Annotated in this window: 109 protein-coding genes and 5 tRNA genes (2 of these 114 cut by a window edge); 85 read left to right on the plus strand and 29 right to left on the minus strand. The window is 68.6% G+C overall.

What is annotated here, in order from left to right; all coding sequences use genetic code 11:
* Both ABVN73_RS04205 and ABVN73_RS04210 read left to right on the plus strand, forming a co-directional pair.
* Positions 1-370 carry the 3' portion of a hypothetical protein gene (locus ABVN73_RS04205; RefSeq protein WP_353859065.1) on the plus strand. 77 nt of this gene lie to the left of the window's left edge, so the window shows 370 of its 447 coding nt (coding positions 78-447); its start codon lies off the left edge, out of view; it ends in the stop codon at positions 368-370.
* 68 nt (positions 371-438) lie between these two features.
* The gene (locus ABVN73_RS04210; protein ID WP_353859066.1) at positions 439-1,038 is read left to right on the plus strand and encodes a hypothetical protein; all 600 of its coding nucleotides are present in this window, start codon (positions 439-441) and stop codon (positions 1,036-1,038) included.
* Positions 1,039-1,054: 16 nt separating this feature from the next.
* On the opposite strand, the gene ABVN73_RS04215 is transcribed toward ABVN73_RS04210, so the two are convergent.
* Together ABVN73_RS04215 and ABVN73_RS04220 are read right to left on the minus strand one after the other, a co-directional pair.
* The gene (locus ABVN73_RS04215; protein ID WP_353859067.1) at positions 1,055-1,606 is read right to left on the minus strand and encodes an NUDIX domain-containing protein; all 552 of its coding nucleotides are present in this window, start codon (positions 1,604-1,606) and stop codon (positions 1,055-1,057) included.
* A gap of 67 nt (positions 1,607-1,673) precedes the next feature.
* Positions 1,674-2,558 carry a diguanylate cyclase gene (locus tag ABVN73_RS04220; protein ID WP_353859068.1) on the minus strand — a complete coding sequence of 295 codons (885 nt, stop codon included), beginning with the start codon at positions 2,556-2,558 and terminating at the stop codon, positions 1,674-1,676.
* Between the two features lie 205 nt (positions 2,559-2,763).
* On the opposite strand from ABVN73_RS04220, the gene ABVN73_RS04225 reads away from it, so the two are divergent.
* From ABVN73_RS04225 to ABVN73_RS04240, 4 genes are all read left to right on the plus strand, one after another.
* Positions 2,764-3,657, plus strand: a complete 894-nt coding sequence (locus ABVN73_RS04225) for a ribose-phosphate diphosphokinase (RefSeq protein WP_353859069.1) — start codon at positions 2,764-2,766, stop codon at positions 3,655-3,657.
* A gap of 77 nt (positions 3,658-3,734) precedes the next feature.
* Positions 3,735-5,330 carry an MBL fold metallo-hydrolase gene (locus tag ABVN73_RS04230; RefSeq protein ID WP_353859070.1) on the plus strand — a complete coding sequence of 532 codons (1,596 nt, stop codon included), beginning with the start codon at positions 3,735-3,737 and terminating at the stop codon, positions 5,328-5,330.
* A gap of 72 nt (positions 5,331-5,402) precedes the next feature.
* Positions 5,403-5,909, plus strand: coding sequence for a hypothetical protein (locus ABVN73_RS04235; RefSeq protein ID WP_038528447.1), 507 nt, complete (start codon positions 5,403-5,405; stop codon positions 5,907-5,909).
* Between the two features lie 143 nt (positions 5,910-6,052).
* Positions 6,053-8,866 (plus strand): EAL domain-containing protein, encoded by a 2,814-nt coding sequence (locus ABVN73_RS04240; RefSeq protein ID WP_353859071.1) that lies wholly within the window; start codon positions 6,053-6,055, stop codon positions 8,864-8,866.
* Positions 8,867-8,872: 6 nt separating this feature from the next.
* Here ABVN73_RS04240 and ABVN73_RS04245 read toward each other — a convergent pair whose 3' ends face one another.
* On the minus strand, positions 8,873-10,030 hold the full coding sequence (locus ABVN73_RS04245) for an SDR family oxidoreductase (protein ID WP_353859072.1): 1,158 nt from the start codon (positions 10,028-10,030) through the stop codon (positions 8,873-8,875).
* A 179-nt stretch (positions 10,031-10,209) separates the two neighbouring features.
* Between ABVN73_RS04245 and egtB the strand changes: the two genes are divergently transcribed.
* The 6 genes from egtB (at position 10,210) to thiD (ending at position 16,608) form a co-directional block, all read left to right on the plus strand.
* Positions 10,210-11,466: an ergothioneine biosynthesis protein EgtB gene (gene egtB / locus ABVN73_RS04250; RefSeq protein ID WP_353859073.1), complete on the plus strand. Its 1,257-nt coding sequence runs from the start codon at positions 10,210-10,212 to the stop codon at positions 11,464-11,466.
* Positions 11,466-12,452 carry an L-histidine N(alpha)-methyltransferase gene (egtD, locus tag ABVN73_RS04255; RefSeq protein WP_353859074.1) on the plus strand — a complete coding sequence of 329 codons (987 nt, stop codon included), beginning with the start codon at positions 11,466-11,468 and terminating at the stop codon, positions 12,450-12,452. Before egtB ends, egtD begins: the two co-directional genes overlap by 1 nt.
* A 78-nt stretch (positions 12,453-12,530) precedes the next feature.
* Positions 12,531-12,989 (plus strand): hemerythrin domain-containing protein, encoded by a 459-nt coding sequence (locus tag ABVN73_RS04260; RefSeq protein ID WP_014240091.1) that lies wholly within the window; start codon positions 12,531-12,533, stop codon positions 12,987-12,989.
* 119 nt (positions 12,990-13,108) lie between these two features.
* Positions 13,109-14,254, plus strand: coding sequence for a dihydropteroate synthase (folP, locus tag ABVN73_RS04265; protein ID WP_353859075.1), 1,146 nt, complete (start codon positions 13,109-13,111; stop codon positions 14,252-14,254).
* Between the two features lie 129 nt (positions 14,255-14,383).
* Positions 14,384-15,751 (plus strand): phosphoglucosamine mutase, encoded by a 1,368-nt coding sequence (glmM, locus tag ABVN73_RS04270; RefSeq protein ID WP_353859076.1) that lies wholly within the window; start codon positions 14,384-14,386, stop codon positions 15,749-15,751.
* 41 nt (positions 15,752-15,792) lie between these two features.
* Positions 15,793-16,608 (plus strand): bifunctional hydroxymethylpyrimidine kinase/phosphomethylpyrimidine kinase, encoded by an 816-nt coding sequence (gene thiD, locus ABVN73_RS04275; protein ID WP_353859077.1) that lies wholly within the window; start codon positions 15,793-15,795, stop codon positions 16,606-16,608.
* 27 nt (positions 16,609-16,635) lie between these two features.
* On the opposite strand, the gene ABVN73_RS04280 is transcribed toward thiD, so the two are convergent.
* Complete coding sequence (locus ABVN73_RS04280; RefSeq protein WP_353859078.1) at positions 16,636-18,030, minus strand: PLP-dependent aminotransferase family protein; 1,395 nt, start codon at positions 18,028-18,030, stop codon at positions 16,636-16,638.
* A 180-nt stretch (positions 18,031-18,210) separates the two neighbouring features.
* Here ABVN73_RS04280 and ABVN73_RS04285 point away from each other — a divergent pair, with 180 nt between their 5' ends.
* A complete protein-coding gene (locus ABVN73_RS04285) occupies positions 18,211-18,537 on the plus strand; it encodes a DUF2892 domain-containing protein (protein WP_353859079.1) in 327 nt (108 codons plus the stop codon).
* Between the two features lie 27 nt (positions 18,538-18,564).
* Here the strand turns inward: ABVN73_RS04285 and ABVN73_RS04290 are convergent, their stop codons facing one another.
* On the minus strand, positions 18,565-18,903 hold the full coding sequence (locus ABVN73_RS04290; protein ID WP_353859080.1) for a hypothetical protein: 339 nt from the start codon (positions 18,901-18,903) through the stop codon (positions 18,565-18,567).
* 426 nt (positions 18,904-19,329) lie between these two features.
* On the opposite strand from ABVN73_RS04290, the gene ABVN73_RS04295 reads away from it, so the two are divergent.
* From ABVN73_RS04295 to ABVN73_RS04320, 6 genes are all read left to right on the plus strand, one after another.
* Positions 19,330-20,055, plus strand: coding sequence for a Bax inhibitor-1/YccA family protein (locus ABVN73_RS04295; protein ID WP_353859081.1), 726 nt, complete (start codon positions 19,330-19,332; stop codon positions 20,053-20,055).
* Positions 20,056-20,317: 262 nt separating this feature from the next.
* Positions 20,318-20,566, plus strand: a complete 249-nt coding sequence (locus tag ABVN73_RS04300; RefSeq protein ID WP_353859082.1) for a DUF1127 domain-containing protein — start codon at positions 20,318-20,320, stop codon at positions 20,564-20,566.
* Between the two features lie 4 nt (positions 20,567-20,570).
* Positions 20,571-20,987 (plus strand): GNAT family N-acetyltransferase, encoded by a 417-nt coding sequence (locus tag ABVN73_RS04305; RefSeq protein ID WP_353859083.1) that lies wholly within the window; start codon positions 20,571-20,573, stop codon positions 20,985-20,987.
* A 9-nt stretch (positions 20,988-20,996) separates the two neighbouring features.
* Positions 20,997-21,791 carry a PhzF family phenazine biosynthesis protein gene (locus tag ABVN73_RS04310; RefSeq protein WP_353859084.1) on the plus strand — a complete coding sequence of 265 codons (795 nt, stop codon included), beginning with the start codon at positions 20,997-20,999 and terminating at the stop codon, positions 21,789-21,791.
* A 42-nt stretch (positions 21,792-21,833) separates the two neighbouring features.
* A complete protein-coding gene (locus ABVN73_RS04315) occupies positions 21,834-22,289 on the plus strand; it encodes a MaoC family dehydratase (RefSeq protein ID WP_353859085.1) in 456 nt (151 codons plus the stop codon).
* A gap of 132 nt (positions 22,290-22,421) precedes the next feature.
* Positions 22,422-23,702 (plus strand): Hsp70 family protein, encoded by a 1,281-nt coding sequence (locus ABVN73_RS04320; RefSeq protein ID WP_353859086.1) that lies wholly within the window; start codon positions 22,422-22,424, stop codon positions 23,700-23,702.
* A gap of 154 nt (positions 23,703-23,856) precedes the next feature.
* Here the strand turns inward: ABVN73_RS04320 and glnA are convergent, their stop codons facing one another.
* Together glnA and ABVN73_RS04330 are read right to left on the minus strand one after the other, a co-directional pair.
* Complete coding sequence (gene glnA / locus ABVN73_RS04325; protein ID WP_353859087.1) at positions 23,857-25,266, minus strand: type I glutamate--ammonia ligase; 1,410 nt, start codon at positions 25,264-25,266, stop codon at positions 23,857-23,859.
* A 272-nt stretch (positions 25,267-25,538) separates the two neighbouring features.
* A complete protein-coding gene (locus tag ABVN73_RS04330) occupies positions 25,539-25,877 on the minus strand; it encodes a P-II family nitrogen regulator (RefSeq protein ID WP_014240107.1) in 339 nt (112 codons plus the stop codon).
* Between the two features lie 326 nt (positions 25,878-26,203).
* Here ABVN73_RS04330 and ABVN73_RS04335 point away from each other — a divergent pair.
* The 38 genes from ABVN73_RS04335 (at position 26,204) to ABVN73_RS04520 (ending at position 62,816) form a co-directional block, all read left to right on the plus strand.
* Positions 26,204-26,279: transfer RNA gene (locus tag ABVN73_RS04335), tRNA-His, on the plus strand.
* Positions 26,280-26,386: 107 nt separating this feature from the next.
* Positions 26,387-26,462: transfer RNA gene (locus ABVN73_RS04340), tRNA-His, on the plus strand.
* Positions 26,463-26,591: 129 nt separating this feature from the next.
* Positions 26,592-28,058 carry an NAD(P)H-hydrate dehydratase gene (locus ABVN73_RS04345; protein WP_353859088.1) on the plus strand — a complete coding sequence of 489 codons (1,467 nt, stop codon included), beginning with the start codon at positions 26,592-26,594 and terminating at the stop codon, positions 28,056-28,058.
* A 105-nt stretch (positions 28,059-28,163) separates the two neighbouring features.
* A complete protein-coding gene (locus ABVN73_RS04350) occupies positions 28,164-29,729 on the plus strand; it encodes a malonyl-CoA decarboxylase (protein WP_353859089.1) in 1,566 nt (521 codons plus the stop codon).
* A 161-nt stretch (positions 29,730-29,890) separates the two neighbouring features.
* A tRNA-Leu gene (locus tag ABVN73_RS04355) sits at positions 29,891-29,975 on the plus strand.
* Between the two features lie 91 nt (positions 29,976-30,066).
* A complete protein-coding gene (gene tig / locus ABVN73_RS04360) occupies positions 30,067-31,401 on the plus strand; it encodes a trigger factor (RefSeq protein WP_353859090.1) in 1,335 nt (444 codons plus the stop codon).
* A gap of 102 nt (positions 31,402-31,503) precedes the next feature.
* Entirely contained in the window at positions 31,504-32,139 is a 636-nt protein-coding gene (gene clpP / locus ABVN73_RS04365) for an ATP-dependent Clp endopeptidase proteolytic subunit ClpP (protein WP_145684838.1), read from the plus strand.
* A 216-nt stretch (positions 32,140-32,355) separates the two neighbouring features.
* Positions 32,356-33,624: an ATP-dependent Clp protease ATP-binding subunit ClpX gene (gene clpX / locus ABVN73_RS04370; RefSeq protein ID WP_137140371.1), complete on the plus strand. Its 1,269-nt coding sequence runs from the start codon at positions 32,356-32,358 to the stop codon at positions 33,622-33,624.
* 297 nt (positions 33,625-33,921) lie between these two features.
* Positions 33,922-36,336 (plus strand): endopeptidase La, encoded by a 2,415-nt coding sequence (lon, locus tag ABVN73_RS04375; protein ID WP_353859091.1) that lies wholly within the window; start codon positions 33,922-33,924, stop codon positions 36,334-36,336.
* A gap of 164 nt (positions 36,337-36,500) precedes the next feature.
* Positions 36,501-36,773: an HU family DNA-binding protein gene (locus ABVN73_RS04380; protein ID WP_353859092.1), complete on the plus strand. Its 273-nt coding sequence runs from the start codon at positions 36,501-36,503 to the stop codon at positions 36,771-36,773.
* Between the two features lie 106 nt (positions 36,774-36,879).
* Positions 36,880-36,954: transfer RNA gene (locus tag ABVN73_RS04385), tRNA-Val, on the plus strand.
* Between the two features lie 163 nt (positions 36,955-37,117).
* Positions 37,118-37,194: transfer RNA gene (locus ABVN73_RS04390), tRNA-Asp, on the plus strand.
* Between the two features lie 346 nt (positions 37,195-37,540).
* Positions 37,541-37,909, plus strand: coding sequence for an NADH-quinone oxidoreductase subunit A (locus tag ABVN73_RS04395; RefSeq protein ID WP_014240120.1), 369 nt, complete (start codon positions 37,541-37,543; stop codon positions 37,907-37,909).
* The gene (locus ABVN73_RS04400; RefSeq protein ID WP_014240121.1) at positions 37,900-38,442 is read left to right on the plus strand and encodes an NADH-quinone oxidoreductase subunit B; all 543 of its coding nucleotides are present in this window, start codon (positions 37,900-37,902) and stop codon (positions 38,440-38,442) included. Before ABVN73_RS04395 ends, ABVN73_RS04400 begins: the two co-directional genes overlap by 10 nt.
* Before the next feature lie 24 nt (positions 38,443-38,466).
* Entirely contained in the window at positions 38,467-39,096 is a 630-nt protein-coding gene (locus ABVN73_RS04405) for an NADH-quinone oxidoreductase subunit C (protein ID WP_353859093.1), read from the plus strand.
* A gap of 68 nt (positions 39,097-39,164) precedes the next feature.
* Positions 39,165-40,313, plus strand: a complete 1,149-nt coding sequence (locus ABVN73_RS04410) for an NADH-quinone oxidoreductase subunit D (RefSeq protein ID WP_353859458.1) — start codon at positions 39,165-39,167, stop codon at positions 40,311-40,313.
* A complete protein-coding gene (gene nuoE / locus ABVN73_RS04415; RefSeq protein ID WP_353859094.1) occupies positions 40,310-40,927 on the plus strand; it encodes an NADH-quinone oxidoreductase subunit NuoE in 618 nt (205 codons plus the stop codon). Before ABVN73_RS04410 ends, nuoE begins: the two co-directional genes overlap by 4 nt.
* 10 nt (positions 40,928-40,937) lie before the next feature.
* Positions 40,938-42,230 carry an NADH-quinone oxidoreductase subunit NuoF gene (gene nuoF, locus ABVN73_RS04420; RefSeq protein WP_137140375.1) on the plus strand — a complete coding sequence of 431 codons (1,293 nt, stop codon included), beginning with the start codon at positions 40,938-40,940 and terminating at the stop codon, positions 42,228-42,230.
* Positions 42,231-42,245: 15 nt separating this feature from the next.
* Positions 42,246-44,330, plus strand: a complete 2,085-nt coding sequence (gene nuoG, locus ABVN73_RS04425) for an NADH-quinone oxidoreductase subunit NuoG (RefSeq protein ID WP_353859095.1) — start codon at positions 42,246-42,248, stop codon at positions 44,328-44,330.
* Positions 44,323-45,333 (plus strand): NADH-quinone oxidoreductase subunit NuoH, encoded by a 1,011-nt coding sequence (gene nuoH / locus ABVN73_RS04430; RefSeq protein WP_014240127.1) that lies wholly within the window; start codon positions 44,323-44,325, stop codon positions 45,331-45,333. The genes nuoG and nuoH overlap by 8 nt, the downstream gene beginning before the upstream one ends.
* A gap of 93 nt (positions 45,334-45,426) precedes the next feature.
* Complete coding sequence (gene nuoI, locus ABVN73_RS04435; protein WP_014240128.1) at positions 45,427-45,915, plus strand: NADH-quinone oxidoreductase subunit NuoI; 489 nt, start codon at positions 45,427-45,429, stop codon at positions 45,913-45,915.
* Positions 45,916-45,951: 36 nt separating this feature from the next.
* Positions 45,952-46,566 carry an NADH-quinone oxidoreductase subunit J gene (locus ABVN73_RS04440; protein WP_353859096.1) on the plus strand — a complete coding sequence of 205 codons (615 nt, stop codon included), beginning with the start codon at positions 45,952-45,954 and terminating at the stop codon, positions 46,564-46,566.
* A 2-nt stretch (positions 46,567-46,568) separates the two neighbouring features.
* The gene (gene nuoK, locus ABVN73_RS04445) at positions 46,569-46,877 is read left to right on the plus strand and encodes an NADH-quinone oxidoreductase subunit NuoK (protein WP_014240130.1); all 309 of its coding nucleotides are present in this window, start codon (positions 46,569-46,571) and stop codon (positions 46,875-46,877) included.
* A gap of 9 nt (positions 46,878-46,886) precedes the next feature.
* The gene (gene nuoL, locus ABVN73_RS04450; protein WP_353859097.1) at positions 46,887-48,974 is read left to right on the plus strand and encodes an NADH-quinone oxidoreductase subunit L; all 2,088 of its coding nucleotides are present in this window, start codon (positions 46,887-46,889) and stop codon (positions 48,972-48,974) included.
* 24 nt (positions 48,975-48,998) lie between these two features.
* Positions 48,999-50,525, plus strand: a complete 1,527-nt coding sequence (locus ABVN73_RS04455) for an NADH-quinone oxidoreductase subunit M (RefSeq protein ID WP_353859098.1) — start codon at positions 48,999-49,001, stop codon at positions 50,523-50,525.
* Between the two features lie 10 nt (positions 50,526-50,535).
* Positions 50,536-51,984, plus strand: coding sequence for an NADH-quinone oxidoreductase subunit NuoN (gene nuoN, locus ABVN73_RS04460; RefSeq protein WP_094306017.1), 1,449 nt, complete (start codon positions 50,536-50,538; stop codon positions 51,982-51,984).
* Positions 51,981-52,775 (plus strand): biotin--[acetyl-CoA-carboxylase] ligase, encoded by a 795-nt coding sequence (locus ABVN73_RS04465; protein ID WP_353859099.1) that lies wholly within the window; start codon positions 51,981-51,983, stop codon positions 52,773-52,775. The genes nuoN and ABVN73_RS04465 overlap by 4 nt, the downstream gene beginning before the upstream one ends.
* A 3-nt stretch (positions 52,776-52,778) precedes the next feature.
* Complete coding sequence (locus ABVN73_RS04470; RefSeq protein ID WP_353859100.1) at positions 52,779-53,552, plus strand: type III pantothenate kinase; 774 nt, start codon at positions 52,779-52,781, stop codon at positions 53,550-53,552.
* The gene (locus tag ABVN73_RS04475; RefSeq protein ID WP_353859101.1) at positions 53,549-55,267 is read left to right on the plus strand and encodes a ribonuclease J; all 1,719 of its coding nucleotides are present in this window, start codon (positions 53,549-53,551) and stop codon (positions 55,265-55,267) included. Before ABVN73_RS04470 ends, ABVN73_RS04475 begins: the two co-directional genes overlap by 4 nt.
* Before the next feature lie 33 nt (positions 55,268-55,300).
* A complete protein-coding gene (mce, locus tag ABVN73_RS04480; protein ID WP_353859102.1) occupies positions 55,301-55,705 on the plus strand; it encodes a methylmalonyl-CoA epimerase in 405 nt (134 codons plus the stop codon).
* A 28-nt stretch (positions 55,706-55,733) separates the two neighbouring features.
* A complete protein-coding gene (locus ABVN73_RS04485; RefSeq protein WP_014240138.1) occupies positions 55,734-55,982 on the plus strand; it encodes a DUF1467 family protein in 249 nt (82 codons plus the stop codon).
* Between the two features lie 25 nt (positions 55,983-56,007).
* Positions 56,008-56,607, plus strand: a complete 600-nt coding sequence (locus ABVN73_RS04490; protein WP_353859103.1) for a DNA-3-methyladenine glycosylase I — start codon at positions 56,008-56,010, stop codon at positions 56,605-56,607.
* 414 nt (positions 56,608-57,021) lie between these two features.
* The gene (locus ABVN73_RS04495) at positions 57,022-57,906 is read left to right on the plus strand and encodes a hypothetical protein (protein WP_353859104.1); all 885 of its coding nucleotides are present in this window, start codon (positions 57,022-57,024) and stop codon (positions 57,904-57,906) included.
* 8 nt (positions 57,907-57,914) lie between these two features.
* Complete coding sequence (locus tag ABVN73_RS04500; RefSeq protein WP_353859105.1) at positions 57,915-58,313, plus strand: hypothetical protein; 399 nt, start codon at positions 57,915-57,917, stop codon at positions 58,311-58,313.
* A 124-nt stretch (positions 58,314-58,437) separates the two neighbouring features.
* Entirely contained in the window at positions 58,438-59,751 is a 1,314-nt protein-coding gene (gene proS / locus ABVN73_RS04505) for a proline--tRNA ligase (protein WP_353859106.1), read from the plus strand.
* Between the two features lie 151 nt (positions 59,752-59,902).
* Entirely contained in the window at positions 59,903-61,150 is a 1,248-nt protein-coding gene (locus ABVN73_RS04510) for a lipoprotein-releasing ABC transporter permease subunit (RefSeq protein ID WP_353859107.1), read from the plus strand.
* Complete coding sequence (locus ABVN73_RS04515) at positions 61,143-61,832, plus strand: ABC transporter ATP-binding protein (protein ID WP_170295923.1); 690 nt, start codon at positions 61,143-61,145, stop codon at positions 61,830-61,832. Before ABVN73_RS04510 ends, ABVN73_RS04515 begins: the two co-directional genes overlap by 8 nt.
* Positions 61,833-61,958: 126 nt before the next feature.
* Entirely contained in the window at positions 61,959-62,816 is an 858-nt protein-coding gene (locus ABVN73_RS04520; protein ID WP_353859108.1) for a dienelactone hydrolase family protein, read from the plus strand.
* A 15-nt stretch (positions 62,817-62,831) separates the two neighbouring features.
* Here ABVN73_RS04520 and ABVN73_RS04525 read toward each other — a convergent pair whose 3' ends face one another.
* On the minus strand, positions 62,832-63,719 hold the full coding sequence (locus ABVN73_RS04525) for an EamA family transporter (protein WP_353859109.1): 888 nt from the start codon (positions 63,717-63,719) through the stop codon (positions 62,832-62,834).
* An 81-nt stretch (positions 63,720-63,800) separates the two neighbouring features.
* Positions 63,801-64,391: a hypothetical protein gene (locus ABVN73_RS04530; protein WP_353859110.1), complete on the minus strand. Its 591-nt coding sequence runs from the start codon at positions 64,389-64,391 to the stop codon at positions 63,801-63,803.
* Positions 64,392-64,595: 204 nt separating this feature from the next.
* Here ABVN73_RS04530 and dnaE point away from each other — a divergent pair, with 204 nt between their 5' ends.
* The 16 genes from dnaE to gloA all read left to right on the plus strand — a co-directional run bounded on the left by dnaE (position 64,596) and on the right by gloA (position 82,368).
* Entirely contained in the window at positions 64,596-68,078 is a 3,483-nt protein-coding gene (dnaE, locus tag ABVN73_RS04535; protein ID WP_353859459.1) for a DNA polymerase III subunit alpha, read from the plus strand.
* 222 nt (positions 68,079-68,300) lie between these two features.
* Entirely contained in the window at positions 68,301-69,086 is a 786-nt protein-coding gene (rpsB, locus tag ABVN73_RS04540; protein ID WP_137140392.1) for a 30S ribosomal protein S2, read from the plus strand.
* A 115-nt stretch (positions 69,087-69,201) separates the two neighbouring features.
* Complete coding sequence (tsf, locus tag ABVN73_RS04545) at positions 69,202-70,131, plus strand: translation elongation factor Ts (protein WP_353859111.1); 930 nt, start codon at positions 69,202-69,204, stop codon at positions 70,129-70,131.
* Positions 70,132-70,185: 54 nt separating this feature from the next.
* Complete coding sequence (gene pyrH, locus ABVN73_RS04550; RefSeq protein ID WP_353859112.1) at positions 70,186-70,941, plus strand: UMP kinase; 756 nt, start codon at positions 70,186-70,188, stop codon at positions 70,939-70,941.
* A gap of 51 nt (positions 70,942-70,992) precedes the next feature.
* Positions 70,993-71,514, plus strand: coding sequence for a ribosome recycling factor (frr, locus tag ABVN73_RS04555; RefSeq protein WP_051140191.1), 522 nt, complete (start codon positions 70,993-70,995; stop codon positions 71,512-71,514).
* 4 nt (positions 71,515-71,518) lie between these two features.
* Positions 71,519-72,256, plus strand: coding sequence for an isoprenyl transferase (locus tag ABVN73_RS04560; RefSeq protein WP_353859113.1), 738 nt, complete (start codon positions 71,519-71,521; stop codon positions 72,254-72,256).
* A complete protein-coding gene (locus ABVN73_RS04565) occupies positions 72,201-73,049 on the plus strand; it encodes a phosphatidate cytidylyltransferase (RefSeq protein WP_353859114.1) in 849 nt (282 codons plus the stop codon). The genes ABVN73_RS04560 and ABVN73_RS04565 overlap by 56 nt, the downstream gene beginning before the upstream one ends.
* A 7-nt stretch (positions 73,050-73,056) precedes the next feature.
* Positions 73,057-74,247 carry a 1-deoxy-D-xylulose-5-phosphate reductoisomerase gene (locus ABVN73_RS04570; RefSeq protein ID WP_353859115.1) on the plus strand — a complete coding sequence of 397 codons (1,191 nt, stop codon included), beginning with the start codon at positions 73,057-73,059 and terminating at the stop codon, positions 74,245-74,247.
* Positions 74,248-74,301: 54 nt separating this feature from the next.
* On the plus strand, positions 74,302-75,435 hold the full coding sequence (gene rseP / locus ABVN73_RS04575) for an RIP metalloprotease RseP (protein WP_014240157.1): 1,134 nt from the start codon (positions 74,302-74,304) through the stop codon (positions 75,433-75,435).
* Positions 75,436-75,515: 80 nt separating this feature from the next.
* Positions 75,516-77,831, plus strand: coding sequence for an outer membrane protein assembly factor BamA (gene bamA / locus ABVN73_RS04580; protein WP_353859116.1), 2,316 nt, complete (start codon positions 75,516-75,518; stop codon positions 77,829-77,831).
* Between the two features lies 1 nt (position 77,832).
* On the plus strand, positions 77,833-78,411 hold the full coding sequence (locus ABVN73_RS04585) for an OmpH family outer membrane protein (RefSeq protein ID WP_353859117.1): 579 nt from the start codon (positions 77,833-77,835) through the stop codon (positions 78,409-78,411).
* Between the two features lie 196 nt (positions 78,412-78,607).
* Positions 78,608-79,078 (plus strand): 3-hydroxyacyl-ACP dehydratase FabZ, encoded by a 471-nt coding sequence (gene fabZ / locus ABVN73_RS04590; protein WP_014240160.1) that lies wholly within the window; start codon positions 78,608-78,610, stop codon positions 79,076-79,078.
* A complete protein-coding gene (gene lpxA / locus ABVN73_RS04595) occupies positions 79,075-79,863 on the plus strand; it encodes an acyl-ACP--UDP-N-acetylglucosamine O-acyltransferase (protein WP_353859118.1) in 789 nt (262 codons plus the stop codon). The genes fabZ and lpxA overlap by 4 nt, the downstream gene beginning before the upstream one ends.
* Positions 79,864-79,916: 53 nt before the next feature.
* Positions 79,917-80,759, plus strand: coding sequence for a UDP-2,3-diacylglucosamine diphosphatase LpxI (lpxI, locus tag ABVN73_RS04600; protein WP_353859119.1), 843 nt, complete (start codon positions 79,917-79,919; stop codon positions 80,757-80,759).
* On the plus strand, positions 80,756-81,976 hold the full coding sequence (lpxB, locus tag ABVN73_RS04605) for a lipid-A-disaccharide synthase (RefSeq protein WP_353859120.1): 1,221 nt from the start codon (positions 80,756-80,758) through the stop codon (positions 81,974-81,976). Before lpxI ends, lpxB begins: the two co-directional genes overlap by 4 nt.
* Entirely contained in the window at positions 81,973-82,368 is a 396-nt protein-coding gene (gloA, locus tag ABVN73_RS04610; protein WP_014240164.1) for a lactoylglutathione lyase, read from the plus strand. Before lpxB ends, gloA begins: the two co-directional genes overlap by 4 nt.
* Positions 82,369-82,374: 6 nt before the next feature.
* Here the strand turns inward: gloA and ABVN73_RS04615 are convergent, their stop codons facing one another.
* Positions 82,375-82,902, minus strand: a complete 528-nt coding sequence (locus ABVN73_RS04615; RefSeq protein ID WP_353859121.1) for a GNAT family N-acetyltransferase — start codon at positions 82,900-82,902, stop codon at positions 82,375-82,377.
* Between the two features lie 121 nt (positions 82,903-83,023).
* On the opposite strand from ABVN73_RS04615, the gene ABVN73_RS04620 reads away from it, so the two are divergent.
* Positions 83,024-83,944: a LysR substrate-binding domain-containing protein gene (locus ABVN73_RS04620; protein WP_353859122.1), complete on the plus strand. Its 921-nt coding sequence runs from the start codon at positions 83,024-83,026 to the stop codon at positions 83,942-83,944.
* 56 nt (positions 83,945-84,000) lie between these two features.
* Positions 84,001-84,609: a glutathione S-transferase family protein gene (locus tag ABVN73_RS04625; RefSeq protein ID WP_353859123.1), complete on the plus strand. Its 609-nt coding sequence runs from the start codon at positions 84,001-84,003 to the stop codon at positions 84,607-84,609.
* Positions 84,610-84,613: 4 nt separating this feature from the next.
* Here the strand turns inward: ABVN73_RS04625 and ABVN73_RS04630 are convergent, their stop codons facing one another.
* From ABVN73_RS04630 to gltX, 3 genes are all read right to left on the minus strand, one after another.
* Positions 84,614-84,820 carry a hypothetical protein gene (locus ABVN73_RS04630; protein ID WP_353859124.1) on the minus strand — a complete coding sequence of 69 codons (207 nt, stop codon included), beginning with the start codon at positions 84,818-84,820 and terminating at the stop codon, positions 84,614-84,616.
* Positions 84,813-86,126, minus strand: coding sequence for a citrate synthase (gene gltA / locus ABVN73_RS04635; RefSeq protein WP_353859125.1), 1,314 nt, complete (start codon positions 86,124-86,126; stop codon positions 84,813-84,815). Before gltA ends, ABVN73_RS04630 begins: the two co-directional genes overlap by 8 nt.
* Positions 86,127-86,220: 94 nt before the next feature.
* Positions 86,221-87,633 (minus strand): glutamate--tRNA ligase, encoded by a 1,413-nt coding sequence (gltX, locus tag ABVN73_RS04640; RefSeq protein ID WP_353859126.1) that lies wholly within the window; start codon positions 87,631-87,633, stop codon positions 86,221-86,223.
* A gap of 164 nt (positions 87,634-87,797) precedes the next feature.
* Here gltX and ABVN73_RS04645 point away from each other — a divergent pair, with 164 nt between their 5' ends.
* Positions 87,798-89,975 carry a ComEC/Rec2 family competence protein gene (locus tag ABVN73_RS04645; RefSeq protein ID WP_353859127.1) on the plus strand — a complete coding sequence of 726 codons (2,178 nt, stop codon included), beginning with the start codon at positions 87,798-87,800 and terminating at the stop codon, positions 89,973-89,975.
* Positions 89,976-90,000: 25 nt separating this feature from the next.
* Here ABVN73_RS04645 and lexA read toward each other — a convergent pair whose 3' ends face one another.
* The 8 genes from lexA to ABVN73_RS04685 all read right to left on the minus strand — a co-directional run bounded on the left by lexA (position 90,001) and on the right by ABVN73_RS04685 (position 96,179).
* The gene (lexA, locus tag ABVN73_RS04650; RefSeq protein ID WP_353859128.1) at positions 90,001-90,699 is read right to left on the minus strand and encodes a transcriptional repressor LexA; all 699 of its coding nucleotides are present in this window, start codon (positions 90,697-90,699) and stop codon (positions 90,001-90,003) included.
* Positions 90,700-90,867: 168 nt separating this feature from the next.
* Positions 90,868-92,085 (minus strand): gephyrin-like molybdotransferase Glp, encoded by a 1,218-nt coding sequence (glp, locus tag ABVN73_RS04655; RefSeq protein WP_353859129.1) that lies wholly within the window; start codon positions 92,083-92,085, stop codon positions 90,868-90,870.
* Positions 92,085-92,579: a cyclic pyranopterin monophosphate synthase MoaC gene (gene moaC / locus ABVN73_RS04660; protein WP_353859130.1), complete on the minus strand. Its 495-nt coding sequence runs from the start codon at positions 92,577-92,579 to the stop codon at positions 92,085-92,087. Before moaC ends, glp begins: the two co-directional genes overlap by 1 nt.
* Positions 92,576-93,037: a GNAT family N-acetyltransferase gene (locus tag ABVN73_RS04665; protein WP_353859131.1), complete on the minus strand. Its 462-nt coding sequence runs from the start codon at positions 93,035-93,037 to the stop codon at positions 92,576-92,578. Before ABVN73_RS04665 ends, moaC begins: the two co-directional genes overlap by 4 nt.
* A gap of 37 nt (positions 93,038-93,074) precedes the next feature.
* Positions 93,075-93,863 (minus strand): indole-3-glycerol phosphate synthase TrpC, encoded by a 789-nt coding sequence (gene trpC, locus ABVN73_RS04670; RefSeq protein ID WP_353859132.1) that lies wholly within the window; start codon positions 93,861-93,863, stop codon positions 93,075-93,077.
* Positions 93,860-94,933, minus strand: a complete 1,074-nt coding sequence (gene trpD / locus ABVN73_RS04675) for an anthranilate phosphoribosyltransferase (protein ID WP_353859133.1) — start codon at positions 94,931-94,933, stop codon at positions 93,860-93,862. Before trpD ends, trpC begins: the two co-directional genes overlap by 4 nt.
* Positions 94,930-95,520, minus strand: a complete 591-nt coding sequence (locus ABVN73_RS04680) for an aminodeoxychorismate/anthranilate synthase component II (protein WP_353859134.1) — start codon at positions 95,518-95,520, stop codon at positions 94,930-94,932. Before ABVN73_RS04680 ends, trpD begins: the two co-directional genes overlap by 4 nt.
* A gap of 182 nt (positions 95,521-95,702) precedes the next feature.
* Positions 95,703-96,179, minus strand: a complete 477-nt coding sequence (locus ABVN73_RS04685) for an STY0301 family protein (protein WP_353859135.1) — start codon at positions 96,177-96,179, stop codon at positions 95,703-95,705.
* Between the two features lie 120 nt (positions 96,180-96,299).
* Here ABVN73_RS04685 and ABVN73_RS04690 point away from each other — a divergent pair, with 120 nt between their 5' ends.
* Both ABVN73_RS04690 and ABVN73_RS04695 read left to right on the plus strand, forming a co-directional pair.
* Positions 96,300-97,502 (plus strand): divergent polysaccharide deacetylase family protein, encoded by a 1,203-nt coding sequence (locus ABVN73_RS04690; RefSeq protein ID WP_353859136.1) that lies wholly within the window; start codon positions 96,300-96,302, stop codon positions 97,500-97,502.
* A 27-nt stretch (positions 97,503-97,529) separates the two neighbouring features.
* On the plus strand, positions 97,530-97,736 hold the full coding sequence (locus ABVN73_RS04695; protein WP_353859137.1) for a heavy-metal-associated domain-containing protein: 207 nt from the start codon (positions 97,530-97,532) through the stop codon (positions 97,734-97,736).
* 6 nt (positions 97,737-97,742) lie between these two features.
* On the opposite strand, the gene ABVN73_RS04700 is transcribed toward ABVN73_RS04695, so the two are convergent.
* Genes ABVN73_RS04700 through ABVN73_RS04710 form a run of 3 tightly spaced genes read right to left on the minus strand, consistent with a single transcriptional unit; the run spans position 97,743 to position 101,982 of the window.
* On the minus strand, positions 97,743-98,540 hold the full coding sequence (locus tag ABVN73_RS04700) for a hypothetical protein (RefSeq protein ID WP_353859138.1): 798 nt from the start codon (positions 98,538-98,540) through the stop codon (positions 97,743-97,745).
* Between the two features lie 7 nt (positions 98,541-98,547).
* Complete coding sequence (trpE, locus tag ABVN73_RS04705) at positions 98,548-100,059, minus strand: anthranilate synthase component I (RefSeq protein WP_353859139.1); 1,512 nt, start codon at positions 100,057-100,059, stop codon at positions 98,548-98,550.
* A 36-nt stretch (positions 100,060-100,095) separates the two neighbouring features.
* Positions 100,096-101,982 carry a SurA N-terminal domain-containing protein gene (locus ABVN73_RS04710; RefSeq protein ID WP_353859140.1) on the minus strand — a complete coding sequence of 629 codons (1,887 nt, stop codon included), beginning with the start codon at positions 101,980-101,982 and terminating at the stop codon, positions 100,096-100,098.
* A gap of 216 nt (positions 101,983-102,198) precedes the next feature.
* Here ABVN73_RS04710 and tpiA point away from each other — a divergent pair, with 216 nt between their 5' ends.
* The 6 genes from tpiA (at position 102,199) to ABVN73_RS04740 (ending at position 107,559) form a co-directional block, all read left to right on the plus strand.
* A complete protein-coding gene (gene tpiA / locus ABVN73_RS04715; protein ID WP_353859141.1) occupies positions 102,199-102,954 on the plus strand; it encodes a triose-phosphate isomerase in 756 nt (251 codons plus the stop codon).
* A gap of 128 nt (positions 102,955-103,082) precedes the next feature.
* Positions 103,083-103,415 carry a preprotein translocase subunit SecG gene (gene secG, locus ABVN73_RS04720; protein WP_137140418.1) on the plus strand — a complete coding sequence of 111 codons (333 nt, stop codon included), beginning with the start codon at positions 103,083-103,085 and terminating at the stop codon, positions 103,413-103,415.
* Between the two features lie 160 nt (positions 103,416-103,575).
* Complete coding sequence (locus tag ABVN73_RS04725; RefSeq protein ID WP_353859142.1) at positions 103,576-105,204, plus strand: CTP synthase; 1,629 nt, start codon at positions 103,576-103,578, stop codon at positions 105,202-105,204.
* A 170-nt stretch (positions 105,205-105,374) separates the two neighbouring features.
* Complete coding sequence (locus tag ABVN73_RS04730; RefSeq protein WP_353859143.1) at positions 105,375-106,073, plus strand: dienelactone hydrolase family protein; 699 nt, start codon at positions 105,375-105,377, stop codon at positions 106,071-106,073.
* A gap of 102 nt (positions 106,074-106,175) precedes the next feature.
* A complete protein-coding gene (gene kdsA / locus ABVN73_RS04735; RefSeq protein WP_353859144.1) occupies positions 106,176-107,003 on the plus strand; it encodes a 3-deoxy-8-phosphooctulonate synthase in 828 nt (275 codons plus the stop codon).
* 121 nt (positions 107,004-107,124) lie between these two features.
* A complete protein-coding gene (locus tag ABVN73_RS04740) occupies positions 107,125-107,559 on the plus strand; it encodes a helix-hairpin-helix domain-containing protein (RefSeq protein ID WP_353859145.1) in 435 nt (144 codons plus the stop codon).
* 100 nt (positions 107,560-107,659) lie between these two features.
* Here the strand turns inward: ABVN73_RS04740 and pqqE are convergent, their stop codons facing one another.
* From pqqE to pqqA, 5 genes are all read right to left on the minus strand, one after another.
* The gene (gene pqqE / locus ABVN73_RS04745) at positions 107,660-108,766 is read right to left on the minus strand and encodes a pyrroloquinoline quinone biosynthesis protein PqqE (RefSeq protein WP_353859146.1); all 1,107 of its coding nucleotides are present in this window, start codon (positions 108,764-108,766) and stop codon (positions 107,660-107,662) included.
* Entirely contained in the window at positions 108,763-109,065 is a 303-nt protein-coding gene (locus ABVN73_RS04750) for a PqqD family peptide modification chaperone (RefSeq protein WP_353859147.1), read from the minus strand. Before ABVN73_RS04750 ends, pqqE begins: the two co-directional genes overlap by 4 nt.
* Positions 109,062-109,838, minus strand: a complete 777-nt coding sequence (gene pqqC / locus ABVN73_RS04755; protein WP_353859148.1) for a pyrroloquinoline-quinone synthase PqqC — start codon at positions 109,836-109,838, stop codon at positions 109,062-109,064. The genes ABVN73_RS04750 and pqqC overlap by 4 nt, the downstream gene beginning before the upstream one ends.
* Positions 109,835-110,764, minus strand: a complete 930-nt coding sequence (gene pqqB, locus ABVN73_RS04760; protein ID WP_353859149.1) for a pyrroloquinoline quinone biosynthesis protein PqqB — start codon at positions 110,762-110,764, stop codon at positions 109,835-109,837. The genes pqqC and pqqB overlap by 4 nt, the downstream gene beginning before the upstream one ends.
* A gap of 96 nt (positions 110,765-110,860) precedes the next feature.
* The gene (gene pqqA / locus ABVN73_RS04765; RefSeq protein ID WP_353859460.1) at positions 110,861-110,941 is read right to left on the minus strand and encodes a pyrroloquinoline quinone precursor peptide PqqA; all 81 of its coding nucleotides are present in this window, start codon (positions 110,939-110,941) and stop codon (positions 110,861-110,863) included.
* Positions 110,942-111,264: 323 nt separating this feature from the next.
* Between pqqA and eno the strand changes: the two genes are divergently transcribed.
* On the plus strand, positions 111,265-111,974 hold the 5' portion of the coding sequence (gene eno / locus ABVN73_RS04770) for a phosphopyruvate hydratase (protein ID WP_353859150.1). 568 nt of this gene lie beyond the right edge of the window; the window shows 710 of its 1,278 coding nt (coding positions 1-710); its start codon is at positions 111,265-111,267; its stop codon lies off the right edge, out of view.

The following is a 111,974-nucleotide window of genomic DNA, read 5'->3' on the forward strand; positions in this document are numbered from 1 at the left end:
CAGCCTTCTGCTCCTCGACATCGAGGCGACGACGCACGGGTTGCTGGACGGCGTCGGCATGATCGTGCTGGCCATCGCCGTCTTCGAGATCGCCAAGTATCTCTACGAGGAGGAGCTGGAGCACGACCGCGAGCTGCGCCATGCGGACGAGGCGCGGCGCACCCTGACCAAGTTCCTGACCACCATCATCATCGCCGCCAGCCTGGAAGGGCTTGTGCTGGTGTTCGAGGCGCGGACCTCGGACATGAGCGACATGGTGTATCCGGCCATCCTTCTGATGGTCATCGTCTTCATGGTGCTCGGGCTCGGGCTCTACCAGCTGATCAGCCGACGGGCGGAGACCATCGACCCGAAGGAGGGGGATTCCTGACCGCCCCCCGCGTTCCAACATTGCTGGAAGGAGTTGTTGATCCCTCCCAGCCAGAGCGGAGCGCCCCCATGTTCGACCCCGCCCAGATCGGCCGCATTTCCCCGGTGGAGCAGGCCGACGCCCTGCGCACCCTGATCGCCGTCTTCGCCACCGCGGTGGTGCGGCCCGGCGAAACGGCGCCGCGCAACGCCGTCAGCGCCGAGATCGTCGACATCCTCGACGAGGTGCCGGCGGAGCGGGTGGAGGCGGTGGCCCAGCTCTTCACCATGATGGCGCTGCGCCTGCGGCGGAAGGGGCGGCCGCGCCGCACCGCCTTCCGCCTGACCCTGGAGACGGCGCTGCTCGCCCGCTCCTATGTCGGGGAGCCGGCGCCGCGCAACGAGACCAGCTACCTGTCGTCCGACCGGCCGGGCCTGGGAACGATCGACCACGCCTGCAACGCGATGCTGGAGCGCATGGCCGGCGTGCCGGACGAGGAGCAGCGGGCGTGGCTGACCGCACAGGTGATCGCCACCGGACTGATCGACGCGGACCGCCGCCACCGGCTGGGCGGTCCCGACCGCGACCTCGGTGACATGGCGGTGGCGGAGTTCCTGCTGCGCACGGCGGCCCAATATCTCGCCGCCACCGCCGTCCGCAACCCGCCCGGGGAGGGCGGCAAGGGCTGAGGCCGTCGCGGCGGGCTCACCGCAGGGCGATGATCGCGGCCATGGTCGCGTAGCGCTCGATCGACTGCGAGGAGGGCGAGCGCATCGCCTGCCGGGTGATGGCGAGCTGGTTCTCGCGCGAGACCGGCTGGCGCACCCCGAGATGCGCGACCACCTTGGCGAGCGGCACGACGTGGGCCGAGGACAGTTCCCAATTCACGATGGCGCCGCCCGCCGGGCGTCCGGGCGTGACGGCGGAGGGCGCAACCCGCAGGGTGATCGCGGAGGCCAGCGACTCAAGCCCGGTCACCGGGACGAAATACAGCGTGAAGCTCCGCGAGGTCGGGCGCCAGGGCTCCGCCGTCCGGCAATCGGGAAAGGCGAGTCCGGTCTGTTCGTGGAACAGGCGCTGAAGCGCCGTGAGCGGGCTGGTGACGCTCTCGTAGCCGCCGCCGGGCACCGCCCACTGGCCGGCCGCGTCGACGACCCTTGGCTCCGCCGGGCCGCGGCCCCACCAAGCGCTGACCTCGCGCCGCCGGACGATCAGGACCTTCGTCCCCTCCAGAAACGCCACATGGACATGGCGCATCGCCGTTTCCCCGCATCCCGTTGGCTCCGATGCCGGAGACGGGCGGGAGAGGCACGGCGTGAACGGTCTAGGGAGAGGGGACCACGCGGTTGCGCCCTTCGGCCTTCGCCCGGTACAGCGCGGCGTCGGCCACGCGGAGCGCGTCGTCGAGGCCGCCGGGGGCGTCCGGCGCGACGGGCGCGACGCCGAAGCTGGCGGTCATGCGGAACGGATCGCCATCCGGCCCCATCTCCTGCGCGGCGACGCGCCGGCGCAACCGCTCCGCCACGACCGACGCATCCGCCAGGCCGGTGTTGGGGAGCAGAACCACGAATTCCTCCCCGCCGTAGCGCCCGATCAGGTCGCCGGGGCGCAGGGCATCGCCCAGCGTCCGGACGAAGCGCTGCAACGCCTCGTCGCCCGCCGCGTGGCCGCGGCTGTCGTTGATGCGCTTGAAATGGTCGATGTCGGCGATCAGCAGGGACAGCGGCAGCCGCGTCCGCCGCGCCCGCCGGATCTCCTCGCCCGCACGGTCCAGAAGGGCCCGCCGGTTGGCGACGCCGGTCAGCGGGTCGGTCTGCGCCTGCTCGACCAGCAGCCGGTGCATTTCGGTGATGCGGCCGCCCGCCTTCAGCCGCGCCTTCAGGTGGGCGCAGTTGACCGGCTTGTGGATGAAGTCGTCCGCCCCGGCGTCCAGCGCCTTCATCTCGTAGAAGGGTTCGTCATGGGACGTCATCAGGATCAGGTAGCTGTAGGCGGTGCGCGGATCGGCCTTCAGGAGCCAGCACACCTCCAGCCCCGACAGCCGGGGCATCTCCCAATCGATGATGGCGATGTCGAAGGGTTCGGCCTGGGCGAGTTCCAGCGCCTCCTGGCCATCCCTGGCCAGGATCACGTCATGTCCGTAGGACGCCACCTGCTCCGAGAGCATGGTGCGCATCAGGACCGTATCGTCGGCGATGAGCACGCGCATGGCGGGAAACTGCCCCATCCCTTCGTCTGCGGTCAATGAGCAGCGGAGGTTCGCGGCGTCATTTGTGAGCGTCCGTCCCTGCCGTCCTATCGCCTTCTCGGTAACGTTGCGCCTAAGGTCGTGGTCGCCCCGCCGCGGTCCTTGCGGCATAGTACGGGCCGAACCGGGCGCCCATCTCCGGGCGCGCAACGCGAGAGGGGACAGCATGGCCCGCTATACGGGCGTCTATGGATTTCCGGAATCGGCGGACGGCGCGCGGCGTCTGGCCGAGGCCCTGAACGTTCCCTGCCACATCGCCGAACTGCACCGCTTTCCGGATGGCGAGAGCCTCGTCCGCCTTCCCGAATCCGTGGAGCGGGCGGTGGTCTACCGCTCGCTCGACCGTCCGAACGACAAGCTGGTGGAATTGACGCTGGCCGCCTCCGTCCTGCGCCGTCAGGGCGCGGCGGAGCTGTGCCTCGTCGCCCCCTACATGGCCTACATGCGCCAGGACGCGGTGTTCCGTCCCGGCGAGCCGGTGAGCCAGGCCGTCGTGGGAGACTGGCTGGGCCGGATCTTCGACCGCTTCGTCTGCGTGGAGCCGCATCTGCACCGCACCCACACGCTGGACGAGGTGTTCGTCGGGCGCCCCTCCGTCTGCCTCAGCGGTGCCGGAGCCATCGCCGAGCGGCTGCGCTGCGATGGCGTCGCCCCCGACACCGTGATCGTCGGCCCGGACGAGGAGGCCGCCCCGCTGGTCGAGGCGGTGGCCGGTCCGCTCGGCCTCACCGCGCTGGTCGGGCGGAAGGAGCGGCGCGGCGACCGCGACGTGACGGTGACCCTGCCCGCCGACGCGCCGCTGGCCGGGCGGCCGGTGGTGATCGTCGACGACGTCATCAGCTCCGGCGAGACCATCTTCTCCTGCGCGCGGGCCGCGCGGGCCGCGGGCGCGGCCTCGGTCCGCGTGTTCGGCGTGCACGCCCTGTTCGACGCGGCGGTGGCCGCCCGGTTCCAAGCCGAAGGGCTGGGGGCGCCGTTGTCCTGCGACGGGGTTCCGCACCCCAGCAACGCCCTGCCGCTCGCCCGGCTGATCGCCGACGCGCTGGCGGCCCCCTGTTGACGGCCCCCTGTTGACGGGCCGGTAACCCTTCCTCAGGCACAATGGAGGGACAGGGCACAACCAGGCGGGGTTTCGCCATGACACTGTCCCTCACCTTCCACGGCGCCGTCGGCACGGTCACCGGCTCCTGCTTCCGCATCCAGACCGGCGACGGCGACCTGCTGATCGACTGCGGCCTGTTCCAGGGCACCAAGACGGTCAAGGAGCTGAACTACCGGCCGTTTCCCTTCAAGCCCTCGGCCGTGAAGGCGGTGCTGCTCACCCACGCGCACATCGACCATTCCGGCCTGCTGCCGAAGCTGGTCCGCCAGGGCTTCAAGGGGCGGGTGCACACGACCGCCGGCACCGCCGACCTGCTGGCCTACATGCTGCCCGACAGCGGCTACATCCAGGAGACGGAGGTGGAGCGGCTGAACCGCCGCAACCGCCAGCGCGGGCGCCCGGCGGTGGAGCCGATCTACACCCAGGCCGACGCCCAGGCGGCCATCCGCCGCCTGCACGCGGTCGATTACGGGGAGTGGGTGAAGGTGCTGCCCGGCATCCGCGCCCGCTTCTGGCAGGCCGGGCACATCCTCGGCTCGGCGTCGGTGGAGCTGGAGGTGACGCGCGGCGGGGCGACGGAAACGATCCTGTTCTCCGGTGACCTCGGGCCGGGCGGCAAGTCCTTCCACGCCGACGCGGAGGGGCCGCCGCGCCCCGACTGGATGGTGCTGGAGACCACCTACGGCAACCGCGAGCGGGTCGAGGTCGGCGAGGCCGAGCGGCAGGCCCTGCTGCGCGACGAGGTGAGGGCGGCGCTCGCCGCGGGCGGCCCGCTGCTGATCCCCGCCTTCGCGGTGGAGCGCACGCAGGAGCTTCTCTACGACCTGCACCGGCTGTTCGACCGCGGCGCGATCCCGCTCGTCGACGTCTTTCTCGACTCGCCTCTGGCCGACGCGGTCACCGGGGTGTTCCGCCGCCATCTGGCCGATCTCGGCACCGGGGGCGATCCCTTCGCCCGGCCCAACCTGCACCGCGTGCGCTCCGCTGCGGAAAGCCAGACGCTCAACGCGATCAAGGGCGGCGCCATCATCATGGCGGCCAGCGGCATGTGCGACGCCGGGCGCATCCGCCACCATCTGAAAAGCCATTTGTGGCGCCTGGAGGCCACCGTCCTGCTGGTCGGCTATCAGGCGCCGGGCACGCTGGGCCACTTGCTCCAGCAGGGAGCAGCGAACGTCCGCATCCATGGCGAGGAGATCGCGGTGCGCGCCCGCATCCGCTCGCTGGACGTCTATTCCGGCCACGCCGACCGCAGCAGCCTGTTGGCCTGGGTGGCGGCCCGGCAGGGGGTGAAGCGCGGCCTGTTCCTGGTGCACGGCGAGGAGGAGGCCCGCGCCGGCCTGCGCGACGCGCTGGTCCGCCGCGGCTGGGACCCGGCGCTGATCCGCCTGCCCGAGCTGGACGAGGCGGCCGACCTGACCGCCGCCGCCCCGGTGCGGACGCCGGACGGTCCGCCGCGGCTGGAGCCCGAAGCCGTGACCGCCGGGCGGGACTGGCACAATCGCTACGCCGCCTTCCTGCTCGATCTGCACCGGGCGCTGGAGGCGGCACCCGACGACGCGGCGCGCGAGGCGCTGCTCCGCGGGATGGGCGACCGCCTGCCGCAGCCGGATGGGCGGTCCGCGCCGTGAACGCCCTGCCCTCGGCGGGGGGCCGCGTGCTATAGATCCGTGACAGCCGCGAAACAAAAGGATGACGGGGCGATGGGGAAGGTGGCGAACATCGTGGTCCAGATGGCGCGCAAGCTGACCGACGACAACGCCCGGCTGGGTCGTGTCCGCAACGCCGGCAAGCCCAAGACCTTTCCCCATTTCCGCGAAATCCGGAACGCTTACCTGGACATCCAGGGGCTGGTCTTCTCCATCCAGGAACGCCTGCCCGAGACGGGGAACGACCTGCCGCCCAACTTTCCGCAATGGGTGATCCGGCAGAAGCTGACGGCCATCGCCCATTTCACCGACATCAGTTACGCCTTCGTCAGCGACCCGCCGCTGGCGCTGACCAGCTCGCTCGGCGCCTTCGACGTGCTCCAGGCGGAGCAGAAGGCTTTTTCGGAGACGCTGAACGCCTTCGACATGATGCTGATGGAAGCCGGCATCGACGACAAGACCGCCGACGAGCTGGACGCCACGCGCACCAAGATCGAGCAGATTCTGGGCATGATCGAGACCCTCCTGCAGAACAGCCCCAAGGTCTTGCAGGAGTTTTGAGCGCCGCCGCACGCGGCGGGCGATTTCGCGCTTATTTATACGCTTCTCGCACGGGCCCATTCTGGTTAAGGTCTACCGAAGCGCGTTGTCCCGACGGTCGGAATCCGGGTGGGCGGTGTCACAGGCAGCTTCGGTACGGCCCCATGCAGAGGTCTTCCAGCCCCGATCCGAACGACCTTGCGCCGGGCAAGTCCGCCACCGATTCCATGGCCGCTTCCACCGCCGATGCGGTGGCCATCCCCAGGCATCTTCCCCTTCTGGTTCTGTTGGCCGCGCTTCTGCTGACCGCGCTGGTGTGGCAGGACACCCGCCAGCGCGTCGCCGCGGAGGCCGAAGGCCGGTTCGCCCTGCGGGTGGAGGAACTGCACCGCCGCTTCGAGAACCAGATCCAGGCCTACGCGCAGGTGACGCGCTCCGCCGCCGCCCTGTTCACCGCCTACCCGGAGGTGAAGCGCGCGGAGTGGAACCGCTTCGTCGACGGGCTGCATCTGGCCGAGCGCTTTCCGGCGATCACCGCCGTCGCCTTCGCGCGGGTCGTCGATCAGTGGACCGGCTCGGAGCTGGTGACGGAGGCCCGGATGGACGGGCTGCGCGGTTTCCGGATCTGGCCGGACATGGCCGGTCCGCTGCGGCTCGTCACGCTGTACGCGGCCCCGGTCAACGAACGCACCCTGCGCACGCTCGGCTACGATCTGCTGGCTGAGCCGGTGCGGCGCGCCGCCGCCGAGCAGGCGCGGGACAGCGGCGAACCGGTGATCGTCCACACCGTCGGCCTGAAACCCGACGAGGGGGAGCCGTCACCGCCGGCCGTCATCGTCTTCCAGGCCGTCTACCGCGACGGGCAGAGCCCGGCCACGCAGGAACAGCGGCGGGCGGCCTTCGCCGGTCTTGTGATGACTCCGATCCAGGTCGCCCCGCTGGCCGAATCCGTGTTCGGCCGGATGGGCGACATAGCGACGGCGGTGTTCGACGGGCGGGGAGAGTTTCCGCTCTACCGCAGTCGCCCGGACTCGACGGACCGGCCGCTGCTGAGCGTGCGCCGCGATCTCGGCCTGCTCAACCGCGTCTGGACGGTCCAGTACGAGAGCCGGTCGAGTTTCGAGGAGGGGCTGGACGGCTGGAAGCCGGTGCTGGTCCTGGCGACCGGGCTTTCGCTCAGCCTGCTGCTGTCGGCCCTGCTGTGGGCGCTGGCGGCGACGCGTCACCGGGCGCTGATGATCGCCGGGCGCATCACCGCCTCGCTGCGCCGGCGCGAGACGGAGCTGGACCTGCTGTTCAACCAGGCGCCGTTGGGCATCGCCCTGATCGGGCCGGACGCCAGGATCACCGACTGCAACCCCGCCTTCGCCCGAACGGTCGGGGTGGCGCGCGACGCGCTGGTCGGAGCGGACATGAGGCTGCGCGCGCCGGACCCGGCGGTGACCGCCGCCATCGACTCCGCGATCGCCGGGGAGAGCTTGCGGCTGGAGGTCGACCGCCTGCTGATGGCCGGTGGACGGCACAGCCACTTTTCCCTCCACCTCCAGCCGGTGTCCACCCCCGGCGAGCCGCCCTTCGTCATGGCCTTCGTCGAGGATGTCGGCGACAAGCGGCGGGCCGAGCAGCACGTCCACTATCTGGCCCATTACGACCCGTTGACCGGCCTGCCCAACCGCGTCCTTCTGTTCGACCGCATCGCCCAGGCGGCCCGCGAGGCGCGACGCGACGGCGCGAGGGTCGCCGTTCTGTTCATCGACCTGGACCGCTTCAAGATCATCAACGACAGCCTGGGCCATTCCTTCGGCGACGAGGTGCTGCGGTCGGTGGCGCGGCGGCTCCACGGGGCGATGCGGCCGTCCGACACGGTGGGCCGGCTGGGCGGCGACGAGTTCCTCATCGTCGTCCCGAACATCCCGGCGCCGGACGTGGCCGCCGCGGTGGCGGAGAAGGTGATGGCCCAGCTCGCCGCCCCCTTCGCCATCGGCGGGAGGAATTTCGTGGTGTCGCCCAGCATCGGCATCAGCCTGTTTCCCGACGACGCGGAGGACGCGGAAGGGCTGATCCGCTGCGCCGACATCGCCATGTACAACGCCAAGGACGCCGGGCGGAACGCCTACCGCTTCGTGACGCGCGAGATGGGCGTGCGGTCCCGCGAACGCCTTGATCTGGAGGCGGCGCTCCGTCGTGCCCTGCAGAACCGCGAGCTGTTCCTGGTCTACCAGCCGCAGCTGCGCATTTCCGACGACCTCGTGGTCGGGGTTGAGGCACTGCTGCGCTGGCGCCATCCCGATGCCGGCCTCGTCATGCCGAACCGCTTCCTGCCGGTGGCCGAGGAAACCGGCCTGATCCAAGCCATCGGCGACTGGGTGCTGGACGAGGTGTGCGCCCAGGTCCGTCGCTGGCACGACCAGATCGGCCTGGCCGTGCCGGTCGCCGTGAACGTCTCCGCCCAGCAGTTCCGCGACGGTCAGCTTCCCGCGAAGGTGGCCGCCGCGCTGGACCGCAACGGCCTCCAGGGTTGGGAGCTGGAGATCGAGGTGACCGAGGGCACCCTGATCGACGACATCCCGTCGGCCATCGCGACGCTGCGCGCGCTGAAGCAGCGCGGCTGCCTGATCGCGCTGGACGATTTCGGCACCGGCTACTCGTCGCTCAGCTACCTGCACCGTTTCCCGATCGACAAGCTGAAGATCGACCGTTCCTTCATCCATGACCTGGAGCAGGATGGAACCGGCGATTCCATCCCGCGCGCCATCGTCGGTCTGGGCCGCAGCCTGGGCCTGTCGGTGGTCGCCGAGGGGGTGGAGACGGAGGCGCAGCTCCAGCTTCTGCGCAGCCTGAAATGCGAGAGTTTCCAAGGCTATCTGTTCAGCCGCCCGGTCCTGGCGGAGGAGCTTGAGCCGATCCTTGCGCTGCGCGGCTCCCGCGGCCGCCATCACGCTCCGGTGGCGGAACCGGCGGCGCGGGAGCCGGTTTAGCGGCGGTCAGCGGGGAAAGGTCACCATGCCTTCCTCCGCGGCCTGCCAAGCCGGCTTGGCGTTGTGGCCGATGGTGAGCCCTTCCTCGTTCATCCGGTCGCGATGCCGCCGCATCGACCGGCGGTGCCGGCTCAATCCGGACGCTGCGTCGTCATCGTCCCGCCCCCCGCCGCGCGTCACCGCCATGCCGGCGAGCACGCCGAGGCCGGCGACCACCGCCGCGGTGATCCAGGGGTGCATCCGCGCCTCGGTGTAGAGGCTGGTTTCGCGCACGAAGCGGTGGCGGCCGGCGCGCTCCCGCCCGTCGTCGCCGTGGCTGTGCAGGGCGTCGTTCCGCGGGCGGAGCGGCCCGCCGGAGCGAATGACGCGCGGCAGGGTCCGTTCCATGATCCGGTCGGTGAGCCGCGGCGCGAAGGTCTCCGCCAGCGCGAACAGCTTGGCGCCGCCGCCGACATAGAGGTCGCGCATCGGGCGGCGGGCGCAATGCAGGATGGCCTTCGCCACGACCTCCGGCGCGTAGACCGGAGGCGGGTTGTTCGGCTCCACCTCCATCAGGTTCAGGGCGTGGTCCTCGTACAGGCTGTCGACGGCCGCCGGCTTGATCAGGCTGACCGAAATCGGCGCGCCGTCGGCCTCCAGCTCCATGCGCAGCGCGTCGGTGAAGCCCTTCACGGCGTGCTTGGAGGCGACATAGGCGCCCTGGAGCGGGATGGCGCGGTCGGACAGCACGCTGCCGATGTTGATCAGCGCCCCGCCGCTTTGCCGCAGGTGGGGAATGGCGGCCAGGGAGCCGTTGACCACCCCCCAGTAATTCGTCTCGAACAGGCGGCGGTGGTCCTCCGGGGCGGTGTCCAGAAGCGTGCCGATGATCGCCACGCCGGCGTTGTTCACCCAGCTGTCGATCCGGCCATAGCTGCGGACCGCCGCGTCGGCGACCCGCCGCAGCGCGTCGGGGTCGGCCACGTCGGCGACGCAATGGATGGCATCGCCGCCTTCGGCGCGGATCGCCTCCGCCGCCTGGGCGAGCGCGTCGCGGTCGCGGGCGGCCAGGACGACCTTCGCGCCCTGGCGGGCGGCCATGCGGGCGGTGACCAGCCCGATGCCGCTCGACGCGCCGGTGATGACGATCACCTGCTCGTCAATGGGTTTGAGCCGCGGTTGCATGGGTGCCGTTCCTCCATCGTTCGATCGTCGGAATCCGTGCGTCATCCGCTGTGAACAGGCGGTCCGGCGGAGCGTTGCCGCCGGGCGGTGCGTCCGGGCCACTCCGAAAGGAGGGTTGGCGGCACAGCGAAGCGGCACAGCTTTACCGGAACCTGTCAGGCGGGGAGGACACAGCGCCCATGCTCAAAACAGCCGCCAAAGCCGGCGGACTTGCCGACCGTTTCCGTCGGGTGCGCGCCACCTCGGCGGAGCTGGCCGGCGGGTTGTCGCCGGAGGATCAGGTGGTGCAGTCCATGCCGGACGCCAGTCCGGTCAAATGGCATCTGGCCCACACGACGTGGTTCTTCGAGACCTTTCTGCTGATCCCGAACCTGCCGGGCTACCGGCCCTTCGATCCGGCCTTCGGCTATCTCTTCAACTCCTATTACGAGGCCGTCGGCGCCCGCCACCCGCGGCCCCGGCGCGGTCTGGTGACGCGGCCCGGCGTGGCCGAGGTGGCGGCCTACCGTGACCATGTGGACGCCGCCATGCTGGCCCTGCTGGAGCGCGGCGACGCCGAGCGGCTGGCCCCGCTGGTGACGCTCGGCCTTTCCCATGAGGAGCAGCATCAGGAGCTGATCCTGATGGACCTGCTGCACCTGTTCTCCTGCAACCCGACCGCGCCGGCCTACCGGCCCTATCGCCCGGCCTTGCGCGGCCCGGCCCATGAGGGGCGCTGGATCGCCGTGGACGGCGGGATCGTCGCGGTGGGCCATGCGGGGGAGGGCTTCGCCTTCGACAACGAGGGGCCGCGGCACGAGGTGCTGCTGCGCCCCTTCCGGCTGTTCTCCCGCGCGGTGACCAACGGGGAGTGGCGGGCCTTCATTGAGGACGGCGGCTACCGCAACCCAGCGCTCTGGCTGTCCGACGGCTGGGCCACGGTCAACGCGGAGGGCTGGGAGTCGCCGGCCTACTGGCGGCGCGGCGAGGATGGCGCTTGGCGGGAGTTCACCCTGCTGGGCGAACATCCGCTGGACGATGACGCCCCGGTCTGCCACGTCGGCTTCTACGAGGCGGACGCCTTCGCCCGCTGGGCCGGCAAGCGCCTGCCGACCGAGGCCGAGTGGGAAACCGCCGCCGCCGCGCTGCCCCCCGCCGGCAACACGCTGGGCAGCGGGCTGCTGCGCCCGGCGGCGGCCTCGGCGGGCGACGGCCTCGTCCAGATGTTCGGCGATGTCTGGGAGTGGACGTCCAGCGCCTACAGCGCCTACCCGGGCTTCCACCCCGCCGCCGGGGCGGTCGGCGAATACAACGGCAAGTTCATGGCCAACCAGTATGTGCTGCGCGGCGGATGCTGCGCCACGCCCGACGGCCATGTCCGCGCCACCTACCGGAACTTCTTCTATCCGCACCAACGCTGGATGTTCAGCGGCGTGCGCCTCGCGGAGGACGCTTGATGACCGCAATTTCCGCCGCCCGCGCCCATCCGGCGCAGGGACCGGCGCAGGGCCTGACGCCGGACGACGTGTTCCTGTCCGACGTCCTGGAGGGCTTGTCCCGCCCGGACAAGAGCCTGCCCTGCAAGTACTTCTACGACGCCGAGGGCTCGGCCCTGTTCGACGAGATCTGCACGCTCGACGAATATTACCCGACGCGGACCGAGACCGTGCTGCTGCACGCCCGTGCGGACGAGATCGCCGCTCTCGCCGGGCGCGGCGCCACCCTGGTGGAGCTGGGCAGCGGGTCGAGCGTCAAGGTGCGCATCCTGCTCGACGCGCTGGACGCGCCGGCCATGTATGTGCCGGTGGACATCAGCCGCGACCACCTGATCGCCGCCGCCGCGCGGCTGGCCGGCGACTATCCGGCGGTGACGGTGGTGCCGGTGGCGGCCGACTATGTGCGGGGCTTCGCTCTGCCGCGGGGCGTGGCGCCGGAGCGGACGATGGCCTTCTTCCCCGGCAGCACCATCGGCAATTTCCGACCCGCCGAGGCGATGGCGTTCCTGGACAATCTCGGGCGGCGCCTCGGTGCCGGGGCGCGGCTGCTGATCGGGGTGGACCTGCGCAAGGACCCGGCGGTGCTGGAGGCCGCCTATGACGACGCGCGCGGGGTGACGGCCGCCTTCAACATGAATCTGCTGGCCCGCATCAACCGCGAGCTGGACGGCACCTTCGACCTGAAGCGCTTCGCCCACGTGGCCCGCTACGACACCGGGCGCGGGAGGATCGAGATGCATCTGCGCAGCCTGGACGACCAGACCGTCCGCATCGCCGGCCATCCCATCCGCTTCGCCCGCGGCGAGACGATCCACACCGAGAACTCCTACAAATACTCCGTACCCGGTTTCCGCCGCCTCGCCGCCCGCGCCGGCTGGCGCACGGAGCAAAGCTGGACCGACGAGCGGAGCCTGTTCAGCCTGCACTGGATGGTTCGGCATGGCTGACCCCCTTTGGCATCGGGAACACCGTATCCGGGCCAGGGTTGAGTCCGGTCGAGACTCCGCAACAACGGGACAGGACCCATGACCAGCATCTTCGACCGGATCAAGCAGGACCACGACACCATCCGCCGCCTGCTCGACGCGGCCGAGAAAGCGGACGGCGACGGGCGCGCCGCCTACGAGGACCTGCAGCGCGAGCTGTGGGCCCACGGGAAGATCGAGGAGGCCGTCTTCTACCAGTCGCTGTCCAAGGCGAAGAACACCAAGCAGGAAACCACCGAGGGCCTGAACGAGCACCACATCATCAACGGCTTCCTCGACGAGCTGAACGCCATGCCCGCCGACAGCACCGCCTGGAAGGCCAAGCTCCAGGTGCTGGGCGAGGTCACGCGCCACCACCTCGACGAGGAGGAGGAAGAGCTGTTCGAGGAGGCCAAGAAGGCGCTCGACGACAAGCGCGCCGAGGAGCTGGGCAGCATCTACGGCGAGCGCAAGAAGCAGATGCTGGCCGCCCTGGCCCCGCTGCCCAAGAGCGCGTAGCAGGCGCCTAACGTCAGACGCGACGGGGTTCCGGTGAAACGGAGGGCCGCAGTCTCTTGCGCCGGGGCTTCCCGCCGTGACAGGCTGCGGTCTTCCGTTTCTCTGCACGAACCCTCGCCATGCCCCCGATCGCCAAACCCGCCCCGAAATCCGCCGCCGGCTCGCTCGCCTCCTTCGCACCCTGGGCGGGGGAGGGCGGCGTCCGCGTCTATCTGAGACCGGTCGGGCTGCTGCCCATCGCCGCCTGGAGCGCCGGGGCGGCGGTGCCGCTGGCCGGGGGACGCTTCTCCTTCACCACCGCCGAACTCATCGTCCGGCAGGGGGCTCGGATCGAGCGGGCCTTCGCGCCGCTGACCGAGATCATGGCTTGGGGGTGGGAGCGCGGGACCGCCGTGGCGCAGAGCCTCGACAAGCGGCTGGGCGCTCTGACCCGCGGGCGGGCGCCGTTCGGTGGGCTGGACCTCGGGCGTCCCCGCATCATGGCCATTGTCAACGTGACGCCGGACAGCTTTTCCGACGGCGGCGACTTCTTCGACGCCGGGACCGCCATCGCCCACGGCGAGGCGATGCTGGAGGCCGGCGCCGACCTGCTGGACGTCGGCGGCGAATCCACCCGTCCCGGTTCCGCCCCCGTCTCGCCCGAGGAGGAGGAGGCCCGCGTCCTGCCGGTGGTCCGCCATTTCGCTGCCAGGGGCGCGGTGGTGTCGGTGGACACGCGGCACGCGCGGGTGATGGGCGCGGCGCTCGACGCCGGGGCGGCGCTGATCAACGACGTGGCCGGGCTGCGCGACCCCGGCGCGCTACCGCTGGTGGCGGAGAAGGCGGCCCCCGTGGTCGTCATGCACATGCGGGGCGAACCCGGCACCATGCAGCAGAATCCGACCTACGAGGACGCGGCGCTCGACGTCTTCGACTGGCTGGAGGAGCGGGTGGAGGCCTGCCTCGCCGCCGGGGTGGCGCTGGAGCGCATCGCCGTCGATCCCGGCATCGGCTTCGGCAAGACGGTGGAGCACAATCTCGACATCCTGCGCCACACCGCCCTTTACCACGGGCTGGGCTGCGCCGTGCTGATCGGCCTGTCGCGCAAGGCCCTGATCGGGAAGCTGTCGCGGAGCGAGCCGCCCAAGGAGCGATTGCCCGGTTCGCTGGCCGCCGGTCTGGAAACGCTGAACCAGGGCGCGCACCTCCTGCGTGTTCATGACGTGCCCCAAACGGTCCAGGCGCGCGCCGTCTGGGAGGGGCTGCATCCCGCACGGGTGCCGTGACCGCATGACGCGTGTAACCCTTTGGCGTCTGCGCGGAAGGGTTCTTGACCCTGCCCCCCAGGGCAAGCGATGACATTTTCACACATCCGCGATTGCGGTACAGTGACTGGGCCATTCCCGAGGGTTTTCATGACGCGACACCTGTTCGGCACCGACGGCATCCGCGGCACCGCCAACATCGATCCGATGACGGCGGAAACCGCCCTGCGCGTCGCGATGGCGTCCGCTTTGCAGTTCCGCCGGGGCGACCACCGGCACCGCGTGGTGATCGGCAAGGACACCCGTCTGTCCGGCTATCTGCTGGAGCCGGCGCTGACCGCGGGCTTCATCTCCATGGGCATGGACGTGGTGCTGCTCGGCCCGCTGCCGACGCCCGCCGTCGCCATGCTGACGCGCTCGCTTCGCGCCGACCTCGGCGTGATGATCTCCGCCTCCCACAACCCGTACCAGGACAACGGCATCAAGCTGTTCGGGCCGGACGGCTACAAGCTGTCGGACGCGGTGGAGATCGCCATCGAGACGCGCATGGGCCAGCCCTTCGCGCCGGACCTCGCCGGCTCCGCCGATCTCGGCCGCGCCTCCCGCCTGGAGGACTCGACGGGCCGCTACATCGAGTATGTGAAGAACACCTTCCCGCGCGGCCTGCGGCTGGACGGGTTGAGGATCGTCGTGGATTGCGCCAACGGCGCCGCCTACCGCGTCGCCCCGAAGGTGCTGTACGAGCTGGGGGCCGACGTGATCCCGGTCGGCGTCAACCCGGACGGCCTGAACATCAACAAGGAGTGCGGCGCCACCGCCACCCGGACCCTGCAGGAGCAGGTGGTTGCCCATGGCGCCCATCTGGGCATCGCGCTGGACGGCGACGCCGACCGCCTGATCATGGTCGACGAGGCCGGGCGCGTCGTCGACGGCGACCAGGTGATGGCTCTGATCGCCTCCTCCTGGGCGCAGGCGCAGACGCTGAAGGGCGGCGGCGTGGTCGCCACGGTCATGTCCAACCTGGGCATGGAGCGGCATCTCCAGGGGCTGGGCATCGCGCTGGTCCGAACGCCGGTCGGCGACCGCTATGTGGTGGAACATATGCGCGAGCACGGCTACAACGTCGGTGGGGAGCAGTCGGGGCACGTCGTGCTGTCCGACTATTCCACGACCGGCGACGGGCTGATCGCCGCACTCCAGGTCCTGGCGGTGCTGATCCAGTCCGGCGGCCGGGCGGCCAGCGAGGTCTGCCAGGTCTTCGCCCCGGTGCCGCAGAAGCTGACCAACGTCCGCTTCGCCGCCGGTTCGAAGCCGCTGGAGATCGCCTCCGTCCAGGCGGCGATCCGCGACGGCGAGGCGCGGCTGAACGGGTCGGGACGCATCCTGATCCGCAAGTCGGGGACCGAGCCGGTGATCCGCGTCATGGCGGAAGGCGACGACGAAGGGCTGGTGAACGCGGTGGTGGCCGACATTGCCGGCGCCATCACGGACGCCGCCCGGCTGGAGACCGCCTCCTAAGGCCCACCCTCCAACCAGACGACCAGACGGAAGCAATCCCGATGCAGGCCCACCCGATCAACGGCCGTGTTCTCATCGTCGCCGGGTCCGATTCCGGCGGCGGTGCCGGCATCCAGGCGGACATCAAGGCGGTCAGCGCGCTGAACGCCTTCGCCATGACGGCCATCGCGGCGCTGACCGCGCAGAACACGACGGGGGTCTATGGTGTGCTGCCCGTGGATCCGGCCTTCGTCGCCCTGCAGATGAAGGTGGTGCTGGAGGATCTCGGGGCCGACAGCATCAAGATCGGCATGCTCGCCAACGCCGCCGTCATCGAGGCGGTGGCCGGCGAGTACGAGGAGCGGGCGATCAACGTTCCGCTGGTCGTCGATCCGGTGATGGTCTCAAAAAGCGGCCATTTCCTGCTGGAGCCGGACGCGGTGCAGACCCTGCGCAAGCGCCTGCTGCCCCATGCGGAGTTGGTCACCCCCAACCTGCCGGAGGCGGAGGCGCTGACCGACATCCCGGTGCGCAACCTGGACGACATGCGCCGCGCCGCCGAGATGATCCGCACCTTCGGGCCGAAGTCCGTCCTGCTGAAGGGCGGCCATCTGGAGGACGAGCGGCTGTGCGACCTGCTGCTCACCGAGGACGGCGAGGAGGTGTTCGAGGGGCGGCGCATCCACACCCCGCACACCCACGGCACCGGCTGCACCCTGGCCTCGGCCATCGCCGCCGGCATCGCCCAGGGGCTGGGCGTGCGCGATTCGGTGGCCCGCGCCCGCGCCTATGTGGATGAGGCCATCCGCTCCGCTCCCGGTTTCGGGCACGGCCATGGCCCGCTGAACCATCTGCACACGGTCCGGCCGTTCCCGTAAGGGCGCGGCCGCTCCGCCTTTATCTCATCATACGATCGACAGCATCGCGGTCTGCGGGTTGTCCAGCAGGTCGGCCAGCGTGCGCAGGCCGCGCGCCAGCTCGTCCCGGCTGTGCGGGTGGCAGAGGCCCAGCCGCACGGCGTGGGGGGCGCTGGCCCGGCCCACGGCGAACACGTCGCCGCCCGTCACCTTCACGCCGCGGCGCAGCGCCTCGGCGATGAAGTCGTCGCGCCGCCAGGGCTCGGGCAGGACCAGCCAGAGATGCTGCGCCGAAGCGTGCCCGCAGACGGCGCTGGCGGGCAGGATGGAGCGGGCGATCTGCTGGCGGGCCATGGCTTCCCCGCGCTGGGCCTCGGCGATGCGGTCGGCGCTGCCGTCTGTGATCCAGCGCGTCGCGACCTCCGGCGGCAGGGGCGGGGAGGAGTATTGCAGGGCGCGGATGACCGCCTCCACCCGCGGCACCAGGGCCGGCGGAGCGACCACATAGCCGACGCGCAGCCCGGCCGACACGCTCTTGGACAGGCTGTTCACATAGACCGTGACGTCCGGGGCGATGGCCTGGATGGGCTTCGCGTCGTGGACCAGGAAGCCGAAGACGTCGTCTTCGACCAGCACCACCCCGTAGCGGCGGGCGATGGCCGCGATCTCCACCCGCCGGGCCTGCGGCATGACGGAGGCGGTGGGGTTGTGCAGGGTCGGCACCAGATACAGCGCCTTGGGCGCCAGGCGGCGGCAGGCGCTGTCGAAACTGTCCGGCACCACGCCATGCTCGTCGATGGCAATGCCTTCCAGGTGGTAGCCCTCGATCGCGCTCAGCGTCTTCATGCCGTAGTTGGTCAGCCGCTCCGTCAGCACCACGTCGCCGGGGCGGGCCACCGCGGCCAGCGCCACCGCCATGGCGTTCTGCGCGCCGGTGGTCAGCAGGACCGTATCGGGGGAGGCCGCCGCCCGGTGCTGCCGCGTCAGCCATTGCGCTCCGGCCGCGCGGTGGGCGGGCAGGCCGGCGTGCGGCGCGTACTCCAGCAGCGACCCCAGGTTCGGCGAGGCGCCGATGGCGGCAAGGGTGGCGCCCATCATCGGCACCGACATCGGATGCTCCGGCGTCACGACGGTCATGTTGATGACGGACGGTTCCGGCCGCGGCGTCCAGGTGAAGGGGTCGGACGGGGGCATGTGGCGCTGCCCCTGCACAAAAGTGCCGCGCCCGACCTCGCCGCCGATGAGCCCGCGCTTCTCCGCTTCCGTGTAGGCGCGGGTGATCGTCCCGACGGTGACGCCGAGGCGGTAGGCGAGGTCGCGGTGGGTGGGAAGCCGGGTGCCGGGAGCGAGCCGTCCGTTGGCGATGTCGTCGGACAGGGCGTCGGCGATGGCGCGGTAACGGGGGCCTTGCCGGCCCTCCAGATCGGGAACCCAATTTGTCATAGGGACAATGATGACATTGTGCCGATCCTCCGGCAAGTGTCACCGCATTGTCGCGATTGTGTGTGTCCGGCTGCGCCGCGCGCGCGGGAACCCGGACGGCCAAGCGGGCGTTGCAGTCAGGACCGCCCGGCGCTGCTTCGGCATCCCTTTCGCGCCGGGCACAGCCGGGAGAATTCAGGCATGAGCGCCGAAAACGCCATCCGACACACCTATGACCGCTTCTTTGGAGGCGCGCAGAATCTCGGGCCGCTGGAACGCGCCGTGTCCACCGGCCTCGGCCTCGTCATGGCGGCGGGCGGCGTGCGCCGCGGCGCCGACGTGCGGGGCGCCATCATGGGGCTGGCCGGCGCCGCCCTGGTGGCCCGCGGCATGAGCGGGCACTGCCCGCTGAAGGCCATGGTGGCCGACGAGGACCACGATCGCCTCTCCGGCCCGCGCTCCGAGCGCTACAGCCCGGGCGAGGGGCCGCTGGAGCGCACGCCGGCCCGCACCGGCTCCTATTCCTGACGGAACGGGACGGTCACGGAGTGACGGTCACGAGGATGAGGAAGCGGCGCGGCGCCGCCGCTTCCATTCCTTCCAACGCCGCTCGCCGCGCACCAGCGCGCGGTTGATCGGCGGGCGAAGAAACGGAACGTCGTAGGCGAGCAGCACGAGGCCGAGAGGCAGCATCCAGATGCCCAGCACGGGCAGGAAGCTGAGCAGCCCGCCGACAATCAGCAGCAGCCCGGCGGGGACGCGCACCCAGGTCGCCCGCGGCTCGCGGAGCCAGGCCAGCACCCGCGCCATGGAGTCGGGAAGCTTCTCCTGGATGCGATCCACCCGCCGCTCGAGGCGTCTGTGGTGCTGGTCGCTCAACGCGGCACTCTCCATCTTGTCGATCCGGCCCTGATGGTTGTCGTTCGGCTGCGGCGGCGCCCCGGATCACCGGACCGGCCGCTCCCAAGCCGCCATATGGGAACCGCCAGGCGTGTTCCAAGCTCCCGTCCGTGTGGAACCCGCGAGGCGGCGGGTCTCTTGAAAGGCGTCGGCCACACGGCCAACTATTAGGGCAATCAGGGTCCGGGCCCCTCTGGCAGCCGAGTCGCCGGTCACGAGGTCGGGGGCTGCGATGTCGGATCCCTTCATCTGCTTTTGCGCCGACGGGCGTGACCGCATCTGGAGGGTCTTTCGACGGACAGCGCAGCCGTGCCTTCCCGCCGCCGCTTGTCCGCGGCCGATCCGCCGCCCGCTTTGCCGCCGGGGGACTCCGCCGGTCTAAGGCCCGCCGCTAGAGGCTTGAACGAGGGAGTTTTCGCAATGTTCGACCAGTATCCCAACCAGAGTCGTTGGGGCGCGGGCGCCGCGGGCGTGGACCGTGCGGCGTTCGACGAGGGCCTGCGCAAGCACATGCTGCGGGTCTACAACTTCATGATGCTCGGCCTTGGCGTGACGGGGCTGGTGGCGCTGTTCGTGGCGAGCACGCCGGCGCTGTATGTGCCGATCTTCACGACCCCGCTGAAGTGGGTGGTGATGCTGGCGCCGCTGGCCTTCATCATGGTGCTGTCCTTCCGCTTCCACGCGATGTCGGCCAGTGCGCTGCAGGGTCTGTTCTGGGCCTTCTGCGCGGTGATGGGCGTGTCGATGGCGTCGATCTTCCTGGTCTTCACCGGGGCCAGCGTGGCGCGGGTGTTCTTCATCACCGCGGCGATGTTCGCGGCGATGAGCCTGTGGGGCTACACCACCAAGGCCGACCTGTCGAAGATGGGCTCGTTCCTGATGATGGGCCTGATCGGCATCGTCATCGCCAGCCTGGTCAACATCTTCGTCGGCTCCAGCGCGCTGCAGTTCGCCATCTCGGTCATCGGCGTGGTCATCTTCACCGGCCTGACCGCCTACGACACCCAGCGCATCAAGGAGGAGTACGCCGAGGGCTACGGACACGAGACCAACACCAAGCTCGCCGTCATGGGCGCCCTCTCCCTCTACCTCAACTTCATCAACCTCTTCCAGATGCTCCTCCAGCTCATGGGCAACCGCGAGTAACGGGACCGCATCGGGCGCATCACAAGCGCTTTGCCGGGCCGGCCGCGTTCCGCGGCCGGCCTTTTTCATGCCCGGAGGGTGAGGTCGCCTTGGATCGGGATCGTCCAAACGGATGTGTCACCGGTGGGTGTGGCTGCCGGGATACATCCGACATCGGAAATGTAATGGTGACAATAATGACATTGACCGGGACGATTGCGCGGACATAATCGCCATTGTCTCGATTGTTCGGGGCTGAATGTTTTGACGAAGGAGGCATGTCATGCGCACCACAGAAGCGACCCGGTCGTCCGGATCGTCCTCGTTCACGACCGTCTTCAAGGTCATCGCGCGCGCCCTTTCCGTCGGCATCCGCCCCGTCTGGCTCGTGATGGAGGCCGGCCTGAACGGCTATGAGCGGTGGCGGCAGCGGCAGGCGCTGATGCGGCTGGACGACCATCTGCTGAAGGACATCGGCGTGTCCCGCGCCGACGTGGACAGCGAAGTCAACAAGCCCTTCTGGCGGAGCTGAGCGGATGAGCGCCGATGCGATCCTCTACGCCGTCGAGCCCGACCTGACCGCCGACGCCTTCATCGACGTGCTGCACCGCTCCGGGCTGGCCGAGCGCCGCCCCGTAGCGGACCGCCCGCGCGTGGAGGCGATGCTGCGCAACGCCGGCCTGATCGTGACCGCCCGAAACGTGGACGGCGATCTGGTCGGCGTCGCGCGGTCCGTCACCGATTTCGCCTTCTGCTGCTACCTGTCGGACCTCGCCGTCGACCGCGCCTGTCAGGGGCGCGGCATCGGCAAGGAGCTGATGCGCCGCACCCGCGCCGCGGTGGGGGAGGGCGTGACCTGCCTTCTCCTGTCGGCGCCCAAGGCGGTCAGCTTCTACGAGGCGGCGGGGATGGAGCGGCACGCCCAGGCGTTCCTGTTCACCGAGAAACCCTAAGGAGGCACCGTGCGCCTTCCCCTGTATCAGGTCGATGCCTTCGCGGACGCGGTGTTCGCGGGCAACCCGGCGGCGGTCGTGCCGCTTGAGGACTGGCTTCCCGACGCGACGCTCCAGGCCATCGCGGCGGAAAACAACCTGGCGGAAACCGCCTTCTTCGTCCGCCGCGGCGACGGTTACGAGATCCGCTGGTTCACCCCCACGGTCGAGGTGGATCTGTGCGGCCACGCCACGCTGGCCTCGGCCTTCGTCATCGCGACGATGCTGGAGTGGGGCTGCCCGCGCATCGATTTCGCCACCCGGGAAGCCGGAACCCTCAGCGTCACCCGCAACGGTGACTTCTACACGCTGGATTTCCCGAGCCGCCCGCCGGAACCGTTGGCGGAGCCGCCGGCCGGCCTGCTCGACGCGCTGGGCGGACCGCCGCCGACGGCGGTGCTGAAGGCGCGCGACCTCCTGGTCGTCTACGAGGACGAGGCGACCGTGCGCGCCCTGGCGCCCGACATGAGCGCCCTGGCCCGGCTGGAGGATTTCTACGCCGTCATCGTGACGGCGCCGGGCAGCGGCGGCGTTGACGTCGTTTCCCGCTTCTTCGCGCCGGCCCAGGGGATTCCCGAAGACCCGGTGACCGGCTCCGCCCATTGCACGCTGACCCCTTATTGGGCGCGGCGGCTGGGCAAGGAGCGGCTGAAGGCCCGGCAGGTCTCGGCCCGTGGTGGCGCGCTGTCCTGCGAACTGGCGGGCGACCGCGTGAAGATCGCCGGGAAAGCGGTTCTCTATATGGATGGCGCCATCTACATTTAGCACCGTCCACACGAGGACCAATGGAACGGGAGGGCAGCGGGCATGGCGGGGCGATATTTCGAGGATTTCCGCGCTGGTGACGTGATCGACACCGAAGGGGCGACGGTCACCGACAGCCAGATCATGGATTTCGCCCAGCGCTTCGACCCGCAGCCCTTCCACATGGACGCGGTGGCCGCCGCGGAGGGGCCGTTCGGCGGGCTGATCGCCAGCGGTTTCCACACCCTGTCCCTGACCTTCCGCCTGTTCCGCGACACCGGGGCCATCACCGGCACCAGCCTGGGCGGCTCTGGCGGCGACGAACTGCGCTGGCTGCGCCCGGTGCGGCCCGGCGACACGCTGCGCGTCCGGGTGGAGGTGCTGGAGGCCATCCCGCACCGCCGCGGCGACCGCGGCACGGTGCGGCTGGCCTACACCACGCTGAACCAGCATGGCGAGGCGGTGATGACCATCACCCTGAACCACATCGTGGCGACCCGCAGCGTTCCCGCGGAATAGCGCCGCCGACAGGCCCGCGGAAGAGGAAGGAACCGAATAGGAAAGACAAGCGCGGCCTGTCCCGTCGCGCGTCTTGATCCGCAGGCCCGGCCCCTGTATAGCCTCGCCCCTTCCATCACGGCGGGGGTTCCCATGACGGCTTGCGGCCTCGATTTCGGCACGTCCAACACGACGCTCGGCGTGCGGACGGCGTCCGCGGGTGCCGGCACGGGGGAGGGCGGTTACGGCCTGCTTCCCCTGGACGGCCCGCGGACGACCCTGCCCAGCGCCGTCTTCTTCGATTTCGAAGCCGACGCGGTGACGGTCGGGCAGGCGGCCGTCGACGCCTATGCGTCGGGTGTCGAGGGGCGCCTGATGCGCTCCATCAAGTCGATGCTGGGCACGGACCTGATCGACGCCGACACCGCGCTGCGCAAGGGCCGCATCACCTTCCGGGCGGTCATCGCCACCTTTCTGGCCGCGGTCAAGGAGCGCGCGGAGACCGCGCTCGGCGGCGAGTTGACCGACGTGGTGCTGGGCCGCCCGGTTCATTTCGTCGACGGCGACCCGGCCGGTGACGCCGCGGCGGAAGAGGCTTTGGGCGAGATCGCCCGCTCCGTCGGCTTCCGTGGCATCTCCTTTCAGTACGAGCCCATCGCCGCCGCGCTCGACTACGAGCAGCAGGTGGAGCGGGAGGAGTTGGCCCTGATCGCCGACATCGGCGGCGGCACGTCGGACTTTTCCATCGTCCGCATCGGGCCGGAGCGGCGCGGGCGGGCCGACCGCGGCGCCGACATCCTGGCCAACGACGGCATCCGGGTCGGCGGGACCGACTTCGACCGCGACCTGTCGCTGGCGACGGCCATGCCGCTGCTGGGCCATGGCAGCGCCATGAAGCGCCCCGGTCTGCTGGCGCCTAAGCATCTGTTCTTCGATCTGGCGACTTGGTCGAAGATCAACTTCCTCTACACCGCCAAGGCGATGGCCGATCTGGAGCGCCTGAAGCGCGATTCCGCGACTCCGGACCGCATCGAGCGGCTGATCGGCGTGGTCGAGCACCGGCTGGGCCACGCCTTGGCCATGGCGGTGGAGCGCACCAAGATCGCCCTGTCCGACGGCCCGGAGGCCGGCTTGCTCTTGGATTGGGGCGGCGGCGGCATGACGCGCCCGGTGTCGGTGGACGAGCTGAACCAAGCGACGGCGATCTTGGCGGGCCGCATCGGCGGGCGGGTGCGGGCCTGTCTGGCTGAGGCCGGCACGCTGCCGGCGGAGATCGACGCGGTGTTCCTGACTGGCGGCTCTACGCTGCTGCCGCAGGTGCGGGCGGCCATCCTGGCCGAACTTCCCGGCGCCCGCGTGGTGGAGGGCAACATCTTCGGCTCGGTCGGCACCGGCCTGACCATCGAGGCGGCGCGGCGCTTCGGCACCGCCTGAAACGTCCCTCAAGTCCCGGACACGAAAAAGCCCACCGACGTTGCCGCCGGAGGGCTTTTTCGTGCTCTGTTCCATGGTTCGGCGCTCCGGTGGTGCCCGCCGCGCCGCGAGGGCAAGGCGGACACCGGAAACCGGCGGACCGAGGCCCGAAGGATCAGACCGAGTAGTACATCTTGTACTCGATCGGGTGCGGCATGGTCTCGAAGGCCAGCAGCTCCTCGGTGCGCAGCTCGATGTAGGACTCGATCATGTCCTTGGTGAACACGTCGCCCTTCTGCAGGAAGGCGCTGTCGGCCTTCAGGCTGTCCAGGGCCTCGCGCAGCGAGCCGCAAACCGTCGGAACCTTGGCCAGCTCTTCGGCCGGCAGGTCGTACAGGTTCTTGTCCATCGCGTCGCCCGGATGGATCTTGTTCTGGATGCCGTCCAGGCCGGCCATCAGCAGGGCGGCGAAGGCCAGGTACGGGTTGGCCGACGGGTCCGGGAAGCGGACCTCGACGCGCTTGCCCTTCGGCGAGGCGACGTACGGGATGCGGCAGGAGGCCGAACGGTTGCGGGCCGAGTAGGCCAGCAGAACCGGAGCCTCGTAGCCCGGGACCAGACGCTTGTAGGAGTTGGTCGTCGGGTTGGTGAAGGCGTTCAGCGCCTTGGCGTGCTTGATGATGCCGCCGATGTAGTACAGGGCCAGCTCCGACAGGTCGGCGTACTGGTTGCCGGCGAACAGCGGCTGGCCTTCCTTCCAGATCGACTGGTGCATGTGCATGCCCGAGCCGTTGTCGCCGAAGACGGGCTTCGGCATGAAGGTCGCGGTCTTGCCGTAGGCGTGGGCGACGTTGTGCACGACGTACTTGTAGTACTGCATGTTGTCGCCGGTGCGGACCAGCGTGTCGAACTTGATGCCCAGCTCATGCTGCGAGGCGGCCACCTCGTGGTGGTGCTTCTCGACCGGCACGCCCATCTCGGCGAGCACGCTCAGCATCTCGGCGCGCAGGTCCGAGCCGCTGTCGATCGGAGCGACCGGGAAGTAGCCGCCCTTGACGCCCGGGCGGTGGCCCAGGTTGCCGTCCTCATAGTCCTTGTCCGAGGTGTACGGGCCTTCCTCCGAGTCGAACTCGTAGGACACCTTGTTCATCTCGACCTTGAACTTCACGTCGTCGAAGACGAAGAACTCGGCTTCCGGGCCGAAGTAGGCGGTGTCGCCGATGCCGGCCGACGCCATGTACTTCTCGGCGGCCTTCGCGATGCCGCGCGGGCAGCGGGCGTAGGGCTGGCCGGTCGACGGCTCGTACACGTCGCAGAGGATGTTCAGCGTCGGCTGGGCCGAGAACGGGTCCATGACGGCGGTGGTCGGGTCGAGCTGGAGGATCATGTCCGACTCGTTGATCGCCTTCCAGCCGGCGATCGAGGAGCCGTCGAACATGATGCCGTCCTCGAACACGTCCTCGTCGATGGTCGAGACGTGCTGGGCGGTGTGGTGCAGCTTGCCGCGCGGGTCGGTGAAGCGGAGGTCCACGTACTTGACGTCGTGTTCCTTGATCAGGTCGAAGACCTTGCTGATGTCGGACATATCTCTTTTTCCACGCTTAAGAGGTTTGGGTCCCGCTGCGTCAAACCGACCAAGGGGCGGGTGACGGCGCTCGCGGCGGACGTTATGTCATGCCTTTCCCAAGCACACAACGTGACAGCACAAAAAGTCGCGCCGGGAGGGGCGTCCGCGCACGGATCGTTCCGCTTGCGGTTGCGACGGTCCGTGCCGGCCGGCACTGCGTCGGCCGGCTCTGCGTCGGTTGTGGGCGGGGCTGGTTCATGTTGGCCGGTGGTCGGGTTCTCGGGACGCGATCAGATCGCGTCGCCTCCCTTCTCGCCGGTCCGGATGCGGACAACTTCTTCCACGGGGGTGACGAAGATCTTGCCGTCGCCGATGCGGCCGGTGTGGGCGGCCTGCTGGATCGCCTCGATCGCCCGCTCCACCAGGGAGTCCTCCATCACCACCTCGATCTTCACCTTCGGCAGGAAGTCGACCACATACTCCGCGCCGCGGTACAGCTCGGTGTGCCCCTTCTGACGGCCGAAGCCCTTGGCCTCGGTGACGGTGATGCCCTTGATGCCGACCTCGTGAAGGGCTTCCTTCACTTCGTCGAGTTTGAACGGCTTAATGATGGCTTCGATCTTCTTCATGGGTCTCTCGTGTACGAGGTGCCAACGCCGGCAGGCACCGTCCACGGCTCTGCCGACAGTCCGATGTAAAGCACGTTGCGTGCCAATCGGAGCGGTTGCGATCCGGCTGCGTGGGATGCCGGGCCGCAGCGGGCCGATGCCACCGCGGGCGGCACGCGACTGCCAACGGATAGGGCGAAGTGAACAATATTTGTGCACACGCTGCAAGCAATCCGCGCAGCCGTCTCCGTTCGGAGGGGGTAGCGCGGCCTTTTCGCATTGATGAATGCGGTGAAAAATAGAGCTTGACCCGCCCCGTCCCTTGGGGCAAATAGGCGACCCCGGTGGCGGTGGTAGCTCAGTTGGTAGAGCTCTCGGTTGTGGTCCGAGCGGTCGTGGGTTCGAGTCCCATCCATCGCCCCAGTCCTCCTTGACGGTGGATGCGCCTGCCTCGTGAAGTGTTCACGCCGGCGTTGCATCGGCCGAAGGGGTGACGGGGCTTTTGCGGACGGATTTTCCGTTCCCCGGTGGCGGTGGTAGCTCAGTTGGTAGAGCTCTCGGTTGTGGTCCGAGCGGTCGTGGGTTCGAGTCCCATCCATCGCCCCATTCTCCCTTTCCAATTCCCGTGCCAGACCGGCCGGTCCTTCCATTCGTCTTGTGCCCGGCTATGCTGCGGCCGTCGCGGTGCTTATTGTGCCGGGTGACGGTGATGCGGGGTTGCGGCGGGTGGAGGCGATGGACGAACTGCTTTCCGTGGCGGAGATGTTCCGCGCCGACGCGCTGACCATGGCGGGCGGCGTGCCGGGGCCCGTGCTGATGGAAGCGGCGGGCGCCGCGGTGGTGCGTGCGGTCTGCGAGCGCTGGGCGCCGCACCCGACCGTCGTCCTGTGCGGGCCGGGCAACAACGGCGGCGACGGATTCGTCATCGCGCGTCTTCTTCTCGAAGCGGGCTGGCCGGTGCGTCTGGCCCTGCTGGGATCGCGCTCCGCCCTGCGCGGCGACGCGGCGGTGGCCGCCGGACGCTGGACCGGCCCGGTGGAGGCCGCCGACCCCTGGCTGCTGGACGGCAATCCCCTGGTCATCGACGCGCTGTTCGGGGCCGGACTCGCCCGCCCGCTCGACGGCATGGCGAAGGAGGTCGTCGAGGCGATGGCGGGCCGCACCGTCGTCGCCGTGGACGTGCCGAGCGGCCTGCACGGCGACAGCGGCCAGGTGATGGGGGTGGCCCCGCAGGCGGCGCTGACCGTCACCTTCTTCCGCCGCAAGCCCGGCCATCTGCTGCTGCCGGGCCGCGTCCTCTGCGGCGAACTGGTGGTCGCCGACATCGGCATTCCCGACACCGTGCTCGACGCCATCGCGCCGCGAACCCTGGTGAACGGTCCCGACCTGTGGCGGCAGCGCTACCCCTGGCCGCGGTTCGACGCGCACAAATACGCGCGGGGGCATGCTGTGGTGCTCGGCGGGGCGCGGATGACCGGCGCGGCGCGGCTGTCGGCGCGGGGCGCGCTGCGCGCCGGGGCGGGGCTGGTCACGGTGGCCTGTCCGCCCGACTCGGTGCCGGTCTACGCCGCCGGCTCGCCCAGCCTGATCGTGACCGACGTCGCGGACGGCGCGGCCTTCGCGGTCCTGCTGGCCGACCCGCGCAAGAACGCGGTGCTGCTGGGGCCGGGCGCCGGGGTCGGGGAGGGCACGCGGGGCCACGTCCTCGCCGCCCTGGGCGCGGGCAAGGCCTGCGTTCTGGACGCCGACGCGCTGACCAGCTTCGCCGAGTCGCCCGCCGACCTGCTCGACCGGCTGGGCGGCCGCTGCCTGCTGACCCCGCACGAGGGCGAGTTCGCCCGGGTCTTTCCGGACATCGCGGCGCAGGAGGGCGGCAAGCTGACGCGCGCCCGCGCCGCGGCGGCGCGTTGCGGCGCGGTCGTTCTTCTGAAGGGTGCCGACACGGTGGTCGCGGCGCCGGACGGGCGGGCCGTCGTCAACGCCAACGCCCCGGCCGATCTGGCGACCGCCGGGTCGGGGGACGTGCTGGCGGGAATCGCGCTCGGGCTGATCGCCCAGGGGATGGACGCCTTCGACGCCGCCTGCGCCGCGGTCTGGCTGCATGGCGAGGCGGCTGGCGCCTTCGGGCCGGGGCTGATCGCCGAGGATCTGCCGGACGCGCTGCCGGGGGTGCTGAGGCGGCTCAAGGCGGGCGGGCGCTGACCCGGCGTCCCCGGGGCATACATACGCCTGGGCAGGGGGCTTACTCTTAAGGCCGGGCTCAAGCTATGGCTTGCCGAGCGCGCGCCCGCACGCCAGACTCTGGGTATGAGCGAGACGCCCAACACCAAACACGCCGAGACCAAGCCCACCGAGCCCGTCCCCGGCCAGTCCGCCGCTATCGGGGCGGGAACGCCGCCGGGCTTGCTCGACCGCACCCTGGACACGCTGCGCGCGGGCTGGCGCGAGATCGCCGCCTCCGCCCGCGGGGCGGTCGGCGCCGCGCCGCGCGCCAATCTGCCCAAGGAGGACGCCGAGCGGCTGAAGGAGCAGATCGAAGCCTGCCTGGAGGGTCGCGGCGGCGAGGTGTCGGCGCGGGCGCGGGCGGCGCAGCTCGGCCGCACCTATCTGGCGCTGGACGGGCAGGGGCGGCGCAACTTCCTGATGATGCTGGCGCGCGATTTCGACGTGGACCGCGCCGCCGTCGATCAGGCGATGGCCACCTTCCAGACGGCGGGCGACCCGGTGTCGCGCGGCCATGCCGAGCGTGCCCTGCGCCGCGCGCTGGAGCCGCCGCGGCTGCGCCTGCTCACCCAGTTCAACGGCCTGCCGGAAGGGGTGAAGTTCCTGGTCGACCTGCGCGCCGAGCTGATGGAAATGGCGCGCGGCGAGCCGCTGCTCCAAGCGCTGGAGGACGATCTCAAGAGCCTGCTGCGCAACTGGTTCGACGTCGGCTTCCTGGAGATGCGCCGCATCACCTGGGACAGCCCGGCCTCGCTCTTGGAGAAGCTCATCAAGTACGAGGCGGTGCACGAGATCAGCGGCTGGCGGGACCTGAAGGACCGCCTCGATTCCGACCGCCGCTGCTTCGCCTTCTTCCACCCGCGCATGCCGAACGAGCCGCTGATCTTCGTCGAGGTCGCGCTGGTCCAGAGCATGTCGGACAATGTCCAGGCGCTGCTCGATCCCTCCGCCCCGGTCTGCGACCCGAAGAGCGCCGACAGCGCCATCTTCTATTCCATTTCCAACGCCCAGGTCGGCCTGGCGGGAATCAGCTTCGGCAACTTCCTGATCAAGCGGGTGGTGGACGGGCTGGCCGGCGAGTTCCCCAACATCAAATGCTTCGCCACCCTGTCGCCGATTCCCGGCTTTCGCCGCTGGCTGGACCGGGAATTGGCCGTGCGCGGTGATTCGCTGCTCACCCCGCCCGAGGCAGAACGCATCGCGGAGGTCATGGCCGTCCGTCCGGGCGCCGGCGAATCGGACATGGACGCCGAGGCGGACGAGCGTCCGGTGCTGGCTGGCGCCCTGGCTCTGCCCGACTGGCACAGCGACGAGGAGCTGCAGAAGCAGTTGCGCGGCCCGCTGATGCGGCTGTGCGCGCATTACCTGACGACGGCGCGCGCGTCGGACCGCCGCGGCGAACGGCCGGGCGCCGCCCCGGCGCGGGCGCTCGACCCGGTCGCGCACTTCCACCTCAGCAACGGCGCCCGCATGGAACGGCTGAACTGGCTGGGCGACCGGTCGCCCAAGGGGGTGCGGCAGTCCTGCGGCATGATGATCAACTACCGCTACAAGCTGGGCGAAATCGACGCCAACCACGAGGCTTACCGGGGGGAGGGCAAGGTCAACGCCTCGTCCGCGATCCGGTCGTTGGGCAAGGGGGGCGCGTGAGCCGGTCCGCCCTTCCGCGCGGTCCCTCCCGGGGCACCCTCCAATGGCGTGCGGAACGGCGCCCATTTTGCCTGTTTGCGGCGCGAACCCTGTGCTATAGAGCGGACTTCGCCGGCAGTCCGTCGGGTGTTCCGCACCCGTCGCGGGCTGTCTATGCCATTGCGGGCGTGGCGGAACTGGTAGACGCGCCGGATTTAGGTTCCGGTGACTTCGGTCGTGGGGGTTCGAGTCCCTTCGCCCGCACCATGGCAACAGCTTGGACCGCATGGGAACACACGGTCTCGGGCCGCCCGGACGGGCGCCGCCGGGCCGGACAACGAGATAGGCTTTCGTTCCGATGAACATCACCGAGACCAGCGCCGACGGCCTGAAGCGCGAGTACAAGGTCGTCATTTCCGCCCAGGATATCGAACAGAAGGTGCAGGGCCGGCTCGAAGAGCTGCGCCGGACGGTGCAGCTCCCCGGCTTCCGTCCGGGCAAGGTGCCGGTTGCCGTGATCAAGCAGCGCTACGGCGGCAGCGTGCTGGCCGAGGCTCTGGAGGATGCGATCGCCGACAGCTCGCGCCAGGCGCTGAACGAGCGCGGCCTGCGCATCGCCATGCAGCCGAAGATCAACGTCGAGAAGTACGAGGACGGCGGCGACCTGTCCTACACCATGGGCGTCGAGCTTCTGCCGGACGTCGAGCCGGGCGATCTCAGCGGCCTGGAGCTTGAGAAGCCGGTCGCCACGGTCGAGGACTCGGCCGTCGACGAGGCGCTGACCCGTCTGGCCTCCGCCCATTCGGTGCAGGCCCCGGTCACCGAGGACCGTGCGGCCGAGAAGGGCGACATCGCCGTGATCGACTTCGCCGGTTCGGTCGACGGCGAGGCCCTGCCGGGCATGGACGGCAAGGACTACCCGCTGGAGCTGGGCGCCAACCAGTTCGTTCCGGGCTTCGAGGACCAGCTGATCGGCGCCAAGGCCGGCGAGCACCGCACGGTGAAGGTCACCTTCCCGGCGGACTACCCGCACGACCGTCTGAAGGGCGCGGACACCGTGTTCGAGGTGGACGTCAAGGAGCTCCGCAAGAACGTTCCGGCCGAGGTCAACGACGACCTCGCCAAGGAGTTCGGCATGGAGAGCCTGGAGAAGCTGCGCGAGGCCGTCGGCGACCGCATCAAGAGCGAGTACGCCAACGTGTCGCGCCTGCGCGTCAAGCGCCAGCTCCTCGACAAGCTGGCCGAGGCCCACTCCTTCGAGGTCCCGCCGGGCATGGTGGACGTCGAGTTCGAGGGCATCTGGCAGCGCCTTCAGCAGGAGCTGAAGAACGGCACGGCCGGCGAGGACGCCGGCAAGCCGGAAGAGGAGCTGAAGGCCGAGTACCGCGGCATCGCCGAGCGCCGCGTGCGCCTGGGCCTGCTGCTGTCGGAGATCGGCCGCCGCAACGACATCCAGGTGACCCAGGACGAGATCAACCGCGCCCTGATCGCGGAAGCCCGCCGCTTCCCCGGCCAGGAGCGTCAGGTGTTCGAGTTCTTCAAGCAGAACCGGGAAGCGCTGGAAAACCTCCGCGCCCCGATCTTCGAGGACAAGGTCGTCGACTACATCCTGGACCAGGCCAAGGTCAGCGAGAAGCCGGTGTCCGCCGAAGAGCTTATGAAGGACCCCGACGAGGAGGCCGAGGCGGCCTGATCGTCAGAAAGGTTGAGGGGCGGCCTACCGGTCGCCCCTTTCCATTCCTATATGTAGACTGCTCAGACGACTAACCGAGCTGCGGGAGCAGGGAAGACCACCATGTACGACTTCGAACCGAAGATGAATGCTCTGGTCCCGATGGTCATCGAGCAGACCAACCGGGGCGAACGAGCGTACGATATTTACTCGCGCCTGCTGAAGGAACGGATCATCTTCTTGATCGGTGGCGTGAACGACGCCGTCGCCAGCCTGATCTGCTCGCAGCTGCTGTTCCTGGAATCGGAAAACCCGAGCAAGGACATCGCGCTCTACATCAATTCGCCGGGCGGCTACGTCTCGGCCGGCCTCGCCATCTACGACACCATGCAGTACATCCGTCCGCAGGTGTCGACGGTGTGCATGGGACAGGCGGCCTCGATGGGATCGCTCCTGCTCGCCGCCGGCGCGCCGGGCAAGCGCTTCTCGCTGCCCAACAGCCGGATCATGATCCACCAGCCATCGGGCGGCGCCCAGGGCCAGGCCTCGGACATCGAGATCCAGGCCCAGGAAATCCTGAAGCTGCGCTCGCGCCTCAACGACATCTACGTCAAGCACACCGGCCAGTCGCTCGACACCATCGAGGCGGCCATGGAGCGCGACAAGTTCATGTCGCCGGAAGAGGCGAAGGCGTTCGGCCTGATCGACGAGGTCGTGGAAAAGCGCCCCGGCTCGGTCGGCGACGGCAGCGCCGCCTGAGGGCACGCGCGAACTAATGATTGATTGCGCCGGTTCCCTGTTGTTGAATGACGGGGAACCGGTCCGATGGATCGGGTTCGAAGGATGAGTGAGCGGATGCGTTAACCTTGTCGCGGGCCTTCCCCGTGACAACCTTTGAAAGGACCGGCGTCGGGGGACGCCGAAGGCGGTTGACAGGTTATACGGATCAGTCCCCCGCGAGATGACGGAGTACCGATGAGCAAGTCCAGCAGCGGCGATTCGAAGAACACGCTCTACTGCTCCTTTTGCGGCAAGAGCCAGCACGAGGTCCGCAAGCTGATTGCCGGTCCGACGGTGTTCATCTGCGATGAATGCGTCGAGCTGTGCATGGACATCATTCGCGAGGAGAACAAGACGACCCTCGTGAAGTCCCGCGACGGCGTGCCGACCCCGCGCGACATCCATGCGGTACTGGACGATTACGTGATCGGCCAGCATCACGCGAAACGGGTCCTTTCTGTTGCGGTGCACAATCACTACAAGCGGTTGGCGCACGGCACGAAGCACAACGACGTCGAACTGGCGAAGTCCAACATCCTGCTGGTCGGCCCCACCGGCTGCGGCAAGACGCTGCTCGCCCAGACGCTCGCCCGGATCATCGACGTTCCCTTCACGATGGCCGACGCCACGACCCTGACCGAAGCGGGCTATGTGGGCGAGGACGTCGAGAACATCATTCTCAAGCTGCTCCAGGCCGCCGACTACAACGTCGAGCGGGCGCAGCGCGGCATCGTCTACATCGACGAGGTCGACAAGATCAGCCGCAAGTCCGACAACCCGTCGATCACCCGCGACGTGTCGGGCGAGGGCGTGCAGCAGGCCCTGCTGAAGATCATGGAAGGCACCGTCGCCTCCGTGCCTCCGCAGGGCGGCCGCAAGCACCCGCAGCAGGAGTTCCTGCAGGTCGACACCAGCAACATCCTGTTCATCTGCGGCGGCGCCTTCGCCGGGCTGGACAAGATCATCGCGCAGCGCGGCAAGGGCACCTCGATCGGCTTCGGCGCCGACGTGCGCGGCCCGGACGAGCGCTCGACCGGCGACATCCTGCGCGAGGTCGAGCCCGAGGATCTGCTGAAGTTCGGCCTGATCCCGGAGTTCATCGGCCGTCTGCCGGTGGTCGCCACCCTGGCCGACCTCGACGAGTCGGCTCTGGTGGAGATCCTCACCAAGCCGAAGAACGCCCTGGTCAAGCAGTACCAGCGCCTGTTCGAGATGGAGGATGTCCGTCTGGAGTTCTCCGACGACGCCCTGCGCAACATCGCCCACAAGGCGATCCAGCGGAAGACCGGCGCGCGCGGCCTGCGGTCGATCATGGAGTCGATCCTGCTCGACCCGATGTTCGACCTGCCCGGCCTGTCCGGGGTGGAGAGCATCCTGGTCAACAAGGAGGTGGTCGAGGGGCGGGCCAAGCCGCTTTACGTCCACGCCGAGCGCCGCGGGGAACAGCAGGCGCCGGGCGCCTGAGTTTGTCACGGCCGATCAGCATCGGATACCGGGAAGGGCGCCTTTGGGCGCCCTTCGTCGTTTTCGGCGTTTGCCGGCATCGTTGGGCGGATCAAGGGCGTGCAAGGCCGCGGAATCGGAGCGAACCCGCATGCCGCACCGCCATACGGAATTGGGGTGCTGGCCCTTGAAGGGGGGCTATGGCTGTGCCACGTTAGAAAAAGTGCCGGTTTCCGATCCCTGTGCTCATCCCCCGAGGCGGGGTTCCTCCCAGGCCCATCCCGGGCTGACGGCGTCCCAATGAAAGAGGCCCAATCAATGTTCGAAATCCCTCGTGGTGCCCTCTATCCGGTCCTGCCGCTCCGCGACATCGTGGTTTTCCCCCACATGATCGTGCCTCTTTTCGTCGGCCGCGAGAAATCCGTGCGCGCCCTGGAAGACGTGATGAAGGACGACAAGCAGATCCTTCTCGTCACCCAGAAGAACGCGGCGCAGGACGATCCGACGCCGGCCGATATCTACAGCGTCGGCACCGTTGGGACCGTGTTGCAGCTGCTGAAGCTGCCCGACGGAACGGTGAAGGTGCTCGTGGAGGGCGGCCAGCGCGCGTCCATCACCAAGTTCGCCGAAAACGAGGATTTCTTCCAGGCCCACGCCGATCTCGTCGAGGAGAAGGTTGGGGAGAGCCAGGAGCTTGAGGCGCTGGGGCGCGCGGTCGTCTCGCAATTCGAGCAGTACATCAAGCTGAACAAGAAGATCCCGCCGGAGGTTCTGGTCTCGATCAACCAGATCGAGGAGGCGGGCAAGCTGGCGGACACCGTCGCCTCGCACCTCGCGCTGAAGATTCCGGAAAAGCAGCAGCTTCTGGAATGCGCCACGGTGTCGGAGCGGCTGGAGCGGGTCTACGCCTTCATGGAAGGCGAGATCGGCGTTCTGCAGGTGGAGAAGCGCATCCGCAACCGCGTGAAGCGGCAGATGGAGAAGACCCAGCGCGAGTACTACCTCAACGAACAGCTCAAGGCGATCCAGAAGGAACTCGGCGAGACCGAGGATGGCCGCGACGAGTCGGCCGAGCTGGAAGAAAAGATCAACAAGACCCGCTTCTCCAAGGAAGCCCGCGACAAGGCACTGGCCGAGCTGAAGAAGCTGCGCTCGATGAGCCCGATGTCGGCCGAGGCGACGGTGGTGCGCAACTACCTGGACTGGATGCTGTCCATTCCGTGGAAGAAGCGCACCAAGGTGAAGAAGGACCTGAAGCTCGCGCAGAAGATCCTCGACGCCGACCATTACGGCCTGGAAAAGGTCAAGGAACGCATCCTCGAGTATCTCGCGGTCCAGAACCGCATGAACAAGGTGAAGGGGCCGATCCTCTGCCTCGTCGGGCCGCCCGGCGTCGGCAAGACCTCGCTCGGCAAGTCGATCGCCAAGTCCACCGGCCGCAACTTCGTGCGCATGTCGCTCGGCGGCGTGCGGGACGAGGCCGAGGTCCGCGGCCATCGCCGCACCTACATCGGCTCGATGCCCGGCAAGGTCATCCAGGGCATGAAGAAGGCGAAGTCGTCCAACCCGCTGTTCCTGCTGGACGAGATCGACAAGCTCGGCGCCGACTGGCGCGGCGACCCGTCGTCGGCCCTGCTCGAGGTCCTCGATCCCGAGCAGAACGGCACCTTCAACGACCATTACCTGGAGGTCGACTACGACCTGTCGGACGTGATGTTTGTCTGCACGGCCAACACGATGCGCATGCCGCAGCCGTTGCTGGACCGCATGGAAATCATCCGAGTCGCCGGCTACACCGAGGATGAGAAGGTCGAGATCTCCAAGCGCCACCTGATCGAGAAGCAGGTTGAAGCCAATGGCCTGAAGAAGGGCGAATTCGCCATCTCCGACGACGCGCTGCGCGACCTGATCCGCTATTACACGCGGGAGGCCGGCGTCCGCAGCCTGGAGCGCGAGATCGCCAATCTCTGCCGCAAGGCCGTAAAGGAGATCCTGATGAAGGGCTCCGCCGGCGCGAAGGTCTCGGTCACCCGCCGGAACCTCGACAAGTACGCCGGCGTCCGCCGCTTCCATTTCGGCGAGGCGGAACTGGAGGATCTGGTGGGCGTCACCACCGGCCTGGCCTGGACCGAAGTCGGCGGCGAGCTGCTGTCCATCGAGGCGGTCAGCCTGCCCGGCAAGGGCCGGGTGACCACCACCGGCAAGCTCGGCGACGTCATGAAGGAGTCGGTGCAGGCCGCGGAAAGCTACGTCAAGTCGCGTGCCACCGCCTTCGGCATCAAGCCGACGCTCTTCGAGAAACGGGACATCCACGTCCACGTGCCCGAAGGCGCCACGCCGAAGGACGGCCCGTCGGCCGGCGTGGCGATGATCACCTCGATCGTGTCGGTCCTCACCGGCATCGCGGTCCGCAAGGATGTGGCGATGACCGGCGAGATCACCCTGCGCGGCCGGGTGTTGCCGATCGGCGGCCTGAAGGAGAAGCTGCTGGCCGCCCTGCGCGGTGGCCTCAAGCATGTTCTGATCCCGAAGGACAACGAGAAGGATCTCGCCGACATTCCGGACAACGTGAAGCGCGGCCTGGAGATCATCCCGGTCAGCACGGTGGACGACGTCCTGAAGCACGCCCTGGTCCGTGAACTCGAGCCCATCGAGTGGAAGGAGCCGGAGGCGGTCGAGCCCGCGGTCGCCAAGCCGCAGCCCGACGGCGGCGGCGAGGTGCTGCGTCACTGATCCCGTCCGGCGTTTAAAGCGCCGTTAAAGCGCCACCACGCCTCGCATCGCCCGCCCGTCTGCAATTGACGGGCGGGCGATGTCGCGTTTATCGTTTGAAAGCGCGAAGTCATTGGGCGGCTTTGCTTCCATTTTCTTTGCCGAATTGGGGAGGGGGGAAGTAAGTGAACAAGAACGATCTGGTGGCGCACGTCGCCGATGCTGTGGGTCTGTCCAAATCCGATGCAACCAAGGCGGTCGATGCTGTTTTCGATGGCATCGCCGACTCGCTGAAGAACGGCGAGGAGGTGCGCCTGGTCGGGTTCGGCACCTTCGCGGTGGCCGAGCGCGCCGCCAGCGAGGGCCGCAACCCGCGCACCGGCGAGAAGATCGCGATCCCCGCGTCGAAACAGCCCAAGTTCAAGCCGGGCAAGACGCTGAAGGACGGGCTCAACTGATGACGTCTTGAACGGCCGGGGCAATCCGGGCATAGTGCGCGCCGGTCAGCACCCGCTGGCCGGCTTTGCTTTTGTCTGACCGGAAGTTTGGGCATTGGCGCGGCGCGGGCGATTAGCTCAGCGGTAGAGCATCTCGTTTACACCGAGAGGGTCGGGGGTTCGAAACCCTCATCGCCCACCATCGCGCCCGGTCCCCCTGAACCGTTCCTTTCAAATTCGTGATTGACAGGCCGTGCATCGGGCGGCTAGAAACCGCCCATCGGCGACGGGCTGCTGCCCTGGACGCTGCGCCGCGATCCAATGACACGGACGCCTGTTTCGCGCAGTTCCTTTCGCCGCGTTGCGCGGGTGTAGCTCAGTTGGTTAGAGCGCCGGCCTGTCACGCCGGAGGCCGCGGGTTCAAGTCCCGTCACTCGCGCCATCCTCCCATGTTCCCCTCTCTCCTTTTCGCAATGAAAACGAAGCGTTCGCGGCTTTACCGACGGGCCGGCGATCCCTATATCCGATACACGCGACCCCCATATCCGATAAGCCGGATAGAGAACAGGGTCATTTAAAAAGTTTGGTAATACCAAGGACATCCGCTCATTTCCGCAGAGTGGATTCGTTGGCTGAAAGCGATTCAAAGCGCTTTCCTTGATCACGCTCTCGTCATATATTCCGCCCCGTCTGATGGGCTAATCCAAGGCATTCCAGCCACGACACCGCGCGTCGGCCGATTACGGGCCGTACCGGCGATCGTGGCGTGGGCTTATGGGAGGACCGCGGTGACCAACCCGCTGATCATTGAGTACCTTCCGATCCTGGTGTTCCTGTTGATCGGTATCGCGCTGGCCGTGGTGATGGTTGGCGCGTCTTACGTCATCAGCCCGAAGAATCCGGATTCGGAGAAGCTCTCCCCCTACGAGTGCGGCTTCGAGCCGTTCGAGGATGCCCGCACGAAGTTCGACGTGCGGTTTTACCTGGTCTCCATCCTGTTCATCATCTTCGACCTCGAGGTCGCCTTCCTGTTCCCGTGGGCCGTGGCGCTCGGGGACATCGGGCTTTTCGGCTTCTGGTCGATGATCGTGTTCCTTGGGATCCTGACCATCGGCTTCATTTATGAGTGGAAGAAAGGAGCTCTGGAATGGGAGTAGAGGCTGCCAAGCTGGCGCCGATTCCGCCCGGACCGGAACAGGACGCCTATCTCCGCGCGGTCACCGAGGAGATCCAGGAAAAGGGCTTCATCACGGCGAAGTACGAGGATGTGCTCGCCTGGGCCCGCACCGGTTCCCTGTGGCCGATGACCTTCGGTCTGGCCTGCTGCGCGGTGGAGATGATCCACGCCTACATGAGCCGGTACGACCTGGACCGTTTCGGCGTGATCCCGCGCCCCAGCCCGCGCCAGTCCGACTGTATGATCGTGGCCGGCACGCTGACCAACAAGATGGCCCCCGCGCTGCGCAAGGTCTATGACCAGATGCCGGAACCGCGCTGGGTGATCTCGATGGGCTCCTGCGCCAACGGCGGCGGCTACTATCACTATTCCTACTCGGTGGTGCGCGGCTGCGACCGGATCGTTCCGGTCGATATCTATGTGCCGGGCTGTCCTCCGACCGCGGAAGCGCTGGTCTACGGCATTCTGCAACTCCAGAAGAAGATCCGGCGCGGCAACCGCATCGCTCGCTGAATAAGAAAAAGGCAGGTCCTGGCCATGTCCGAACAGGCGTTGAAGGAACTTGGGGACCATATCGCCGCGACGCTCGGCGATGACGTCCTGAAGGTCGAGCTGAGGCTTGGCGAGCTGATGGTGACCGTTCGTCGGCCCTCGCTCATCAAGTCGCTCACCTTCCTGCGCGACGATCCGACCTGCTCGTTCGAGCAGCTGCTGGACGTCACCGCTGTGGATTGGCCGGAGCGGGAGGAACGCTTCGAGGTCGTCTACATCCTTTTGAGCTACAAGCACAATCGGCGCCTCCGCCTGAAGGTGACGACCGACGAGGACACCCCGGTGGCCTCCGCCGTGCCGGTGTACAGCGCGGCCGGCTGGTTCGAGCGTGAAGCCTGGGACATGTTCGGGATCTTCTTCGCCGACCACCCGGACCTGCGCCGCATCCTGACCGATTACGGTTTCGAAGGTCACCCGTTGCGCAAAGACTTCCCGATGACGGGCTATGTCGAGTGCCGCTACGACGAGGACCAGAAGCGAGTCGTCTACGAACCCGTCCGCCTGACGCAGGATTTCCGCAGCTTCGACTTCCTGTCGCCCTGGGAAGGCATGACGAACGTGATGCTGCCCGGCGACGAGAAGGCCCAGGCCCCTGACACCGGGAGCAAGCCGTGACCACCGCCACGTCCGCACACCCCTCCGCCGGCCAGGCCGGCGGCAAGACCCAGATCAAGCCCTACACCATGAACTTCGGGCCGCAGCACCCTGCGGCCCACGGCGTGTTGCGTCTGGTGATGGAGCTGAACGGCGAGGTCGTCGAGCGCTGCGACCCGCACATCGGCCTGCTGCACCGCGGAACCGAGAAGCTGATCGAGTACAAGACCTACCTGCAGGCCGTTCCGTACTTCGACCGCCTGGACTACGTCAGCCCGATGTGCATGGAGCACGCTTATGTGCTCGGCATCGAGAACCTGCTGCAGATCAAGGCGCCGCTGCGCGCCCAGTACATCCGCGTCCTCTTCTCCGAGATCACGCGCATCCTGAACCACATCCTGTCGATCACCACCGGCGCGCTCGACGTCGGCGCGATCACGCCGGCGCTGTGGGGCTTCGAGGAACGCGAGATCCTCATGGAGTTCTACGAGCGTGTGTGCGGCGCGCGCCTGCATGCGAACTATTTCCGTCCCGGCGGCGTCGCCTGGGACCTGCCGGCCGGCCTGACCGACGACATCTGGGAGTTCACGGAGCGCTTCCCGAAGTTTGTTGACGACATTGACAATCTGCTGACGAACAATCGCATTTTCAAGCAGCGGACCGTCGACATCGGCGTCGTCACCAAGGAAGAGGCGTTCAACTGGGGCTTCACCGGCCCGATGCTGCGCGGTTCGGGCGTCGCCTGGGACCTGCGCAAGTCGCAGCCCTACGAAGTCTACGACCGCATGGAGTTCGACGTCCCGGTCGGCCTGACCGGCGACTGCTGGGCGCGCTACCTCGTCCGCATGGAGGAGATGCGCCAGTCCAACCGCATGATCCGCCAATGCCTGAAGGAGCTTCCCGAGGGTCCGGTGCGCGTGGAGGACCGCAAGGTCGCGCCGCCGCCGCGCGGCGAGATGAAGCGGTCGATGGAAGCGCTGATCCATCACTTCAAGCTCTTCACCGAGGGCTTCCACGTCCCGGCGGGCGAAACCTACACCGCCATCGAGGCGCCGAAGGGCGAATTCGGCGTGTATCTGGTGTCGGACGGCACGAACAAGCCGTACCGCTGCAAGATCCGCGCGCCGGGCTTCGCCCACCTGCAGGGCCTCGACTTCATGTCGAAGGGCTACATGCTGGCCGACGCGGTGGCCAACATCGCGTCCATGGACATCGTGTTCGGAGAAATTGACCGATGAGCGCCCCGGCTCACGACCCGGCCAAGGAGCCGGCCTCCTTCGCCTTCACTCCGGAAAATCTGGAGCGTGCGAAGGCCATCATCGCGAATTACCCGGCGGGCAAGCAGGCCAGCGCCTGCATGCCGCTGCTCGATCTGGCCCAGCGCCAGAGCGACGGCTGGCTGCCGCGCGTCGCCATGGACGCCGTGGCCGACCTGCTCGGCATGCCGCGCATCCGCGTGTACGAGGTCGCGACCTTCTACACGATGTACAACAAGACCCCGGTCGGCAAGCACGTCATCCAGGTCTGCACGACCACGCCGTGCTGGCTGCGCGGCTCCGACGACGTCGTGCACACCTGCGAGCGCAAGCTGGGCATCGGCGTCGGCGAGACCACGGCCGACGGCCAGTTCACGCTGCGCGAGGTCGAGTGCTCGGGCGCCTGCGTCAACGCGCCGGTGGTCCAGATCGGCGACGACTATTACGAAGACGTCAGCCCGGAACACATGGAAAAGATCATCGACGCCCTCAAAAGCGGCGAGATCCCCAAGCACGGCTCGCAGATCGGCCGGCAGTCCTCCGAACCGGTGGGCGGCCCGACGACTCTGAAGGCCTTCACCACCACGGCCGATTGAGGGGGATGCGATGCTTCGCGACGAGGACCGCATTTTCACCAACCTGTACGGCTACCAGAGCTTCGGCCTGGACGCCGCCCGGAAGCGTGGTGACTGGGACAACACCAAGGCCCTGATCGCCCAGGGCAAGGAATGGATCATCGAGCAGGTCAAGGAATCCGGCCTGCGCGGGCGCGGCGGCGCCGGCTTCTCGACGGGCATGAAGTGGTCCTTCATGCCGAAGAACGTCACGGACAAGCCGGTCTACCTCGTCATCAACGCCGACGAGGGCGAGCCGGGCACCTGCAAGGACCGCGACATCCTGCGCCACGATCCGCACAAGCTGATCGAGGGCTGCCTGCTCGCCGGTTTCGCCATCGGCGCCTCGGCCTGCTACATCTACATCCGCGGCGAGTTCTACAACGAGGGCTCCAACGTCCAGCGCGCCATCGACGAGGCGTACGAGGCGGGGCTGATCGGCAAGAACGCCTGCGGCACCGGCTACGATTACGACATCTACATCCACCGCGGCGCGGGTGCGTATATCTGCGGCGAGGAGACGGCGCTCATCGAGTCCATCGAGGGCAAGAAGGGCCAGCCGCGCAACAAGCCGCCGTTCCCCGCCCAGGCCGGTCTCTATTCCTGCCCGACCACGGTGAACAACGTCGAATCCATCGCGGTGGTTCCGACCATCCTGCGCCGTGGCGCCGCGTGGTTCGCCGGCCTCGGCCGGCCGAAGAACACCGGCACCAAGCTCTTCTGCATCTCCGGGCACGTCAACAAGCCGTGCAACGTGGAAGAGGAGATGGGCATCCCGCTGAAGGAGCTGATCGAGAAGCACGCCGGCGGCGTGCGCGGCGGGTGGGACAACCTGCTGGCGATCATCCCCGGCGGCTCGTCGGTGCCGCTGCTGCCGAAGTCGATCTGCGACACGGTCCTGATGGACTTCGACAGCCTGCGCGACGTGCGCTCGGGCCTGGGCACCGCGGCGGTGATCGTGATGGACAAGTCCACCGACGTGGTGAAGGCCATCGCCCGCCTGTCCCAGTTCTACGCCCATGAGAGCTGCGGCCAGTGCACGCCGTGCCGCGAAGGCACCGGCTGGATGAACCGCATCATGCAGCGCATGGTGACCGGCAACGCGCGCGTCGAGGAAATCGACATGCTGCTGGAGGTCACCAAGCAGATCGAGGGGCACACCATCTGCGCGCTCGGCGATGCCGCGGCCTGGCCGATCCAGGGCCTGTTCCGGCATTTCCGGCCGGAGGTCGAGCGCCGCATCCTCGACTACCGCAACGCCGCCAAGTCCTTGGCGGCCGAGTAAGGAGCCCGGTTTCCAATGCCGAAACTCACCATCGACGGGATCGAGATCGAAGTCGAGCCGGGCACCTCGATCCTGCAGGCCTGCGAACAGCTGGGCATCGAGATCCCGCGCTTCTGCTACCATGAACGGCTGAGCGTGCCGGCGAACTGCCGCATGTGCCTCGTGGAGATGGAACGCGCGCCGAAGCCGGTGGCGGCCTGCGCCATGCCCTGCGGCGACGGGATGGTCGTCAAGACCAACACCGACCTCGTGCACAAGGCCCGCAAGGGCGTCATGGAATTCCTGCTGATCAACCACCCGCTGGACTGTCCGATCTGCGACCAGGGCGGCGAGTGCGATCTCCAGGACCAGGCGATGGCCTACGGCTTCGACCGTGGCCGCTACGGCGAGAACAAGCGCGCCGTCCAGGACAAGTACATGGGGCCGCTGATCCGGACCGAGATGACGCGCTGCATCCACTGCACGCGCTGCATCCGCTTCGTGAACGAGATCGCCGGCGTTCCCGATCTCGGCGCGGTCAACCGCGGCGAGCACATGGAGATCACCACCTTCGTCGAGAAGGCCATCGGGTCGGAGCTGTCGGGCAACCTCGCCGACGTCTGTCCGGTGGGCGCTCTGCTGTCCAAGCCCTACGCCTTCACGGCCCGTCCGTGGGAGCTGCGCAAGACCGAGACGGTCGACGTGCTGGACGCGGTCGGCTCGAACATCCGCGTCGACACCCGCGGCCCCGAGGTGATGCGCGTCCTGCCGCGCGTCAACGAGGACGTGAACGAGGAGTGGATCGCCGACAAGACGCGCTTCGCCTATGACGGGCTGAAGCGCCAGCGTCTCGACCGTCCCTACGTCCGCAAGGACGGCAAGCTTCAGCCGGCGACCTGGGCCGAGGCCTTCCAGGCCGTCGCCGCCAAGGTCAAGGGCGTCCCGGGCAACCGCATCGCGGCCATCGCCGGCGATCTGGCCGACACCGAGTCCATGCTGGCGCTCAAGGAGCTGATGGCCGGCCTCGGCTCGACCAACATCGACTGCCGCCAGGACGGCGCCCTGTTCGACACGTCGGCCCGCGCCGGCTATCTGTTCAACAGCGGCATCGCCGGGATCGAGCGGGCGGACGTCATCCTGCTCGTCGGCACCAACCCGCGTTGGGAAGCCACCATCGTCAACGCCCGCATCCGCAAGCGCTACCTGATGGGTGGGCTGAAGGTCGCGGTGATCGGCGAGGCGCGCGAGCTGACCTACCCGTACAGCCACCTCGGCACCGGGACCGACGCCCTGCAGCAGCTCGTCGACGGCACGCACGCCTTCGCCGATGCGCTGCGCGGCGCCAAGAACCCGATGGTCATCCTCGGCGCCGGCGCCTTCCGCCGCAAGGACGGCGCTGCCGTCCAGGCCGCGGTGCGCAAGCTGGCCGAGACCTTCAACGTGGTTCAGGACGGCTGGAACGGCTTCAACGTGCTGCACACGGCGGCGTCCCGCGTCGGCGGCCTCGACATCGGCTTCCTGCCGGGCGAGGGCGGTCGCGGCACCGCCGGCATCGTCGAGGGGGCAGGGAAGGGCGAGATCGACGTGGTGTACCTGCTGGGCGCCGACGAGATCGACACCGCCGCCCTCGGCAACGCCTTCGTGGTCTACCAGGGCCATCACGGGGACAAGGGCGCCCATCGCGCCGACGTCATCCTGCCGGGCGCCGCCTACACCGAGAAGAACGCCCTCTACGTCAACACCGAGGGCCGTCCGCAGCAGGCGCGTCTCGCCACCTTCCCGCCCGGCGAGGCGCGGGAGGACTGGAAGATCCTGCGCGCCCTGTCGGAACAGCTCGGTCACAAGCTGCCCTACGACAGCCTGACGCAGATCCGTCGCCGTCTGGCCGAGGTCAACCCGGTCTTCGCGGCGGTCGGTACGGTCACGCCGGCCCCCTGGGCGCCGTTCGGCGCGGAGGGCGCGCTCGACGCGGCCCCGTTCCAGTCGCCGGTCGCGAACTACTACATGACCGACCCGATCAGCCGCGCCTCGGTGACCATGGCTCGTTGCGCCGAGACGTTCGTGAAGCCCGCCGTGAAGCCCGCCGAGAGCGCTCAGGAGAGGACCGGTACCCATGGCTGAGTTCTGGAGCGGCTTCCTGCTGCCGCTGATCATCATCGTCCTCAAGATCCTGGCGATCGTCGTGCCGCTCCTGGTGGCCGTGGCCTTCATGACCTACGCCGAGCGTAAGATCATGGGCGCCATGCAGCTCCGCCAGGGCCCGAACATCGTCGGCCCGTTCGGGCTTCTGCAGCCTTTCGCGGACGGCCTGAAGCTGTTCGCGAAGGAGCAGATCCTGCCGGTCGGCGCGAACCGCTTCGTGTTCTATCTGGCGCCGATGCTGACCTTCTTCCTGGCGCTGGTCGCCTGGGCGGTCATTCCCTTCGACTACGGCATGGTGCTGGCCGACATCAACGTCGGCATCCTGTACCTGTTCGCAATCTCGTCGCTGGGCGTGTACGGCATCGTGATGGCCGGCTGGGCGTCGAACTCGCGCTACGCTTTCCTCGGCGCGCTGCGTTCGGCGGCGCAGATGGTGTCCTACGAGGTCTCGATGGGCCTCGTCATCATCTCGGTGCTGCTCTGCGTCGGTTCGCTGAACCTGACGAAGATCGTCGAGGCGCAGGAGACGATCTGGTTCGCCATCCCGCTGCTGCCGATGTTCGTCATCTTCTTCATCTCGGCGCTTGCGGAAACCAACCGGTCTCCCTTCGACCTGCCGGAAGGCGAGTCGGAGCTGGTGGCCGGCTTCATGGTGGAATACAGCTCGGCCCCCTTCGCGCTCTTCTTCCTTGGCGAATACGCCAACATGATCCTGATGAGCGCGATGACCAGCATCCTGTTCCTGGGAGGCTGGCTGCCGCCGCTGCCGTTCGCGCCCTTCACCTGGATCCCCGGCCCGATCTGGTTCGCCCTGAAGATCGCCTTCTGCTTGTTCGTCTATGTGTGGGTCCGCGCGACCATGCCGCGCTACCGCTACGACCAGCTGATGCGTCTGGGCTGGAAGGTGTTCCTGCCGTTCTCGCTGCTGTGGGTCGTGCTGACGGCCGGCGTGCTGGTGACGTTCGGCTGGCTGCCGAAGTGACCGGCGCCTGAACGGACCACCGGATCGAGTTTCAAAGAGAAAGCGCGGGCGTCACCCGGAAGGGGCGCCCGCTAGGAAGGAGACGAAGAGGCCATGGCGTTCCTCGATCGTGCGGCGCGCAGCCTGTTCCTGACCGAACTGTTGGGCGGCCTCGGGCTCACCCTGCGCTACATGTTCAAGCCCAAGGTGACCCTGAACTACCCGTTCGAAAAGGGCCCCATCAGCCCCCGCTTCCGCGGCGAGCACGTCCTGCGCCGGTATCCCGGCGGCGAGGAACGCTGCATCGCCTGCAAGCTGTGCGAGGCGGTGTGTCCGGCCCTGGCCATCACCATCGAGGCCGAACCGCGTGAGGACGGCAGCCGCCGCACCACGCGCTACGACATCGACATGACGAAGTGTATCTACTGCGGCTATTGCCAGGAGGCTTGCCCGGTGGACGCCATCGTGATGGGTCCGAACTTCGAGTTCTCCACCGAGAACCGTGAAGAGCTTTTCTACAACAAGCAGAAGCTGCTGGCGAACGGCGACCGCTGGGAAGCGGAAATCGCCCAGAACCTCGCGGCCGAGGCGCCGTACCGGTAAGTCTTTGCAGTGCGGTAAGCGGAAACGGGGATAACGATGATTGTTCAAGGCATCGCCTTCTACGTCTTTGCTGCGCTGCTGGTGGCCTCCGGTGTGATGGTCATCTCGGCGCGGAATCCGGTTCATTCGGTCCTTTATCTGGTCCTGGCCTTTTTCCAGGCCGCCGGCCTGTGCGTGCTGCTCGGGGCCGAGTTCATCGCGATGATCCTGGTGATCGTCTATGTGGGCGCGGTCGCGGTGCTGTTCCTGTTCGTGGTGATGATGCTCGACATCAACTTCCGCGAGCTGCGGGCGGGCGCGCTTCAGTACCTGCCGATCGGCGGGCTGATCGGCCTGATCCTGCTGGCCGAACTGGCTGCCGTGCTCGGCGGCTGGATCATCGCGCCGGCGGCGGAGAAGGCCGCCTCGGCGCCGGTCTCGGCGCTGGGCGATGCGACCAACACCGAGCAGCTCGGCCAGCTGATCTACACCCACTACGTCTATCTGTTCCAGGCGTCGGGCATCGTGCTGCTGATCGCCATGATCGGCGCCATCGTCCTGACCCTGCGTCAGCGCGAGGGTGTCCGGAAGCAGAACATCGGCTCCCAGCTCGCCCGTCGGCGCGAGGACGTGGTCGCCATCCGCAAGGTGCCGACCGGGGAGGGCGTGTGATCATGGAAATCGGTCTCGGGCATTATCTGACGGTCTCGGCCATCATCTTCACGCTCGGCGTCCTCGGCATCTTCCTCAACCGGAAGAACGTCATCATCATCCTGATGTCGATCGAGATGATGCTGCTCGCCGTGAACCTGAATCTGGTGTCGTTCTCGGTCTTCCTGAACGATCTGGTCGGGCAGGTCTTCTCCATGATCATCCTGACCGTCGCCGCCGCCGAGGCGGCCATCGGTCTCGCCATCCTGGTGGTGTACTTCCGCAACCGCGGCTCCATCCGGGTCGAAGACATCAATCTGATGAGGGGCTAAGGCAGCGCCATGGAAGTCCTTGTCGTATTCCTCCCGCTCCTGGCGTTCCTCGTCGCGGGTTCCATCGCCCTGTTCGGCGGTCCGAAGGCGGAGCCGGCGCACGCCGGCGGCCACGATCACCATGGGCATGACCACGGTCACGGCCACGATGCCCATGCGCATGATGCGCACGCTCACGACGAGCATCATGACGACGGGCACGACGACCACCACGTCGTCGCCGGGCCGCCCACCGTGGGCGACCGCGCCGCGCAGTTCGTCACCACCGGTGCCGTCCTGCTCTCCGCGATCCTGTCCTGGGTGCTGTTCTTCGACGTCGCCGTCGGCGGCCATCCCCGCACGATCGAGCTGATGAGCTGGATGCGCAGCGGCGGCCTGGACGTGTCCTGGGCGCTGCGCGTCGACCAGCTGACCGCGGTCATGCTGGTGGTGGTCAACACCGTGTCGTCGATGGTCCACCTCTACTCCATCGGCTACATGGCCGAGGACCCGCAGAAGCCGCGCTTCATGGGCTATCTGTCGCTGTTCACCTTCGCCATGCTGATGCTGGTGACGGCCGACAACCTCGTGCAGCTCTTCTTCGGCTGGGAAGGCGTGGGTCTCGCCTCCTATCTGCTCATCAATTTCTGGTACGAGAAGCCCTCGGCCAACAACGCGGCAATCAAGGCCTTCCTGGTCAACCGCGTCGGTGACTTCGGCTTCGTGCTCGGCATCTTCGCGATCTTCGTGCTGACGGGCTCCGTCCAGTTCGACGCGATCTTCGCCAAGGCGCCGGAGCTGGCCGGCCAGACGCTGCATTTCCTCAGCTGGAACTTCGACGCGCTGACCGTCACCTGCCTCCTGCTCTTCATCGGCGCCATGGGCAAGTCGGCGCAGCTCGGCCTGCACACCTGGCTGCCGGACGCCATGGAGGGCCCGACCCCGGTGTCGGCGCTCATCCACGCGGCCACCATGGTGACCGCCGGCGTCTTCATGGTCTGCCGCCTGTCCCCGGTCTTCGAGTACGCCCCGACGGCGCTGGAGATCGTGGCCGTGATCGGCGCCCTGACGGCCTTCGTCGCGGCGACCATCGGGTTCACCCAGTTCGACATCAAGCGCGTCATCGCCTATTCGACCATGAGCCAGCTCGGCTACATGTTCTTCGCCGCGGGCGTCTCCGCCTACGGTGCCGCGATGTTCCACCTGTTCACGCACGCCTTCTTCAAGGCCCTGCTGTTCCTCGGTGCCGGCTCGGTGATCCACGCCCTGCACCACGAGCAGGACATGCGCAAGATGGGCGGCGTCTGGCGCAAGATCCCCTTCACCTACGCGGTGATGTGGATCGGCAACCTCGCCCTGGCCGGTCTGCCCTTCTTCGCCGGCTACTACTCCAAGGACATGATCCTGGAGGCGGCCTTCGCCTCGGCCAGCCCGGTCGGCAAGTTCGCCTTCGCGCTCGGCATCGCCGCGGCCCTGCTGACCGCCTTCTACTCCTGGCGTCTGCTGTTCATGACCTTCCACGGCAAGCCGCGGATGGAGAAGTCGGTCTTCGACCATGCCCATGAATCGCCGATCGTCATGCTGATCCCGCTGGCCGTCCTGGCCGTGGGCGCCCTGTTCGCCGGCTTCGGCTTCCACGAGCTGTTCATCGGCCACAGCATGGAGCATTTCTGGGGCAAGACCATCCTGGTGCTGGCGGACAACAACAGCATCGAGGCGGCCCACCACCACACCCCGGGCTGGGTCAAGCTGGCCCCGCTGGTCGTCGGCCTGATCGGCATCGCGCTCGCCTACATCATGTACATGGCGATCCCGGGCCTGCCGGAGAAGGTCGCCACCACGTTCCGTGGCGTGCACCAGTTCCTGTACAACAAGTGGTACTTCGACGAGCTGTACGACCGTCTGTTCGTGCGCACGGCCAAGTATCTGGGCTACGGCCTGTGGAAATCCGGCGACGGCGCCGTGATCGACGGTGTCGGTCCGGACGGTATCGCCGCCGCCACCCGCGACGTCGCGGCGCGCGCCAGCCGCCTCCAGTCGGGCTACGTCTATCACTACGCCTTCGCGATGGTGATCGGCGTGGTGCTGCTGGTCGCCTGGCTCTCGGTGTTCGGTTGAGCGGTTTGAAGGGGAACAAGAACAATGGCTAGCTGGCCGCTCCTGTCGTTCACGACCTTCCTGCCGCTGGCCGGTGTGGCGCTGATCCTGCTGTTCTGCAGGGGCAACACGCCGGATGTGGTTCGGAACGTCCGTTACGTCGCGCTCTGGACGACGGTCATCACCTTCGTCCTGTCGCTGTTCATCTGGTTCAACTTCGACCCGCGCAACCCGGGCTACCAGCTCGTGGAGAAGGCGGCGTGGATTCCGGAGTTCGGGATCTCCTACCACATGGGTGTGGACGGCATTTCGATGCTGTTCGTCATCCTCTCCACCTTCCTGATGCCGCTCTGCATCCTCTCCTCCTGGGAGGCGGTGCAGACCCGGGTGAAGGAGTACATGATCGCCTTCCTCGTGCTGGAAACCCTCATGGTGGGGATGTTCTGCGCGCTGGATTTCGTCCTCTTCTACATGTTCTTCGAGGGCGTCCTGATCCCGATGTTCCTGATCATCGGTGTCTGGGGCGGTGCGCGGCGCGTCTATGCGGCGTTCAAGTTCTTCCTCTACACGCTGCTCGGCTCGGTCCTGATGCTGCTGGCCATCCTGGCCATGTACTTCGCGGCCGGCACGACGGACATCCCGACGATCACGGCGACCCACTTCCCGCGCAACATGCAGCTCTGGCTGTGGCTGGCCTTCTTCGCGTCCTTCGCGGTGAAGGTGCCGATGTGGCCGGTGCACACCTGGCTCCCCGACGCCCACGTCGAGGCGCCGACCGCCGGGTCGGTCATCCTGGCCGGCGTTCTGCTGAAGATGGGCGGCTACGGCTTCCTGCGCTTCAACATCCCGATGCTGCCGGAGGCGACCGAGTATTTCGCCCCGATGGTCTACGCCCTGTCGATCGTCGCGGTGATCTACACCTCCCTCGTCGCCCTGGCGCAGGAGGACATGAAGAAGCTGATCGCCTACTCCTCCGTCGCCCACATGGGCTTCGTCACCATCGGCATGTTCGCGCTGAACCAGCAGGGCATCGAGGGCTCGATCTTCACGATGCTGTCGCACGGCATCGTCTCGGGCGCGCTCTTCCTCTGCGTCGGCGTGGTCTATGACCGGCTGCACACCCGCGAGATCGCCCGCTACGGCGGTCTGGTGAAGAACATGCCGAAATACGCGGTTGTGTTCCTGTTCATGACCATGGCCTCGGTCGGCCTGCCCGGCACCTCCGGTTTCGTCGGCGAGTTCCTGGTCCTGCTCGGCGCCTTCCGCGACAACACCTGGGTCGCCTTCCTGGCCGCCACCGGCCTGATCCTGGGCCCGGCCTACGCGCTGTGGCTGTTCCGCCGCGTCGTGTACGGCAAGCTGGTCAAGGCGGACGTCCGCGCGATGTTCGACCTGAACACCCGCGAGGTTGCCATCTTCCTGCCGCTGATCGCCGTGGTGCTGTGGATGGGCGTCTACCCGAACAGCTTCCTGAACGTCACCTCGGCGTCGGTCGGGCAGCTGATCCAGACCTACCAGACCAAGCTGGCCGCCGCTCAGGGCGGGGCCGACGTCTCCGTCGCCGCGCGCTAGAGGTTCCGACATGACCGCTGTGTTTCCCGACATCTGGCCGGCCCTGCCGGAAATCTTCCTCGCCTGCGCCGGCATGGCCCTGCTGCTGATCGGCGTGTTCCGCGGCGACGGCTTCACGCGCCCTATCGGCTACATGACGATGGTGGCGCTGCTGCTGGCCGCCATATTGACCATGGGCTACGGCACCGGCCGGGTCGTCACCTTCAACGGCCTGTTCGTCATGGACGCCTTCGGCGTCTTCATGAAGGTGCTGATCCTCGTCGCCGCCTCGCTGTCGGTCCTCCTCGCGCTCGGCTTCAACGAGCGCGAGAAGATGGCCCGGTTCGAGTTCCCGGTGCTGATGCTCTTCGCCACGCTCGGCATGCTGATGATGGTGTCGGCCAACGACCTCATCTCGCTCTATGTCGGGTTGGAGACGCAGAGCCTCGCGCTCTACGTCATCGCCGCCTTCCGCCGCGACAGCGCCAAGTCGTCGGAAGCGGGCCTGAAGTACTTCGTGCTCGGCTCGCTCTCCTCGGGCATGCTGCTGTACGGCGCGTCGATGGTCTACGGCTTCGCCGGCACGACCTCCTTCGACAAGATCGCGGCCCTCTTCGCCGGCGGGGCGCATCCGTCGGTGGGCGTCATCATCGGCCTGGTCTTCGTGGCCGCCGGCCTGGCCTTCAAGATCTCCGCCGTTCCGTTCCACATGTGGACGCCGGACGTCTACGAGGGCGCGCCGACCCCGGTCACGGCCTTCTTCGCCGCCGCCCCGAAGGTCGCCGCCATCGCGCTGTTCACCCGCCTGCTGATCGAGCCGTTCGGTCATCTGGCCCACCAGTGGCAGCAGATCATCATCGTCAGCTCGATCCTCTCGATGTCGCTCGGCGCCTTCGCGGCGATCACCCAGAGCAACATCAAGCGGCTGATGGCCTACAGCTCCATCGGCCACGTCGGCTATGCCCTGGTCGGCCTCGCCTCCGGCACCCAGGAAGGCGTGCGCGGCGTGCTGATCTACATGGCGGTCTACATCGTCATGAACATCGGCACTTTCGCGGTCATCCTGTGCATGAAGCAGCAGGGCCGCATGGTCGAGGAGATCAAGGACCTCGCCGGCCTGTCGCGCACCAACCCGCTGCTGGCGGGCGCGATGGCGGTGTTCATGTTCTCCATGGCGGGCATCCCGCCGATGGCCGGCTTCTTCAGCAAGCTGTACGTCTTCCTCGCCGCCATCGAGGCGCAGCTCTATACGCTGGCGGTGATCGGCGTGCTGACCAGCGTCGTGGGCGCCTACTACTACCTGCGCATCATCAAGATCATGTACTTCGATGAGCCGGTGGAGGCGTTCGACAAGATCGGCGACGACGGCATGACCGGCATCCTGATCGCCACCGGCCTGTTCACGCTGCTGTTCTTCGTGGTTCCGGCCCCGATCCTGAACTACGCGGCGGCGGCGGCGGCCTCGCTGTTCGCCGGATGACGGCAGGCAACGAAGCGGAGGCGGCGCGCTTGCGCCTGCCTCCGGGCTTCCGGCTGATGGCCTTCGACTCCGTCGGCAGCACGAACGACGAGGCGAAGGCCTTCGCGCGTTCGGGGGCTGCCGAAGGCACCATCGTCTGGGCGAAGCGGCAGGAGTCGGGGCGCGGCCGCCGTGGCCGGGCCTGGACCTCGCCGGAAGGCAATCTCTACAGCTCGACCATTCTGCGCCCCTCGCGCCCGCCGGCCGAGGCGGCGCAGATTTCGTTCGTGGCGGCGCTCGCCATCGCCGACACCGCCGCCGCCGTCCTTCCCGATCCCGACGGCGTGCGCTGCAAATGGCCGAACGACGTGCTGGTGCAGGGCCGCAAGCTGTCCGGCATCCTTCTCGAGTCGGAGGCCGCGGCCGGGGGAGGAATCTCCTGGCTGGTGCTCGGCGTCGGCATCAACCTGCGGCATTTTCCCGAAGGCACGGACTACGCGGCCACCTCGCTGGCCGCGGAAGGCGCGCCGGCGCTCCAGCCGGCGGCGCTTCTGGAAATCTACGCGGAGCAGTTGGCGCGCTGGTATGGCATCTGGGCCGAGCATGGTTTCGGCCCGGTGCGCGACGCCTGGCTGAAGCGGGCGCGGGGCCTTGGCGAGCCCATCGTCGTCCGTCTGCCCGACCGCACGCTGACCGGCACCTTTGCCGATCTGGACAGCGACGGCGTTCTGTTGCTTGATCGGGATGACGGGGCGGGGCGCCAGCGCATCGCCGCCGGAGACGTGTTTTTCCCACCCGCGGCGGAGACCTGAGAGATGCTGCTCGCCATCGACGCCGGAAACACCAACGTGGTGTTCGCGATCTATGAGGGCGACGAACAGCGCGGCCTGTGGCGCACCGCGACCGACAAGAAGCGCACGGCCGACGAGTACATGGTGTGGCTCACCCACCTGATGGCGCTGAAGGGCATGGGGCCGGCTGACATCGACAGCACCATCATCGCCAGCGTCGTGCCGGGCGCCACCTTCAACCTCAAGCGCCTGTGCAAGGACCATTTCGGCTGTGAACCGCTGGTGGTCGGCCAGCCGGGGGTCGATCTCGGCACCCGCGCGCTGGTCGACCGGCCCGAGGAGGTCGGGGCCGACCGTCTGGTCAACACGGTCGCGGCGGCGGCCACCTACCAGACGCCGCTGATCGTCATCGACTTCGGCACGGCGACGACCTTCGACGTGGTCGACCGGGACGGCAACTACCGCGGCGGCGTCATCGCGCCGGGCCTGAACCTGTCGCTGGAGGCGCTCCAGATGGCGGCGAGCAAGCTGCCCCGCGTCGAGATCCAGCAGCCGGGCCACGTCATCGGCACCAACACCGTGGAATGCATGCAGTCCGGTGTCTTCTGGGGCTATGTCGGCCTGATCGAAGGGCTGGTCAACCGCATCCGGGCGGAGTACGGCGAGCCGATGACCGTCGTCGCGACCGGAGGGCTGGGTGTGCTTTTCGCCAAGGCAACCCATGTAATCGAACACACCGACGGCGAACTCACGCTGCGCGGCCTCCTCCTGATCCACAAGCGCAACACGGCCCAATGACCCATCCCGACTCCGCTCCCTCCGTCCACCCGGTCGAGGGAGACGGCGACCTGTTCGCTCCCGAGGACGACGCGCTCTATTTCCTGCCGCTGGGCGGTTCGGGCGAGATCGGCATGAACCTCAACCTCTACGGCCATCGCGGCAAGTGGTTGATGGTGGATCTCGGCATCTCCTTCGCGGACGACACGATGCCGGGGCTGGACGTCATCATGCCGGACCCTGCCTTCATCGCGGAGCGCCGGCACGATCTCGTGGGCATCGTGGTGACGCACGCGCACGAGGATCATCTGGGGGCCATTCAGTATCTGTGGCCGCAGCTCCGCGTGCCCGTCTACTGCACGCCCTTCACCGCCGCCGTCCTGCGCGCCAAGCTGCACGAGCGCGGACTCGCCGGGGTGGTGCCGGTGCATGAGGTGGCGCTGGGCAGCACCATCGAGGTCGGTCCCTTTTCCGTCGAGTATGTGACGGTCACCCATTCCATTCCCGAGCCCAACGCCCTGGCGATCCGCACCGCCGCGGGCACGGTGCTGCACACCGGCGACTGGAAGCTCGACCCCGAGCCGCTGGTGGGAAAATCGGTCGACGAGGAGCGGCTGCGCGCCATCGGCGACGAGGGCGTTCTGGCGATGGTCGGCGACAGCACCAACGCGCTGGTGCCCGGCAGCTCCGGGTCGGAGGCGGGCGTGCGCAAGACGCTGACCGACCTGATCGGACAGTTTCCGGACGTGCGCGTCGCGGTGAGCTGCTTCGCCACCAACGTCGCGCGGCTGGAGAGCATCGCCTATGCCGCGGCGGCGCACGGGCGCCACGTCGCTCTGGTCGGACGGTCGATGTGGCGGATCAACGAGGCCGCGCGCTCCAACGGCTACCTCGCTGGCGTGCCGGCCTTCCTGACCGAGCATGACGCCAACTACGTGCCGCGCGACAAGCTGGTGCTGGTCTGCACCGGCAGCCAGGGAGAGCCGCGCTCCGCGCTGGCCCGCATCGCGTCGGACGACCATCCCCAGGTGTCTTTGCAGCGCGGCGACGTGGTGATCTTCTCCTCGCGCGAGATTCCGGGCAACGAGCGGGCCATCGGCCGCATGCAGAACCTGCTGGTCGGGCAGGGCATCCGCATCGTCACCGCCGACGAGGCACCGGTCCATGTGTCGGGCCACCCGGCGCAGGACGAACTGGTCCGGATGTACCAATGGGTGCGCCCGCGCATCGCCATGCCGGTCCACGGCGAGCAGCGCCACCAGTTGGAGCACGCCAAGCTGGCCCGCGCCTGCCAGGTGCCGGAGACGCTGGTGCCCGGCAACGGCGACCTGATCCGGCTGGCGCCCGACGCGCCGCCGCGCGTGGTCGCCCAGGTGCGGACCGGCCGCATGGCGCTGGACGGCAAGCGGCTGATCCCGCTGGACACCGGGCTGATGCGGGCGCGCCACCGGATGGTCCACAACGGCGCCGCCGTGGTCACTCTGGTGATGAACGGCAAGGGCGAGCTGGTGACCGCGCCGCAGATCGCGGTGATGGGCCTGCTCGACGACTCGGCGGACCGCGACATGCTGCTCGACGTGGTCGACGCGGTGCGCGAGGCCGTCGCCGAGATGCCGAAATCGGCCCGCTCCGACGACGAGCAGGTGCGCGCCGCCGCCCGGATCGCTGTCCGCCGCTGCTTCAACGCGACGCACGGCAAGAAGCCGGTGACGGACGTCCATCTCGTCCGTGTATAAGCGTTTTCGATTTTGCGCTTTTCGGGAGGACCCATGATCGGGAAGCTGAACCACGTCGCCATCGTCGTGCCGGATCTGACGGCGGCGACGGCGCTCTACCGCGACACGCTGGGCGCCGCGGTGTCCCAGCCGGTGGACCTGCCGCCGCACGGGGTCACCGTCGTCTTCGTCGAACTGCCCAACACGAAGATCGAGCTGCTCCATCCCTTCGGCGAAAAATCGCCGATCGCCGGGTTCCTGGAGAAGAACCCGTCGGGCGGCATCCACCACATCTGCTACGAGGTGGACGACATCCTGGCCGCCCGCGACCGGCTGAAGGCGCAGGGCGCCCGCGTGCTTGGCGACGGCGAGCCGAAGATCGGCGCCCACGACAAGCCGGTGCTGTTCCTGCACCCCAAAGACTTCTGCGGCACCCTGGTGGAATTGGAGCAGGCCTGAGGCGAGGCTCAAGGACCGGAGGCATGCGATGGGCTGGGTGACGGGGATCAGCGTCTATGTGGTCGTCTGGTGGGTGGTGCTGTTCGCGGTGCTGCCCTGGGGCGTGCGCACGCCGGCCCAGCCCGAGCCGGGCATGGCGAGCAGCGCTCCGGAACGCCCGCGCATCCTCCTGAAATTCGCCGCCACGACGCTGGTCGCGGCGGTGGTGTGGCTGGTCATCTTCGGCATCGTGCAGTCGGACCTGATTTCCTTCCGCGAGATGGCCAAGCCTCACTGATCCCCCTCCCGGAAGGAGCCTCCGCGTGAGCCTGACCTACTGCGACGCGGCGCCCGGCCACGCGCATCACGGCCCCTACCACGACACCGAGTACGGGTTCCCCAGCGCCGACGACCGGGTGCTGTTCGAGCGGCTGGTGCTGGAGATCAACCAGGCGGGTCTGTCCTGGCTGACCATCCTGAAGAAGCGCGAGGCCTTCCGCGCCGCCTTCGACGGCTTCGACATCGACCGTGTCGCCGCCTACGACGAGGCGGAGCGGGAGCGGCTGCTCGCCGATCCGGGGATCATCCGCAACCGGCTGAAGATCGACGCCGCCATCGAGAACGCGCGGCGGGTCGTGGCCCTGCGCGACACACACGGGTCGTTCGACGGCTGGCTGCGCGTCCATCACCCTCTCAGCAAAACGGATTGGGTTCGTCTGTTCAAGCGCAGCTTCCGCTTCACCGGCGGCGAGATCACCGGCGAGTTCCTGATGAGCCTCGGCTATCTGCCGGGCGCGCATCACGACCGCTGCCCGGTCTGGAACCGTCTCGTCGCGCTCGATCCGCCTTGGATGGTCGCCGTCCGGCAAGGGTTCGCAGGTTACGGCGCCCATAAAACCGGCATAACCCAGCCTATGACGTAATCAACCGCCTATGTCTTGGGCGAAGCTTGCGAATTCTTCACTGACGACTTGGTTTGGTCCAAATTCCGACTTGTCATCGGGTGGAGTCGGGTCCAATGTACTTGAAGTGACGAGAGGGGTTCTTCCCTCTTTTCCGACGCCTGGTGGCGATTCCTCCCTAAACCTCGGGCCGCGCCGCGATCGCCGCGCGGTCCTTTTTTCGTTCCGCTTCACTCACGATGCCCGCGCCGGCGGTCGTCCGTAGACAGACGGGACGTTGTGCTTCGGTACAGAATGAATTAACCCTTTACGGGTATAGCTCATCCAACTGTGCGGGAGGCGGGCGAGCGTCCGTTCCGGCTTTGGATTCAAGTGCGGCGGCGTTCGCAGCCGGAATTTGCGGCCGTCAGCGGGGAGAACGATGCCGAGGCGCCGATGACCGCGGGGGATAACGAGAAGTTCGAACAGTTCGCGGCCATTCTGACCACCGAGCTGCTCGACCGCACCCGCAAAAGTCTTGAACTGCTGACCCCCGAAGAGCAGCCGGCGGCCAAGCTCCCCTTTGCCCTGACCCCGTCCTTCCAGGAAATCTACGCCGAGCTGGTGCGCGTCGGCATCTTCCCGGTGCTGCTGAGCCGCCGCCCGGTGCGGGCCATCGTCGGCGACGTCGATTGGCCGCGCGACGGGCGCGACTATCTGCTGACCGTTCTCGACGACCGCTCCAACGCCGTCTTCACCGCCTGGGATTACGCCTGGGACGCGCTGTGGGACGAGCGGAAGGTGGGGGCCGACAGCGGCTCCTCGGCGCCGGCCAAGAAGAAGGGATTCTTCGCCTCGCTGTTCGGGCGCAAGACGGACAAGCCGGAACGGAAGACCAGCGAGCAGAGCGCCGACGGCGACGTCATGGCCGGCCTCTACACCATGTTGAACGAGCAGGCCGAGCGCCGCGGCTACCTGCCGCTGTTCCACGACGACATCAAGGTGCTGAAGGGGCTGGTCCGCGTGAAGCCGGCGCGCATCTTCCAGGCCTGGAAGGAAATCAACCAGTACCATCACCAGGAGTTCTACCTGTCGGGCCAGGACCAGGCGAAGCCGGGGGTGACCTCCGACTGCCTTCAGAAATGGCACTACAACCTGCCGGACCGGATCGGCGAGTTCCTGGTGCTGAAGGCGGCCGTCGACATGGAGTTCGTGAACAAGCCGTTTCTCGGCAAATACATCCGGCAGTCGGCCCGCACCCAGGAGGAGGCCGAGAAGGGCATGCCCTATCTCGCCGCCTACTGGAAGTCCATGAAGCAATCCGCCGCCGCCCAAGGCTGAGGTCCGCCATGATCCGCCGTTCCGTTCCCCTTCTCGTCGCGTTTCTGGCGTTTTCCAACGGGGTGGCGGCGCAGCCGATCGACCTGTCCGCCTGCCGGTTCCTGACCGCCCACCGGCCGGCGGCCGGGGTGGAATACACGCCGGGCGTGGACGTGAACGGCAAGGCGGTCGCCCCCGCCGACCTGCCGGGATCGGCCGGCGCCGCTCCGCCGCTGGAGCGGTTCGACATCCCGGTGACGGTGGACTTCGCCCGCCGCATGGGGTTCCCGGTGCCGCAGGGTGGTGCGGCGCCGGGCGTCGAGGTCGGCTATCTGACCTGGTACGCCAACCGGCTCTACTTCAACGGCCAGCCCATCGGCGCGCCGAGCGAGGCCGAGGTCTACGCCTATTGCCGCACCGCCCAATAGGCCGATCCGTCCTCCGCCGCACGCCGTGACGATGGACAAGCGCGCGGTGGCTTCCTAAAGTCGCTCTCCCTGTTGCGGACCGGCGCACCGCCGGACGAATCCCCTCGAAACCGAGAGCAGAGCCATGCGGCTGTCCACCTTCTTCCTGCCGACCCTCAAGGAGACCCCGACCGAGGCGCAGATCGTCTCGCACCGCCTGATGCTGCGGGCCGGGATGATCCGCCAGACCAGCGCCGGCATCTACGCCTGGCTGCCGCTGGGCCATCGGGTCCTGAAGAAGATCGAGCAGATCGTCCGCGAGGAGCAGGACGCCGCCGGCGCCCAGGAACTGCTGATGCCGACCATCCAGTCGGCGGAATTGTGGAAGGAAAGCGGCCGCTACGACGATTACGGCAAGGAGATGCTGCGCATCACCGACCGCCACGACCGCGAGATGCTGTTCGGTCCGACGAACGAGGAGATGATCACCGACATCTTCCGCGCCTTCGTGAAGAGCTACCGCCAGCTTCCGCTGAACCTCTACCACATCCAGTGGAAGTTCCGGGACGAGATCCGCCCCCGCTTCGGCGTGATGCGCGGGCGCGAGTTCCTGATGAAGGACGCCTACAGCTTCGATATCGACGCGGCCAGCGCCCGGCGCTCCTACCAGAAGATGTTCCTCGCCTATCTGCGCACCTTCGCCCGCATGGGGCTGAAGGCGATCCCGATGCGCGCCGACACCGGCCCCATCGGCGGCGACCTCAGCCACGAGTTCATCATCCTGGCCGAGACCGGCGAGAGCGGCGTCTTCTGCCACAAGGACTGGCTGACCCTGGACGTGCTGCAGAACGCCCCGGGCTTCGACGAGGACCTGCAGCCCTTCTTCGACACCTACACCTCGATCTACGCGGCGACCGACGAGAAGCACGAGCCCGGCAACTGCCCGGTTCCGGAGTCGGACCTGGTGTCGGCCCGCGGCATCGAGGTCGGCCACATCTTCAACTTCGGCACCAAGTATTCGAAGCCGATGAACGCCGTCGTCGCCGGTCCGGGCGGCGAGCCGGTCCCGGTCGAGATGGGGTCCTACGGCATCGGCGTGTCGCGTCTGATGGGCGCCATCATCGAGGCCAGCCATGACGACAACGGCATCATTTGGCCGGACGCCGTGGCGCCCTTCAACGTCGGCCTCGTCAACCTCAAGGTCGGCGACGCCGAGACCGACCGCGTCTGCCAGGAGTTGTACTACAAGCTCCGCGCCAACGGGATGGACGTGCTGTACGACGACCGCGACGAGCGTCCGGGCGTGAAGTTCGCCGACATGGACCTGATCGGCCTGCCGTGGCAGCTTGTCGTCGGCCCGCGCGGCCTGAAGAACGGCGTGGTCGAGCTGAAGCGCCGCGCCACCGGCGAGAAGCAGGAGCTGTCGGTGGACAGCGCCCTGGAAAAGCTCTCGGCGTAACACCGTGGGGCGGGGGAGCGGGCGCCTTGGAAGGTCGCCCTTTTCCTGCCACGGTTAAGCACTTATGTTGCGGGGCGGCGGACTGGTTGCGGTCCGCCGCCTTTGCTTTTGCCGGCCCTTCGTCGCCGGCCTTTCGCTCATCGGGAGCCGCATGATCTTCTCCGCCTTCGAACGCATGGTCGCGATGCGCTATCTGCGGGCGCGCCGCCAGGAAGGGTTCATTTCGGTCATCGCGGGATTCTCGCTGCTGGGCATCGCGCTCGGCGTGGCGACGCTGATCATCGTGATGTCGGTGATGAACGGCTTCCGGGCGGAGCTTCTGGGCCGCGTGCTCGGCCTGAACGGCCACCTCAACGTCTACAGCGTCCGCGGCGGCCCGCTGCCCGACTACGACCCGCTGGTGCAGCGGCTCCAGGGCGTGCCCGGCGTGGTCGGCGTGACGCCGACCGTGGAGGGGCAGGCGCTGGTGTCGGTGCGCGGGGTCGCCTCCGGCGCGGTGGTGCGCGGCGTGCGGCCGGAGGATTTCCGGGTGCGCCCGACGCTGTCCCGCAACATCGTGCGCGGCACCGCGGAGGCGTTCGGCGAGGACAACATCGCCATCGGCATCCGCATGGCGCAGCGGCTGGGGCTGGCGGTCGGCGACCAGCTCACCCTGATCGCGCCGCAGGGGAACGTCACCGCCTTCGGCACCGTGCCGCGGATGCGCAGCTTCACCATCGGCGCGGTGTTCGACGTCGGCATGTTCGAATACGACAACAGCTTCATCTTCCTGCCCCTGCCGGAGGCCCAGGCCTTCTTCCGCACGGGCGAGGCGGTGACCTCGCTGGAGGTCTTCGTCAGCGACCCGACCCAGATCCGCGCGGCGCGCGACGCCATCCAGTCGGCGGTGGCCGGGGTGGGGCGGGTGGTCGACTGGCAGCAGTCCAACGCCAGCTTCTTCACGGCGCTCCAGGTCGAGCGCAACGTGATGTTCCTGATCCTGTCGCTGATCATCACGGTGGCCGCCTTCAACATCATCTCCAGCCTGATCATGCTGGTGAAGGACAAGGGGCGGGACATCGCCATCCTGCGCACCATGGGCGCCACCCGCGGCATGATCATGCGCATCTTCTTCCTGTCCGGCGCCTCGGTGGGGGTGGCGGGGACGCTGGTGGGCGTGGCGCTTGGCGTGTCCTTCGCGCTGAACATCGAGACGATCCGCCAGGGCATCCAGGCGCTGACCGGAACCAACCTGTTCAACGCCGAGATTTATTTCCTCTCGCAACTGCCGGCGAAGATCGACTGGTCGGAAGTGGTCCAGGTCACCCTGATGGCGCTGGGCCTGTCCTTCGCCGCCACCGTCTACCCGTCCTGGCGGGCGGCCCGTCTCGATCCGGTGGAGGCCCTGCGCTATGAGTGAGCCGATGCTGGAACTGTCGGGGATCGTCCGCACCTTCGAGCAGGCGGGGACGGAGCTGCAGGTGCTGCGCGGGGCGGAGCTGACCGTCCATGCCGGCGAGCTGGTCGCCCTGGTCGGCCCCTCGGGCGCCGGCAAATCGACCCTGCTGCACATCGCCGGCCTGCTGGAGCGGCCGACCGCCGGAACCGTGCGGATCGCCGGGACCGACGTGTCGGCCCTGGACGACGGCAAGCGGACGGAGGTGCGCCGCCGCTCCGTCGGCTTCGTCTACCAGTTCCATCACCTGCTGCCGGAATTCTCCGCGCTGGAGAACATCGTGCTGCCGCAGATGATCAACGGCGTGGCGAAGCGCACCGCCCGCGAGCGCGCCCTGGAACTGCTGCGCATGGTCGGGCTGGAGCCGCGCGCCGGCCACCGCCCGGCCCGCCTGTCCGGCGGCGAGCAGCAGCGGGTCGCCATCGCCCGCGCCCTGGCCAACGGGCCGGGGCTGCTGATCGCCGACGAGCCGACGGGCAACCTCGACCCGCACACCGCGGAGGGCGTCTTCGCCATGCTGACCACCATCGTGCGGCAGGCCCGGGTCGGCGCCCTGATCGCCACCCACAACCTGGAGCTCGCGAACCGCATGGACCGGGTGTTCGAGATGAGCGACGGGCTTCTCGTGGAGCACGCCAGGGTTTGATCGCCCTCGCGGCGCGGCCGGGCAACCGGCCGAACCGCGTAAGAGTGGCATCGCCGTTCGGCGGATTGGTGATCGGCGCGTCCTGGGGCAGACTTCGCGCAACCCAACAAGGAGGGACCGGAGTCCATGGATCAGAAGATCATCGATCTGTACGACGAGTACACCCACCGGCCGCTGCCGCGCCGCGTCTTCCTGGAGCGGCTGGCGGTGCTGGCGGGCAGCGCGGCGGCCATACCGGCGATCCTCTCCCAGATCGAGCCGAACTACGCCCTGGCCGCCGAGGTCCCGGAGGACGACAGCCGAATCGCCACGGACCGCGTCACCTTCCAGGGCGCGACCGGCGATGTCCAGGCCTACCGGGCCCGCCCGAAGCTGGCCGAGCAGGCGCCGTCCGTGGTGGTGATCCACGAGAACCGCGGGCTGAACCCGTACATCGAGGACGTGACGCGGCGGCTGGCGGTGGCCGGGTTCGTCGCCATGGCCCCGGATCTGCTGTCCCCCCTCGGCGGCACGCCGCAGGACCCCGACCGTGCCCGGGAGATGATCGGACAGCTCGACGCCGACAAGGCGGTGAACAACCTGATCGCGTCGATGAGCGACCTGATGGCCTACCGCTACTCCAACGCCAAGGTGGGAGCCATCGGCTTCTGCTGGGGCGGCGGCATGACCAACCGGCTGGCCATCAAGGCGCCGGACCTCAAGGCGGGTGTCGTTTTCTACGGTCCGTCTCCCGACCCGGCGCTGGTCACCACCATCAAGGCGCCGCTCCTGCTCCATTACGCCGGGCTGGACAACAATGTGAACGCCAAGGTCCCAGCCTATGAGGAGGCGCTGAAGAAGGCTGGCAAGTCGTACGAGCTTTTCATGTACGACAACGTGAACCACGCCTTCCACAACGACACGTCGGCGGAGCGCTACAACAAGGAGGCGGCGGACCTCGCCTGGGGCCGGTCCGTGGAGTTCCTGAAGAAGAACCTGACCTGAGCGGTCAGGCGCGAGTCAGGGCCGGTGGGTGGCCGGCCGTGCGGAGGGCAGCTTCAGCACGGCCACCGCCAGCCCGGCCAGGACGAGAAGCGCACCGGCCAGCTTCAGCGGTGTGAAGCTCTCCCCCAGGACCAGCGCACTGGAACTCATGCCGAAGACCGGCACCAGCAGCGAGAAGGGCGCCACCAGGCTCGCCGGGTAATGGCGCAGCAGGAAGCCCCAGGCGGCGAAGCCGAACAGCGTCGCCCCGAAGGCGATGTAGGCCACCGCCCCGACGCCAAGCGGCGTCAGATGGGTCAGGGCCTGCCACGCCCGGTCCGGCCCTTCCAGCCCCAGCGACAGCAGAAGCAGCGGGATCGGCGGCACCACGCTGACCCACAGCATCATGCGGAACAGGTCCGGCGCCTTGGCCTGCTTGATCAGCAGGTTCGCCACGCCCCAGGCCGCGGCGGCCGCCATGACCAGGGCGAGCCCGAGCAGCGAATCGCCCGCCGGCATCTCCAGCGCGATCACGCCGATCCCGGCGAAGGCGACCGCCATGCCCAGCACCTGCTTCGGTCCGGGCCGTTCGCCGAGCACCGCCGCGGCGAACAGGGCGGTGAAGAAGGCCTGGGACTGCAGCACCAGCGACGACAGCCCCGCCGGCATGCCGATGTCCATCCCGACGAACAGCAGCGAGAACTTCACCACCCCCAGCACCATTCCGATGCCCAGGATGAAGCGCCAGGGCACGGGCGGACCGCCGCGCACCCCCAGCACGGCGAGCGGCAGCGCCGCCAGCGCGAAGCGCAGGGCGCAAAACAGGATCGGCGGGAAATCCGCGAGGCCGACCTTGATGGCGACGAAGTTGAAGCCCCAGATCGCCGCGACGGCGACGGCAAGGCCGATGTGGGCGGTGCGCATGGGGCCGAGGCTAGAGACGCGCGCCCCGGCGGTCAACGCGCCGCCCAATGCGCCCGTCGCGGGTCAGACCCCCGGATCGCTTCACTTGTCCGTGTGCAGGATGCGGCACTCGTCCAGCGCGGCCAGCGCCCAGGAGGAACCGCCGAGATTCACGTCGCCGATGTCCGTCCCGCCGCCGTCCCGCTGCAGCGTCACGGCACGTGACCGCATGAAGGGTTCGAAGAGATCCTCGTATTTCGGCAGCTCGACCGGTACCACCACGCCGCCGTCGGGCAGGGGGCTCGCCTCCAGCGCCATGGTCTCGCCGTCGGGGAAGATGGCGGTCAGGCGGCTTTCCGTGTCCTTGCCGGCCTGGGCGTGCTGGTCGGCGTTGACCAGCATGGCGGCGCCTTTCGCCGTCGCCCGGAAGGAGAGGGGGGAGGAGTCGTCGGTCCGCGTGGCGTAGCAATAGGCCGAGCCGGTCTCGGTCGCCGGATGGACCCGAACGACCCAGCCCTTGTTCTGAGCGACGACGCGCCCCGGCGCGTCGGACAGGGGAGAGGCGGGGATTTCGGTCGGCGGCGGCCGGTGGGTCTGCTCCGCGGACGGTGCGGGGGCGCCGGTGGTCTGGCAAGCCGTGAGGAGCGTGGCCGCCAGCACCGCCAGGACGGCGCTGGAGCGGATGCTTCGCATGGAATGGGTCATTCTTGGATCGTGGCTCCGCCTCTTTCGATAGCACGAACACGCATGATCGGGGAATCTTCCCTTGCCCTCGATCGGGTTGGCGCATCGCCGCATGGCCGGGCCCGCGCTTGGTCCCTTGCAGTGCGGGACGGGATGCGCGACGACTAGGGGAGACGTCCCCCCCCTTCGCTGGAACCGGTGCCCATCTCCGCCATGCCCCACGCCGACTTCATCCACCTGCGCGTCCACTCCGCCTATTCCCTGTCCGAGGGCGCCATCAAGGTGAAGGAGCTGGTCAAGCTCTGCCAGAAGAAGGACATGCCGGCGGTCGCCGTGACCGACACCGGCAACCTGTTCGGCGCGCTGGAATTCGCGCTGGCCGCCGCGGATTCGGGCGTGCAGCCGATCATCGGCACGGTCCTCGGCATCACCCGAGTCGGCCCCGCCAACGGCAAGCCGGGCCTGCCGGGCAAGGCGGCGTCGGTTCCCGACCAGCTCGTCCTGCTCTGCCAGACCGACGAGGGCTACCGGAACCTGATGAAGCTGGTCTCCAAGGCCTTCCTGGAATCCGACCCCATGGCCGGGCCGCAGATTCCACTGGATGCGCTTGAAGGCCATTCCGCCGGGCTGATCGCGCTGACCGGCGGCCCCGCCGGCTCGGTCGGGCGGCTGCTGGGCGAGGGGCAGAAGGATCTGGCGCTCGACGTGCTGGAGCGGCTGAAGCGGCTGTTCCCCGGCCGGCTCTACGTCGAGCTTCAGCGCCACCGCGACCATTTCGCGGTGATCGAGGACGCCATCGAGCCGGCGCTGATCGACCTCGCCTACACCCACGACCTGCCGCTGGTCGCCACCAACGACTGCTATTTCGCGACCGAGGACATGTACGAGGCGCACGACGCGCTGCTCTGCATCGCCGAGGGCGCCTACATCGGCCAGACCGAGCGCCGCCGCCTCACCCCCGACCACCGCTTCAAGTCGGCGGAGGAGATGCGGGAGCTGTTCAAGGACCTGCCGGAGGCGGTGGACAACACGGTCGCCATCGCCAAGCGCTGCTCCTTCCTGCTGAAGCCGATCAAGCCCATCCTCCCGCCCTTCCCCTGCGAGGGCGGCCGCGACGAGGGCGAGGAACTGCGCGCCCAGTCCCGCGAGGGTCTGGAGATGCGGCTGAACAGCGTCGTCTACACCCCGGACATGACGCCGGAGCAGCGCGCGGAGACCCGCAAGACCTATTTCGAGCGGCTGGAGTTCGAGCTGGACGTCATCGTGTCGATGAAGTTCCCCGGCTACTTCCTGATCGTGTCGGACTTCATCAAGTGGGCCAAGTCGCACGACATCCCGGTGGGGCCGGGCCGTGGCTCGGGCGCGGGCTCGGTCGTCGCCTGGGCGCTGACCATCACCGACTTGGACCCGCTGCGCTTCGGCCTGCTGTTCGAGCGCTTCCTGAACCCCGAACGCGTGTCGATGCCCGACTTCGACGTGGACTTCTGCCAGGACCGCCGCGAAGAGGTGATCCGCTACGTCCAGGACAAGTACGGCTACGACCGCGTCGCCCAGATCATCACCTTCGGTAAGCTGCAGGCCCGCGCCGTGCTGCGCGACGTCGGGCGCGTGCTGCAGATGCCCTACGGGCAGGTGGACAAGATCTGCAAGCTGGTGCCGAACAACCCGGCCAACCCGGTGACGCTCCAGCAGGCGCTCGACAGCGAGGAGATGCTGCGCCAGGCCCGCGACGGCGATGAGACCGTGGCGCGGCTCGTCAACATCGCGCTGAAGCTGGAGGGGCTGTACCGCCACGCCTCGACCCACGCGGCGGGCGTGGTGATCGGCGACCGGCCGCTGCACGATCTGGTGCCGCTGTATCGCGATCCGCGGTCGGACATGCCGGTCACCCAGTTCAACATGAAGTTCGTCGAGCAGGCCGGTCTGGTGAAGTTCGACTTCCTCGGCCTGAAGACGCTGACCGTTCTGAAGACGGCGGTGGACCTGATTCCGGAAAAGCCGGACCTGACCACCGTCACGCTGGACGATCCCCGAAGCTACGAGATCCTGGGGCGCGCCGAATCGACCGGCGTGTTCCAGCTGGAAAGCTCGGGCATGCGCGACGTGCTGCGCCGGCTGAAGCCGAACCGGCTGGAGGACATCATCGCGCTGGTGTCGCTCTACCGCCCCGGCCCGATGGACAACATCCCCAAATACATCAAGGTGAAGAACGGGGAGGAGCAGCCCGACTACATGAACCCGGCCCTGGAGCCGATCCTGAAGGAGACCTTCGGGATCATGATCTACCAGGAGCAGGTCATGCAGATCGCCCAGGTGCTGTCCGGCTATTCGCTGGGCGGTGCCGATCTTCTGCGCCGCGCCATGGGCAAGAAGATCAAGGAGGAGATGGACAAGGAGCGCGACAAGTTCGTCGTCGGCGCCAAGGACAAGGGCGTGGACCCCGATCAGGCCAGCATGATCTTCGATCAGGTGGCCAAGTTCGCCGGCTACGGCTTCAACAAGAGCCACGCCGCCGCCTACGCCCTGGTCGCCTACCACACCGCCTATCTGAAGGCGAACCACCCGGTGGAGTTCATGGCGGCGTCGATGACGCTCGACCTCGGCAACACCGACAAGCTGAACGTCTTCCGGCAGGAGCTGGTGCGGCTGAAGATCAAGCTGCTGACTCCGGACATCAACAGGTCCGACAGCATCTTCGGGGTGGAGGCACTGCCCGACGGCACCAAGGCGGTGCGCTACGCGCTGGCCGCGGTGAAGGGCGTAGGCCTGCCCGCCATGAAGGCGGTGGTGGAGGAGCGGCGCAGGAACGGCCCCTACAAGAGCCTGTTCGACTTCGCCCGTCGCCTTGACCTGAAGACCATCAACAAGCGTCAGCTGGAGAACCTGACCTGCGCCGGCGCCTTCGACGGCATCAACCCGAACCGCGCCCAGGTGCACGCCGCGCTGGAGACTCTGATCCGCTACGCCCAGGCCGAGGCGGCGGAGCGCGACAGCGGCATCGGCAACCTGTTCGGCGGCGCCGGCGGCGGGCTGAAGGAGCCGGACCTGCCCAAGGTGAAGGAGTGGGAACCGTTGGAGAAGCTGAAGCACGAGTTCGGCGCCATCGGCTTCTACCTGTCCGCCCACCCGCTGGACGCCTTCGCTGGGCCGCTCGCCCGCATGCGGGTGGTGCGGTCGGCGGACCTCGCCACGGCGGTGACCGGCGGCGGCTCGACCCGGCGCAGCGTCGCCGGCATCGTGGTCAGCCGCAAGGAGAAGACCGCCAAGTCGGGCAACCGCTTCGCCTTCGTCGAGCTGTCCGACTCCAGCGGCGGCTACGAGGTGACCGTCTTCTCCGAGGTGCTGGCGACCAACCGCGACCTGCTGGAGGCCGGGCGCCCGGTGCTGATGACCGTGGACGTCCAGATGAATGGCGAGGACATCCGCCTGACCTGCCAGGAGGTGAAGCCGCTGGAGGACGCCGTCGCCCAGGTGTCGGACGGCCTGAAGGTGGTGGTGCGCGACGGCGGGCCGGTGGAGAGCATCCGCGGCATGCTGGAGCGGCTGGCCCGCGGCAAGGGCAAGATCCACCTGCTGGTCGAGATCGACCCGCTGAAGGAGGTGGAGATCCAGCTTCCCGGCTCCTTCAACATCACCAACCAGAGCCGCGCCGCGCTGAAGGCGGTGCCGGGGGTGGTCGAGGTGGTCGAGCTGTAGCGATCGCGCTTCCCGCGGCGAAGCCGTGCGCGCTGCGCCGCAATCGGCCTCAAGCAATTACCAAACCGGTGTTGCCAAAGCGGTTGCGGCGGGCTATGTAAGCGCCGTCGTCAAAACCTCACGCGGGCTGGCGGTCCCTCGGCTTTACCCCGATGGCCCGATCCGGTGTCCTGTCAAACGGACAGTGCCCGCGGCGGAGCAACCGGAAAAGGACTTTTCCAAATGGCTATTCCGTCTTTCACCATGCGCCAGCTGCTCGAAGCCGGCGTCCACTTCGGTCACCACACCCGCCGCTGGAACCCGAAGATGGGCCCGTACATCTTCGGCGTGCGCAACGGCGTGCACATCATCGACCTGGAGCAGACCGTCCCGGCGCTGCACCGCGCCCTGCAGGCCGTCCGTGACGTCGTCGCCGGCGGCGGCCGCGTCCTGTTCGTCGGCACCAAGCGCCAGGCCCAGGAGAAGGTGGCCGAGGCCGCGTCGAAGTGCGGCCAGTACTACGTCAACCACCGCTGGCTCGGCGGCATGCTGACCAACTGGAAGACCATCTCCCAGTCGATCAAGCGCCTGCGCGAGATGGAAGAGCGTCTGGCCGGCGACACCTCGGGCCTGACCAAGCGCGAAATCCTCGAGCTGACCCGCGAGCGCGACAAGCTGGAGCGCGCGCTGGGCGGCATCAAGGAGATGGGCGGCCTGCCGGACGTCCTCTTCATCATCGACACCAACAAGGAGTCGATCGCCGTCAAGGAAGCCAACAAGCTGGGCATCCCGGTCATCGCGGTGATCGACAGCAACTCCGATCCGGACGGCGTGGCCTTCCCGATCCCGGGCAACGACGACGCTCTGCGCGCCATCGACCTGTACTGCGAGCTGGTGAACGGCGCCGTGCTCGACGGCCTGCAGGCTGAGATGAGCGCCGCCGGCATCGACGTCGGCTCCTCCGAGGAGGCTCCGGCCGAGCAGCTGCCGGAAGAGGAAGGGGCCGAGGCCGAACAGGCCCAGGCCTGATCCCGGTGATACGGGGCAGCCGGGCCTTATGACCTATGGCCCGGCTGCCTTTTTTATGAGTTGTTAGGATCAACCCGATCCGCTTGGATCCGTTCGGAAGGAAGAGGGCGAAACCATGGCCGAGATTACCGCCGCGCTCGTCAAGGAACTGCGCGAGAAGACCGGCGCGGGCATGATGGACTGCAAGAAGGCGCTGGCCGAGACCCAGGGCGACCTCGAGGGCGCCGTTGACTGGCTGCGCAAGAAGGGCCTCGCCGCCGCCGCCAAGAAGTCCGGCCGCGTCGCCGCCGAGGGTCTGGTCGCCGTCGCCACCGCCGGCACCGCGGGCGCCGTCGTCGAGGTGAACGCCGAGACCGACTTCGTCGCGCGCAACGACAAGTTCCAGGCCTTCTCCGTGAAGGCGGCCGAACTGGCCCTGTCGGGTTCGGGCGACGTCGAGGGCCTGAAGGCCGCCGCCTATCCGGACGCCGGCCGCACGGTCCAGGAAGAGCTGACCACCCTGATCGCCACCATCGGCGAGAACATGAACATCCGCCGCTCGACCAAGCTGTCGGTCCCGGCGGGCGTCGTCGTGTCCTACGTCCACTCGGCCATCGCGCCGGGCCTCGGCAAGATCGGTGTGCTGGTCGCCCTGGAGTCGACCGGCGACGCCGCCAAGCTGAACGATCTGGGCAAGCAGATCGCCATGCACATCGCCGCCGCCCGTCCGGACGCCCTGGACATCGCCGATGTCGACACCTCCGCCCTGGAGCGTGAGCGCAACGTGCTCGCCGAGCAGGCCCGCGCCTCGGGCAAGCCGGAGAACATCGTCGAGAAGATGCTCGAAGGCCGCATCCGCAAGTACTACGAGGAAGTGGTGCTGCTGGAGCAGACCTACGTGATCGACGGCGAGACCAAGGTCCGCAAGGTGGTCGAGAACGCCGCCAAGGACGTCGGCGCCCCGGTCAAGGTGACGGGCTTCGTCCGCTACGCGCTGGGCGAGGGCATCGAGAAGGCGGAGAGCGATTTCGCCGCCGAAGTCGCCGCCGCCGCCGGCCAGAAGTAAGGAACCGGCAGCCCGCCGCACGCACTCTTCACACCAACCGGGAGAAAGCCCCCCATGGCCCAGAGCACCGGGACCACCGAGCCGGCTGACGGCATCCGCTTCAAACGAGTCCTGCTGAAGGTGTCGGGCGAGGCGTTGATGGGTCAGCGCGACTACGGCCTCGACCCGGACGTCGTCAACCGCGTCGCCAACGAGGTGAAGGCGGTGATCGAGCTGGGCGTCCAGGTCAGCCTGGTCATCGGCGGGGGCAACATCTTCCGCGGGGTGAAGGGTGCGGCGAGCGGCATGGAGCGCGCCTCGGCTGACTACATCGGGATGCTCGCCACCGTGATGAACGCCCTGTCGATGCAGAGCGCTCTGGAGCGGATGGGTGTCGCGACCCGCGTGCAGTCGGCCATTCCCATGTCGTCGGTGTGCGAGCCCTACATCCGGCGCCGCGCCATCCGGCACATGGAGAAGGGCCGCGTGGTGATCTTCGCCGCCGGCACCGGCAACCCCTTCTTCACCACCGACACCGCCGCCGCGCTGCGCGCGTCGGAGATGGGCTGCGACGCTCTGCTGAAGGGCACGCAGGTGGATGGCGTCTACACCGCCGACCCGAAGAAGGTGAAGGACGCCGAGCGTTACGAGCGCCTGGGCTATCTGGACGTCCTGGCGAACGATCTGCAGGTGATGGACGCCTCCGCGATCTCCTTGGCGCGCGAGAGCCACATCCCCATACTCGTGTTCTCGATCCACACCCCCGGCGCCTTCGCCGAGGTGATGCAGGGCCGGGGCAAGTTTACGATCATCAACGAAGAAACGGAGTGAGCCGTGGCTGCGCCTGATACATCGGACCTCCAGTCGGATCTCAAGCGCCGCATGGAAGGAGCGCTTGAGGCGTTTCGCAAGGAGTTGAGCGGCCTGCGCACCGGCCGCGCCTCCGCCAGCCTGCTTGAGCCCGTGACCGTCGAGGCCTACGGCGCCCGCATGCACCTCAAGGAGGTCGGCACCGTCAGCGTGCCCGAGCCGCGCCTGATCGTCGTGCAGGTGTGGGACCGCGGCATGGTCAAGGCCGTGGAGAAGGGCATCCGCGATTCGGGCCTCGGCCTGAATCCGCAGACGGAAGGCCAGTCGATCCGCGTGCCGCTGCCCGACCTGACGCAGGAGCGCCGCAAGGAGCTCGCCAAGGTTGCCCACAAGTACGCCGAGCAGGCCCGCGTCGCCGTGCGCAACGTGCGCCGCGACGGCATGGACGGCCTGAAGAAGGCCGAGAAGGCCGGCGACATCTCGCAGGACGAGCACAAGGGACTCGGCGAGAAGGTCCAGGCGCTGACCGACCAGTACATCAAGCTGGTCGACGATGCGCTTGCGGCGAAAGAAAAGGACATCATGCAGGTCTGACGGCATGCGCGACGCGGAAGACAGCCGCCCCCTGCGCCCGCCCGCGCACGTGGCCGTGATCATGGACGGCAACGGGCGTTGGGCGAAGTCCAGAGGGCTGCCCCGCACCGCCGGCCATAAAAAGGGCGTGGACGCCGTCCGCCGGACGGTCGAAGCCGCGGGCGAACTGGGGATCGGCTATCTGACGATCTTCAGCTTCTCGTCCGAGAACTGGCGTCGGCCGGAGGAGGAGGTGTCCGACCTCATGCAGCTCCTGCGCTTCTACCTGCGCAGCGAGATTGCCGACCTCCACCGCAACGGCGTGCGCCTGCGCGTCATCGGCGACCGGGCCCGTTTGTCCAAGGACATCGTCAGCCTGATCGACAACGCCGAAAACCTCACGCGCGACAACCGCAAGCTGACCCTCGTGGTGGCGTTGAGCTACGGCTCCCGCCAGGAGATCACGCTGGCGGCGCGGCGTCTGGCCGAGGAGGTCAAGGCGGGCACGCTCGATCCCGCGGACATCACCGAGGACCGGCTGTCCGAACGCCTGTTCACCGCCGACATCCCGGACCCCGACCTGATCGTCCGCACCAGCGGCGAAAAGCGCATCAGCAACTTCCTGCTGTGGCAGGCGGCGTATGCCGAGCTGGTCTTCGTGGACACGCTCTGGCCTGATTTTTCCAAGCGTGACCTGGAGGCGGCGATTGAAGAGTTCCACCGACGGGAACGTCGCTTCGGCGCAACCACCGGCATCCGCTAAATCCGGCGACCTGAAGACGCGCGCCATCTCGGCGCTCGTCCTGGCTCCGCTCGTCCTGGCCGCGGTCTGGGCCGGCGGCTGGGTGTTTCACGTCCTCATCGCGCTCGGCGCCGTGGCCTCCGCCGTGGAGTGGGGCAACCTCGTTCCCTGCCGCCGCAAGGGCGCGGCCATCGCGTTATCGGTGGCCGGCGTCCTTCTGGCGCTGGGCGCGCAGATCGCCGCCGGACCGTGGGCGGCCGTCGTCGTCGCCATCCTGGCCGCGGCCGGCGTGGCTGTCGCGTCGGGCGGACCGGACCGCGGCCTGTCCGGAACTGGCGTCCTCTACGTCGTGGCCGGTCTGGCCGGCCTGATGTGGCTTCGCGACGACCCGGACTCCGGCCTCGCCCTGTTCCTCTTCACCATGCTGGGCGTCTGGGCGACCGACATCGGCGCCTACGCCGCCGGGCGCAGCATCGGCGGGCCGAAGCTGGCCCCGCGCATCAGCCCGAAGAAGACCTGGGCCGGGCTGATCGGGGGCATGGCCTCCTCCGCCCTGGTGGGGTGGGGGGTGGCTCTGGCGGCGGGCGCGCAGCGTCCGCTTCTGGCTCTTGCGGTTGGCGCCGTCCTCGCCGTAGTGGCGCAAGCGGGCGACCTCTTCGAATCCGCGGTCAAGCGCCGTTACAACGTGAAGGACAGCGGCCATCTCATTCCTGGTCACGGGGGAATCCTGGACCGCATCGACGGGCTGCTCACCGCGGCCCCGGTGCTGGCCCTGTTCCACGCGACCATCGGCACGGCAATCGCATGGTGGTGACGGGGTCATGGTTGTGAAGGCTGAAGGGGCGGGGGACGCGCCGCGCCGCGTGACGATCTTCGGGTCGACCGGGTCGGTCGGCACGCAGACGCTGGACCTCGTCGCCCGCGATCCGGAGCGCTTTCCGGTCGAGGCGCTGACCGCCAACCGCAACGTCGCCCTGCTCGCCGAGCAGGCGCGGCAGCTCCGCCCGAAACTGGCCGTGGTCGCCGACCCCGCCGCCTACGCCGACCTCAAGGAGGCGCTGGCCGGAACCGGCGTCGAGGCCGCCGCCGGGCCGCAGGCCGTGGCCGAGGCCGCGGAGCGTCCGGCCGACTGGGTGATGGCCGCCATCGTCGGCGCCGCCGGGCTGGAGCCGACACTGGCCGCGGTGCGCCGCGGCGCCTGCGTCGCCTTCGCCAACAAGGAGGTGCTGGTCTGCGCCGGCGCCCTGATGATGGAGGAGGTGCGCCGTCACGGCGCCAACCTGCTGCCGGTCGACAGCGAGCATTCGGCGATCTACCAGGTCTTCGACTTCGACCGTCTGGACAGCGTCCAGCGCCTGATCCTGACCGCCTCCGGCGGCCCCTTCCGGACGAAGGACCGCGCCTTCATGGCGGCGGCGACGCGCGAGCAGGCGGTCGCCCACCCGACCTGGGAGATGGGCGCCAAGATCTCCATCGACAGCGCCACCATGATGAACAAGGGGCTGGAGATCATCGAGGCGCATTTCCTCTTCGGCGTCCCCGAAGAGAAGATCGACGTGCTGGTCCATCCCCAATCGGTCGTGCATTCGCTGGTCGAGTATGTCGACGGCTCCGTGCTGGCGCAGCTCGGCACGCCGGACATGCGCACGCCGATCGCCTACGCGCTCGGCTGGCCGGCGCGCATCCCGACGCCCGCCGAACGGCTGGATCTCGTCAAGGCGGCAACCCTGACCTTCGAGGCGCCGGACCCCGAGCGTTTCCCGGCCCTGCGGCTGGCCCGGGCCGCCTTGCAAAGCGGTGGGGGCGCTCCTACTATTCTCAGTGCCGCCAACGAGGTGGCCGTGCAGGCGTTTCTCGACCGCCGGATCGGTTTTCTCGACATCGAACGGATCGTCGAGGGGGTGCTGGGCACGCTGCCGCACCGGCCGCTCCGCGACCTGGGCGCGGTGCGCGACACCGACGCCGAGGCGCGCCGCGTCGCGGCGGACCGGGTCGAGGCGCTGGCACGCTGAGTTTTTTTCCGGACGCGGACCGCGACGGGACCGCTCCGGGATGCAAAGGATGTGATGGACGTCATGGGCGGCTTCGGGACCACGCTTCTGTCTTTTCTGCTGGTCCTCACCGTGCTCGTGTTTGTGCACGAACTCGGCCACTATCTCGTGGCGCGCCGCAACGGCGTGCGGATCGAGGTCTTCTCCATCGGCTTCGGTCCGGAGCTGTTCGGCTGGACCGACCGCTCCGGCACGCGCTGGAAATTCAGCGCCATCCCGCTCGGCGGCTATGTGAAGATGTTCGGCGACGCCGACCCGGCGAGCACGCCCGGCGCCCACACGCAGAGCATGAGCGCCGAGGAGCAGGCGGTCTCCTTCCACCACAAGCGGCTCGGCCAGCGGGCGGCTATCGTGGCGGCGGGACCGATTGCGAATTTCCTGTTCGCCATCGTCGCCCTGACCATCCTCTTCGCCACCGCCGGCCAATCCTTCACCCCGCCGGACGTCGGCGGCGTGCAGCCGGGCAGCGCCGCGGAGCGCGCCGGCCTGCAGCCGGGCGACCTGATCGTCTCGATCAACGGCAGCGGCATCCAGCGATTCGAGGAAATCCGGCAGATCGTCTCGATGCAGCCGGGCGCGCCGCTGGAGATGGTGGTGCAACGCGACGGCCGCTCGGTCAACCTGACGGCGACTCCGGACGTGCGGGAGGTCACCGACCGACTCGGCAACACCCATCGCATCGGCCAGCTCGGCATCATGCGCGGCGGGGCGGAGACGAAGCGCCACGACCCGCTGACGGCGCTGTGGCAGGCGGGCCGGGAGGTTGTCGGCATGGTGTCGGGCACCTTCGTGGCGCTGGGCCAGATGATCGAGGGATCGCGCGGCACCGAGGAGCTGGGCGGGCCGCTGCGCATCGCCCAGATGTCCGGCGAGGTCGCCCAATCCGGCTGGTACCCGCTGATCTGGTTCATGACCTTCCTGTCCGTGAACCTCGGCATGATCAATTTGTTTCCGGTTCCGCTGCTTGACGGCGGCCATCTGATGTTCTACGCCCTTGAAGGACTCCGTGGGCGTCCTCTCGGACCTAAAGCGCAAGAATACGGTTTCCGCATCGGGCTTGCTTTGGTATTAACGCTCATGGTTTTCGCCACGTGGAACGATCTCGTTCAGCTTCGCGTGGTGGATTTCTTTAGGGGGCTCATTTCCTGAGGGATGCCCCCAAAGCCAGGGAGCGAGCTTTGCGGGTGTCGAGCAGGGTTCTGGCGTTCGGCCTGATGGCCGGTTGCGCCATGACGACGGTTTCTCTTGCCCTTTCCCACGCAGCCTGGGCCCAGGCGGGCGCGCCCAATCGGGGGGCGGCGAAATCCGCCGCCTTCGGCGACGGGACGCTGGTGGCGCAGATGTTCTCGGGCGGCACCATCCGGGACATCCGGGTGGAGGGCGTCCAGCGCATCGAGCCGACGACCGTCCGCTCCTACCTCGCGGTGGCGCCCGGCGATCCCTTCGACCCCGACCGCATCGACCAGTCGCTGAAGGCCCTGTTCAACACGGGTCTGTTCGCCGACGTCGTGCTGAAGCGCGACGGCGACGCGCTGGTGGTGCAGGTGGCGGAAAACCCGATCATCAACCGCATCGCCTTCGAGGGGAACCGGCGCATCGAGAAGGAGAACCTGGAGAAGGAAATCCAGCTCCGTCCCCGCGTCGTCTACACCCGCACCCGCGTCCAGAGCGACGTGCAGCGCATCCTGGACATCTACCGCCGCCAGGGCCGCTTCGCCGCGACCGTCGAGCCGAAGATCATCCAGCTCGACCAGAACCGCGTCGATCTGGTGTTCGAGATCAACGAGGGCGTGCGCACCGGCGTGCGCAGCATCACCTTCATCGGCAACGAGAAGTTCTCCGACGGGACGCTGCGCGAGGCGATCCAGACGCGGGAAAGCGCCTGGTGGCGCTTCATGACGTCGGACGACAACTACGATCCGGACCGTCTGAACTACGACCGCGACCTGCTGCGCCGCTATTACCTCAAGGAAGGCTACGCCGACTTCCGCGTCGTCTCCGCCGTGGCGGAGCTGACGCCGGACCGCGAGGACTTCGTCATCACCTTCACGGTGGACGAGGGCGAGCGCTACAAGTTCGGCAAGATGGACATCAGCACCTCGCTGAAGGCGTTGGACCCCGAGCAGCTGCGCAGCGTGCTGAGCACGCGCGAGGGCGACTGGTACAACGCGCAGGAGGTGGAAAACACCATCACCAAGCTGTCCAACGCGGTCGGCGACCTGCAATACGCCTTCGTGGACGTCCGTCCGCGCATCTCGCGCAACCGCGAGAACCAGACCATCGACATCGTCTACGACATCGTCGAGGGACCGCGCGTCTTCGTGGAGCGCATCGACGTGACCGGCAACGTCCGCACGCTGGACAAGGTGGTCCGGCGCGAGATGCTGCTGTCCGAAGGCGACCCGTTCAGCACGACCAAGCTGCGCCGCTCCGAGCAGCGCATCAAGGACCTGGGCTATTTCGAGCGCGTCAACATCACCACCGCGGAGGGCTCGGCGCCCGACCGCACCGTGATGAACGTCGAGGTGACCGAGCAGTCCACCGGTGAAATCTCCATCGGTGCCGGCTACTCGACCTCCGACGGTCCGCTGGCCGACTTCTCGATCCGCGAGCGCAACCTGCTTGGCCGTGGCCAGGACCTGCGCTTCGGCGCCACCGTGTCGGGCAGCCGCCAGGAATACGACGTCTCCTTCACCGAGCCGTACTTCCTGGACCGTGACCTGTCGGCCGGTTTCGACCTGTTCCGCATCACCCGCGACTATCAGGACGAAAGCTCCTTCGACGAGAAGAGCACCGGCATGGCCCTGCGCATGGGCTATCCGCTGACGGAGAACCTGCGCCAGCGCGTCTATTACCAGCTGCAGAACACCGACATCACCAGCGTTCCCAGCTCGGCGTCCCGCTACATTCAGGACCAGAAGGGCGCGCGCACGACGTCGCTGATTGGCCAGGAGCTGACCTACGACCGCCGCAACAGCCGTCTGAACCCGACGGAAGGCTACTACGTCCGCCTGACGAACGATTTCGCCGGTGTGGGCGGCAACGCCCGCTTCCTGCGCAACCGTCTCGGCGCCGGCTATTACCTGCCGCTGTTCGACGACAGCTGGGTGCTCAGCACCACGGGCGAGGTCGGCTACATCGTCGGCATCGGCAAGGACGTCTTCCTGTCCGACCGCTTCTTCCTGGGCGGCGATACGCTGCGCGGCTTCAACACCGCCGGCATCGGTCCGCGCGACCTGCGCACCGGCGACGCCCTGGGCGGCACCCGCTACTACCGCGGTTCGGTGGAGATGAGCTTCCCGGTCGGCCTGCCCGAGGAATTCGGGCTGAAGGGCCACGCCTTCTCCGACGTCGGCACGCTGGGCAAGGTCGACATCAACGACCCGCTCGTGCCCGACGACGAATCGGTCCGCCTGTCGGTCGGCACCGGCTTGTCCTGGCGCTCGCCCTTCGGGCCGATCCGCCTTGACTTTGCGGTCCCGATTATCAAGGAAGATTACGACAAGAAAGAGATCTTCCGCTTCAGCTTTGGAACCAGGTTCTAACATGCAGTTCAGCAAGCTCAGGGCGCTGGTCGCCGCCGGTGCGGTGATGGCGGGCGTCGCGATGGCGACGCCGTCCTTCGCCCAGGACAAGCCGACCGACACCCTCAAGGCGCCGGTCATCGCGGTGGTCGACGTCCAGAAGATCATGCAGGAATCGAACGCCTCCAAGGGCGTCTCGAAGTCCTTCGAATCGCTGCGCGAGACCTACCAGAAGGAAATCGCCTCGCTGGAGGACAAGCTGCGCAAGTCCGAGGAGGAACTGCGCAAGCAGCAGACCGTGCTGGCTCCGGACGCGCTGGCCAACAAGCGCCGCGATTTCGAGAAGCAGGTCGGCGAGGTCCAGAAGACGGTGCAGAGCCGCAAGCGCGCCCTGGAAAACGCGCTGAACGAGGCGATGGCCGTCGTCCACAAGAACATGGTCGAGATCGTGGCCGACGTCGCGCGCGAGCGCGGCGCCAACTTGGTCCTCGCCCGCCAGCAGTTCGTCCTGGTCGACACCCAGCTCGACGTCACCGACGTGGTTCTGGAGCGGGTCAACAAGAAGCTGCCCCAGGTCGCGCTGACCGTTCCCAAGCAGTAAGGCGCGTCGAAACGAGCCGCCACGCTTCCGCAGGGAGGCGTGGCGGCTTTTCGTTTGCGCAAAGGGGGCCGCCGGAAAGCCGGCGGCGTCGGGATTGCCAAATCCCCGGAAATGGGGCACAAGGGGCTGCGTCCCGTGCCGCCGCAGGCGCGGCTCGGGGCGTTCTCGTGGATTTTGAAAGGCGGGCGGCCGGACCATGGATGTGACGGCGGACAACAAGAAGATAGCCGACCTCGACATCATGCGGATCATGGAAATGATCCCGCATCGCTATCCGATTCTGATGATCGACCGGGTGATCGACATCACGCTGGGCGAGAGCGCCACCGGCGTGAAGAACGTCACCATCAACGAGCCGTTCTTCCAGGGGCACTTCCCGTCGCGGCCGGTGATGCCGGGCGTGATGATCATCGAGGCGATGGCGCAGACCTCCGCCGTGCTGGTGGTCGCCACGCTGGGCAAGGAGTCCGAGGGCAAGCTGGTCTACTTCATGACCGTGGACGAGGCGCGCTTCCGCCGCCCGGTCACCCCCGGCGACACCATCCACATCCATGTGAGCAAGCAGCGCCAGCGCGCCAACGTGTGGAAGTTCAAGGGCGAGGCCAAGGTCAACGGTGTCCTGGTCGCCGAAGCCGTCTATTCCGCCATGATCCTGGACGAGAAATGAGCGTTTCCATTCACCCGACGGCGGTCGTCGATCCGGCCGCCAAGCTGGGCGAAGACGTTTCCATCGGTCCCTTCTGCGTGGTCGGGCAGGATGTCCAACTCGGCGACCGCGTGCGCCTGACCTCCCACGTGGTGGTCGAGGGTCGCACGCGCATCGGCGAGGATTCGGTCATCTACCCGTTCGCGTCCATCGGCCACCGCCCGCAGGACCTCAAGTTCAAGGGCGAGCCGTCCGAGCTGATCATCGGGCGCAACAACCAGATCCGCGAGCACGTCACCATGAGCCCCGGCACCGAGGGCGGCGGCATGGTCACGCGGATTGGCGACAACGGCCTGTTCATGGTCGGCGTCCACGTCGCCCATGACTGCATCGTCGGCAACAACGCGGTTCTGGCGAACAACGCCACGCTGGCCGGCCATGTGGAAGTCGGTGATTTCGTGACCATCGGCGGACTGTCGGCGGTGCGCCAGTTCGTCCGCATCGGGTCGCACGCCATGATCGGCGGCATGTCCGGCGTTGAGAAGGACGTGATCCCCTACGGCCTCGTCATGGGCGACCGCGCCCGTCTGGCCGGTCTGAACCTCGTCGGGCTGGAGCGCCGCGGCTTCCAGAAGGACGAGATTCACGCCCTGCGCGCCGCCTACCGTCTGCTGTTCGGCAACGAGGGCACCTTTGCCGAGCGCATGGAGGAAGTCGGGCGCGACATGGGGAAGCAGACGCTGGTCGCCGACGTGCTGACCTTCGCGCGCGCCTCGCGGTCGCTCTGCCAGCCGCGCGAGGGCTGAGGGGCCGTCCGCGCCCCCTTTTCTTTGTTCTGTTCCGTGGGAGAGTCCCGGCCATGTCGCAGCCTCTTCCCAAGCTCGGCATCCTGGCGGGCGGCGGCACCTTGCCGGCCCGCATCGCCGCCGCCGTGCGCGGCCAGGGGCGCGACGTCTTCGTCGTCGCCTTTGACGGCCACACCGATCCCGCCACCGTCGAGGGCCTTCCCCATCTGTGGAGCCGCTTCGGCGCCGCCGGCGGCATCATCGACCGGCTGAAGAAGGAAAGGGTCACGGAACTGGTCTTCGCCGGACCGGTGCGCCGGCCATCCTTCACCGAACTCCTCCCCGATTGGTACACCACCAAGTTCCTCGCCAAGGTCGGCACCCGCGCGCTCGGCGATGACGGGCTGCTGCGCTCCGTCGCGCGCGAACTCGAAGGGGAGGGCTTTCGCGTCGTCGGCCTGCACGAACTGCTCGGCGAGCTTCTCACCCCCGTCGGGCCGGTGGGCCGGCTGCGGCCGGACGGTGAGGCGGAGCGCGACATCGCCCGCGCCGTCGAGGTCGCCAGCGCGCTCGGCGCGCTCGACGTCGGGCAGGGGGCCGTGGTGCAGCAGGGGCTTGTGCTCGCCGTCGAGGCCATCGAGGGCACCGACGCCATGCTTGCCCGCTGCGTCGGGCTGGCGCGGCCCGGACCCGGCGGCATCCTGGTCAAGGTGAAGAAGCCGCAGCAGGACCGCCGCCTCGACCTGCCCACCATGGGGGTGACGACCGTGGAGAACGCCGCCCGCGCCGGCCTGCGCGGCATCGCGGTGGAGGCGGGCGGCAGCCTGCTTGTGGACCGGGCGGCGGTGGCCGAAACCGCCGATCGGCTGGGCCTCTTCGTCGTCGGCATCACCGTTGCGTCGGAGCCCCGGCCGTGAACGATCCGTTGATTTTCCTGATTGCCGGGGAGCCTTCCGGCGACGCGCTGGGCGCGCGGCTGATGGCCGCCTGCAAGCGGCTGACCGGCGGGCGGGTGCGCTTCGCCGGCATCGGCGGCGAGAAGATGATCGCCGAGGGGCTGGAGAGCCTGTTCCCGATGGGTGAACTGACGTTGTTCGGCGTGTTCGAACTGCTGCCCCATTTGCCGAATCTGCTGCGCCGCATCGACCAGACCGTTGCCGAGATCCTCCGGCTGCGGCCCGACGCGGTGGTCGGCATCGATTCGCCGGGCTTCACGGTGCGGGTGTCCAAGCGGGTCAAGGCGCAGGCGCCGGACATCCCGCTGATCCACTATGTGGCCCCCACCGTCTGGGCTTGGAAGCCGAAGCGCGCCGCCAAATACGCGGCGATCTACGACCACCTGCTGGCGGTCCTGCCCTTCGAGCCTCCCTATTTCGAGAAGGAAGGGCTTCCCTGCACCTTTGTCGGCCATTCGGTGGTGGAGGGCGGCGCCGGGCATGGCGACGCGGACCGCTTCCGCGCGGCCCACGGCGTGGCGCCCGACGCGCGGGTCGTCGCCGTCCTGCCGGGCAGCCGCAAGGGGGAGGTGTCGCGCCTGCTCCCCGACTTCCGCGCCACGCTCGAACAGCTGCTGCCGGGCCATCCGGGGCTGGTCGCCGTGGTCCCCACCGTGGCGACGGTGCGCGACCGCGTCGCGGCGGAGGTGGCGGGCTGGCCGTTGCGCACCATCCTGGTCGAGGGCGACGGTCCGAAATACGACGCCTTCGCCGCGGCGGAGGCCGCGCTGGCGGCGTCCGGCACGGTGGCGCTGGAACTGGCGCTGGCCCGCCTGCCGACGGTGATCGCCTACCGGCTCAATCCGGTCACGGTGGCCTTGTACCGGCGGCTGATCCGGGTCAAATACGTCAATCTGGTCAATCTGATGCTCGACCGCATGCTGGTGCCGGAACTGCTTCAGGAGGACTGCCGGCCCGACCGGCTGGCCTCCGAGCTGGGGCGCCTGCTCGACGATCCCGCCGCCCGCGCGGCGCAGATCGCCGGGGTGGCGGAGGTGGCGCGCTGGCTGGGGCAGGGCGGAACGCCGCCCAGCGAACGCGCCGCCCAGGTCGTGCTGGAGGTTGCCGCCGGCCAATTGGATAGAACGAGGCCGGACAAGACGAGAGCGCAAGAACCCGCTTGGGAGAAGAGACCATGAGCCAATTCCGCCTGCTGCACACCATGCTCCGGGTCTATGATCTGGAGAAGTCGCTGGACTTCTACACCCGCCTGCTCGGCATGAAGCTGCTGCGCCGCAACGACTATGAGGGCGGGCGCTTCACCCTGGCCTTCGTCGGCTACGGCGACGAGAAGGACACCGCCGTCCTGGAACTGACCCACAACTGGGACCAGGCGGAGCCCTACGCCATCGGCACCGCCTACGGTCACATCGCGCTGGGCGTGCCGGACATCTACGCCACCTGCGAGCAGCTCGCCAAGGAAGGCGTCAAGATCCCGCGCCCGCCCGGCCCGATGAAGCACGGCACCACCGTGATCGCCTTCATCGAGGACCCGGACGGCTACAAGGTCGAGCTGATCGAGACCAAGTAACCGGTCTCACAGGGTCTTGTAGAAGAGGACGGTGTCGTGAAAGGCGCCGTCCGCTTCCACGGTGTAGCCGGGGATCACGCCGGCCCGATGCCAGCCCGTGGCCTCGTAAAAGGGTTCGCCACGGTCGCCCTTCAGCGTGTCGAGCACCAGCAGCGACCGTTCCAGACCGCGGGCGGCGTCCTCCACCGCCGCCATCAGCCGCCGCGCGACGCCGTTCCGGCGATGGCGGGTAAAGACGAGCAGCTTCTGCACCTCGGCGCGGTGCGCGCCGTTGGGCTTGGTGCAGAGCGCCAGCTGGACGCTTCCCAGCAGTTCCCCATCCGGCCCGCGCGCGATCAGCAGACGGTGCGCGCCACCGAGAAGCTGGGCGGCCACCCCATCCCAGAAAGCCCGCTTCCAGCGAGCGTCCAGCGGGGCGTGGTAGCCGACCGAGGCGCCGCCGTTCACGGCGTCCTCCAGAAGGGCTTCCAGCTCCGCTCTCAAGCGCTGGTCGTCGAGGGTGGACAGGTCGGTGATGGCCAAGGGGGTCGTCATGGGATGCGCCGGGATGGTTCTGTTCGCGCCCCAAGCCTGCCCGCTGCGCCGACGCTCCACAATTGACTTCGCAGGGTGGGGGTGTGAGGAATCCTCACAGCGAGATCCATCAGCGTCGCCAATGCCGCGTCTTCCCTTCACCGCCCTGGCCGCATTCGAAGCGGCGTCCCGTCACGGCAGCATGACACGCGCCGCCGACGAGCTTGGCCTGACCCACGGCGCGGTCAGCCGTCAGGTGGGCGACCTGGAGAAGCGGCTGAGGGTCCGCCTGTTCGACCGCACCCCGCAGGGGCTGCAACTGACCGACGCGGGGCGCGATCTCGCGCGGTCCTGCACCGCCGGTCTGGGGCGGGTTCAGGAAAGCTGGGACCGCATCGCCGGACAAGGGCCGGAACGGCTGCGCATCGCTGCGCCGCGCACCTGGGCCGCCTTGTGGCTGGTGCCACGGCTGGGGCGCTTCCTGGACGGCCGGCCGGACCTGCGCCTGGACATCGAGGGGGGCAACACCGACCGCGCGTCGGAGGCCGAGGCGGGCTGGGCGGTCATTCGCTACGTGCGCGGCGGCGATCCTGGGCCGGAAGGGGCGCTTCTGTCGGAGGAGCCGCTGGTCCCGGTCTGCGCGCCGTCACTGGCCGAACGGTTGACCGGTCCGGCCGACCTGTCCCGCCACACGCTGCTGCATTATCAGGCATCGCCGGACTGGAGCCTGTGGCGCGCCGCGACCGGGGCGAATCTGGACGGAGCGCGCGGCATGAGCTTCTCGGAGTCGGTGATGGTGATCCAGGCGGCCACAGCCGGGCAGGGGATCGCGCTGGGGCGCCCGTCGCTGGTGCTGGAGGCGTTGGAGGCCGGACGGCTCGTTGTTCCCTTCGGGCCGGCGGTGTCCTGCGGCGACCGCTATGTGCTGACGGCTCCGGCCGAAGGGCGGGGGCGCGGCGCGCTCCGCGCCTTCCGGCTCTGGCTGCTGGAGGAGGCGGCCGCAGACCCTGTCCGGCTGCAACGGCTCGGCATTCCCGTTCCGACGGGCCGCGCTGGCGCCTGATTCCGTTTCGTGTTTATATCCGCTATCGGATGTATTTCTCTCGGAGACACGCCGCCATGCTGCGCCTGTACGACAACCTGTCTTCCGGAAACGGCTACAAATGCCGGCTGCTGCTGCACAAGCTGGGCATCGCCTACGAGCGGATCGAACTGGACATCGACCGGGCGGAGACCCGAACCCCGGAATTCCTGGCCCGGAACCCGAACGGCCGCATCCCGACCCTGCAACTGGAGAACGGCAGCCATCTGCCGGAATCCAACGCGATCCTCTGGTATCTGGCGGAAGGCACGCCCTATCTCCCCGACGACCGGGAGGGACGCGCGCGGGTCCTGCAATGGATGTTCTTCGAGCAGTACAGCCACGAACCGAACGTCGCGACCGTTCGCTTCTGGATCACGCACCATGTGGAGATGACGGAGGAGCGCAAGCTGGGACTGGTGACCAAGCGCCGGCTCGGCTACGACGCGCTGGGTGTCATGGAAGGGCATCTGGCGGAGCGCCGCTTCTTTGTGGGCGATCGCTTCAGCATCGCCGACATCGCGCTCTACGCCTACACGCATGTGGCGGAGGAGGGTGGGTTCGACCTGTCCGGCTATCCGACGGTGCGCGCATGGATGGAGCGTGTGGCGGCGGAAGGGCCGCACATCCCGATCACCCAGGGCTAAACGGTCAGAGCAGCACCACCGCGGCGATCATCGCCACAATCACCGCATAGAAGACGATGCGGCGAAGCCGCCGCGACAGCGGCGGCTTGTTGTCGTTCGCGGCCGGCTGGCCCTGACGGACCCGCCGCGCCGGAACGATGAACGCAGCCGGGCTGCGGGCGGCTCCGTCGGAGCCACCCGTCCCGATGTGTGCTGTCGGCCGGTTAGCCACGCTCGGCCAGCGGGATGAACGCCCGCTTGGTCTCGCCGGTGTAGAGCTGACGCGGACGGCCGATCTTCTGGACCGGGTCCTCGATCATCTCCTTCCACTGGGAAATCCAGCCGACGGTGCGCGCCACGGCGAACAGCACGGTGAACATGCTGGTCGGGAAGCCCATCGCCTTCAGGATGATGCCCGAGTAGAAATCGACGTTCGGGTACAGCTTCTTCTCGACGAAATACTCGTCCTCGAGCGCGATCTTCTCCAGCTCCATGGCGATGTCGAGGAGCGGCTCGTCCTTGATGCCCAGCTCGGCCAGAACCTCATGGCAGGTCTTGCGCATGACCTGGGCGCGCGGGTCGTAGTTCTTGTAGACCCGGTGGCCGAAGCCCATCAGGCGGAAGTTGTCGTTCTTGTCCTTGGCGCGGCGGACGATCTCCGGGATGCGATCGACGGAGCCGATCTCCTCCAGCATCTTCAGCACGGCCTCGTTGGCGCCGCCATGGGCCGGACCCCACAGCGAGGCGATGCCGGCGGCGATGCAGGCGAACGGGTTGGCGCCCGAGGAGCCGGCCAGACGGACGGTCGAGGTCGAGGCGTTCTGCTCGTGGTCGGCGTGCAGGATGAAGATCTTGTCCATGGCCTTGGACAGGACCGGGTTGACCTTGTACGGCTCGCACGGCGTGCCGAAGGTCATGTAGAGGAAGTTTTCGGCGTAGGACAGGTCGTTGCGCGGGTACATGAACGGCTGGCCGACCGAGTACTTGTAGGCCATCGCGGCGATCGCCGGGATCTTGGCGATCAGGCGGTGCGCGGCGATCTTGCGCTGCACCGGGTCCTCGATGTCCGTCGAGTCGTGGTAGAAGGCCGAGAGGGCGCCGGTCACGCCGCAGAGAACCGCCATCGGGTGGGCGTCGCGGCGGAAGCCGCTGTAGAAGCGGGTCAGCTGCTCATGCACCATCGAGTGGCTGCGCAGGATGCCCTCGAACTCTTCCTTCTCGGCAGCGTTCGGCAGATGGTTGTTGAGGAGGAGGAAGCAGACCTCCGGGAAGGTGGCGTGCTCGGCAAGGTCGTCGATGGCGTAACCGCGGTGCAGCAGAACACCCTCATCACCGTCGATGTAGGTGATCTTGGACTCGCAGCTGCCCGTCGAAGTGAAACCCGGATCGTAGGTGAAACAACCGGTCTCGGCGTAGAGCTTGCGGATGTCGATCACGTCCGGACCCGTGCTTCCCTTCATCACGGGCAGGCTGACCTGCTTTCCAGTCCGGTTGTCGATCAGGGTGAAGGTATCGGCCTTGTCCGCGGTTTGGGTCATCTCGGCACGTCCTTATCTTTAGGGTTGGGGCTTAACGCCCTTTTCGAATGCGCGCAGCATAGTTCTATGCCGGGCGGATATCAACGCACGGAAGTTATCCCCGTGCTGCAGTTGCGGCATCCTTCATCCGGGCCAGCGTTTCCGCCCGGCCGAGAAGTTCCGCGACCTCGAAGATCGGCGGCGACACGGTGGAGCCGGTCAGCGCCGCGCGCAGCGGCTGGGCGATCTTGCCCAGCTTCTCGCCCCGCTCCTCGGCGAAGGCACGCACCAGCGCCTCAAGCGCGGCGGCGGTGAAGTCCGCCTCCGCCTCGAAGCGGGCGGCGAGGTCGGTCAGGACGCCGCGGCCCTTCTCGTCCAACAGAGCGGCGGCCTTGTCGTCCATCGCCAGCGGGCGCGGGGCGAGGTAGAAGCGGGCGCTCTGCGCCAGATCGACCACGGTGCGGGCGCGCTGCTTCAGCCCGTTCATGGCGCGGGTCAGCAGATCGCGCTCCGACTCGGTCAGGGGACGGCCAAGCTCCGCCTCCAGCCGCGGGGCGGCAAGACCCACGAGGCGGGCGTCATCGGCCTGCCGCATGTAGTGGGCGTTCAGGTTCTCCAGCTTGGCGAAGTCGAAGCGCGAGGGGGAGCGCCCGATGCCCTCCAGGTTGAACCACTCCACGGCCTGTTCGGTCGAGATGATCTCGTCGTCGCCGTGCGCCCAGCCGAGCCGCAGCAGGTAGTTGCGGATCGCCTCCGGCAGGTAGCCCATGTCGCGGTAGGCGTCGACGCCGAGCGCGCCGTGGCGCTTCGACAGCTTGGCGCCGTCCGGGCCGTGGATCAGCGGGATGTGGCCGAACTCCGGCAGGTCCCAGCCCATGGCGTTGTAGATCTGGATCTGGCGGAAGGTGTTGGTCAGGTGGTCGTCGCCGCGGATGACGTGGGTCACGCCCATGTCGTGGTCGTCCACCACCACGGCCAGCAGATAGGTCGGGGTGCCGTCGGCGCGCAGCAGGATCAGGTCGTCGAGCTGGGCGTTCTGCACCGTCACCTCGCCCTGGACGCGGTCCTTGAGGACCGTCTCGCCCTCCTGCGGCGCCTTCAGACGGATCACCGGCTTCACCCCGGCCGGCGCCTCCGACGGGTCGCGGTCGCGCCAGCGCCCGTCGTAGCGCACCGGCTGTCCCGCCGCCTTCTGGGCGGCGCGCATCTCCTCCAGCTCCTCGGGGCTCGCGTAGCAGTAATAGGCGCGGCCGGCGGCCAGCATCTGCTGAGCCACCTCGGCGTGGCGGTCCTTGCGGGCGAACTGGCTGACCGCGTCGCCGTCCCAGTCGAGGCCGAGCCAGGACAGGCCGTCGAGAATGGCGTCCACCGCGGCGTCCGTCGAGCGCTGGCGGTCGGTGTCCTCGATGCGCAACAGGTACGTGCCGCCGTTGCGGCGGGCGTACAGCCAGTTGAACAGCGCGGTGCGGGCACCGCCGATGTGGAGAAAGCCGGTGGGCGACGGGGCGAAACGGGTGACGACGGTCATGGATGGCTCAATTCCGGGTTCGGCGCTGCTACAGTGCTGCGGCGGCCGCGCGGCGGCTGCTGCGGTGCGACTGCGGTGGTGCGGTGGTGTAACACATTAACGGCGCCGGAGGCATTTGCCTTGCGCGCATAGGCGACAGTATGGCCCACGGGGTTGAAGAGGGCATGGCCGGTGGTATGGCGGCGGAGGGCGGGGACGGCGCCGCTCCGCTCCGTCGCGGCGTCCCCGCGCGCTTGGCGGCGGCGGCGGAGTGCCTCACCGCGGAGCGGGAGCGCTGGGCCCTGTGGCTGCCGGTGGGGACCGGGGCGGGCGTGGCGCTCTACTTCGGCCTGCCCGCGGAACCGCCGCTCTGGCTGGGGCCGGGTGCCGCGGTCGGCTGCCTGCCCCTGCTGTGGCTGGCGCGGCGCCGACTGGCGCCGGTGGTCCTGCTTCTGGGGCTGCTGAGCGTCGCTCTGGGTTTCGCGGCGGCGCAACTCCACAGCGTGGCGGCGGCGGCGCCGATGCTGACGCGCGAGCTTGGGCCGGTGCAGGTGACCGGGCGCGTGCTGGCGGTTGAGCGGCAACCCACCGGGACGCGGCTGATGATCGGGGACCCGATCGTGGACCGGCTGACCCCGCAGGCGACGCCGGCGCGGGTCCGCCTGCATCTGCCGGCTAAGGTGGCTCCGCCGGAGGCTGGAACGGTGGTCCGGCTGCGCGCCATGCTCCACCCGCCGGCCGCCCCGGCCGAGCCGGGGGCCTTCGACCTGCAGCGCCGCGCCTATTTCGAGGGGTTCGGCGCGGTCGGCTTCGTCCTGGGCGCCCCCGTCGCGCAGGAGGCGCCGCCGCCCGGCGGCTGGCGCCGGGTGACGGTGGCTTTCGAGCAGGCCCGCGCCGCCATCGCCGAGCGGGTGCGCGCCGTCGTCGCCGACTCCGCGGAGGCCAGCGTCACCGCCGCCCTGCTGAACGGCGACGCCGCGGCGATCCCCGAGCCGATGATGGACGCCTTCCGCGACAGCGGTCTGGCGCATCTCCTGTCCATCTCCGGCTTGCATGTGGGCATCGCCGCGGGCATCGTCTTCTGGGTGGTGCGCGCGCTGCTGGCGCTGGTTCCCTGGATCGCGCTGCGCTGGCCGATCAAGAAGATCGCGGCGCTGGCCGGCATCCTGTCGGCCATCCTCTACACGCTGCTGGTGGGCGCGCCCTTGCCGACGCTGCGGTCGGTGCTGATGACCGGCCTCGTCATGGGCGCGGTCATCGCCGACCGGTCGCCGATCAGCATGCGTCTGGTCGCCTTCGCCGGCGTCGTCACCGTTCTCTACGACCCGGAGGGAATGCTGGGGCCGAGCTTCCAGATGTCCTTCGCGGCGGTCGTCGCCCTGATCGCCGCCTTCGAACGCTTCACGCCCTGGGCGGTGCGGCGGCGGCGCGACCTGGGCTGGCTCGGCAGGGGCGTCATGGCTCTGGGGGGCATCGCCTTCTCCAGCGTGGTGGCGACGGTCGCGACGACGCCCTACGGGCTCTACCATTTCCAACAGGTCGCCTTTTACGGCGTGCTGTCCAACATGGTGGCGATCCCCATCACGACGGTGTGGATCATGCCCTTCAGCCTGCTGTCCTACCTGCTGCTTCCCTTCGGGCTGGAGGGGCCGGCGGTGACGGCGATGAGCTGGGGAGTCCGGCTGGTCATAGAAACGGCGGAGCGCACCGCGGCGCTGCCCGGAGCGACGGCCTTCCTGCCGGCCATGCCGGACGCGGCCATCGCGGCGGTCACTCTGGGCGGGCTGTGGCTGGCCATCTGGACGGGACGCTGGCGCTGGCTGGGCGTGGTCGCGGTGGCGGGAGGGCTGGTCGCTCCGGTCTTCGCTCCACGGCCGGATGTTCTGGTCTCGGAGGACGGGAAACTGATGGCCGTGCGCAGCGCGGAGGGGCTTCTCAGCCTGTCCGCCGCCAGCGACGGGCGTGTGGCCGACAGCTGGCGGCGGCGCGACGGCATGGAGAAACCGGAGGACAAAGCCGGGCAGGACGTCTGGCCGCTCGCCGGGGTCAGTCTGGACGGGCGGCTGCGCTGCGACGCCCTGGGATGCCTCTACCGTGCGGAGGGGAGGACGGTGGCGCTTCTGCGCCAGCCCGACGCCCTGCCGGAGGATTGCGCGATGGCCGACGCGGTGGTGACCGCCACCCCGTCGCGCGGATGCCGGGCGCCGCTGGTCATCGACCGCTGGCGCCTGCGGAGGGAGGGCGCGCACGCGCTCTACCTGTCGGACAACGGCATCCGGGTGGAAAGCGTGCGCGGACGGCGCGGCGACCGCCCGTGGACGATGGGAGGACAGCTCCCCGATGAAAAGTCCGGGGGGCGTTGAACCGCCGCCCCGGAGCATTCTGCCGTCAGTACTTCCGCACCAGACCGACGAGGCGGCCCTGCACCCGCACCCGGTCGGCGCCGAAGATGCGGGTCTCGTAGGCGGCGTTGGCCGGCTCCAGGGCGACGGTGTTGCCCTTGCGGCGCAGGCGCTTCAGCGTGACTTCGGCGTCATCGACCAGGGCGACGACGATCGAGCCGTTCTCCGCGCTGTCGCAGCGCTGGATGACCACCGTGTCATGGTCAAGGATGCCGGCCTCCACCATGGAATCGCCGGCGACCTCCAGCGCGTAGTGGTCGCCCATGCCGAGCATGGCGGCGGGAACGTCCACGAAGGCGGAGCTGTCGCGCAGCGCCTCGATGGGCGTGCCGGCGGCGATCCGGCCATAGAGCGGAAGCTGCACCGATTCCGACGCCGGGTTCGCCTCCCGTCCGGCGAAGCTGAAGTCGCCCTTGATGACGTTGGGCTGGAACTTGGCGCGCGGCGGCCGGGGGGGGGCGGTCTCAAGCCCCTCCGGCAGGCGCAACACCTCCAGCGCGCGGGCGCGGTGGGGCAGGCGGCGGATGAAACCGCGCTCCTCCAGCCCGGTGATCAGGCGGTGGATGCCCGACTTGGACTTCAGGTTGAGAGCGTCCTTCATTTCGTCGAAGGAAGGGGACACACCGCCCTGCCCGAGCCGCTCGTTGATGAAAAGCAGCAATTCATGCTGCTTGCGCGTGAGCATTTGTGCCTCCCGGCCGGTTCCGCACTAGATATGGAACAAAAGCAAAACGTTCCTTCTTGTTCTAGTTTGGTTCCCAACCCCCGTCAAGCCCTACGGATGAAATCAATCGCAAATCGACAGACAGGACTCCCGAAAAGATCGCCAATGGGAGGGCCGGCGCGAAAGGGATTAAAGCGACAGGACGCCGCCGCTCAGCGGGATCACCGTGACGCGGTCGCCCTCGGCGGCGGCGGTTGCCAGCGGCTCGCGGACGATCAGGGCATCGGCCCGGGCCAGCCGGGACATCATCGCGCTGTCCTGGCGCGGGAAGGGGGTGGCGACGGGCTCGCCGTCCGGTCCGGTGGACAGGGTGGCGCGCAGGAAATCCGTGCGGTCGTCGTTGGCCTTCAGCGGCGCGCCGAGCCGCGCGGCGAGCGTGGCGTTCCCGGCGGGCAACCCCTGGAGACGGCGAAGGACGGGCACCAGGAACAGAACGGCGGCCACCCCTGTGGACACCGGATTTCCGGGCAGGCCGAGCAGCGGCACGCCGTTCGCCGTCCCGAAGATCAACGGCTTGCCGGGCTTCATGGCGACCCGGTAGAAATCCAGCGACAGTCCCCCCAGCACGTCGCGCACATGGTCGTGCTCGCCTTGCGAGGCGCCGCCGGTGGTCACCAGCAGGTCGCAGCCCGCCGCCCCCGCGGCCATGGCGGCGAGATGCTCCGGATCGTCCCTGGCCACGCCGAGGTTGTGGGCGAGCCCGCCCTGGCTGGTGACCAAGGCGCACAGGCCGAGCGCGTTGGAGCTGACGATCTGGCTGGGACCCAGCGGATCGCCGGGCAGGGCGATCTCATCGCCGGTGGCGAGCACGGCGACCCGCGGGCGCCGATGGACGCGCAGCCAGGGCAGGTTGGCCGCGGCGGCCAGGGCGACGTCGCGGGCGGTGAGCAGCCGTCCCTTGGGAAGCAGGTCCTCGCCCGCGGTGAAGTCCAGGCCGGCAGGGCGGATGAAGCGCCCCGCGGACACGGCCCGTCCGACGCGCACGCGGTCCCCAGCGTCCTCGCAATCCTCCTGCATCACCACGGCGTCGGCCCCGGCGGGCAGGGGGGCGCCGGTGAAGATGCGCACGGCCTCGCCCGCGCCCACCGATCCGGCGAAGGCGTGGCCGGCCGCGGACTCGCCGATGCGCCGCAGGGTGACGGGCGCATCCGCCGCGGCCCGGGCGATGTCGGCGGCGCGGACGGCCCAGCCGTCCATGGCGGCGGCGGCGAAGGGCGGCTGGGTCAGGCGGGCGACGGCGGGCTCCGCCAGGACGCGCCCCAGCGCGTCGGGCAGCGGCACCGTCTCCGCCGGCAGGGCGGTGAAGGCGGCGAGGATGCGGGCGCGGGCGTCACCGACCTGCAGCATCAGACCGCGCTCCCCCAGTCGCCGCTCTTGCCGCCGGCCTTGTGCAGCAGCTTCACCTCGGTGATGGTCATGCCGCGGTCCACCGCCTTGCACATGTCGTAGACGGTCAGCGCCGCGACCGACACGGCGGTCAGCGCCTCCATCTCCACGCCGGTCTGGCCCTTCAGCTTGCAGGTGGCGGTGATGTCCACGGCGTTGCGGTCGGGGTCGCAGGTCAGGTCCACCTTGACCGAGGTCAGCATCAGCGGGTGGCACAGCGGGATCAGGTCCGGCGTGCGCTTGGCCCCCATGATGCCGGCGAGGCGGGCCACCGACAGGACATCGCCCTTCTTGACGCCGCCCTGCAGGATGAGCGCCAGCGTTTCCGGCTGCATCAGGACGGAGCCGTGGGCGGTCGCCGTGCGTTCCGTATCCGCCTTGCCGGACACGTCCACCATGACCGCGCGGCCTTCGGCGTCGAAATGGGTGAAGCCGCTTGCGGGCTGGTCGGTCATAGGGGTTTCTCCATGAAGAGGCTCAGCGGGTCCGGGCCGTAGGGGCCGAACGGGCCACGGTCGGCGAAGCCCTGCTTGCGGTAGAGGGCGATGGCCTCGTCCTGGTAGACACCGGTCTCCAGCCGCAGCAGGGACAAGCCGGCGGCGCGGGCCTCGTCCTCGATGCGCTCCAGTAGGCGGCGCCCGATCTGGCCGCCGCGCGCGGTCGGCTGGACGAACATCCGCTTGACCTCGCCATAGCCGCCCTCGGTGTCGATGCGCATGGCGCCGCAGCCGACGACGGCCCCCGACCGCCGGGCGACCAGGAAGCGGATGTCCGGTTTCGCCAGCGACCGCAGGTCGAGCAGATGGTTGCTCTCGGCCGGGTAGAGGTCGCCCAGATAGCGGTCCAGCTCCTCGATGAGCCGAACCACCTCGTCCTGGAGCGGGCTTTCACGGGCAATGGTCACGTTCGGCACGGCGTCGCTCCTCCCCATTGCTTTTTTTTAATTGGTCTCAGGCGAGCAGGGCGCGGGTGGCCGCGGTCACATCCTCCTGCCGCATCAGCGATTCACCGACCAGGAAGCAGCGCGCCCCGACCGCCGCCATGCGCGACAGGTCGGCCGGGCTGTACAGGCCGCTTTCGGCCACCAGCATCCGGTCGGCGGGCACATGGGCCGCCAGCTCCTCGGTCGTGGCAATGTCCACCGCCAGGGTCTTGAGGTTCCGGTTGTTGACGCCGAGCAGCGGGGTCTTCAGCGCCAGCGCGCGGTCCAGCTCCTCGCGGTTGTGCACCTCGACCAGCACGTCGAGGCCCCAGGCGATGGCGGTTTCCTCGATCTCGGCCGCCTGCGCGTTGCTCAGCGCGGCCATGATGATCAGGATGCAGTCGGCGCCCAGCGCGCGGGATTCGGCGATCTGGTAGGGATCGACCATGAAGTCCTTGCGCAGCACCGGCAGGTCCACCGCGGCCCGGGCGGCCAGCAGATAGTCGTCGCAGCCCTGGAAATAGGGCTCGTCGGTCAGCACCGACAGGCAGGTGGCGCCGCCCTCGCGGTAGGCGCGGGCCAGCGACGGCGGGTCGAAGTCCGGACGGATCAGGCCCTTCGACGGGCTGGCCTTCTTGATCTCGGCGATCAGGCCGTAGCGGCCCCCGTCCACCGTGCGGCGCAGCGCGCGGATGAAGCCGCGCGCCGGATCGGCGGCGCGGGCGGCGTCCTCCACCGCGGACAGCGGGCGGGCGGACTTGCGGGCTTGGACCAGCGCGCGCTTGTCGTCGCAGATGCGGGTCAGGACGTCGCTCATGGCGCGGCAACCGGTTCGTTGGAGATGGACGAATGGGTGATGGACACGAGATGCTGGAGCACGGCGCGGGCGGCACCGCTGTCGATGGCGTGGCGGGCCCGCTCGACGCCCTCCTTCAGGTCGCCGGCCTTGCCCGCGACGTGCAGCGCGGCGGCGGCGTTCAGCAGCACGATGTCGCGGTAGGCGCCCTGGGCGCCGTCGAACAGCGCGCGGATGGCCTCGGCGTTCACGTGGGCGTCGCCGCCCTTCAGAAGCTCCGGCCGGGCGCGGAAGATGCCGGCCTGCTCGGGCTCGATCTCGAACACGGTGACTTCGCCGTCCTTGAGCTGGGCGACGGTGGTCGGGCCGGTCGTGGTGATCTCGTCCAGCCCGTCGGAGCCATGGACGATCCAGGCGGCCTCCGACCCCAGGCGCTTCAGCACGTGGGCCAGCGGCTCCACCCACTGCTTTGCGTAGACCCCGAGAAGCTGGCGCTTGGCGCTGGCCGGGTTGGACAGCGGGCCCAGCAGGTTGAAGATGGTGCGGGTGCCCAGCTCCACGCGGGTCGGGCCGACGTTGCGCATGGCGAGGTGGTGGCGCGGCGCCATCAGGAAGCCGATGCGGGCGTCCCACAGGGCCTTGCGCACCAGACCCATGTCGCAGTCGAGGTTGACGCCCAGGGCGCCCAGCACGTCGGCGGCGCCCGACTTGGACGACATGGCGCGGTTGCCGTGCTTGGCCACCGGCACGCCGCAGGCGGCGATGACGACCGCGGCGGCGGTGGAGATGTTGTAGGTGCCGGAGCCGTCGCCGCCGGTGCCGCAGGTGTCGATGGTGCCGTCCGGGGCCTCCACCGGGATGGCCTTGGCGCGCATGACGCGGGCGGCCCCGGTGATCTCGTCCACCGTCTCGCCGCGCACGCGCAGCGCCATCAGGAAGCCGCCCATCTGCGACGGGGTGGCGTTGCCCGACATGATGATGTCGAAGGCCAGCGAGGCCTCCGGTTCGTTCAGGGCGTTGCCGGCGGCGACCTTGGCGAGGATGGCCTTCATGTCGGTCAGGTCGCCGTGCGGCGTGGACGGCGTGCTCATGCGGCGGTCTCCAGCCGGCGGGTCGTGTTCAGGAAGTTTTCCAGGATCTTGTGCCCGTGTTCGCTCTCGATGCTTTCCGGGTGGAACTGCACGCCGTGGATCGGCAGCTCGCGGTGGGACAGCGCCATGATCAGGCCGTCCTCCGTCTCGCCGGTCACCTCCAGGCAGGCGGGCAGGGTAGCGCGCTCGACGATCAGCGAATGGTAGCGGGTGGCCCGGAAGGGAGAGGGCAGGTCCTTCAGGACGCCGCGCCCCTGGTGGAACATGCGGTTGACCTTGCCGTGCATCGGCACCGGCGCGCGCAGCACCGTGCCGCCGAAGGCCTGCCCGATGGCCTGATGGCCCAGGCACACGCCCATCAGCGGAACGCCGGCCTGGGCGGCGGCGTCGATCAGCGGCAGGCAGATGCCCGCCTTGTCCGGGTCGCAGGGGCCGGGCGACAGCACGATCCCTTCGGGGCGGAGCGCCATGGCCTCCTCCACCGTCAGGCTGTCGTTGCGGCGGACGTCCAGTTCGGCGCCCAGTTCGCCCAGGTAATGGACGAGGTTGTAGGTGAAGCTGTCGTAGTTATCGATGAGCAGCAGCATGGGGCGCCCCGGCATCCTTCCGGCCTGTCGTTTCCGGTCCGTTGTTCACGGCCCAATCGTCCCGGAATAGCGTTCCGGCCTTGTTCCAAGGCGGGTACCCTAGCGGCTGAAGCGGCGGATTTCCAGCCCGTCCGAACCCGGAAACAGCCGAGACTGGGCGGCAGGGGCTTGGCGTCGGCGGGTTAGCGGCAGAGGAACTGCGGCGTCGCCGCCGGCTTGTCCAGGACGATGCCCCGCGCGTCGGTCTCCTCGGTGATCTGGCAGCGCCGCACGGTGCGCGGCAGGTCGATCGCCAGCGTGGCCTGCGTCCCGGCGTAGCGGCAGATCAGGAAGACGTTGCCGCGCCGGGCGGCGGGGAAGTCCCATTGCCGCGTCTCCGAGCGGCCCCGCCGCAGGCTGCGGTCCGGCTCCAGCGCCGCCGGGGTGGCGGCCATAGAGGGGGCCTGGGTGGGAGACGCCATCTGCGCCGCCCGGTCGCCCTCCACCAGCGCGACGCCCGCGAAGGCGTGCTGGTCCTTCGCCGGGTAGGGCGACCAGCCGCCGGGGGCCTCGGGCTGGGCCTGCACGGTCAGGTTCGACGGGCAGCGGACCTCTTCGGCGAGGGCCGGGCGTGCGATGGCGGCGAGAAGAACCGCCAGCAGGATCAAAGTTTGGAGCATGGCGGGTCACAGCATAGTCCCAGCCGGCGGGAGCCTCCACCCCGCTCCGCTGTTGCAAGGGACGGTGCGGGGGTGCCACCTTGCGCTCAAACCGGAAACCAGGGTTCGAGATTCCTTCCTATGGCCAAGAAAACGCCGCGCAAGCCACAGAAAGCCGCGGCACGGAAGCCATCGCCGAAAACGCCCGCCGCATCGGGGCGCGCCGTCTCGCCGGTCCTGCTGGCGCTGGCCGGGGTGATCGCGGTCTTCGCGGTGGCGCTCGGCGCGCGCTTCATCATCGGGCGCGACGCGCCGCAGACGGAGACCGTCGTGGAGCGGGAGGCGCCGGTCATCGCCCCGGCCATCCCGCCCGCTGCCGCGCCGATCAAGACGCCGTCGCCCAAGGTCGCCGACGCGCCGCCCCCGCCTCCGCCCCCGCCGGTTCGCGAGGCCGAACCCGTTCCGGCGCCCGTTCCCGCGCCGCCTCCCCAGGTGACCGAGGCCCCGGCCCCCGTTCCGGTTCCCGCGCCGCCCCCGCCGCCGGCCCTGACTCCGAAGCCGGTGGTGGCGATGTTGCCGCCTCCCGTCGCCCCGCAGGAACTGCCCAAGGTGGCTCCCGGCGCGCCGCTGTGGAAGAAGAACGCGCTGCCCTTCCGCGCCCCGCCGGGCAAGCCGGCCATCGCCATCGTCATCGACGACATGGGCGTGGACCGCAAGCGATCGAACCGCGCGGTGTCGCTGCCGGCGCCGCTGACGCTGGCTTGGCTGCCCTACGCCCATGAGCTGCCGGCCCAGGCCCGCGCCGCCCGTGCCGCCGGGCACGAGCTGATGCTGCACCTGCCCATGGAGCCCAGCGGCGCCGCCGATCCGGGGCCGCAGGCGTTGCGCGTGTCGCTCGACAAGGGAGAGATCCTGCGCCGGACCAAGATGGCGCTGGACAGCTTCGACGGCTATGTCGGGGTGAACAACCACATGGGCAGCCGCTTCACCGCCGATTCCGCGGCCATGGCGCCCGTGCTGGGGGAGATCGCGCGGCGCGGCCTGTTGTGGCTGGACAGCCGGACCACCGCGAAGAGCGCCGGCCTGACCCTCGCGCGGGAGTTTCAGATGCCCTTCGCCGGTCGTGACATCTTTCTGGACAACGAGATGACCGTGCCGGCGGTGCGCGGCCAGCTCGCCAAGACGGAGCAGGTGGCGCGCAAGCAGGGCTACGCCATCGCCATCGGGCACCCGCACGATGCGACAATCGACGCACTGGCCTCCTGGATGCCGGACGTGCAGAAACGCGGCTTCGTCCTGGTTCCGGTCAGCGCCGTCGTGCGCGCCCATCACACCGGCGGGTGACCGCCGGTCCCGCTTGAGGAGAGTTCCATGGCTGACACCTACAAGGTCGGCGGCATGACCTGCGGCGGCTGCGCCCGCTCCGTCACCAACGCCATCGGCAAGCTGGCGCCGGGCGCCGCCGTGACGGTCGACCTCGACGCCGGCACCGTGGCCGTCGAGGGCGGCGTCGCCCCCGAGACGGTGAAGACGGCCGTGGAAGGCGCCGGGTTCGAATTCGGCGGACAGGCCGGCTAGCGCCTCTCAGCCCGGGCGGCGCAGCCGCCACACCAGCAGGCCGCCGGCCCAGGACAGCGACACCGCCAGCGCGGCGCCGAGCGCGACGAACCGTCCGGCGGGTTCGGCCAGCAGATGGGCGGTGGTCAGCGCCAGGGCGAGGCCGGGGTTGGTCAGCAGCGCGCTGCGCATCGCCGCGGCGACCACGCCGCCGCCCATGCGGCCGTGCAGGATCACCGTCAGGCTCGTCAGGGCGATGGGGAACACCGCGGCGATTCCCGTGGCCGCCGGCCCGATGCTGTGGCTGAGCGTCGTCACCGTGGCGACCAGCAGGCCGACGAGGCCGGCGCGGGCCGGAATGTCGTACCAGCGCGACCGCGCCGACCGGACCATGCCGTCCTGCGGGATCGGCGCCGACACCGCCCAGGCGGCGATCCCGTAGCAGGCCAGCGTCAGCAGAACCGCCAGCGGCAGCGTCCAGTCGACGGCAGAGCGCAGGGTGGCCGCCACCGCGATCCAGAAGACGGAACTGGTGGCGACCGTCGCGGGCATGCTCCAGCGCGGGGCGATCCGCACCAGAAGCGCCAGATAGAGGACGATCGTCGCGTTCCCGACCATTCCCGACAGGGCGGCGTCGGCGACGAAGCCGTCGCCATGCTCCATCGCCAGCAGCACGAAGGCCGGTCCGGTGGAGACGGGCAGGGCGGTGATCATGCCGCCGTAAAAGGGGCCGGCCTTCTCCGCCGCCAGCGAGGCGACGACGACGACCAGGGCCGCCGCCACGATCTTGATGATCAGCGGCAGCAGCAGCGCATCGAGGGGCATTCGGTCCTTACCGGGCGGAGGTCTCGCGGACGGTTTCCTCCGCGGCGCGGATCAGGGCCATCGACTTGTTGACGGTCTCCTGGTACTCGGCCTCCGGATCGCTGTCGGCGACCACGCCGCCGCCGGCCTGCACGTACATCATCCCGTCCTTCAGGACCGCGGTGCGCAGCGCGATGCAGGTGTCCATGGCGCCCGACGCGCCGAAGTAGCCGACGCAGCCGGCGTAGACGCCGCGGCGGGCCTTCTCCAGCTCGTCGATGATCTGCATGGCGCGGACCTTCGGCGCTCCCGACACGGTGCCGGCCGGGAAGCCGGCGATCAGCGCGTCCAGCGCGTCGTGCTTGGGGTCGAGGTCGCCCTCGACGTTGGAGACGATGTGCATGACGTGGCTGTACAGCTCCACGATCATCTTCTGCGTCACCTTGACCGTGCCGGTGCGCGCGACGCGGCCCACGTCGTTGCGCCCGAGATCGAGCAGCATCAGGTGCTCGGCCAGCTCCTTGGGGTCGCTCAGCAGGTCCTCGGCCAGCGCCTGGTCCTCCGCCGCCGTGGCGCCGCGCTTGCGGGTGCCGGCGATGGGGCGGACGGTCACCTTGCCGTCGCGCACGCGCACCAGGATCTCCGGGCTGGAGCCGACGACCGACAACTCGCCGAAGTCGCAGTGGAACAGGAAGGGCGACGGGTTCAGGCGGCGCAGCGTGCGGTACAGCGCCAGCGGCGACGGCTTGAAGGGGAAGCGGATGCGCTGGGACGGCACAACCTGGAAGATGTCGCCGGCCCGGATGTACTCCTTCGCCCGCTCCACGATCGCGTGATACTCCTCGCGCGTCGTGTTGGAGGTCCAGGCGAGCGGCAGCCCGTCCTTGGTCCGCGGCTCCCGCCGGTAGGGCAGGGGGCGCTCCAGGTCGGCCACCGCGTCCATCAGACGCTCGCGGGCGTCGCCGTAGGCGGCGGTGCCGTCGACCCCCGGCTTCGGCCAGACCGGGGTGACCAGAGTCACCGAATCGGTGTGGCTGTCGAAGATGGCGACGATGCTGGGGCGCGACAGGATGGCGTCGGGAATGCCCAGCTCGTCCGGGTTGTCGTCCGGCAGCCGTTCCATCAGCCGGACCATGTCGTAGGTCAGGTAGCCGAACAGGCCGGCGGCCATCGGCGGCAGGGCGTCCGGCAGGTCGATCCGGCTCTCGTTGATGAGGGCGCGCAGCGACTCCAGCGGGGCCGCGTCGATGGGCTCGTAGGCATCGCGGTCGTGCAGGGCGTTGCGGTTCACCTCCGCCCGGTCGCGGCGGCAGCGCCACACCAGATCGGGCTTGAAGCCGATCACCGAGTAGCGGTCGCGCCGCGACCCCGCCCCGCGCTCCGCCGATTCGAAAAGGAAGCCGAAGGGGCGCCCGTCGGCCAGCTTCATGTAGGCGGAGACGGGGGTCTCCAGATCGCTGACCAGCGTGGTCCACACCACCTGCGGCTTGCCGGCCACATAGGCGGTGTGGAAGGCGGCGAATTCCGGCTGAACCTTCACGGGACGGGCCTCGACTGAGTGGGCGACGGAGTTGGGTTAGTTGCCGCTGGCGAAGAACTGGTCGATGCGGTTGCGGTGAACCTCGACCGGATAGCGGTTGCGCAGCGCGTTGCCGAACTGGGCCATGATGTCGCTTTCCAGCCCCTGGGCCACGGTGCTCTCCACGGTCGCGAGCGTGGCGTCGCTGGCCGCCGGGTCCGCCGGGATGATCTCCTTCAGGCGGGCGACGACCTGGCTGTCGGCGGTGGCGCCGGTCACCGTCTCGCCGGGCTTCACCTCGAACAGCTTGCGCACCAGCTCGCCCGGCAGACCCTCGACCGAGCGGGCGTCGCGGGTGAAGGGCGTGGTCATGGCGAAGCTGGCGCCGGACTGGCTGGCGACGTCCTGCGCCGCGGCCTCCGAGCCCTGCTTCAGCTTGGCGGCGATGTCCTGGGCCCTCTCGGCGGCCAGCTTGGCGCGCTTGTCGTCCTGCCAGCCGGCGACGGCCTGATCGCGCACCTCGGCCAGCGGCTTCGGGGCGGCCGGCGTCACGCCGTCCACGCGCACGGCGTAGAAGACGTTGTTGGGCGCTTCGGTCAGGTTGGAGGTGGCGCCGGAGGCGAGCTGGAAGGCCGTCTGCACCATGGCGGCGAAGTTCGGGCGGCCCGGGGCGGCGTCCTTGCCGTCCGGCGCCTTGCCGCTGCTGTCCACCGCGGCGATCTTGGCGATGGGCAGCGACTGGGCCTGGGCGACCTCCTCCAGCGGGGCACCGCTGGCGAGCTGGTCCTCGACACGGTTGGCGATGGAGTAGAGCGAATCCATCGCCTTCTCCTTGCGAAGCTCGGCCAGTAGCTGGTCGCGGGCCTCCTCGAAGGTCTTGGTGGCGCCCGGCTGGATGGCGGTGACGGTCATGACGTGCCAGCCCAGCCCGCTGCGCACCGCGTCGCTGGCCGCGCCCTGGGCCAGGGCGAAGGCGGCGTCGCCGATCTCCGGCAACTCGTTGCGGGTGACGTTGTCCAGCGTGATGACGTCGATCCCGGCGTCCTTGGCGGCGGCGGTCAGACCCTTCGCCTTGGCGGCCTCGGCGATCTGCTTCGCCTTCGCCTCGTCGTCGGCCAGGACCATCTCCACCGTGCGGCGCTCCGGCGTGCCCAGCTCGTCGGCGCGCTCATCGTAGGCGGCGCGCAGCTCGTTGTCGGGGATCTGGATGTCCTTGGCGATCTCGTCGGCGGAGAGCTGGGCGATGCTCAGCGCGCGGTATTCGGGCGCGGTGAAGCGGACCTGATGGTCCTCGTAATAGCGGGTCAGCTCCGCCTCGTCGGGCACGCCGACGTCGCCGATGGCGGCGTTGGGCAGGGTCACCACCTCGGCCACGCGGCGCTCCCCGCGGAAGCGGTAGAGGTCCTGGACCAGCGGCTTCGGCGGGGTCACCCCGGCGCCGACCGCCCCGGCCACCAGGTCGCGCGCGGTCTCGCGGCGCAGCAGGGCGACGTAGCCGTCCTCGGTGAGCTGGTTGTTGCGCAGCACGCTGCGGAACTGGTTCGCGTCGAACTGGTTCTGCGCATTGCGGAAGGCCGGCTCCTCGGCGATGCGCTGGCGCACCACGTCCGCGCCGACCGAGATTCCGGCGTCGCGCGCGGCCTGATCGTAGAGCGCGCGCTGCACCAGCGCCGACAGCGACTGGTCGAGCAGGCCGAACTGGCGCGCCTGCTCCGTCGTCAGGTTGCCGCCCAGCATCGGGCGCAGCCGCTCCATCTGGCGGCGGAACTCCTGGTCCAGCTCCGCCCGGTCGATGTCCACCTTGCCGACGGACGCGACGGTGCTGGAGATCCCGCCTGTGCGGATCATGTCGCCGATGCCCCAGGCCGCGAAGCTGACGATGAGGAGCACGAACAGGATCTTGACGACCCACGAACCGGCGTAAGTGCGGATGAACTGAAGCATGGGACCCGAAGTGAGTGCGCAAAGGGCGGCCCTGCGGCCGGGGCGGCATCATAGGCACCCCGCGAAAGCCCGGCAACACCCCATTTCCCCCGCGATTCCCCATCGGAAAGAACCCGTTGGACGGGTGGAAATGCCCGGCGCTCCTTGCTAGACAGGGGGCGCACTTTGCCAACGAACACCCGCACCAACAAACGAGAGCCGGAGGACGAAAACGCCATGGCCGCACGCCGCAAACTGATTGCCGGGAACTGGAAGATGAACGGGCTGAAGGCCGATGGGCTGGATCTGGCCTCGGACCTCGCCGGGCGCCTGACGGGGGCCGGGACGGTCGCCTTCGACATGCTGGTGTGTCCGCCCTTCCCGCTGCTGTTCCCGGTGGGCGACGCCATCTCCGGCAGCCCGCTGGCGCTCGGCGCGCAGGACTGCCACGCCAAGACCTCCGGCGCGCACACCGGCGACGTCAGCCCGGCCATGCTGACCGACGCCGGCTGCCGCTACGTCATCCTCGGCCATTCGGAGCGCCGCGCCGACCACGCCGAATCCGACGCGCAGGTCGCCGCCAAGGCGGCGGCCGCCCACAAGGCGGGCCTGATCGCCATCATCTGCGTCGGCGAGACGGAGGCCCAGCGCGACGCCGGGCAGGCCGACGCCGTCGTCGCCAGCCAGCTCAAAGGCTCGATTCCGGAGGGCGCCACCGCGGCGAACACCGTCATCGCCTACGAGCCGGTCTGGGCCATCGGCACCGGCAAGACCGCCACGCCCGACGACGTCAAGGCGATGCACGCCCACATCCGCGCGGAGCTGGCCGGCAAGACCGCCGATCCCGACGCCGTGCGCGTCCTCTACGGCGGCTCGGTCAAGCCGGGCAACGCGGCGGAACTGATGGCGGTTGAGAATGTGGACGGGGCGCTGGTCGGCGGCGCCGCGCTGAAGGCGGACGATTTCTGGGCGATCGCCACCAGTTGCCGCTAGCATATCGCGCAGGACCGCGTTAAAAACAGTGGGCGCGCGCCACGGGCCCTTGCCAAGGTCCGTGGCGCGCTGTTGGTTTGGGCGGTCCCTGCGGATCGCTCCGGGAAGGGATCAAGGGAACGGGCTGCATGGAATCGGTGCTTCTGGTCATTCACCTGCTGATCGCCCTGGCGCTGGTCGGGGTCATCCTGATCCAGCGGTCGGAAGGCGGCGGTCTCGGCATCGGCGGCGGCAACATGGGGGGCATGATGTCCACCCGCGGCACCGCCAATCTGCTGACGCGGACCACCGGCATCCTGGCGGGCTGCTTCATGGCGACCAGCCTGGTCCTGGCGGTCCTGGCGGGCGCGCACAAGGCGCCGACCTCGATCATCGACACGATGCCGGCCCAGCCCGTGGCCCCGGCGGCTCCCGCCCAGCCGGCGGCGCCGGCGCAGCCCGCCCCGCCGGTCGCCCAGTAAAGGCGGCCAGGCACAGCGCGACGCGGCTCCGGCCGGGTCTGACGTGAGGCGGCCTCCCCCGAAGCCGCCTCTTTCTTTTGAGGATCGTCGATCTGGGCAGCGCCCGGGGGGCGGTCCGAATTCGGGGAACGGATCAGGCTCTGAAGGTCTTCGGACGGACATGACTCGCTACATCTTCATCACCGGTGGCGTCGTTTCCTCGCTGGGCAAAGGTCTGGCGTCGGCGGCGCTTGGGGCGCTTCTCCAGGCGCGCGGCTACAAGGTGCGGCTTCGCAAGCTGGACCCGTACCTGAACGTGGACCCCGGCACGATGAGCCCGTACCAGCACGGCGAGGTCTATGTGACCGACGACGGCGCTGAGACCGACCTCGACCTCGGCCATTACGAGCGCTTCACCGGCGTGGCCGCGCGCCGTGGCGACAACATCACCACGGGCCGGATCTATTCGACCGTGATCGCCAAGGAGCGCCGCGGCGACTATCTGGGCGCCACCGTGCAGGTCATTCCGCACGTCACCGACCAGATCAAGGACTTCATCCGCGCCGACACGACCGACGAGGACTTCATCCTCTGCGAGATCGGCGGCACGGTGGGCGACATCGAGTCGACCCCCTTCCTGGAAGCCATCCGCCAGTTCGGCAACGAGGTCGGTCCGGAGAACGCCCTGTTCATCCACCTGACCCTGCTGCCCTACATCCCGACGGCGGGCGAGCTGAAGACCAAGCCGACCCAGCATTCCGTGAAGGAACTGCTGGGCATGGGCATCCAGGCGAACATCCTGCTCTGCCGCGCCGACCGTCCGATCCCGGACAACGAGCGCCGCAAGATCGCGCTGTTCTGCAACATCCGTCCGGAGCGCGTGATCGCCGCCCTGGACGTCGATTCGATCTACCAGGTTCCGGTCAGCTACCACGAGGAAGGCTTCGACACCCAGGTGCTGGCCTATTTCGGCCTGCCGACCGAGGGCAAGCCGGACCTGTCGCGCTGGACCAGCATCGTCGAGCGCGTGCGCAAGCCGCAGGGCGAGGTGACCATCGCCGTCGTCGGCAAGTACACCAGCCTGCTCGACAGCTACAAGTCGCTGGCCGAGGCGCTGACCCACGGCGGCATCGCCAACAACGTCAAGGTCAAGCTCGACTGGATCGACTCGGAGATCTTCGAGGACGACAGCGCCGTGCAGCGGCTGGAGAACGTCCACGGCATCCTGGTGCCGGGCGGCTTCGGCTCGCGCGGCACGGAGGGCAAGATCCGCGCCGCCCAGTTCGCCCGCGAGCGCAAGGTGCCGTACTTCGGCATCTGCTTCGGCATGCAGATGGCGGTGATCGAATCGGCCCGCAACATGGCCGGCATCGTCGACGCCGGGTCGACCGAGCTGGGCAAGCCCGGCAACCCGGTGGTCGGCCTGATGACCGAGTGGATGCGCGGCAACAGCCTGGAGAAGCGCACGGAAGGCACCGACCTCGGCGGCACCATGCGGCTCGGCACCTACCCGGCGAAGCTGGTCCCCGGCAGCAAGGTCGCGGAGATCTACGGCACCACCGACATCACCGAGCGGCACCGCCACCGCTACGAGGTGAACGTCTATTACAAGGATCGCCTGGAGAAGGTCGGCCTGCTGTTCTCCGGCCTGTCGCCGGACGGCGAGCTGCCCGAGATCGTCGAGATTCCGGACCATCCCTGGTTCATCGGCGTGCAGTTCCACCCGGAACTGAAGTCCAAGCCCTTCGACCCGCACCCGCTCTTCACCTCCTTCATCAAGGCGGCGATCGAGCAGAGCCGGCTGGTCTGATGCGCCGAACGGGGGAGGGCATTCCTCCCCCGCGCGTTCCGGTTCCAGGGTTCCGGTGGGTATAGTGACAGCGGCGGCCGAGCCAACGGCCGCCGCTTTTGCGTTATGGGCCGGGGGAAAACCAAGGGACCCCGGAGAGCCGAAGGCAAAACCAAGGGTTGGGAGACACCATGACCGACATCAGCATCCCCGCCGGCGACGGCGGCAGCTTTTCCGCCTATGTGGCCAAGCCGGCGGGCGGCGGACCGGCGCCGGGACTCGTCGTCATCCAGGAGATCTTCGGGGTCAACCAGGTCATGCGCGACCTGTGCGACGGCTTCGCCGCCCAGGGCTGGCTGGCCGTCTGCCCGGACCTGTTCTGGCGGCAGGAGCCGGGCGTGCAGATCACCGACAAGACTCAGGAGGAGTGGAACCGCGCCTTCGCCCTGATGAACGGCATGGACCAGGACAAGGCGGTGGACGACCTCAAGGCCACGCTGGCGTGGCTGCGCCAGAGCCCCGACTGCACGGGCAAGGCCGGGTCGGTCGGCTACTGCCTGGGCGGCCGGCTGGCCTTCATGATGGCGGCGCGGTCCGATTCCGACGCCAACGTCAGCTACTACGGCGTCGGCCTCGACGGTCTGACCGGCGAGGCGGCGAGCATCACCAAGCCGCTGCTGATGCACATCGCCGAGAAGGACCAGTTCGTCCCGGCGGAGGCCCGTGAGAAGATCCTGGCCGCGGTGAAGGGCAACCCGAACGTCACCGCCCACGTCTATCCGGGTGTGGACCACGCCTTCGCCCGCGCCGGCGGCGCTCATTTCGACGCCGAGGCGGCGGAGCTTGCCAACGGGCGCACGACAGCCTTCTTCAAGCAGCATCTGGGTTGACGCCATTCCGGTTGACCGGGATCGCCGATATCTGGGAAGGAATGGGCAGCGCGAGGGGCCGTCGGCAAGAGTCCCCTCGCATTGCTTTTTGGAGAGCACGGGATGACCACCGCCAAGACCGTCCAGATCGGCAACCTGACCATCGCCAACGACCGGCCCTTCACCCTGATCGCCGGACCGTGCCAGATGGAAAGCCGCGACCACGCGCTGGAGACGGCGGCGGCGCTGGTGGAGATGACCGGCGCGCTCGGCATCGGGCTGATCTACAAGTCGTCCTTCGACAAGGCCAACCGCACCTCCATCAGCACCGCGCGCGGCCTCGGCATGGACAAGGCGCTTCCGATCTTCGCCGAGATCAAGGAGCGGTTCGGCTGCCCGGTGATCACCGACGTGCACGAGGCCGACCAGTGCTCCCCGGTGGCCGAGGTGATGGACGTTCTCCAGATCCCCGCCTTCCTGTGCCGCCAGACCGATTTGCTGATCGCCGCGGCGAAGACGGGGCGGGCGGTCAACGTCAAGAAGGGCCAGTTCCTCGCCCCCTGGGACATGAAGAACGTCGCGGCGAAGCTGGTGGCGTCGGGCAACGACAAGGTGCTGCTGTGCGAGCGCGGCGCCAGCTTCGGCTACAACACGCTGGTGTCGGACATGCGCTCCCTGCCGATCATGGCGGAGACCGGCTTCCCGGTGGTGTTCGACGCCACCCATTCGGTGCAGCAGCCGGGCGGGCAGGGCACGACCTCCGGCGGCCAGCGCGAGTTCGTTCCGGTGCTGGCCCGCGCCGCCATCGCCGTGGGCGTCGCCGCGGTCTTCATGGAAACCCACGAGAATCCGGACTGCGCGCCCAGCGACGGCCCGAACATGGTCCCGCTGAAGGAGATGCCGGCCCTGCTGGCGCGGCTCCAGGCCTTCGACCGTCTGGCGAAGGCCTGACAAGAGAGCCTGACGAAAGGACAGGTCCGGGAACGGCGTGCCGGTCCCGGCGTTGCCCAAGGCACCGCGGGCGCCGCGCTTACCGGTGGAGCGCCCGCGGGTTGAGCCATGGAGCAACGCCATGAAGCCGATCCGCCTGTGCGCCATCGCCGCCGTCGCCAGCCTTGGCGCGATGATCGCCGTTCCCGCCGTCGCGCAATCGACCGCGCCGTCCGCAACGCCGTCCACCGCACCCATGCCGCAGGCCAAGCCGGCCATGCCGCCGGGCCACAGCGGCGCCACCACCGCGCCGCCGATGGGCAGCGGGTCGTCGTCGACCGCAAAGGCCAAGGTCATCGACCTCAACACCGCCGGCAAGGACGAGCTTCAGACCTTGCCGGGAATCGGCGAGGCGCGGTCCGAGGCGATCATGAAGAACCGCCCCTACCGCTCGAAGGACGAACTGGTCAGCAAGAAGATCGTCCCGCAGAACGTCTATGATGACATCAAGGGCCGGATCGCCGCAGTCGGCGGTTCCAAGACCAGCGCCTCGGCGGCGGGCACCCCGAAGAAGTGAGCCAGTCCCCTCTCCCCTCCGCTCACGCTCAAACGACGTTTGGGCTGACGGGACCGGCGGGCCTGTGGCTGTCCGGAAGCGGGGAGAGGGTGGCCCGCCCTTACAGGCTGAAGCTCCGGTAGGTGATCGGCGTCTCGGCCGTTCCGCCGTCCGCCGCCGCGATGTCGCCCAGCCGGCCGTGATGCTCCGACAGATCGCACACCGGGTCGGCGTTGTCGGCGTTGCCGGTCAGCGCCAGCGCCTGGCAGCGGCAGCCGCCCCAGTCGATCTCCTTCTGGTCGCAGCTCCGGCAGGGCTGCGGCATCCAGTCGGTGCCGCGGTAGCGCTGGAAGGCGGTGGAATTGGCCCAGATGTCGGCCAGCGGGCGCTCCGTCACCCGATCAAACGTCAGGCCGGGGATCGTCTCGGCGGCATGGCAGGGCAGGACCGCGCCGCTGGGCGTGACGTTCAGGAATTTGCGGCCCCAGCCGCCCATGCAGGCCTTCGGGCGCTTGGCGTAATAGTCGGGCACCACATAATCGACGACCAGCCGGCCCTTCAGCTCCGGCAGGCGGGCGCGCACCCGCTCGTCCATGCGGACCAGCTGCTCGCGGGTCGGCATCAGGGCGGCGCGGTTTTTCAGCGCCCAGCCGTAATACTGGACGTTGGCGATCTCAATGCGGCCCGCCTTCAGCTCCAGCGCCATGTCGATGAAATCGTCCACCCGGTCGATGTTGTGGCGCTGCACGATGGCGTTGACGGTCAGCGCCATGCCAACGTCGGTGACCGCGCGCGCCACCTCCAGCTTCTTCGGCTGGCCGCCGGGGAAGCCGCTGATCAGTTCGGCCTTGGCGGGCTGCGTGTCCTGGAAGCCGATCTGCACATGCTGGAGCCCGGCGTCGCGCAGCCGTTCCAGCCGCGCCCGGTCGAGCAGAACCGCCGAGGTGATCAGGTTGGCGTAGAGCCCGGCCGCGGTGGCGTGGGCGATCAGCGCCTCCAGGTCCTTGCGCGCCGTCGGCTCGCCGCCGGAAAAATGCACCTGGATGATGCCGAGGTCCGCAGCCTCGTCGAGCACGCGGCACCAGGCGGCGGTGTCCAGCTCCCGGCTGGCCGGGTCGAGCGCCAGCGGGTTGGAGCAGTAGGCGCAGCGCAGCGGGCAGCGGTGCGTCAGTTCCGCCAGCAGGGCCAGCGGCGGTTCCAGTCCGGTCGTGGCGCCACAGAAGGTCATCGGGTCAGGAACCCTTTCGCAATCATGTCGCCCAACAACTCCAACACATCCGCGGCGATCTCGTCCCGCGACGCGTCGAATTGCGCGGCCAGCGTCCCGATGGCCGTGGCCACCGTCACCGGAGGCTGGCCCGCCTGGGATGATGCGGTGACCGCGCGCACCACCTCCAGCGCCACCTCGTCCAGGATCAGCACGCGCTCCGGCCCCAGAAGCTGCCAGTGGCCGCGCACCCGGTCCTGGCGGAGCATGACGCCGGGGGCCAGCCGGACCCGGTCCTCCTCGGTCACACCGTCCGTCATCGCCGGTAGACCGTCGGTTCCATGTCGTCCGGAACGAAGGCGCCGGGCGGGATCAGGGCGGGCGACACATAGGCGTGGTGCAGCGCGTCCAACTGCGCCCACAGAAGCTCCGCCTTGTGGCGCAGGGCGGCGATCACCTGTTGCTGCTGCTCCGGCGTCCGGGCGTTGTCGAGCACGTAGTCGAGCCCGAACTCGACGTCGCGCGGCGCCTCGTCCAGCCGCTTGCGGAAGTAGGACAGGGTGGCGTCGTTGGCGAAGGCGTAATAGGCCTCGAACCCGGCGATGCGCTCGCGGTGGATGGCCGGGGCGAACAGCTCGGTCAGGGACGAGGCGACGGCCTCCAGCGTCGACTTGCTCGACACGAAGTTGACATAGGAATCGACGGCGTAGCGGGTCGCCGGCAGGATGCCCCTCAGCGAGGTGACATAGTCGCGGTCCAGACCCAGCCCGTCGGTCAGGCGCAGCCAGCGCTCGATCCCGCCGACCTTGCCTTCCTCGCGCTCCCGGCTCTCGCCGAAGCCGTCATGGTCGAGCACGCGCTGGATCCAGATGCGGCGCAGCGCCGGATCGTCCATCCGCGCCATCAAGGCCAGATCCTTTCGGGGAATGCAGACCTGATAGTAGAAGCGGTTCAGCGCCCAGGCCTGGACCTGCCCGCGCTTCAGCTTGCCGCCGTGCAGCAGTTTGTGGAAGGGGTGGAGGTCGTGGTACTGGCGCTCGCCGATGGCGCGCAACTCGCGTTCCAACTCCTCGCGCGACAGCGCTGACGTCATAGCGTGAACTCCATCCCGTCGTGGGCGATCTCCCAATCTTCGGCGGTGGCGGCGGCCCGCTCGGGCGAGTCGTCCAGCAGCGCCGGGTTGGTGTTGTTGATGTGGACGAAGACCTTGCGCCGCACGCCCAGCCCCGCGAAGGCGGCGATGGAGCCGTCCGGGCCGGACATCGCCATGTGGCCCATGCGCTGGCCGGTCTTGCTGCCGGTGCCGGCGCGGATCATTTCGTCGTCGGTCCAGGTGGTGCCGTCGAACAGCACCAGCGGCGCCCCGCGCAGCCGGTCGGCCAGCCAGCCCGGCATCGCCGAGCAGCCGGGGATGTAGAAGAACTCCCCGTCGCCGTTGCGGTCGCGGATGCGCAGCGCCACCGTGTCCTCCGCCACAGAGCCGAAGCCGGCGGCGGTCGGGTCCTCCAGATAGAGCGCGACCTTGCCGGGCACGGCGAAGGCTTCGACCTCGAAGGGGAAGGGGGTTCCGGCGGCGTCGGCGGGCACCCAGGGCCGGTCCAGCGCCATGGCGCGGCGCGGCGCAAGCTCCGGGTTGACCACGCGGAAGACGGCGTTCGCCTCCAGCACGCCGTGCACCCGGTCGGTGGCGTAGACGGCCAACGGCTGGGATTCGCGCAGCGTCAGCAACCCCGCCACATGGTCGATGTCGGCGTTGGTCAGCACCGCCGCGGCGATGGGGCTGTGGCGCAGACCGTTTTGCGGATGCAGCGCCGGGTTGGCGAGGATCTGCCGGCCAATGTCCGGCGAGGCGTTCAGCAGAAGCCAGCGCCCGTCGCCGCCGCTGACCGCCAGCGACGACTGGGTGCGCGGACGGGCCGCCAAGTCGCCGGAGCGGGCGCGCCGGCAGCCCGCGCAGTTGCAGTTCCACTGCGGAAAACCGCCGCCCGCGGCGGAGCCAAGGACGAGAATCGTCAGCATCGGGTGTCTTTCCGAGTCAGGCGGCCCGAATCAGGCAATCCAAATCAGGCGGTCCAAATCAGGCGGCGGTCGTCACGCATGGCAACGGGCCGGCGCTCAGAGACGGGCGCAGGCGTAGGCGTTGATTTCGGTGCCGACGGGAATTTCGACGATCTGGGGCTTGCGCCAGGTCTTCATGGTTGGGTCCTCCGCGCTTGGATTGGCCTTGGGGTGATTCCCAGGGGCTGTTGCCGCCCGCCGCGGGCGGCCCCGCTAGCGAACGTTAGAACGCTACGGGTACGGGACAAGGTGGTCTATGCGACTTTGGAAGCAGGTGCGCTGCACAACCGGATAGGGTGCTCCGCCGTCCGGGTGTTCTTCCCTGCGTGTTTGCGTCCCAGCGGCCTTGCATCCCCCGGCACGCAAGGCTATCAAGCCCGCGCGCTTCTTTTTCGCCTGGAAAGATCATCCGCCTGGAAAGATCACCCAGCGGACGCGCGCAACGCGGAGGAAGGACAAACATGAGCGCCATTACCGAAATCCACGCCCGCGAGATCCTCGACAGCCGTGGGAACCCGACCGTCGAGGTGGACGTCCTGCTCGAATCCGGCGCCTTCGGCCGCGCCGCCGTTCCGTCGGGCGCCTCGACCGGCGCGCACGAGGCGGTGGAGCTGCGCGACGGCGACAAGGGCCGCTACGGCGGCAAGGGCGTGCTGAAGGCCGTGGAGTCGGTCAACGGCGAGATCTTCGACGCCATCGCCGGGCTGGACGCCTCCAACCAGCGCGCCCTCGACCTCGCCATGATCGAGCTGGACGGCACCCCCAACAAGGGCCGGCTCGGCGCCAACGCCATCCTCGGCGTCTCGCTCGCCGTCGCCAAGGCCTCGGCGGAAGAGGCCGCGCTGCCGCTGTTCCGCTACGTCGGCGGCGCCTTCGCCAACCTGCTGCCGGTGCCGATGATGAACATCATCAACGGCGGCGCCCACGCCGACAACCCGATCGACATCCAGGAGTTCATGGTCATGCCGGTCGGCGCCGAGAGCGCCGCCGAGGCCATCCGCATGGGCTCGGAGATCTTCCAGGCGCTCAAGAAGAAGCTCAAGGACGCCGGCCACAACACCAACGTCGGCGACGAGGGCGGCTTCGCCCCCAACCTCGCCTCGACCGAGGACGCGCTGGGCTTCGTCATGAAGGCCATCGAGGCCGCCGGCTACAAGCCGGGCGACGACGT

It is taken from the genome of Azospirillum formosense (assembly GCF_040500525.1).
Classification (GTDB): Bacteria; Pseudomonadota; Alphaproteobacteria; order Azospirillales; family Azospirillaceae; genus Azospirillum; species Azospirillum formosense_A.

Bases quoted from the DNA above. Each gene is read 5' to 3' on its own strand.
- ABVN73_RS04210 (WP_353859066.1), top strand. From the start codon at position 439: ATGTTCGACCCCGCCCAGATCGGCCGCATTTCCCCGGTGGAGCAGGCC.
- ABVN73_RS04215 (WP_353859067.1), bottom strand. From the start codon at position 1,606: ATGCGCCATGTCCATGTGGCGTTTCTGGAGGGGACGAAGGTCCTGATC.
- ABVN73_RS04220 (WP_353859068.1), bottom strand. From the start codon at position 2,558: ATGCGCGTGCTCATCGCCGACGATACGGTCCTGATGCGCACCATGCTC.
- ABVN73_RS04225 (WP_353859069.1), top strand. From the start codon at position 2,764: ATGGCCCGCTATACGGGCGTCTATGGATTTCCGGAATCGGCGGACGGC.
- ABVN73_RS04230 (WP_353859070.1), top strand. From the start codon at position 3,735: ATGACACTGTCCCTCACCTTCCACGGCGCCGTCGGCACGGTCACCGGC.
- ABVN73_RS04235 (WP_038528447.1), top strand. From the start codon at position 5,403: ATGGGGAAGGTGGCGAACATCGTGGTCCAGATGGCGCGCAAGCTGACC.
- ABVN73_RS04240 (WP_353859071.1), top strand. From the start codon at position 6,053: ATGCAGAGGTCTTCCAGCCCCGATCCGAACGACCTTGCGCCGGGCAAG.
- ABVN73_RS04245 (WP_353859072.1), bottom strand. From the start codon at position 10,030: ATGCAACCGCGGCTCAAACCCATTGACGAGCAGGTGATCGTCATCACC.
- egtB (WP_353859073.1), top strand. From the start codon at position 10,210: ATGCTCAAAACAGCCGCCAAAGCCGGCGGACTTGCCGACCGTTTCCGT.
- egtD (WP_353859074.1), top strand. From the start codon at position 11,466: ATGACCGCAATTTCCGCCGCCCGCGCCCATCCGGCGCAGGGACCGGCG.
- ABVN73_RS04260 (WP_014240091.1), top strand. From the start codon at position 12,531: ATGACCAGCATCTTCGACCGGATCAAGCAGGACCACGACACCATCCGC.
- folP (WP_353859075.1), top strand. From the start codon at position 13,109: ATGCCCCCGATCGCCAAACCCGCCCCGAAATCCGCCGCCGGCTCGCTC.
- glmM (WP_353859076.1), top strand. From the start codon at position 14,384: ATGACGCGACACCTGTTCGGCACCGACGGCATCCGCGGCACCGCCAAC.
- thiD (WP_353859077.1), top strand. From the start codon at position 15,793: ATGCAGGCCCACCCGATCAACGGCCGTGTTCTCATCGTCGCCGGGTCC.
- ABVN73_RS04280 (WP_353859078.1), bottom strand. From the start codon at position 18,030: ATGACAAATTGGGTTCCCGATCTGGAGGGCCGGCAAGGCCCCCGTTAC.
- ABVN73_RS04285 (WP_353859079.1), top strand. From the start codon at position 18,211: ATGAGCGCCGAAAACGCCATCCGACACACCTATGACCGCTTCTTTGGA.
- ABVN73_RS04290 (WP_353859080.1), bottom strand. From the start codon at position 18,903: ATGGAGAGTGCCGCGTTGAGCGACCAGCACCACAGACGCCTCGAGCGG.
- ABVN73_RS04295 (WP_353859081.1), top strand. From the start codon at position 19,330: ATGTTCGACCAGTATCCCAACCAGAGTCGTTGGGGCGCGGGCGCCGCG.
- ABVN73_RS04300 (WP_353859082.1), top strand. From the start codon at position 20,318: ATGCGCACCACAGAAGCGACCCGGTCGTCCGGATCGTCCTCGTTCACG.
- ABVN73_RS04305 (WP_353859083.1), top strand. From the start codon at position 20,571: ATGAGCGCCGATGCGATCCTCTACGCCGTCGAGCCCGACCTGACCGCC.
- ABVN73_RS04315 (WP_353859085.1), top strand. From the start codon at position 21,834: ATGGCGGGGCGATATTTCGAGGATTTCCGCGCTGGTGACGTGATCGAC.
- ABVN73_RS04320 (WP_353859086.1), top strand. From the start codon at position 22,422: ATGACGGCTTGCGGCCTCGATTTCGGCACGTCCAACACGACGCTCGGC.
- glnA (WP_353859087.1), bottom strand. From the start codon at position 25,266: ATGTCCGACATCAGCAAGGTCTTCGACCTGATCAAGGAACACGACGTC.
- ABVN73_RS04330 (WP_014240107.1), bottom strand. From the start codon at position 25,877: ATGAAGAAGATCGAAGCCATCATTAAGCCGTTCAAACTCGACGAAGTG.
- ABVN73_RS04345 (WP_353859088.1), top strand. From the start codon at position 26,592: ATGGACGAACTGCTTTCCGTGGCGGAGATGTTCCGCGCCGACGCGCTG.
- ABVN73_RS04350 (WP_353859089.1), top strand. From the start codon at position 28,164: ATGAGCGAGACGCCCAACACCAAACACGCCGAGACCAAGCCCACCGAG.
- tig (WP_353859090.1), top strand. From the start codon at position 30,067: ATGAACATCACCGAGACCAGCGCCGACGGCCTGAAGCGCGAGTACAAG.
- clpP (WP_145684838.1), top strand. From the start codon at position 31,504: ATGTACGACTTCGAACCGAAGATGAATGCTCTGGTCCCGATGGTCATC.
- clpX (WP_137140371.1), top strand. From the start codon at position 32,356: ATGAGCAAGTCCAGCAGCGGCGATTCGAAGAACACGCTCTACTGCTCC.
- lon (WP_353859091.1), top strand. From the start codon at position 33,922: ATGTTCGAAATCCCTCGTGGTGCCCTCTATCCGGTCCTGCCGCTCCGC.
- ABVN73_RS04400 (WP_014240121.1), top strand. From the start codon at position 37,900: ATGGGAGTAGAGGCTGCCAAGCTGGCGCCGATTCCGCCCGGACCGGAA.
- ABVN73_RS04405 (WP_353859093.1), top strand. From the start codon at position 38,467: ATGTCCGAACAGGCGTTGAAGGAACTTGGGGACCATATCGCCGCGACG.
- ABVN73_RS04410 (WP_353859458.1), top strand. From the start codon at position 39,165: ATGAACTTCGGGCCGCAGCACCCTGCGGCCCACGGCGTGTTGCGTCTG.
- nuoE (WP_353859094.1), top strand. From the start codon at position 40,310: ATGAGCGCCCCGGCTCACGACCCGGCCAAGGAGCCGGCCTCCTTCGCC.
- nuoF (WP_137140375.1), top strand. From the start codon at position 40,938: ATGCTTCGCGACGAGGACCGCATTTTCACCAACCTGTACGGCTACCAG.
- nuoG (WP_353859095.1), top strand. From the start codon at position 42,246: ATGCCGAAACTCACCATCGACGGGATCGAGATCGAAGTCGAGCCGGGC.
- nuoH (WP_014240127.1), top strand. From the start codon at position 44,323: ATGGCTGAGTTCTGGAGCGGCTTCCTGCTGCCGCTGATCATCATCGTC.
- nuoI (WP_014240128.1), top strand. From the start codon at position 45,427: ATGGCGTTCCTCGATCGTGCGGCGCGCAGCCTGTTCCTGACCGAACTG.
- ABVN73_RS04440 (WP_353859096.1), top strand. From the start codon at position 45,952: ATGATTGTTCAAGGCATCGCCTTCTACGTCTTTGCTGCGCTGCTGGTG.
- nuoK (WP_014240130.1), top strand. From the start codon at position 46,569: ATGGAAATCGGTCTCGGGCATTATCTGACGGTCTCGGCCATCATCTTC.
- nuoL (WP_353859097.1), top strand. From the start codon at position 46,887: ATGGAAGTCCTTGTCGTATTCCTCCCGCTCCTGGCGTTCCTCGTCGCG.
- ABVN73_RS04455 (WP_353859098.1), top strand. From the start codon at position 48,999: ATGGCTAGCTGGCCGCTCCTGTCGTTCACGACCTTCCTGCCGCTGGCC.
- nuoN (WP_094306017.1), top strand. From the start codon at position 50,536: ATGACCGCTGTGTTTCCCGACATCTGGCCGGCCCTGCCGGAAATCTTC.
- ABVN73_RS04465 (WP_353859099.1), top strand. From the start codon at position 51,981: ATGACGGCAGGCAACGAAGCGGAGGCGGCGCGCTTGCGCCTGCCTCCG.
- ABVN73_RS04470 (WP_353859100.1), top strand. From the start codon at position 52,779: ATGCTGCTCGCCATCGACGCCGGAAACACCAACGTGGTGTTCGCGATC.
- ABVN73_RS04475 (WP_353859101.1), top strand. From the start codon at position 53,549: ATGACCCATCCCGACTCCGCTCCCTCCGTCCACCCGGTCGAGGGAGAC.
- mce (WP_353859102.1), top strand. From the start codon at position 55,301: ATGATCGGGAAGCTGAACCACGTCGCCATCGTCGTGCCGGATCTGACG.
- ABVN73_RS04485 (WP_014240138.1), top strand. From the start codon at position 55,734: ATGGGCTGGGTGACGGGGATCAGCGTCTATGTGGTCGTCTGGTGGGTG.
- ABVN73_RS04495 (WP_353859104.1), top strand. From the start codon at position 57,022: ATGACCGCGGGGGATAACGAGAAGTTCGAACAGTTCGCGGCCATTCTG.
- ABVN73_RS04500 (WP_353859105.1), top strand. From the start codon at position 57,915: ATGATCCGCCGTTCCGTTCCCCTTCTCGTCGCGTTTCTGGCGTTTTCC.
- proS (WP_353859106.1), top strand. From the start codon at position 58,438: ATGCGGCTGTCCACCTTCTTCCTGCCGACCCTCAAGGAGACCCCGACC.
- ABVN73_RS04510 (WP_353859107.1), top strand. From the start codon at position 59,903: ATGATCTTCTCCGCCTTCGAACGCATGGTCGCGATGCGCTATCTGCGG.
- ABVN73_RS04515 (WP_170295923.1), top strand. From the start codon at position 61,143: ATGAGTGAGCCGATGCTGGAACTGTCGGGGATCGTCCGCACCTTCGAG.
- ABVN73_RS04520 (WP_353859108.1), top strand. From the start codon at position 61,959: ATGGATCAGAAGATCATCGATCTGTACGACGAGTACACCCACCGGCCG.
- ABVN73_RS04525 (WP_353859109.1), bottom strand. From the start codon at position 63,719: ATGCGCACCGCCCACATCGGCCTTGCCGTCGCCGTCGCGGCGATCTGG.
- ABVN73_RS04530 (WP_353859110.1), bottom strand. From the start codon at position 64,391: ATGCGAAGCATCCGCTCCAGCGCCGTCCTGGCGGTGCTGGCGGCCACG.
- dnaE (WP_353859459.1), top strand. From the start codon at position 64,596: ATGCCCCACGCCGACTTCATCCACCTGCGCGTCCACTCCGCCTATTCC.
- rpsB (WP_137140392.1), top strand. From the start codon at position 68,301: ATGGCTATTCCGTCTTTCACCATGCGCCAGCTGCTCGAAGCCGGCGTC.
- tsf (WP_353859111.1), top strand. From the start codon at position 69,202: ATGGCCGAGATTACCGCCGCGCTCGTCAAGGAACTGCGCGAGAAGACC.
- pyrH (WP_353859112.1), top strand. From the start codon at position 70,186: ATGGCCCAGAGCACCGGGACCACCGAGCCGGCTGACGGCATCCGCTTC.
- frr (WP_051140191.1), top strand. From the start codon at position 70,993: ATGGAAGGAGCGCTTGAGGCGTTTCGCAAGGAGTTGAGCGGCCTGCGC.
- ABVN73_RS04560 (WP_353859113.1), top strand. From the start codon at position 71,519: ATGCGCGACGCGGAAGACAGCCGCCCCCTGCGCCCGCCCGCGCACGTG.
- ABVN73_RS04570 (WP_353859115.1), top strand. From the start codon at position 73,057: ATGGTTGTGAAGGCTGAAGGGGCGGGGGACGCGCCGCGCCGCGTGACG.
- rseP (WP_014240157.1), top strand. From the start codon at position 74,302: ATGGACGTCATGGGCGGCTTCGGGACCACGCTTCTGTCTTTTCTGCTG.
- bamA (WP_353859116.1), top strand. From the start codon at position 75,516: ATGACGACGGTTTCTCTTGCCCTTTCCCACGCAGCCTGGGCCCAGGCG.
- ABVN73_RS04585 (WP_353859117.1), top strand. From the start codon at position 77,833: ATGCAGTTCAGCAAGCTCAGGGCGCTGGTCGCCGCCGGTGCGGTGATG.
- fabZ (WP_014240160.1), top strand. From the start codon at position 78,608: ATGGATGTGACGGCGGACAACAAGAAGATAGCCGACCTCGACATCATG.
- lpxA (WP_353859118.1), top strand. From the start codon at position 79,075: ATGAGCGTTTCCATTCACCCGACGGCGGTCGTCGATCCGGCCGCCAAG.
- lpxI (WP_353859119.1), top strand. From the start codon at position 79,917: ATGTCGCAGCCTCTTCCCAAGCTCGGCATCCTGGCGGGCGGCGGCACC.
- gloA (WP_014240164.1), top strand. From the start codon at position 81,973: ATGAGCCAATTCCGCCTGCTGCACACCATGCTCCGGGTCTATGATCTG.
- ABVN73_RS04615 (WP_353859121.1), bottom strand. From the start codon at position 82,902: ATGACGACCCCCTTGGCCATCACCGACCTGTCCACCCTCGACGACCAG.
- ABVN73_RS04620 (WP_353859122.1), top strand. From the start codon at position 83,024: ATGCCGCGTCTTCCCTTCACCGCCCTGGCCGCATTCGAAGCGGCGTCC.
- ABVN73_RS04625 (WP_353859123.1), top strand. From the start codon at position 84,001: ATGCTGCGCCTGTACGACAACCTGTCTTCCGGAAACGGCTACAAATGC.
- gltA (WP_353859125.1), bottom strand. From the start codon at position 86,126: ATGACCCAAACCGCGGACAAGGCCGATACCTTCACCCTGATCGACAAC.
- gltX (WP_353859126.1), bottom strand. From the start codon at position 87,633: ATGACCGTCGTCACCCGTTTCGCCCCGTCGCCCACCGGCTTTCTCCAC.
- ABVN73_RS04645 (WP_353859127.1), top strand. From the start codon at position 87,798: ATGGCCGGTGGTATGGCGGCGGAGGGCGGGGACGGCGCCGCTCCGCTC.
- lexA (WP_353859128.1), bottom strand. From the start codon at position 90,699: ATGCTCACGCGCAAGCAGCATGAATTGCTGCTTTTCATCAACGAGCGG.
- glp (WP_353859129.1), bottom strand. From the start codon at position 92,085: ATGCTGCAGGTCGGTGACGCCCGCGCCCGCATCCTCGCCGCCTTCACC.
- moaC (WP_353859130.1), bottom strand. From the start codon at position 92,579: ATGACCGACCAGCCCGCAAGCGGCTTCACCCATTTCGACGCCGAAGGC.
- trpC (WP_353859132.1), bottom strand. From the start codon at position 93,863: ATGAGCGACGTCCTGACCCGCATCTGCGACGACAAGCGCGCGCTGGTC.
- trpD (WP_353859133.1), bottom strand. From the start codon at position 94,933: ATGAGCACGCCGTCCACGCCGCACGGCGACCTGACCGACATGAAGGCC.
- ABVN73_RS04680 (WP_353859134.1), bottom strand. From the start codon at position 95,520: ATGCTGCTGCTCATCGATAACTACGACAGCTTCACCTACAACCTCGTC.
- ABVN73_RS04685 (WP_353859135.1), bottom strand. From the start codon at position 96,179: ATGCTCCAAACTTTGATCCTGCTGGCGGTTCTTCTCGCCGCCATCGCA.
- ABVN73_RS04690 (WP_353859136.1), top strand. From the start codon at position 96,300: ATGGCCAAGAAAACGCCGCGCAAGCCACAGAAAGCCGCGGCACGGAAG.
- ABVN73_RS04695 (WP_353859137.1), top strand. From the start codon at position 97,530: ATGGCTGACACCTACAAGGTCGGCGGCATGACCTGCGGCGGCTGCGCC.
- ABVN73_RS04700 (WP_353859138.1), bottom strand. From the start codon at position 98,540: ATGCCCCTCGATGCGCTGCTGCTGCCGCTGATCATCAAGATCGTGGCG.
- ABVN73_RS04710 (WP_353859140.1), bottom strand. From the start codon at position 101,982: ATGCTTCAGTTCATCCGCACTTACGCCGGTTCGTGGGTCGTCAAGATC.
- tpiA (WP_353859141.1), top strand. From the start codon at position 102,199: ATGGCCGCACGCCGCAAACTGATTGCCGGGAACTGGAAGATGAACGGG.
- secG (WP_137140418.1), top strand. From the start codon at position 103,083: ATGGAATCGGTGCTTCTGGTCATTCACCTGCTGATCGCCCTGGCGCTG.
- ABVN73_RS04725 (WP_353859142.1), top strand. From the start codon at position 103,576: ATGACTCGCTACATCTTCATCACCGGTGGCGTCGTTTCCTCGCTGGGC.
- ABVN73_RS04730 (WP_353859143.1), top strand. From the start codon at position 105,375: ATGACCGACATCAGCATCCCCGCCGGCGACGGCGGCAGCTTTTCCGCC.
- kdsA (WP_353859144.1), top strand. From the start codon at position 106,176: ATGACCACCGCCAAGACCGTCCAGATCGGCAACCTGACCATCGCCAAC.
- ABVN73_RS04740 (WP_353859145.1), top strand. From the start codon at position 107,125: ATGAAGCCGATCCGCCTGTGCGCCATCGCCGCCGTCGCCAGCCTTGGC.
- pqqE (WP_353859146.1), bottom strand. From the start codon at position 108,766: ATGACCTTCTGTGGCGCCACGACCGGACTGGAACCGCCGCTGGCCCTG.
- ABVN73_RS04750 (WP_353859147.1), bottom strand. From the start codon at position 109,065: ATGACGGACGGTGTGACCGAGGAGGACCGGGTCCGGCTGGCCCCCGGC.
- pqqC (WP_353859148.1), bottom strand. From the start codon at position 109,838: ATGACGTCAGCGCTGTCGCGCGAGGAGTTGGAACGCGAGTTGCGCGCC.
- pqqB (WP_353859149.1), bottom strand. From the start codon at position 110,764: ATGCTGACGATTCTCGTCCTTGGCTCCGCCGCGGGCGGCGGTTTTCCG.
- pqqA (WP_353859460.1), bottom strand. From the start codon at position 110,941: ATGAAGACCTGGCGCAAGCCCCAGATCGTCGAAATTCCCGTCGGCACC.